Here is a 111,400-nt window from a genome sequence, read left to right as displayed (position 1 = left end):
CCCAACCCTGCCTGCATGGAACTACCGCATCTACTCAACAAGCGCTGCATAGCGGGAAGTTATTTCGGTAACGATCCTTAATGTTGGCCGCCTGCTTGCCCTTGGGACCCTGTTTGACTTCGTAGCTCACCTTCTGGCCTTCTTGCAGTGACTTAAAGCCCCCGGCCTGAATTTCCGAGAAGTGCGCGAAGAGGTCTTCCCCGCCGTCGTCCGGAGAGATGAAGCCAAACCCCTTTGCGTCGTTGAACCACTTCACAGTACCGGTTGCCATTTGCTGGTTGCTCCAAAGCGAAAATTAAAATTCAGATTATTCGGAAGGCACATACGGTTCCTTAGGAACCCGCACCCACCGTGATCTTACCTTACGTCCTCGAAAACCTTGTTGCAGGGAAGAAAGTTTTCAATGAAGCGGCAGTGGACGGAATCGCACCGCTTGGGCGTCCGGGCGGCGACGACCGCAGCGCCTGTCGATCCTAGTCTAGTCAGAACGAGCCTTGCTCCGCGGCAGGAAAATTCACAAAGGAGCGCGTCATGGCCGAACAGCACAGACCGTGCGTGCAAGCCGAGCATTTCCCGCCCACGCGCAGCGGCAAGGGTGCCACTTCGAGTTGGTTCGCGGCGCGACGAACTCTCACAAGCACAGCGAACTTGGCACTGGTGACAAGTAGGTGATGTCTACTGGCAGGACCCTTGTGGCTTTTGGCATACCCATCCGGAGTTCTCTCCGACGCCCTCGATGGACGATCGACAGATGGCGCGGGAACATGCGTTTGCGGCACCGCCACAGCTTACGGGCATTCTCTTCGTCATCGTTGGCACCGCGGCACCGCCTGCGTGCCTTCGCGCGTGGTTTGATGATGGTGTCGAGTTGCGTGAGGCAATGCTCGAGCAGAACTACTGACTGGCGCTCGTCTTGTCTGTTGTTGCCGAGCGCGGCATGCGACACCGAAGCGGAGAAGGGGCAGCCAGAGCGATGCAGAACGCCACAATCGCATCGTCCGAGTTCCCCGGCTTTCTCAGGCGCGGCAACCGCTTTTCTGCCGCTCAGCCAACGCCCGGTTGCGCCAGGTCCGGGCGACGCTCGTTCCAATTCTCTCGAACTCAATCCCACTTGCAATGCGCTCGAGGCAGTGCAATTCCTGCAGAGCGCCTTCGCCGCAACGTTTGCCAAGCCGTTCTGCAAATCTCAGCTCTGCTTCGAGCTCCCGCTTGCGAAGCTCGGCGCAAATCCAATCGGCGGCTGCTTGCCATTCAGTTGGACGAGCGTGCTTGGGGACACCCAGCATCATCTCAGCATTCGCTTCGTCGAACGCGTGGCTATGCAAAATCTCTCCAACTTCGCGCAATACGTCCTCAGCAGTCCTGCCGGGATTTTGTACGGCAGAACGCCAATCCGGGAAACGCTCCGAAATGGTTTCGACAAGCGCTGCCAGGTCTAAGTCGCGCCAAAACCTTGGAAGCGGCCTATATGCGTATTCGAAGGCGAGGCTCAGATGGCCCGCGTTCACGTCGGCGTCCCGGAGGCCGCAGTCGGACATGAAATCGACGATGGCTCTGACCACTTCGTTGTCGATGTTCGTTGCAGCTTGTTGGTTGAGTTCTTCGGTGTTCATGTTGTAGCGTTGGGAGTCGTGAGAGATGCCAATCCGGTTCGATGACGACTTTGTCGATACTGAGGTCGCACTGGCGATCGTTGGTTCTCGAGAGAATATGCGCGACTGTCGATCGCGCACATCCAGTTCAATACTCGTCTCTTCGTCCCCATGCAGGGGAAGGCCTTCGTCGATGGCAGTCGTCGAACGACAGATTGACCGAGCGTCCACTCGGAAAGTCCCAACGTTCAATGAGCTTATTATAACATAAAATTCTGCCGAGACGCAACGTATTAAAATTAAATACCGAAAAATACGGCTTATCTGGAATATATTCCTGAAAATACGCGGTGTTTTTGGGGCGGGCTGCATTTTTGATAGGCGTGCGTCGATCGCGAAGGGGACTATGTCAGGCAGTCGCATGCAGCGCATCTGAGCCGCTCATGGCACGGTGAGGAGCGCGGGCGTTTCTCGCGGCAGTTCGTGTACGCGCGCATGAGGCCCGTCAGTGCGTGCTGCGATGAATGCTGAGACGCATCGGCCAGCCAGAAGGCCGCGCGCGATTGCAACGCCCGATGAGCAGCTTGCACAAGGCGGCAGCCAGGAACGCGCCGTCGCCGTCAAGAACCGCGAAGGGGCCGCAATGAAGAAGGGCGCGACAGTATGAAGGCGCCGGCGAACGCCGAGCCTCACCCCTTGGCTCGCTGCCATACGGACGCTTGTTCGAAGGGGCGGCAGCCAAGAAAGTGGATCGATATAGGAAAAAAGTCGCCGAACCTGCCGCGAAAAACTCTGTCCATTTGCGGCTGTATTCGGCCTCCCAAAAATCTTCCGTTCAATTCGTTAGTTTCTCGCCTCGTCATGCCCCTCGAATCGCACTATACGATTGGCGACGTTTGATTGACATCGATCGTCGACGCGCCTTCCACCGCGCAGTGCGGTCGGCGTGTTCTCCAACTCGATACATAGGAATCGCGAAATGCCGGTTTTTTTCGTTGCACGCAAGGGTTTAAAGAAGCTGGATGGAAAGTTCGGTACAGACATCTGGGCGCTGAGCGTGGACAACGTCGTCGAAGTACATGGCCATCCGGACTGCCCGCATGTCGCAGAGGGATTGGAAGTCGGCGGTGCGTACCAATTCCAGGAAGAGCAGTGGTTCGCCGTTGCGAGGAAACGGCGCGAATTTAGAAAGCGCATGGAGCAGTTGGCGGGGTTGGTCGGGTATAACTGGCGCGCGGCGGGCGCAGATGCTCCTGGGCCGTTCCGCGAACTGTTTCGCCATCCTGGCGAGTTCGGGACTTTCGGCCCAGTGGTCTCGGCAAAGCTGGCCGCTGATTTCGCGGCGTGGGACGTCAGGGCGCTCGCACTCGGAAAGCGCTTCTACTTCTGGTTTGGGTTGATGTCGAAACTGTTTGAGTATGCAAAGGATGACGGCGCAGTCTGGCAAGAATCGAATCGATATGAATGAGATGGACGACGATATTGATGTGTGTGGCGGAACGGTCGAATCGGGAGCCTTGTTACCGCTGTGGGCACTCGGAAGGAGAGCACTTGAGTTGGCCGCAATGCGAGACGATACCCCGGTCCTGACCTGCAAGATACATGCGTCGCTGGCGGATTTCGTGACGTCATGCAAGGAAGGAGGGCAGCTTACTTTTGGATGGTTTGAGACTCGTCAGCCTGATTTCATCCGTCTGCGTTATCGCGACGTGGAAATCTATTGGCTCGTCGACCACAGCGACCCAGAAATCTGGGAGACTGTTCGGAGGTGGACGCTCACTGGACGAGCACCGATTAGGTTTGAGATTTCCGCTGCTGAGCAAAGGGAGTTTTTAATCGTTACAGCGGATATGCCAGCAGACACCGGCGGTTTCCAAGATGCGTATCGTTATGCCGGAGGGGAGGAAGCGAGCACACACATGTGGATATGCCTGACGGCGCTGGCCGGAAACGGCAATTGGCAATGGGACGAGGAGGACGGCGAGATATACGATATTTGGACCGTGCCACTTCGACACAGTCTGTTTAGAGTGCTATTGACTCGGCGCTGGGAGGGGTACCTGAACCATCGCGACGACGTCCCGGTTGATGTGGACTAAGACGTGAGGACCTCAAGCATCATCGTGGCGTTGCCGCCTTGCTACGTCAGATGAGGGCCTGTTCACAAAAAGCATTGGCGAGGGCCGGTCTAAAGACACGTGCGAGGTGCATGCCGTCATTCTTCACGAGCGTCGTCTCGAGGTTCGCTCTGGATGTTCGAGTCCGATCCGACACGTACCGTCAAAATCTGGCGCGTACGCTCGATCGTCCAGGCTACTTCCGCGGTCGAAAAGTCCCATATTCCACTGCGGACCTTTTTGAACACTCCTGCCTCGGCCTTAGATACCGCTGTCTCCAGGGACCAGGCGTTCGCCGCCATCTTCCGGGACGCATACGCTGCGAGTTGCTCCGCGAGGTCTTCACATACGATGAACCTCTCATACGCCTCGTCATCGGTTGGTCCTGATTGGTACGTGTCACCGACCTTTCGCAGCAGAAGCTTGGGCTGCGCACCCGAAACCGCGCCCTGCGTGGAGGTCCTCGGAAAGTCGGCGGGAAGATGTTTTTGGCTCATGTGGACACCTCAGCGCAATAAAGCGTCCACGGTATCCTTTTGGCCGGGACGCATCGCATGTCATCGTGCACGCGTGCTCGAATTCGCTGCGCTATGCGGGACTTCGCAGGACTCTGCAATGAGAATGTCCACGATTGGCAGCAAAGAAACGTTTCAAGATGACAACGCGGCGATCGCAAGCGTGTGGGCTACATGCGCAAATACCACTCGTCGGGGCCGGTACGGCCGTTCCGAGTATCAACGTCGCGCTTGTAGCCAAGTTCCTCGGTGAAGCCCACCGTTCGCAAAACGTCGCGTACGTGCATAAGATCCTCCACGTTGGCCCAATTATCGGTGTACACGCAGATGACGTGAATGCTCCCGTGTGCCATGCTGTGTAGGGCGGTGGAAACCTTGGCACACAGCAGTTGATTGTGCTCGAGAGCGTCTTTGATTTTGTCCCAGACCGCATCGACTTCCGCTCGGGGAACAAAGATGCACCATTTCCCCGTCATGTCGCCGGAGATAAAGTTCTTGCAGATCGGAGACATTTTGAGGTGCCAACTGCGACTGAGGTCTTCTGAAGGCGGGTCCGACTTCCGGAGCAGGCGCTCTGACAGTGGTAATTGTTCGTTCAATTGAACCCACTTTCACGTGTTTGGGCCGCGATGGCATCCGTCAAAATCTGGCGCGTACGCTCGATCGTCCAGGCTATCGAAAACTCCCATATCCACTGCGGACCTTTTTGAACGCTCCTCTCTCGACCTTAGATACGGCTGTCTGCGGGGACCACGCGTTCGCCGTCAGCTTCCGGGACGGATACGCTGCCTTGGGCTGAGCCCCGGAAGTCGAGCCTGCGAGTTGGTCCGCGGGAAGTCGGCGGGAAGATGCATTGCTGCGCCTGTTAGCCTACTGCTCGACGGAATCCGTGCTCGTTGTGAGACAGATTCGGTCTGCCGCAATATGAGCTGGGCACGGCTGCTTCAGTGAAAACAGCCGTGGAAGGTAGTAACCAAACGAGCCGTCGCAAAAACGGCATCCCCAAAGACAGAAGGCGGGTTCTAAGTGGTGACGCCTGCGCCGGGAGGCGAGGCCAACAAAAGCCGCGTCCAATCTCAGCTTGCCGGTGCACGTCGTCGGCAAAAATGGCCCTCTCACTCATGAATGAAAGCCGCCGCCGCGCGCAACACTGGTTTCAATTCGCCACTCATGAGTGCCTGCAGCGGCGTGAGATCGCAGAGCGACACGTTCGGCGACGTGAAGAACTCCCATCGGCGCCAGCCGGTTTGGCCTCCCAGGCGTCTCGCGACCTTTGATAAGCTCTTTCGATCGAGCTCACGTACAAGGAAGAACGCCGGATAGAACGCTCGACCCTCAATGGTAACCCTGAAGATACGGCCGGATGCGACGTCTTTGCGAAGTTTCTGCTTCGTGACGCCTGACGCTAAGCAGAAGTGCGATGCGCGTAACAACTTACCCTCGGCAACCAAGATTCGATGCGGCGACGCAGGGTGTTTGCTCTCGGCGGGTTCCGCTTGGGGTAGATCTCGAATGGACCGGAGGTCGAGGTTCAACGCAGTGGATAGCCCGGCGACTTGCATAAGACGAATTTTGAAGAGTCGTCCGACTTCTGCGTCGGACAGCCTCAGAAGCGCGCAAGCCGCCCGATAATCGAACAAGACCGCCGACACGGCGGCGTTGCGCAGCGCTCGTAGTACCTGGGCATCACGAGCCGAGGGATCACGGTTCGTATCGTCGGCATGCCGTGGCATCGTCGTTCCTCTTCAAAACGTAGTCCGCTGTCGGTCCGTTATGCCGAAATGGAGCAGAGCCGAAGGCTTATCCAGCAACACAGGCCAGAATGCCGTATTCCATTGCTGGCTGAGTGTCCCGGGCTAAGGTGTCGGAACCAGGTTGGCACATCTCGGGTGAAGCTGATGACGCGTCGAACGCATGGCAGGCGCGAGCGCCTCCGCTACGCAATAGCGCGCAGCATCGCATACCGCGTTCGTACTCCACGAACATGACGGCGCGTGATCAGCAAGTCGCCTTGTGATCTATGGCGAAGAGATATTCGCTAAAGGTCTGGCGTCGCCTGACCCGTTCACGAGGTCGCACCTACTCAGGTGCGTAGAGGAAAATGAGGGTCATCGGAGACTCCGGATGCTGCAGGGGTGCATTCGAACAGTCACCCGCAGCGGGCGGACAACGTCAGACCTGTTTAGAGTTTTGCTTGATATGGTCTTTTGGAGGTACGCATGCTTTCGCACACCCCAAGTCTAGTACATCGACGAAAATCCGCAACCTTCTGTAGCAGCGGCATCTTTGAAATCCGGTACGGAGGGGACGCGTTGCCTGATCATGAGATCTAGTCCTCAGTCTGTCGGTCGAGCGCTCTGTGCGCAGTGACATGTGATGCACTGCGACGCCGAGAAATGTTTAGCCGTGTGCTGACACTAGAGAGCGATATGTGTCGTTTCGCGCCGTGATCTATGAGTCAGAAAGCAACGGAGTTGATTTCGACTGCAGTGATCTGGCGATGAACGACAAATAGAATCGCACACACTTAAGATCTCTACAACGCGGCCGTCGTACGCCGCGTTTCCCTTGCGATATGCGGATAGTAGTCGAATTGATCGTGCGGAGCCATATGGCGAAAGTTATTTTTACTTTGCGATTAAGGTCCTTTTATGCGGTTCTGAAAATATAGGGTTCGGAGTGAGTAGAGGGAAAGCGAATCTATTTTTGCTTACAAGTTTCTCGGGAATCGGTAGGATCTTATCGTGAGAGAAAGATAAAGCAAGCAAATGGTACTTTCAGTATTACGTATAATTTGCCATTGTCAACCACGCCATCATTGTCTTGAGATATTTAGATAAAAGGATGCATGAAAACGTAATCGGTACCCTTCGAATCCAACCCAGAATCTGCGCTGCGCGGGCAACCAAGGAATCTTTGTCGATTTGCGTAGGTCGGCACCGAGGTCTAGACTGCTTTCCATAGAAATTTTGCTGTGGGTTGCGTCTCCCGAATGTCATCGCTCGTCTGCGAAGAAGGCCTAAGTCAGGCGAGCGGGCATTGTCCGTCGAGCCGCGTGCGCGGATACGGCTATCCCCAAGACAGCACGATTGAACGTGATCGTCATACGGGTCAGTGGCAACTGGAGCAAGTCATGGAAACCTTGGACAGTGACAGTTACCAATGCTTCACGTGCGATCGAATCTTCAAAGGGCGAGTGTTCGAAATTGCTCGAGAATGGGAGCGAGTTCACTTCTCAGAGAGCATCCCCGAAGTGGAAATTGAGGACAGTTGGGGACTAGAGTGTTATTGCTCTCAACTTTGTGCAAACCTTCGCCTCGAAGAGGTGATGGCGCGAGAGGGAGTACCGATCCGTCACCCAGACATTGGCCCGATAGAGCCTTGTTCTAAATGTGGAGCTCCTATCGACATGACGCAGTTTCATCTGACCTACGTGGAAAGCTGTGTTGACATGCACGGTTTTGTCGCACAACCGGTTGACACTGCGTGTCTGGCTGTCGTGTGCTCGTCCTGCAGGCCACGACATGAAGCCCGTCGCGAGATGGACGTCGAACAGTGCCTAACGGGAGAGGAGCGAGAAAAGGCGTTTTGTGATGTAGCGAACGAGATCGAGGCAGGTCAGCCGCAAGGGAAAGTCTCGCAGCGGTGCTTGGTTTGACCCGCTATTTAAACGGGCGCTCGGGTCTCTGCTCCGCGCCGTCAGAGGAGAGTGCGCATGGAGCATCATCAACCCTGCGATGTCGAAGCAATGTGGGCTGGACTTGTGTCGCGGGCCACGCGAGTTCTGCTGATGCGTCGGGGGACAGGTTACTTCAGATTGGTCCATGAGCTCGCCTGGCGGGGCATTACTGAACAATCGAATCAGTAGAGGAGAGGTTGACGTCCTCCGTGCCCTCAGCCTACGGCTGCCGCGCTGGGCGCGGGAAGGACCGGGATTCCTGCTGCCAGACCCGCACGTCCGCGGGCGAGGATGTTTCTGGCGGCGTTCACGTCGCGGTCGTGGACCGTTCCGCAAGCGCTGCATGTCCATCCTCTTATTCCAAGACCTGCGACACCTTTCGGCCCCGTGCGCATGCCGCAGCACGAGCAGGTCTGGGTGGAAAACGCTTCGTCGACCTCTTCGAACCATACGCTGGCGTGCTCGCTCTTGTACTGCAGCATGGTTCGGAATGCGCTCCACCCAGCGTCCAGCACGGATTTCGCCATCCGTGTCTTCGCTAGGCCCGAGGCTTTCACATTGCCGATGAAGATTGCGCCGTAGTTGTTGACCAGCTCGGTGCTGAGTTTGTGTAGCGCGTCTTTGCGCCGGTTGGCAATTTTTGCGTGTAGCGCCTTGACGCGTCGCTTCTTGTTCGCCCGTTGGGCGCCAGCCAACGCCGGCTCCACGTCGCGATAGAAGCGGTGGCCGGCGATCTTGCGCCCATCGCTTGTGGCTGCGAAGTCCTTCAGTCCCAGGTCTAGGGCAACAACGGCGGTAGCAGAACTACGCCCGCGCCTGGCGACTTTCACGGTCACATTGAGGTACCAGCGACCGCGACTGTCTTCGCTGAAGCAGCCGGTGCCAAGTTCGTACTGGTGCAGGCCATAGCTGTCCCACAGCGAAAGCGGACGGCCGCAGTACCACACTTGGCCGCCTCTGTAGCGCAGTGCGCTCGCCTTGAAAGGAATCCAACCAAGTGAGCGGCGGGTACCGTTACTCTTGCGCCATGCCAAGCGGCGCTTCTTGAACTGAATGCGCCGCCGTACCAGCTCTTCGTTGACTGCCTGTACCGTTTGTGAGTGCAATGACAGTCCGGCCTTTGTCGCGCCTGCCGTGTACTTGTGCAAATCGGACGCCGTGCAGAACCGGCTCTCGCGCTCGAGGATTTTAAGCCCGAGCTCGTTGCTGAAATTCCAGCAGAAATTAACCTCATGAGCTTGAGCCCGCAAGAACGCGGCGTGGCGGTCTTTCAGGCGCATGCGCAATGTACGGATGGTTGGGGAGCTACTCGACATATCCAGTATAGGTATGTCGAGAGCGATGTTATCGACTCTTTTGCAATCATCTTGATGCGTTCTACATCCTCGGCCTGAAGGCCGAGGTCTTCCGCGCGACCAGATAAATCGAGGGACTTTCAGGTTTTCGTTTTTCCTGCAGGTATCCGCGGCGACAGGGTCAACGGCTATGCCTAGCTGGGTTGACGCGTGGGAGACTGCGGATAGCTGGGAAGATTGCGCCTCCGCCATCCTCGAAAACGAACTGTCGGTGCAGCCGTGGATCACTCCGACGGTCTTGAGCGAGCGCCTCCAAGACATCGGAGTACATCTCGCCCCAGATGATCTGCGTTCTCAAATCGAACAAGGGTCATTCACAACGGCTCTGTTCTTTCAATGTGCGACCGTTTGCTTTTTTGATGACTTCCTGAGGTTGTTCCTCGATCGCTCCGACGTGAGTGCTGTTGCTTTCGAAGGAAGCAGGCGCTCAATAGACCCCGGTGAGGAACCACCTTGACCAAAGATCGAACGGTCCGGCAGCCACGCTGACTTCATCATTGTGGAGAAGGTGGCGTGCTCGCCGTGAGCGTGCGGAGCAATTGCGGGGAGCCGGGCCAGATAAGCCAGCATCATGAGCGGCGGCAAAGCGGTGATGAAAGCGATCGAGGCGAATCCGAACGACGCGTACAGCAGGGATCGAACGGGGCCATCACGGAACAATGCGGCAAACATCGCTGTTCCCACCCACGCGATTACCTTCGCGGCATGTGGCCTGTCGACGAGCGCCAAGTCTCACGCGATGCCGCCGCGATGATGAAGCTCTACGCTCCATCGAGGACCGCCCGACCGCCGTGAAGAATGGCGATCGACAGCGTCGGCAAGTGCGGAAAAAAGCAAGAGATAGAGCAGGCATGCCGCAGCAGCGACGAGTCCTGCGAGCACGCCGCGTTTTGCGCCGCGCTGGTCGTAATACGAGCTTGCCCGAATGCGCGAGACGAGCGGGGCGGCGAGCTGCGCTCTCGGCACGAGCCCGATCTCGAACGGCCCGCAGCCAGATTGTCATTGACGTGCAAAGGCAGTACCAGAAGCGCAACGCCGAGTGACGAAGCCGGCGAGCGCTGCGGTCATCACCGGCAGCAGTGCTGCAAAGACGGTTTGCGCGCCCGCATCCACAGTGGGAGACTGGTACATCGCGCTACATCTTGTAGCCGGGTTTCTTGTAGAGCGTTGCGGTTCGCCCCTCGATGTCCGGACCATAGACCTCCTGCTTCCATCGGTCGGACGGAATATCTTGGAATGCGACCGAGACGGACTCGGCGCCATAACCGAGGATGTCCATCACGTCGCGGGTGATCGCTTCGGCCAGGCGGCGCTTTTGGTCCTCCGTCTTGCCAGGCCAGGCTTTGACGATGACATGCGGCATGACGTTCTTCTCCAGTGGTTCGGCTGACAGCGAGGCGGCAATGAGCACCTCGCCGCCCGGCATCAATAGGCTTGGGTCGTGGGACGGAAAAGCACTTCGTTGATGTCGACGTCTTCTGGCTGACCGATAGCGAAAGCCACCACGCGCGCGAATGAGCTAGCGGGAATCGCCTTTTCGTAGGTCTTGGCCATGCCAGCGGCGATGTCCTCATCGGTAATCGTGTCGATCAGTTCGGTTGCGACGGCGCCGGGCGAAACGATGGTGGTGCGGATGTTCCACGGCTTGACTTCCTGCCGAAGCCCTTCCGAGATCGCGCGTACCGCCCACTTCGTGCCGGCGTACACCGCACCGCCAGGACCGACCTTGTGGCCGGCGACAGATGAGACATTGATGATCTGACCGCCTTTCTGCGCTTGCATGCGGGGCAGCGCAGCGGCGATCCCGTACAGCACGCCCTTGATATTGACGTCGATCATCCGGTCCCACTCGTCGATCTTCAGCTTGTCGAGCATCGAGCTAGGCATCAGACCGGCATTGTTGAGCAGCACATCGATACGGCCGTGCAGTTCTACCGCACGATCGACCAGCGCCTCGACTTGATTACGGTCGGTCACGTCGGTCTGCAGGATCGCTTTCGCATCGAGTTCGAGTTCGTTCGCAAGCGCCTCGAGTCTATTCAGGCGGCGCGCACCGAGCACGACTTTCGCGCCCAGCTTCGCGAGGTGGCGGGCGGTTTCTGCACCGAGTCCGCTGCTCGCGCCGGTGATAACGACGACTTTGCCGTTTATGTTTTCGTTCATGATTTCTTTCATCAATGTGATGGCACGCCTAGCGGTGCTGCTGCGCCAGCGCGAGTGGGCTTCCAGTCAACTGTTCGACGATTCCGAATGATGCTTATGTCGTCCGTTTCGCGAAGACGTCTTTGAATACGGGCATCGCCGAGAAGACGTTCGGCCAGCCTGCATAGAAAGCGAGCTGGGTCAGCACTTCGGACGCCTCGTCTTTCGTTAGCCCGTTGTCCATCGCGCGGTTGAGGTGATACGTGATCTGCGCCACCTGGCCGTTCGCGACGAGCGCGCTTACTGTTACCAGGCTTCGGTCGCGAGGTGCAAGCCCCGGCCGCAGCCAGAGGTCTCGAAAGAGAGCGTCCGTGGTGTACTGGACGACGCCGGGGGCGACCGCGCCGAAGTTTTCCTCGACCATCTGCGCGCGCTGCTTCTCGGCGGCTTCGTTCAGGGGAAGAAGCGCGACGTCCGCTGGAGCGACCTGATCCTGCCCGATGCCGCGTTCGTCGAAGACCTGCCTTGCGACGGCAGTCGCGGCAGTGGCGTTTGCCCATCCCGAGTAGAAAGCGAGATGGGCAATCTGTTCTGCCAGCGCCGCAGGCTTCACGCCGTTGTCGAGCGCCAGGCGGAAATGGAAGGGCATGTCGATCGTTTGATTGCGGGCGATGAGCACCGACAGCGTCACAATGCTGCGGTCACGCGGCGAAAGTTGCGGCCGCTTCCAGACGCCGCCCAACAGCGTTTCATCGGTATATCGTGCGAACGCCGGAGAGACTGATTTCAGTTCGTCATGCGATAGCGGTTCTTGCATGTTCCCGATCCTTTGCGTGTTTGTGCACGCTGACGCAAGCAGCGCCGCGGCTAAACCCGCGACGACCCGCGCAACGCTTTCGGTCCGCCCATTAAGGTTTGCGATATTGCTCATCGGTGACCTGTTCGAGCCAATCGACGTTCTTTCCATCAAGCGACTCCTGTAGCGCGATGTGCGTCATCCCGGTGATGTTCGTTGCGCCATGCCAGTGCTTGACGCCTGCCGGGATGGACACGACGTCGCCTACGGCGATCTCGTGTCTTTGTCCGCCCCACGCCTGTGCCCAGCCTCTGCCGGACGTGACAATCAAGGTCTGCCCCAAGGGATGCGTGTGCCAGGCGGTACGTGCGCCCGGCTCGAAGGTCACCTGTCCGCCAGATAAACGCGACGGCGTCTTCGCCTGAAAGAGCGGGTCGATGCGCACCTGGCCCGCGAAGCGTTGCGTTCCACCAGCGACGGAAGGCTGCGTGCCGCCATGTACGATCGCGATCGACCTGGCAGCGTCGCCATCGGCGCAGGCCTGCAGCGACACGGCCATGCACGCCAGTGCGAGAATGTATGAGGCGCGCCTCGTCATTTTCTCTCGTCGCTTCCGAGATATTGGTCGTCCGTCACTCGTTCCAGCCATTCGACGTTCTTACCGTCGAGCGCTTCCTGAATGGCGATATGTGTCATCGCCGTCGTCGACGTCGCGCCATGCCAATGCTTGTGTCCGGGCGGGCACCAGATCACGTCACCTGCGCGGATTTCGACGCGCGGTTCGCCATCGCACTGCGTCCAGCCGCATCCCGCCGTGACGATCAGGGTCTGTCCGAGCGGATGGGTATGCCAGTTGGTCCGCGCGCCGGGTTCGAACGTCACGCTCGCGCAAGAGACGCGCGCCGGCGGCGGAGGCGCGTTGAGCGGGTCGAGGCGTACGGTGCCCGTGAACCATTCTTCCGGCCCCTTCTTTGAAGGCTGTGAGCCTGCTCGTTTCAGTTCCATGTCTTTCCTCGTCAGTGTGTTCAGGCGATCCGCCACCTGACGATAATTTAACGGCTGGCGATTCATGCGACTAGGTGGCAATATCGGCATGCCCTTATGCTTGGGAGCATGAATTGAAGGAAGATTTCAACGATCTGGTCGGCTTCATGACCGTCGCGCGAGAGCGCAATTTCACCCGCGCGGCCGCGCAACTGGGCGTCTCACAGTCCGCACTCAGCCGAACGGTGGCAGGCGTGGAACGACGCATGGGCCTGCAGCTACTTCGGCGCACGACGCGCAGCGTCTCGCTGACCGACGCGGGTGAACGGCTGCTCTCGGCGATCGCTCCGCGTTTCGAAGAAATTGAAGCGGAAGTGGATTCGCTGCGCGCCATGACGAACCAGCCGAACGGGACCGTGCGAATCACCACCACCGACTACGCCGCAAATTCATACGTTTGGCCACGGCTGCAGCCCTTGCTGCGTCAGTATCCCGAACTGAAGATCGAGCTTGTCAACGAGTATGGGCTGTCCGACATCGTCGCGGATCGTTACGACATTGGTGTGCGCTTGGGGGATCAGGTGGCGAAAGACATGGTCGCTGTGCGCATCGGTCCGGACATGACGATGTCGATCGTCGGCTCGCCGGCCTATCTGCAGTCGAGACCTCAGGCCAGGACGCCGCAAGACCTGATGCTCCACAGTTGCATTAACCTTCGTCTGCCGACGCGGGAATCGCTGCTTCCATGGGAGTTGCGCAAGGGACGGCGCGAACTTCAGGTGCGAGTCGAAGGGCAACTCACGTTCAACAATGTCTACCAGATGGTCGACGCAGCACTTGGCGGCTTCGGGCTTGCATATGTACCAAAGGACCTCGTAGAGGGCCAAGTCCGTGACGGACGATTGTGCTGGGTGCTTGAAGACTGGTACCCCACGTTCGTCGGACACCACGTCTATTACCCGAGTCGTCGCAAGTCGTCGCGCGCGGTGGAGCTGGTCGTCGAAGCGCTGAAAACGGGTTATCAACGCGGAGCCTAGGAGTCAAGCTGGAAAAGTCACCTGCTTGACTGGCCACCCTGAAGGCTGCGACGATGTCCGCGACTCGTTGCACCTGTCCGTCTCGAAGCGACCAATTGGCCTGCGCGCTCCGTTATTCAGGCAACGTCATCCATGCGCTTTTCTCGGTAGCACCGGGCAATTTGAGTCCCCAGCAGCACCATCTCGTGACCCGACTCGGCCTGTTCGAGACATGTCATCAAGAGAAGAGCATGTTTGCCGCACTGTACTTCAGGCAACTGAGCCAAAAGCAATTCAGCGACCTGTCCGTTTCTGTCCAATTCCGTGCATATCCACTGCAGGGCAGCCACACCCGTCCTCGGACGAGCCGATTTCGGCAGTTCCATCATCTTCTCCGCCATGGCTTCGAAGAACCCGTTGCAATAAAGTGCGAGGTCGACCTCGTACAGGACTTCTTCTGCGGTGCTGCAACCAGTAGCCATAGCGCACCGCCAATTTGGATATTGGAGGGAGATTGCTTCGACCACTGCAGCGAGGTCGATGTCGCGCCAGAACCGCGGGTGTGGCTTGTATGCGTACTCCAATGCCATTTCCCAAATCCCTGCGGTCAAGTCCTGGTCCGTCAACCGGCAGTCCACGAGGAAGGCTACCGCGGTATCGGCAACTTCGTTGCGCACGTTCGCTACTGCTGCGCTGTCGAGGGAGGAGGAGTTGTTGTCTCTGGTGCTCGTCATATCTCGGAAATCACGAAAAGAGAGGCGTGTGCCTCGGAGATAGAGTATATGTTTGCAGACGGACCATCTTTCGACAGGGGTTCGCAGTTGGCCAATTGAGATTCGCGAGTTTCCGATGGTACGTTCCGAGAATTGCTTCTAAATACATGGGATTTTTATGAGCTGCCCGGATGCGATGAGTGGTAGATTTTTTCTAATTTCGGTTGCTACCTTGAAGGCATGGCCGAGACGCAGGTCGCTGCATCAGTGTCTCGGCAACAATCAGGCTCCGCGCAACGAAGGTCGCGGCCGACCATCGAGCCAGGTAGCTCTCGCATTGCGCGCGGCGTAGCTAAGCGTATCATTGCAAGAGGTCTGCGACGGCAATGAGGTGCCAGCCGATTCGAGTGGCTCGGCGAGCTTTGTCAAGGGGGCATATGACTGAAATCGAAAATCGCGATTCGGAGCCAAGCGCGTCTTCTCCCTGGCGGGAGCGTATGGTTCGTCGGGGGCTGGTCTATTTTCAGGGAATGCGATACAGCTCGATCGAGCTTCAGGCACTCTGGCGCGGGCAGACGGGCGGTGAATTGATTGTTCTGGTCAAACCCGTCGCGGAAGGCACCAGCTACCTCACTTGGAAACCGGATGAAGGGGCAGAGGGACTGCTAAGCCTCGTTGAGCAGGACGCACGCAGGTTCGGTGACCTTTCTTGGAACGAGGTTGATGGGGTGCTCAAGCGTGAGTCCGAACTTTTAACGCAGCCCCGATCGAAGCCACAGCGAGTAAGGGAACCAACGAGAAAGTAGCACGAAAGAAGTTCTGCAGCGACGGCAGCGACGGAGATTGTTGCCCCCGAACGCACTGCGACCATCGAGGCGTCGATGCCCGCACTCGCCGCCACGTTGCGTGTCGATCATCCCACTCCGAACCACTTTGCATTGGCGCTACGCCTGGGCTCACCCGCACCCCTCCAATAGTGCTATTAGGATAAGCTTTCTTATCCAGATGGCTAGATTTTCGGCGAAAAGTGACGCTCATGAAAACGCGCCTCACAGCATCGATGCCTCAGAACTATGCGTCTGCAGAATTCCTCAATGCTGACGAGATGGCTGTCCTGAGAGCGTGGTATGCCGGGATGTCGACCCGAGAGGCAGTTAGTCGGTATCTGCCAAGGCGGCTCGAGAGTGGATGCTCCGCGCGCGGCGTACTGGGCAAGATTCGTAGGAGGCTCGTTGCGGCGGCGCGCGAGGCAAAGCGCGACGACCTGCTCATCTTGCTGGACCACCCCGTTTCTGAGCGCGCCCAGCATGCCAAGGCAGCTGCGAAAGCCCTCGAGGAATTGCGGCACGCAAAGCCGCCGGAACCGGAGATCTCTGACCCAGTCGAGCGGTGGATCGAAGGACGAGCGGTTCGGGCTCTTCGGGCGCAGGGCATTACGACGCTGGCTGAACTGACGGTGCGCATACCGCGTCGTCGAACTTGGTGGAAGGCAATACCCGAACTCGGGGCGACCGGCGCGAAACGCATCGAGGCGTTCTTTGCCGCGCATCCGGTACTGACCGAGCGCGCACACGCTCTTGTTGCCGCGACCCGTACGACCGTGGTCGTGCCATGGGAAAGTCTGCGCATTCCGCACGATGTCGACGGGTCCAACGGACGGTTTCGGGCGCCTCGGAAAACCTGCGTACTCGCGGCAGATAACGACTATGAGGCAGTGCATGCCTGGCTGTCGCTCCACGACTTCCCTGCGACGCAGCGTGCATACCGCAAAGAAGCGGAGCGCCTGATCCTGTGGGCGATCGTCGAACGCGGGAAGGCTCTGTCGTCGTTGACAACTGAAGAGGCGGTGGCGTACCGCGGGTTTTTACGGCGGCCGGCGCCCGCGGAACGCTGGGTGGGGCCGCTGCGCCCGCGTAGGTCGCCAGAGTGGCGTCCGTTTGCAGGAGGCCTGTCGGCGAGGTCGGCTGCCTACGCACTTTCGGTTATCGGCGCACTGTTTCGCTGGCTGATCGAGCAGCGGTACGTCTTGGCGAATCCGTTCGCGGGAGTGAAGGTGAAGGGAGGCGCCAAATCAGGTGACCTTGATGCGTCGCGTGCGTTCACGGAGGGGGAATGGGCGCTGGTCTGCACGATAGCTGATGGACTTGAATGGTCATGTGGCTGGAGTGTTCCTGCCGCTCAACGGTTGCGTTTTTTGCTTGATGTCGGTTTCGTCACCGGCTTGCGGGCAAGCGAATTGGTGGGTGCAAAGTTGAGGGACGTCGAAACTAACAGTCGCGGCGAACATTGGTTGAACGTGACAGGCAAGGGCCGAAAGCGCGGCAAGGTCGCGTTGCCGTCTCTAGGTTGGAACGCACTGTCACAGTATCTGCTCGCGAGAGGCCTGCCGGTGACGCAGGCGCGCTGGAAACCGGATACACCCTTGGTCGCTAGTCTGGCCAAGGATGTCGCGGGAGGAATAAGTAGCGTGCGGCTATGGGTAGTGCTGCGTCGATTCTTCCTGCAAGCCGCCGATCTCATCGAAGCGGACCATTCGGCTCTTGCTGACAAGCTGCGTCATGCAAGTACCCACTGGATGCGACACACGCATGCGACTTACGCGCTCGCGCACGGAGCAGAGCTTACGACCGTGCGTGACAACTTGCGTCATGCCTCGATCTCAACGACGTCAATCTATCTTCACAGCGACGAAACGAAGCGGGCAAGACAGATCGCGAAAGCATTTTCTCAGGTGCAGTAAAAACTACGGACAGCGCGCTGCGAGTTGCTGGCCTCAAGCTGCCAGGTGGACGTTCGTACGTTAGGAGGGAACCGTCACGGCCGTGGGCCGAAACGCCCTATGGCTTCCTTGGCCTTCTAGGGTGACTGAATTCGGATAACGTGATTTTCGATTCATTTGGCCGATGAGTGCCACCGCTTTATTGCCTGGTGGTCAACCACGTCTCCTCGTGAATCTGGTGCACGCTGCTAATCAGCATCCTTCCGTCTCTTCGCACGGCAGTAATACTGCCACACGAGCGATTCGAGTTCATCGTCAGTCATGGACTTGATTGTGTCGGCCTCGTCCGGAGGTACGCGCGGCAGGAGTCCACCGAGAGAGCAGCGTCGAAGAAGGCGGCGTAGGTACATCGCGCGAGATTCGACGTGCTTATCGAGTTCTGCCAAGGTTAGAGGTATGCGGGACGGTGCATCGGGGCGGAGCCAACGCGAGTATGCACGATGCCCTTTCAGCAATCGGGCAGCTGTGATGGGATACTTGACATCTTCTTCGAGGAATTGCTGTCCGCGCCGTTCGACCAACGCTGCGCCTGATGTGTCGATGACATCGATGAGCGGTTCCAGTTGTATCCCATTTGCTGTCAATCGATCCGCGGTCAGTGCAACCCTATTGAACCACGGCAGAAGTCGTCTGAGCTCGGTATAGCCATATTCGGGGTGGAGCGCTTGAAGATCTTGGTATTTTCGGCAGGTTTCAGGGAAAGTTGCTAGTGATCGTGCATATAACTCGTCACTGTAGTCTTTCCGATATCGGTAGCTCGTTGGGGAATACGTTGTAGGCGGAACCGAAAAAGTAGCCAGGGGCTCGATTGGCCGCAGCATGGCGTTCTCGACTTCGTCCCAGCAACCGTAAAGTGCGATAAGCGCAAATAGGCCGTGTAGCGGGTTTCTGAATACTGTCCTCCCTTTGAGAGCGGCCCTAAGCTCGTTGCCTTGCATTGGAAAACCGATACTCTTGCCTAGAGGGATCATCCTGCGTGCAGCTAGGAGTTGATGGAACCTATCGTAGTACATAGTTTTCCAGTGTACTACGCCGATCTTTGCCGCCTGAGAAACTGTCAGCAGCGCGATCTGCGGGGCACGAACATGCGGCGCGAAACTACTATCAAGCAGTTTCGACCAACCGCGTGCTAGGTCCAACTCTCGAACATACCTAGTTGTCGCGCGTAGATGCAGTGGCCCTCCACGTATACAACGCTCGCGAGGGGATTCAAGTCTTCCTGATCGCTTAAAGTTGTAGGTGCATGCATCACAGAACTCGAAGATGGGCGTGCCATGTCGGGCGCACAGTCGAATGTCAGACAGAACGTGGTCTCGCCGCCAGAACCGCTCACGCGACGCGGTGATGTCCTCCTCGAGACATTCGAGACATATTCCCGGTTTCCATACAATGTGACCTCGAGTTAGTGCGTTGTGTAACCCTGCCTTCGACAAAGAGCCTCTGCGGTAGTCGTCAAAGATATGTCCTCGGAGCCACGTCTCGTCATCTGCGTTACGGAAGCGCACAACTGCGGGAAACAGTGTGTTTCTCGTTAGCACTTGTTCAAGCGATCCGGTGAGTTCGGCCAAGTCTTCGACAATACTCCGGATCGCAGTTGGGAATATCCAGGAGTATCGAACGCCCAGCAAATCGGCACCTCCTGCCACCACATAACGTGGTAGCCGATTAAGATATGCGGCAAAGACTTCGCCATCGGCGATCGGCGATGCAGAGAGCAGGTTATACTTAAAGAGATAATCATGATCGTCTGCCTTCATGGCGATCCTTCTCCGATTCTTGAAGAGCGAATGGCTTGAGGAAGATCAGACAGTGACTTCTATAGGTCCTCTTCAGCGAACATCTCGTCGTCTAACTCTTCCAAGCAGGCGGATCGATCGAGTAACAACTCCTCCACGGCATGCCAACTGCCATACAGTGCTACCAGCAATAAGATGGCGTGTATGGGGTGTCGCGGGCACTTCTTCCCAAGGAGTGCATTTTGCAGCGGCTTTCCGGCGAGGCGAAATCCGATGCTATTGCTGAAGCCGCGCAACCGCTGCGATCCAAAAAAGTCTAGGCATCGCACCCAGCTAATTTGTTTGTCATCGATTAGACGGAGTTCAGCCGCTCTGTTGTTTATAAGTGCGGCCATTTCCCTTGATCCTATGTACGGAGCGAATGCACTATCTAGAAGTCTTTGCCAACCAAGCGCGACTTCACGCTCTTGCCTGTGTATTGTCTTTGCGCGCAACGCGAGCGGCTGACCGCAGGGGCAACGGCTAAGCGGTACGTCGAAGTGTGTTCCGGTTGCGAACCTGCGTAAGCACGCGTCGCATAGGTGAAAGATAGGTGCGTTATGCCGTCCACACCATCGCACCTCTGGCAGAAGGAAATCGCGGCGCCAGATAGTGTGGCCATAAGTGCGCATGTCTTCGGATTGACAGTCGAGGCAGATGCCCGGTGCCCAATTCAATGTGGGGGCGAGGGAAGCAGTTAGCCCAACGATTTGCGAAATCATGTCTACAGGATCGAACAGATGATGCCTTATTAGCGCCCCTTGGTCCGCGTCGCCGAGGAATCGACTGAGGCAGGGGAACAACGTGTTCTGCTCAATGATGGCATCAACCGAAGGAAGGCCAAGTTCTTCAGCGTATTTGTACAGTCGACTCGGCAGAACCCAGAGCCGTTTAATCGCGTCCCCTCTGCGATTTCGGCTTTTTTTGTCATAGCGGCGTCCTCGACGCTGCAAGAACGCACGGAATGGTTCTGCGTGCCGGATCTGTACGTCATCAATTGTCGTGGTGTCCACTATGACATCCTATGCATTCACGTTGGATCTACGGGTTGAGCATGTCGAACTACGTGATGAGACCAGTCTTCAAGCAGTGGGAAAGGCAACGCTTGTTCGTGGAGGCAATCCGAAAGTAGTCGGTTAGGGGAAGAGAGCAGGTGTCTGGTTGTTAGGCTGCTCGCCTAGGGGCCGGTAAGTGCTGTTCTGACGGAGCGGCCGACTACAGGTTCGCGCTCCGTATTTCCAGGAGCAGGTAGGTGCAAACTCCGGCGGGTCGGCGTTGACTGCCATAGTAAGACCTCTTTCCGCACTCGCACGACCGAAAAGGCGAGTACTCAGTGTAGAGTCGACGAGTTGGTATAGCGTAAAATAGAGTTAAATCCGCAGTCTCGTGCCGGGTTAGATCGTGATTCATCTTGTCACTCGGGTTTGATCACGTCAAGCGCCGAGGTCGTTACTAACCTGTCCGTGAAATCACCATTCGGAGTTTGCTCTTGCTCCATTTCTACGCGAACAGATCAACTTGCACCGCGCGCATCCTGAACGGCGAAAGCGGGCGGATGCGCTTCACGTGGCGGGCCTTCGAGCTTGGAGAAACCGTTAGCTTCTGTTGCATCCGCACTTGCGCCCATCTCATTAGATTGCCCGTTTTCGAGCCTATTGACTTCTGTCGATACTTGTGCGTTGCCCGTAGCATTAACCATTAAAGCGTGAGTCGTTAGTTTCGGCGACAGGCCACTCCTTGTTTCTTCCATGATGGGTTTTTATTGACGTCTCCGCATCTAACGTCGCGCCGTATTGAAGACTATTGTCTCGCGACACATGGCACCGCGCTCACGCTCCGAAGCGGCATAATTTGCCTCGATTCGTAAAATGCTGCCTAAGAGCAGCATCTTCCGGCGTGAACGCGTGTTAAATGCGCGTCGAACGCAAGGAAAGGAGACCGACTTGAAGCGAAAGATGCCCGCCCTGAATGCGCTGAGGGCTTTCGAGGTGGCCGGACACACGGGCAGCTTCACGCGCGCGGCGGAAATGCTGCACGTGACGCAAAGCGCCGTGAGCCGGCAGGTGCGTCAGCTCGAAACCCAGCTCGGCGAGCCGCTGCTGCTGCGGCGGCATCATCATCTCGAATTGTCGGCGACGGGCCGCCTTTTGCTGCAGGCGCTTCAGATGTCGTTCGATCGCATCGAGCTCACCGTGCGCAGCATTCAGGAAAAGACACACCTGAAACGCTTGCGCATCAACGCGCCGCCCACCTTCTCCAGCCGCTGGCTGATGCCGCGCCTGCAATCCCTGCGCACCGCCGCGCCGGAACTCGAAATCACGCTGACCACGCGCCTGAAGGACGACCTCGTCGAATCGGGCGCGCTCGATTGCGCGATCCGCTTCGGCAACGGCGAATGGGACAGCCTCGATAATCAGCTGTTGATGAACGAGCGGCATATCGCCGTGTGCTCGCCGGCGCTCATCGGCGATCGCGATACATCCGACATCGATCTGAACGAATTCACGCTGCTGCATGTGCTCGCGGCCAGCGATCAGCGCTATCTGACATGGCAGCACTGGCTGAAGGCGGCGAATCTCGGAAATGTCGATACACGCGGCGGATACGAGTTCGATCTGTTGGATCATGCGATCCGCGCGGCCGTCGACGGGCTGGGCGTGACGATCGCCGACCGTCATATGATCGCGCATGAGTTGCGGCAAGGCACGCTCGTGCCGATCGTCGATGTCGAGGTGGACGGGCATCAGTCATACTGGCTGGTCACGCGCACCGGCCAGGACGATGCGCCGCAGGTTGCGGTGTTTCGCGAGTGGCTGCGCGCGGAAATCGACAAGCAGACGCGCGGCAGCAGACGAAGGCGCGCATAAGGAAACAGAACGAGGGGAAAGCCGATCGTGCGACGCCTGCCATCCCTGACCGCGTTGCGCTTCTTCGAGGAAAGCGCGCGGCACATGAGCTTCAATAAATCGGCTGCGGCATTGTGCGTGACGCCGGGCGCGGTCAGCCGTCAGATTCGCCTGCTCGAGGATGCCCTCGGCACGAAGCTCTTCGACCGCGATCACAAGGGCATTCGCCTGACGAAGCAGGGTGCGGAGCTGCTCGCCTGCCTGTCCGACGCATTCGATTCGATCGAGCGTGTGACGCGCTCGCTGTCCACGTCGCAACGCGGCGAGCGCAGACGCCTGACCGTGGGCGCGCCGCCGACTTTCGCGACGCGCTGGCTTTCGCCGCGGCTCGGCTCGCTGATGGACGCGGTACCGGACATCGATCTCTCAGTGCGCACCGATGCCGCCGATGACCGTCAATGCAGCATCCGCTTCGGCTATGAGGCGCGGGCGGATCATCGGTCGGAGTTGCTGTTCATCGAGCGGCACGTGCTCGTCGGCGCGATGAAGTTCGCGGGGCAGTCCGTCGAAGCGTTGCTCGAACGGCTGCCCGCGCTGCATGTCCTGCATAACGATGCGCGGCTCACGCTCTGGCCCAACTGGCTCGATGCGGCCGGATTGCCGCGCGCATACGGCGAGAACGGCATCGAGTTCTCGACGCTCGATCAGGCGATTCACGCGGCGCGCGCGGGCTCGGGGCTGGCGGTGGTGGATCGGAACATGATCGCCGACGAGCTGCACGACGGCGCGCTGGTGCTGCTGTCGCCGGTGGAATCGACGGGGCCTTATGGGTATTGGCTGGATATCGCGCCTTCGTTTGCGAGTGCGGATCGGGTGCAGGCGTTTGCGGAATGGCTGCGCGGGGAAGGGGCGAAGGCGGCGCGGGAGTGAGGGGCGGTGTCGTCCCGCTTACTCGCAATCCAGCTTTGTCGTGCCCGATGCGTCGATCTGATAACGGCACGCATCGACTCGTCTCGATATGGCGATGTCTCGCGTTTGCTTGTCGGCGTAGACGCACCGCACGGTCACCGAACGGCCGTGATCGTAGACATAGCCGAGTTTCCAGTAGCCTTGAGCGCTATTGCTGTGGTCCGCGATGAGCGACACTTGTTCTTCCGGATTGCCGTCGAACAACTGAACGTAGCGCAGATGAGTGTCGGATAGCGCAGGGCACGCGACCTCTTTCGCGTTGGCGCATCCGCCGACGCTCGCCACGAGAACCGATGCAGCGAGCCCGGCAATGGCCTTATTCAACGACATAGAATTTCTCCCCGTTGTTGACGTCGGTTCCTTGACCCCAACGCAATACGCGCGGGCCGATGGGTTTGGGGGGATGGACGTATTGGTCATATACCGTAACGCCGACCGGGCCCTGGCTGACATAGATCGCTGCATGCCCGTTGAACTGTCCGTGGTGATTGAATGTCGCGATGACGGTTCCCTCCCGGATATGTCGATTGTCTTTCACGAGCGCTCCCTTCTTCCACGCATGCGTCACGGGCAGCGAAGGACATACCTGTTTGACATACGACACGCAGCCGCCACAGTAGTTGGGCGCGTCCGTGACGCCAGCGGGAGGAGGATCGTTATAGGGACCATGGCCTGATCCTGGAGCGCAGACCCACGTATTCAGCGGTGCGGAAGAAGCATTCTTGTAGTTTGAACTCACGTAGCTCATAGCGATAGTTCCAAGATGTTAAGGATAACGATGCTTGCCGATGGCAGGTGAATCTTGAATCCCACGGACGTTCGGCAATATCGCGCTCTGTGCCGTAACCATAGGGGCCACGGTTATCTCAAACGTATCAACTATCGCGAAGAAGCTGCATCAGTTTCGTCCGAATGCGCCGTCGACGAATCCTTTCGCTCCGCGCGGCGCATCGTCACATCAAAAGCAAGGCGCGGCAACGAGTCACCGTTGCCGCGCCTTGAAATGCCAATCACGATCGGACTTGACTCACCCCCCGCTCGCCTGATTCAACGTCAGATGCTTCGTCTCAGGCGCCCACGCGATCGACACGATCATCCCGACGAGCAACACGCCCGCGAGTGCAAGCATCGTCATCTGAACACCGGCCTGCGCGATCCCGACAGGCAGCAGAAACGTCCCCACCGCCGATCCCAACCGGCTGCATGCAATCGACAGCCCCACGCCGCACGCCCGCGCCTCGGTCGGAAAGCACTCCGGCGGAAACACGCCGACGAGATTCGAGAATGCCGACATCGTCAACGTGAAGACGCCGAACGCAACGATCATCGCAAGATTCGCCGATGACGGCAGCGCGCTCAGCGCAAACAGCGACAGGCAGCACACCGCGAACGACCCGATCAAAAACGAGCGCCGCGACAGCTTGATGGTCAGCCATATGCCGATCAACGCGCCCAGCACGAGAAACGCGTTGAGCAGCAGATCGGCGCCCGAGCCTTCGGGCAGGCGGATCGCCGTCAAGATGCTCGGCAGGAACGTGTAGATCGCGAAGTAAGGAATCACGAGGCACACGAAGAACGCGCAATTGAAGATCGTGCGGCGAATCAGGTCCCGCTCGAAGAGCCGCGCGAAACCGCCCTTGCCGGCGAAGTGCTCGCCCGTATCGGATTCGAGCGTGACGTTCGGGCCGAAGTGCCTGCGCACGATACGCATTGCCTCATCCGTGCGGCCCTTGCCGAGCAGCCAGCGCGGCGACTCCGGCGTGCCGATGCGCAGGATCAGCACGAGGAACGCCGGCACACCGGCCGACGCGAGCAGCCAGCGCCACGCATCGGGCGATGCATCGGCGTAGTGCATGCCGAGCACGTTCGCGATCACATAGCCGATCGTCCAGATCACGCTGAACGATCCGAGCAGCGTGCCGCGCTGCTTGCGCGGCGAGAACTCGGCGAGGATCGCGTGACCGACCGCGAAATCGCCGCCCATGCCGAACCCGATCAACACTCGCAGCGCGACGAGCATCGCGGGCGTCGTCGCATAGAACTGCGCGAACGCCGCCGCCGTGATGACGATGAAGCTCAACAGGAAAATCTTCTGCCGGCCGAGCCTGTCGGAGAGCCAGCCGAACACGAGGCTGCCGATGAAAATGCCGATCAGCGCGGACGAGCCGAGCAGACCCATCCAGAACGCATCGAGCGGAATCTGCCTGTTCAACGACGACAGCGCATACCCGATCGTGCCGATCGCATAGCCTTCCGTGAAATGCGCGCCGAAAGTCAGGCCGGCGATCTTCACGTGAAAACGGTTGAGCGGGACATCGTCGAGTGCGACGCGGCCGTGCGTGGCATTGAAGGGCGCGGCTGCGCCGGGTGCGAGCGGCTGCGCGCTCAGGCTTTGCATATCCAAGAGTATCTCCTCCACTTCCGAGTGGAGCGGCGCGTCGTGCGCCGCATGTAAACCGCGCACGCGATGGCGTTATCGTTCGTGCGTGCGCGGCGAATCGATGAATCAGCGGCCGAGCCCGGCCATCATCATGTACTTGAGCTCCATGTATTCGTCGAGCCCGTACTTCGATCCTTCGCGGCCCAGTCCCGATTGCTTCACGCCGCCGAAGGGCGCGACTTCCGTCGAGATGATGCCTTCGTTGATGCCGACCATGCCGCTCTCGAGCGCCTCCGCGACGCGCCACGCGCGGCCCAGATCGCGCGTGTAGAAGTACGCGGACAGGCCGTAGGGCGTGTCGTTGGCGGCGGCGATGACGTCGTCTTCGGTCGCGAAGCGGAAGCACGCGGCGACCGGGCCGAAGGTTTCCTCATCGGCGATCATCATCGAAGGCGCGGCGTCCGCGAGCACCGTCGGCTCGTAGAACGTGCCGCCGAGCGCGTGCGGCCTGCCGCCCGTCAGAACCTTGGCGCCTTTGCTCACCGCATCGGCGACGTGCGCCTGCACCTTCTTCAGCGCGGCTTCGTTGATGAGCGGCCCCTGATCGAACTCGCCTTCGAGACCGTTACCGACGCGCAGCTTATGCACCGCGCGCGTCAAGGCTTGCGTGAACGCATCGTAGACGCCGTCCTGCACATAGAAGCGATTCACGCACACGCACGTCTGCCCGGTGTTGCGAAACTTCGATGCGATCGCGCCCTGTACGGCGGCGTCGATATCGGCATCGTCGAACACGATGAAAGGCGCGTTGCCGCCGAGCTCCAGCGACAGCTTCTTGAGCGTATCCGCCGATTGCTTCGCGAGCAGCTTGCCGACACGCGTCGAGCCCGTGAACGACAGCTTGCGCACATCGGGCGATTCGGTGAGGACCTGGCCGATGGCAACGGCATCGCCAGACACGATGTTGAACACGCCCGCCGGAATGCCGGCTTCCTCGGCGAGCACGGCCAGGGCGAACGCGGACAGCGGCGTCTCTTCCGACGGCTTCAGGACCATCGTGCAGCCTGCTGCGAGCGCGGGACCGGCTTTGCGCGTGATCATCGCGAGCGGGAAGTTCCACGGCGTGATCGCCGCGACGACGCCCACCGGCTCGCGCGTGACGACGATCTTCGCATTCGGTCGCGGGCTGGGGATAATGTCGCCGTAGCTGCGCTTCGCTTCTTCCGCGAACCACTCGAAGAAGCTCGCTGCATACGCGACTTCACCGAGCGCTTCGGCAAGCGGCTTGCCCTGTTCGCGCGTCAGCAGTTCGGCGAGCGTGTTGCGGTTCGCGAGCATCAGCTCGCCCCAGCGCTTCACGCGCGCGCTGCGTTCCTTGGCCGTCAGCGCGCGCCATGCGGGGAACGCTTGTCTTGCGGCTTCCACGGCGAGCGTCGTTTCGTGCGCGCCGCCGCGTGCGACTTGCGCGATCACTTCGCCCGTCGCGGGATTGAGCACGGCGTAGGTGTCGGCGCTTTCGCGCCACGCGCCATGGATATAGTGCTTCGTCTGCAAAAGCGCTTTCATGCCGCGCGCTCCAGTGCGTTGTCGAAGACGCCTTGCGCGGCACGCGCCTCGCGCGCGATGCGCCTGCCCGCCGTGTAATCGTTGATGAGATCGCACGGCGTGTAATTGCGCTCGAGTTCGTGCAGTTCGTCGTCGTCGAGCTTCGTGTCGAGCGCGGCGAGCGCGCTGTCGAACTGCGCCGCCGAATCCGCGCCGACGAGCATGCTCGAAATGCCCGGCCGGCTCAAAACCCACGCCTGCGCGATCTGCGCCGCCGGCACGCCACGCCGCGCCGCCACGCGTGCAACCGATGCCGCGATCTCCCGCGACGCGTGATCGCCGTACATTTGCGCGGTGAAGAAATCGGTCTGGTTGCGCGTGGACTTCGCATCGGACGTGAGCAGGCCGCGCGCGAGCGGGCTGAACACCGACACGCCGACGCCCTGATCGATGCAGTACGGAATCATCTCGCGCTCTTCCTCGCGATACGCGGCGTTCAACTGCAACTGCATGTTGACGGGCTTGTGCCAGCCGTTCTTCTCGCAGGCCTGCATGATCTTGGCGAACTGCCACGTATACATCGTCGATACGCCGATATAGCGCGCCTTGCCCGCGCGCACGATGTCGTCGAGCGCGCCCATCGTCTCTTCGACGGGCGTGTTCACGTCGAAGTAATGCAGCATGTAGATATCGACGTAATCCATGCCGAGACGCGTGAGCGACCCGTCGATGCCGTCCATGATGTGCTTGCGCGAATGGCCGCCCGCGTTCGGGTAGCTCGCCATGTCGTAGCCGACCTTCGTCGTCACGACGACTTCCTCGCGCTTCACGAGCCGTTTCAGAATGCGGCCGACGACTTCCTCGCCGACGCCCGTCGAATAGAAATCGGCGAGGTCGATGAAGTTCACGCCTTTATCGAGCGCGTGCTTCACGATCGGCTCGCTTTGCGCTTCATCGAAAATCCAGGGCTTCCATTGCGGCGTGCCCATGTTCATCGTGCCGAGGCACAGACGCGAAACCTTGAGGCCGGACTGGCCGAGACGCACGTATTCCATTTGCGAAAGCTCCTTACTTCTTCGGCGTATAGAACGGGTTCGACACATCGCGCGCGGCCTTGAACACGGCTTCCTTGCGCGGCAGGCCTTCCATCGCGGCGATGATCGCGTTCCTGCACGCGCGATAGTTGTTCTCGAAGACTGCGTCGAGATCGTCGGTCTTCGGGTTGACCCAGTTCGCCGACACCACCACCCAGTCGTTCTCCGCTTCGGGCGGCAGCGTGCCGTTCTCGAGCGATTCGGCGACCGCCTTCGCGATGCCCGCCTGCGATGCGCCCCAGGTCGCGTTGCCGTGGAAATCGCCTTCGATCTGCGCCTTGTTGACGTAGAGCGTGAGCGGCTTGGTCGGCACGCCCGGCTGCGCGATCACGACGAAAGGCGCATGTCCGGCGGACGGCGTCGCGAGCGCGGTCGCGAATGCCTGGCCCGCGGGGCCGTTGCGCGGCCCGACCAGCACGTTGATATGAGCGAGATTGACGCCCGGGCCTTCGAAGCCTTCACCGATGAAGAGATTCTTTTCCATTGACTCCTTCCTTGTGTCCGTTTGCAGTGTCCGGTTGAGCCACCTTGGCGGTGGATGTCGGGCATTCTGCGGTGGACGTCGCGCGAGGAGGAATCGAGGATTTTTGAGGGTGGCGTTGATGAAAGCTCAACTCGGGGATGACCCCTAGGCCGGATTGTCGATGTGATTTGCGGGCGGCTGTCAGTTTCCTAAGCGTCCCATAAGGTTCGAGTGCCGACAATGTTGCTTTGTCCCTGAATGCGGAGCGTTTCGGTGCGCGCACGCGCGCCGCGGGCTTCGCTGACGCGCATGCCCGCTTCCGACCGCATCTCCCTTCCAGCCGCCGCCGAAATCCCGTGGCGCTACTACGATCTCGCGAAATCGCGCGTGCAGATCCATGAACCGCCCGCGCCCGGCGAGGTCTGTCTATGGCTCGTGCCGACGGAATTCCGCTTCGCTTCGGCGTCGAATATCGGGAACTGGCTCAATGCGGCCGAACGCCGGCGCGCGCGGCTGCATCCGAATTCCGCGCTCGGGCGGCGCTTCAGCGTATCGCGCGCGACGCTGCGTCTCGTGCTCTCGCACATGCTGAATTGCGAGCCGCAGGACGTCGGCGTGGAGGATGAACCCGACGATCGCATCGTCGTCACGCATCCGCTCGTCGAGGGCGCCATTCATGTCGATGTCGCGTATTCGGGCATCTGGATCGTGATTGCGGTGTCATCGGCGAGAATAGGGCTCGGATTGACCAGCGGCGCCTACGACGAGGACGCCCGGCAGGCCGTGCGGGACGAGGCGGTGCAGATCGGAAGAGCGCGTGCGGAGCGCGGCGCGGCAATCGAAAGCGCGGGGCAGGCGGACTGGCACGGTCTCACGCTGCCGATGCCGGGCGGAATTTGCGGCGTGCTCGTCGTGGACAAACCGGTCGCGCGCGTGCAGGCGTTCGGCTGGGAACGGCCGCTCGAAGCGGAGGGCGGCGCAACCGCGCCCTGAGTCCGCGCGAGCGCCGGGCAACAGGGAGAAAAATCGGATCATGGATTACACGGCGCTCGCGCAACGCCACGCGATCGCGATCATCGCGATCATGCTTTTCGTCGTTCCTTCGATTGCCGCGTTCGCGTGGGCGTGGGCGGCGCGCGAACGCGGCGCGTCGCGCGCGACCGTAGCGGTGGCCGCGTGCGTGCCCGTCGTGCTCGGCGCGACGGTGTTCATCGGCATCGCGATGCGTATCGCGCACGGCACGGCGTTTTCGTCGGCGGATCAGCTTTTGCTCGACGCCGTGCGCGACGGCACGCCCGCGCTGGCCACGCGATGGTTCTCCGTTCTCACGCACCTCGGCGATCCGTGGTTCCTCACGCTGCTGTGCGTGCTCATGTGCGCGGCGCTCGTGCTGACACGCCGCTTCGGCCTCGCCGTGTACTTCGCCGCGGTCACGAGCACGGGCGGTCTGCTCAATCAGGCGCTCAAGGCCATGATGCGCCGCGACCGTCCCACCGGCGCGACGGTGCCGCTTCCCGAAAGTTTCGCGTTTCCGAGCGGGCACACGTTCGGCTCGATCGTCTGCTACGGCATGTGCGCGTACGTGCTGCTGCGTCTTGCGCCGACGCGCTGGGATCCGCTCATCGTCGCGCTGGCGTGCTTCATCGTGCTCGCGATAGGGATGAGCCGCGTCGTGATCGGCGTGCATTTTCCCGGCGATGTGATCGGCGGATTCGCGTCGGGCGGGGCGTGGCTGGCGGGGTGCATCGGGGTGGCGGAGATGGCGCGACGCCGTTTGCACCCAAATTAAGACCAGGTCGATTGCACCGCCTACTCATTGCCGATAGTTTCAGACCTTTTGCAAAGTCTGAAGCGATGCTCAAATTCAAAACGTGTAGCGCGGTAAGCCTGATCTGCGTGCTGATTGGCCTGAGCGGCTGTTCCAGCCTCGTCAAGGACCCCGATCCGCAGGAATACATGAGCCGCGTGAAGATCGGCATGACGCGGGCGGATGTCGAAGACAGTCTCGGTCCGCCCGACGGAAACTGGGGACCGTGGCACTCCCAATGCACCGAATACGGTTTCGGCAAGCAAGGCGCCGATCGTTACGCCATCTACTACAACAACAAGAGCCGCGTCGTGTACACGGAGCACGGGGCGTGCAGCGTCGCCAAGGCCAGGGAAGTCGGCCTGCGCTGAGCGCCTTTGTGCGCCAACTTCAGCGCATCAATTCGCCGTGGGCCGCCATTTCAGCAGACGCTGCTCCACAGCCGTGAGCAGATAATCCGCCGCGAGCGCGACGACCGCGAGCACGATCATCGCAGCGAACACGCCGCTCGCATTGAACGCGCCCTGCGCCGTCGAAATCAGCAAGCCGATGCCTTGCTTCGAACCGAGAAACTCGCCGACCACCGCGCCGACCAGCGCAAAGCCGAAGCTCACATGCAGGCTGGCGAGAATCCACGAGAGCGCGGAAGGAATCACCACCGACGTCGTCACCTGACGCCGCGACGCGCCGAGAATCTGTGCATTCGCGATCATGTAACGATCCGCTTCGCGCACGCCCTGAAACGCATTCGCGAACACGACGAAGAACACCATCACGACCGCAAGCGCGACCTTCGACGCCATGCCGAGACCGAGCGCGATCACGAACACCGAGCCGAGCACCACGCGCGGAATCGAGTTGGCGATCTTGATGTAGATGCTGAACACATCCGACAGCAGCTTGTTGCGGCCGAGCACGATGCCGCAGAACACGCCCGCCACCGAGCCGATGATGAAGCCGAGGCCGGTCTCTTCGAGCGTGACCCAGACTTGCGTGAGCAGCGGCCCTTGCGATGTGCCATCGACGAACCATTCGACGATCTGATCGAAGATCGCGGACGGCATCGAGAAGAAGAACGGATCGATCCAGTGAAGGCGAGCCGACAGTTCCCAGCCGCCGAGCACGAACACGAGCACCGCGATGCGCAGGCCGATCACGAGCGCATTGCGCTGCTTGATGCGCCTTTGCGCTTCGCGTTCGACTTGCGCGAGCGCTGTGGGATCGATGCCCGAGGGCATCGCTTGTTGAGGCGTGGACATGTTTGATGTTCCTTTGGTGCAGGTTCAACCGATCTGCACTTCTTCGCGCAGGTCGTGCCAGATATCGCGCGATATCTCGATGAAGTGCGGGTGATAGCGAATTTCCGATGTGATGCGCGGACGCGGCAAGTCGATCTCATAGACCTTCTTGAGCGTCGCGGGGCGCGCCGTCAGCACGAACACGCGGTCCGCGAGCGCGATCGCTTCTTCCAGATCGTGCGTGACGAACACCACCGAGCCCGCATTCGCCGACCACAGTTGCAGCAATTCGTCCTGCATCAGCGTGCGCGTCTGCATGTCGAGCGCGCTGAACGGCTCGTCCATCAGCAGGATTTCCGGCTTGTTGATGAACGTCTGCGCGAGCGCGACGCGCTTTCTCATGCCGCCCGACAACTGATGCGGATAGTGCTTGCCGAACTTGTCGAGCCCGACGCGGCGCAGCCACGACTGCGCTTCGTCGTAGGCGGCGGACTTCGAGCGGCCGCGATAGAGCGGGCCGGCCGCGACGTTGTCGAGCACCGAGCGCCACGGGAACACCGCGTCGGCCTGGAACACGAAGCCGATGCGCGGATCGATGCCATCGACCGGCTGGCCCATCACGCGCACTTCGCCGGTCGTCGGCTTGAGCAGGCCGGTGATCATGCTGAGCGTCGTGGACTTGCCGCAGCCCGTCGGGCCGACGATCGCAACGAACTCGCCCTTCGCCACCGACATGCTGAAGTCGCGCAGCGCGACGGTCGCCTTGCCGTCCGGCGAAATGAAGCGGCACGAAACGTTGCGCAGCTCGATCGCGGGTTGAGTGGATTGATTCATCGTGGCAACCTCACTTCGACGCCGTCGCCGTGCCCGACAGATACTCGTTCGAATACGTGCGCGCCAGATCGATATGCTTGCCCTTCACCGAAGGATTGAACGCGGCGAGCACCTTCAGCACCGTGTCGGGACCATCGGCAGGCATCTTGCCGTCCTTCGTGAACATCGGCTGCGAGGCCTTCAGCGCGGCCACGTACAGGTCCTTGTTCTTCGCGTAATAGTCCTTCGGCATCTTCTCGGTGATCTCTTCGGCGCTATGCGTCGCGATGAAGTTGAGCGTCTTCGCGAACGCGTGCGCGAGCTTCGCCGCATCCGTCTTGTGCGATTCGGCCCACGCGCGCTGCACATAGAAGCTCGATGCCGGATACGTGCCGCCGAGCGCGGCACGCGTGCCTTCGAGCGTGCGCATGTCGACGAGCACCTTCGCTTCGCCGGTCTTCAGCAGTTGCGAGATGGTCGGCTCCGTGGTCATGCCCGCGTCGATGCGCTCCTGCTTGACCGCCGCGATGAAGCTCGCGTCCGCGCCCACCGGCAGCAGCGTGTATTCCTTCGAGGTCACGCCCGCGCGCTGCGCGAGATATTGCGTGAGAAAGCTCGTCGATGAACCGAGGCCCGTCACGCCGAGCGTCTTGCCTTTGACATCGGCCATGCTCTTGATCTTGTCGGCCTGTTTCGTCGACACCATTTCGACTTCGCCCGGCACCTGGCCGAAGATCACGAGCGCCTGCACTTCCTTGCCCTTGCTCTGCAGATCGATGGTGTGATCGTAGAAGCCGACGACGCCCTGCACTGCACCGGCCAGCAGCTCGTTCTCCGCATCGACGCCGGCGGGCTGCGAGAGGATTTCGACGTCGAGGCCTTCGTCCTTGAAGTAGCCGAGCTGTTCGGTGAGCTTCGCGGGCAGATAGATGATCTTGGTCGCCCCGCCGACCATGATGGAAATCTTTTCGGCGTGAGCGGATACGGAAGCGGCCGCGAGTGCGAAAGCAATACCGGATACAGCAGCGATCTGGCGCAGGGTACGCATCAGAAGTCTCCTTGAGGTGGGCCGTGCCGTGAGAAATGGCCCGCTTTTTTGAATGTGTGCGGCGATTATAGAAAGGCGAAACCTTCTGCCAGCTTTCTGCGCCGATGGCAAAGCATGGGTGTTAACCCGATGCTTCATACGCCGGGCCGACGCCCTACAATCGCGCCACCATGAAGCTGCTTCTCATCGAAGACAATCCGACGCTGTCTCTCTGGCTCGCCAAGACGCTGGAACAGGAGTCGTTCACGCTCGAAGCCGTGCAGGATGGCGAGTCCGCCGATCAGCTGCTGCGCACGAATCAATACGATGTCGTGCTGCTCGACCTGAACCTGCCGCGCCTGTCGGGCAAGAACGTGCTGCGACGCTTGCGCCAGCGCGGCGACGCGACGCCGGTGATGATCCTGACCGCGAGCGGTTCCATCGACGAGAAAGTGGAGTTGCTCGGCGCGGGCGCGGACGACTACCTCGTCAAGCCTTTCGAAGTACGCGAACTCGTCGCGCGTGTGAAGGTGATGATCCGCCGGCGCACGTCATCGACGGCGAATGAACTCGCGTGCGGCGATCTCGTCTTCGATATCGACACGCATCAGTTCACGCTCAAGGGCGCGCCGCTCAACGTGACGCCGCGCGAGCGCAGCGTGCTCGAAGCGCTGATCTTGCGGCTCGGCAAGACGGTGTCGAAGGCATCGCTGCTCGATACCATCTTCACGCACGAAGACCAGCCGAGCGAGGACGCGCTCGAGATCTACATATCGCGGCTGCGCAAGAAGCTCGACGGCAGTTCGGCCGCGATCGTCACGCTGCGCGGGCTCGGCTATCTGCTGCGCAAGAAGGACGATGACCAATAGCCTGCGCGTCCGTCTTCTGTGGTGGCTGCTCGTGCCGCTCGCGATCTACGTGTTCGTGACCGGCAAGGCCGCCTACGACAACGCGCGCCACACCGCCGATCTCGTGCAGGAAAACACGCTGCTGGCATCGGCGCGGATGATCGCGGGCGAGGTCGAATGGTCCGATGGCCGCTTGCTCGTCGATATTCCGCCTGCCGCGCTCGAAGTGTTCGCGTCGCCTTATGGCGATCAGGTCTTCTACAACGTGAGCGTCGACGATGGCCGTCTGCTCGCGGGCGTGCCCGACTTCCCGACGCGGGCGACGACGACTCACGATTCACCGAACTACTACGACGCCGATCTCGACGGCAAGCCGGTGCGCGCCGTCGGTTTCGTGCGGCAGATGTACGACAACGGCGCGATACGTCGCGTGCTGGTGTCCGTCGGCAAGACGCAGGCCTCGCGCGATGCGATGATCCGCGAGCTGTGGCGTCCGCAACTCGTGCGGCAGATCGAGATGGTGCTGCTCGCGGTGGCGCTCGCGTGCATCGGCCTCACGTTCGAATTGCGGCCGCTTCTGAAGGTGAAGGAAGACGTGATGGACCGCGATCCGATGCAACTCGAGCCCTTGCGCGTCGAGCGCCTGCATACGGAGTTGCGGCCCATCGTCGAGGCGATCAATCAGTGCATCGCGCGGCTCGGGCTTCAGGTCGCGGCGCAGCGGCGCTTCATCGCGGATGCGGCGCATCAGTTGCGCACGCCGCTCACGCTGCTGGAGACGCAGTTGCAGTTCGCGCGGCAGCATCGCGAGATGGAGCCGACGCTATCCGAAGCGCTCGCCGCGATGCAGCGAAGCAACCGATCGATGGTCGGTCTCACGAACAAGCTGCTGCTGCTCGCGCAGGCCGAAGCGGCCGACTATACGCAACTCGCGAAGCAGAAGGTCGATCTGGCCGCGATCGCGCAAGATGTGATCGAAGATCTCGCGATGTTCGCGCAGAAGCGCGAGATCGATCTCGGCGCGGAGCTGGCCGAATCGGCGTGGATCATCGGGCATGAGGGATTGCTGTCGGCGCTGGTCTACAACATCGTCGAGAATGCGATCCGCTATACGCAGCCGGGCGGACATGTGACCGTCACGGTGGCGCGCGATGCGCAGCGCGTGACGCTGGCCGTCACCGACGACGGCCCCGGCATTCCCGCCGAAGCGCGCAGCCGCGTGTTCGAGCCGTTCTATCGCGCGTCGGCCGATACCGAAGGAACCGGGCTCGGGCTCGCGATCGCGAAGGAGATCGTGCAGGCGCATCGGGGGGAGATCGGGCTGAGCACGGGCGAACATCCGGCCCGCGGGCTGACCGTATCGGCCACGTTCGTTGTCCTGTAGCGCTTTCTGATCCGACAATACGGAAAATTAATTATTGACGTACTCATGCCGAAAGGCAGAAGCTTGCGTTGAAATACTCTGTAATGGAAATTCCAGTTTGATTACACGCTGAAAATCTATTTCCTTCCGCCATGCGTTGGGCTTGCATGGTCTCGATAAACGGAGAAGAAAATGCGAAGGATAAGCGCGCTGGTTCTGGCATTATCATCAGGAGTATTGATCAGCGGGTGCGGCGGCGATGCCGGTTCCGACACCCTCGGCTCCAACGCAAAGGGCGCGACAGCACAGCCGGCGTCGCAGCAGGAAGCCACGACCAAGGGCTACGCGTTGTCGACCGTTATCTGGGACCGCGTTCCCATCGGTGTGTGCTGGGATATGACCAACGCGGATTTCGCGCGGTACGCCACGGAACGCAACTGGAGCCGCCTCGCGGTTCAGGAAACCTGGGAGCAGAATTCAGGCGCCCAGTTCACCGGCTGGCAGCAATGCACGAACGATTCTAACTACTACGGCATACGGATCTCGGTCGAGGACATCGCGACGAACGGACCGCATACCTATGGCCTCGGCGCAATGCTGAACAACGAGAAAGGCGGCATGTCGCTCGACTTCACGTTCAGGAACTGGAGCCCGAGTTGCCAGGGGCGCGAGGAATACTGCATTCGCCGGGTGGCCGCGCATGAATTCGGTCACGCGCTCGGCTTCGCGCATGAGCAGAACCGGCCCGACACGCCTTCGACATGCACCGAGCCAGCGCAAGGCACCTCGGGCGACACGATGATCGGCGCGTGGGATCTCGCATCGATCATGAACTACTGCAATCCGGAGTGGAACGGTGACGGCAAGCTGAGCGTCACCGACATCGAGATGGCGCAGAAGTACTATGGGCCTCCGCGCGTGAATCAGACCATTTATACGTTGACGCGCGCCCAGGCTCCGGCTCAGGTGACCGCGTACGATTTCGCCTCGCGCGCCGCGAAGGCTACGATCGATCTCTCGCTGACGGGCGACTATAAACAGGTCGATCGGATGTTCCCCGGCGTGGATGGGAAGCGTCTGTATGTGCTTCTGCAAAGAAGCCCGACATCGACCGATCTCGCCACGATCGATACGGCCACGAATAAGGTTCTGCACGTCACGCCCATTAGTCCGTTGCTGAGCACCGTCACCACCGGCTATGACATTCAGCCCGCGCTGGACGGGACGCAGGTCTATCTGGCGAACGGGAACGTCGTCAGCATCATCGACGGAGATTCCGGGAAGCTTCTCAGGCAGATCGTGCTGCCGGAAGCCTACAGCCTCGTCAGGATCGCAACGGCGAAGAACGACGGCGCAAACCTCTACGCGCTGTCGAACGAGCCGGGGGCGAAGATCGAAGTGCTTCGCATCGACCTGGCGGCGTCGTTCATCGTCGGCGGCTATCCGGGAGGATCGGTGCCGGCCACGAGCGGTGATCAGTTCGCCGTGACCCCCGATGCAAAGAAGGCCTACTTTGTCAGCGCAGCGTCGGCCAATGGCGAAGGCCGGCTGACGGAAATGGATCTGGAGAGCGGCATCACGCGCGTGCTGAGCGATCTGCCGGAGCAGAAGCCGAAATTCCTCGCGGCCATCAGCAACGCGCAAATCCTTTTTGCCGACGACAACGGCACGAGCCCAAGTCCGATCATCCTCTACGACGTGACGAGCAGAGCCAAGAAGACATTGCAGGCTTCGTCGGCCTTGCCGGACCATGTCCAGTATGACCCGAGTTCTCAGTCCATTCTTCTCGAACGCAGCGGCAACTGGTCCGTCAATCAGTTGAAGCAAGGGACGAACGGCAAGTACCGGAGCACGGACCTTGGGCTGCGGTCGTTCACCAGCGGCTCGACGTACAGCGGCACCGCGCCGTTTGTGATCGTGGCGCGCTGAGACGTCGGCCGCCGCGGCAAGCAGAACCCAGGCAGGCCCCGACGCGTCGGGGCCTGCTTGCTTTTTAGCGCTAACCGGCGCGTTCCTTCATACCTTTATTTTGGATCCAAAATCCTTGATTCAATTTTGAGATGGGCGCACAATCGGTCCGACGCTGCATCCCACCGCCACCGAGGGAGCCACCATGACCGACCGCGCCAACGCCGTTGCGAACCCTTACGCCGCACACGACAGCCCACGGGTTTCGTCCGCATCCAGTCGCGCCGTCACCGCGGCGGTCGTCGGCAATATTCTCGAATGGTTCGACTTCGGCACTTACGCGTTCCTCGCGACCGTCATCGCCAAAGTGATGTTTCCCGCCGGCGATGACTTCGCCGCCATGCTCGGCACCTTCGGCGCGTTCGGCCTCGGTTTCGCCGCGCGTCCGCTCGGCGCGATCATCTTCGGATGGCTCGGCGACGTGAAAGGCCGCAAGTGGACGCTCACCTTCGTCATGCCGTTGATGGCCGCCGCGACGCTGTTCATGGCGCTGCTGCCATCGTATGCGTCGATCGGGATCATGGCGCCGATCCTGCTGGTCGCGGCGCGCATGCTGCAGGGCATTTCCGTCGGCGGCGAACTCGGCAACGCGGTCGCGTTTCTCGTCGAATGGGCGCCGCAGAACAGGCGCGGCTTCTACGGCAGCTTCCAGCAATGCAGCACGCTCGGCGGCATGCTGCTCGGCTCGGGCGCGGCCGCGCTCATGACGACGATGCTCAGTCAGGAGGCGCTGCTCGACTGGGGCTGGCGCGTGCCGTTCATCGTCGGCGCGATCGTGATCGGGCCGATCGGCTGGATCATCCGCAAGCGCAGCGAAGAAACGCCCGTCTATCAGAGCGCGAGCGACGACGCACCCAAGGCGAAGGGCCGCGCACCGGCGCTGCTCGGCCTTCAGGCGTGCGGCCTCGTGATCGTATGGACGGTCTCGCTCTACGTGCTGCTCAACTATCTGCCGTCGTTCACGACGAAGTACGTCGGCATTCATTCGTCGACGGCGCTGTGGCTCAACACGGCGGGCCTGATCGTGATGACGGTATCGATTCCGTTCTGGGGCGCGGCCTCGGACCGCTTCGGCCGCAAGCCGATCTATGCCATCGGCTGCATTGCGTTTCTCGTGTTGCCGTATCCGATCTTCCATCTGATGCTGGAATACAAATCGGCGGCGATCGTCGGCGCGGTGCAGGTGCTGGGCGGCGTGATCATCGGCATGTTTTCGGGCGTCGGGCCCGCCGTGCTTTCCGAGTTGTTCCCGACGAAGATCCGCACGACATGGATGTCGATCGGCTACGGCATTGCCAACGCGGTGTTCGGCGGCTTCGCACCGATGATCTCCATCGCGCTCATCAAGGCGACGGGCTCGCCGCTTTCGCCCGCGTACTTCGTGATGCTCGCCGCGCTGCTGTCGACGCTCACTGTCATCACCATCAAGGAGACGGCGCACGCGCCGCTGCAATAACCATGCGCTGGAATCGAACGCTTACGGTAGTGAACTGCCACGCGGAAGGCGAAGTGGGCAACGTGGTGACGGGCGGCGTTTTTGACGTGCCCGGCGCGACGATGTTCGACAAGATGATGCATCTCGAAGAGGTGCGCGACGACCTGCGCCGCATCTGCATCTTCGAGCCGCGCGGCTCCGCGAATCAGACGGTGAACTTTCTGTTCCCCGCGACCGACCCGCGCGCGCAAATGGGTTACGTGATCGCCGAATCGACGGAATATCCGGCGATGTCCGGCTCGAACACGATGTGCGTCGCGACGGTGCTGCTCGAAACTGGCATTCTGCCGATGGTCGAGCCCGTTACCGAACTCGTGCTCGAAGCGCCCGCCGGGCTCATCCATTTGCGCTGCTCGTGCGCGAACGGCAAGGTCACGAAGGTCGAGTTCACCAATCAGCCCGCGTTTGCGAATCATCTCGACAAGACGATCGAAGTGGAAGGCATCGGCAGCCTGACCGTCGATGTCGGCTATGGCGGCATGACGTATGTGATCGTCGATGCTGAGAAGCTCGGCTTTCGCATCGCGCCCGACGAAGCGCGCGAGCTGTGCGAGCTCGGGCAGGTCATCAAGGCCGCGGCGGCGGAGCAGTTGCCTTCGCCGCATCCGTTGAATCCGCTCATCAAGGGCATCACGATGACCGAGTTCGTCGGGCCGCTCTCGCGCGAGAACGGCGTGCTGAAGTCGCGCAACACGGTGATCGTGTCGCCGGGGCGCTGCGACCGCTCGCCGTGCGGCACGGGCACATCCGCGCGGCTCGCGGTGATGCACGCGAAAGGGCTGATCGGCGTGGGCGAGACCTTTCTGCACGAGTCGATCATCGGTTCGGTGTTCGAGAGCCGCATCGAATCGGCGACGCGCCTCGGCGATGTTCCCGCGGTCGTGCCCGTCGTAGCCGGCCAGGCGTGGATCACGGCGATCTCGCAAGTCGGCGTCGATCCGACCGATCGCTTCCAGACCGGCTTCACGCTCGCGGATACGTGGTGCGAAGCCGTCGACGACAAGCTGATCAAATCGCGCGTGAGTTCATGAGCATGACGGGCGAAGAAATGGCGGACGTCGTCGTGATCGGCGCGGGCATCGTGGGGCTGGCCTGCGCGTGGGCCGCATTGCGCGAGGGCGCGCGCGTGACCGTGATCGATCGCGATTTCGAAGGCGATCGCGCATCGCATGGCAACGCGGGCGGCATCGCGGTGACGGAAAGCACGCCCATCGCCGTGCACGGCGTGTTCACGAAGGCCGCGAAATGGCTGATGGATCCGCTCGGGCCGCTCGCGCTCGACTGGAAGCATGTGCCGAAGGCGCTGCCGTGGTTCATGGCGTTTCGCCGCGCGAGCGAGCCGGAACGTTATCAGGCGATCACGCAAGCGCTCGCGCTTCTGAACAACCGCGTCTATGAAGACATCATTCCGATGTTCGACGATATCGGCGCGAGCGCGATGCACTATCGCCGTGGTGCGCTCACGGTCTATGAAACCGACGAAGCCTTCGCCGCCGATCAGGCCGAATGGGCCGTCAAGCGCGAGCTCGGCGTGCGCTGGCATGCGCTGAACGCGCAACAGGTGCGCGAATGCGAGCCGTCGCTTGCGGCCGTGTTCCGGCATGGTGTGTTTCTCGATGACTGGTCGCATATCGGCGATCCGCGCCGCATCGTCACGTTGCTGCGTGAGCGCGTGCGAGCGCTCGGCGCGCGCTTCGTGACAGGCGTGGCGCGTGCGATCGCATCGCCCGATTCCGTGTTGCTCGAAGACGATACGCGCGTGAAGGGACGACGCATCGTGATCGCGGCGGGCGCGTGGTCGGCGGCGCTGGCGAAGTCGATCGGCGAAAGCGTGCTGCTAGAAAGCGAGCGCGGCTATAACGCGACGCTGCCGAAGCACGGCGTCGACCTGACGCGCGAAGTGATCTTCGCGGAGCGCAAGTTCGTCGCGACGCCGCTCGATGTCGGCTTGCGCATCGGCGGCGCGGCGGAGTTCGCGGGCATCGATGCGCCGCCGAACTATCGTCGCAGCGACGCGTTGCTCGCGCTCGGCAAGCGCTTCATTCCCGGCATCGACGATACGGACGCGAAGAAGTGGATGGGCCATCGCCCCGCGACGCCCGATTCGCTGCCGGTGATCGGCGCATCGCTGCGCATGCCGTCTGTCGTCTATGCATTCGGTCACGGCCATCTCGGCCTCACGCAATCGGCGACGACCGCCGCGCTCGTCGCCGATGTGCTCGCGGGCCGCACCCCGCGCGTGCCGCTCACGCCCTATTCGATCGCACGCTTCAATCACTGAAATCCATCCGGAGGAACCAACATGCAAGTGAACTGGAAAGGCGTATTTCCCGCCGTCACGACGAAGCTGAAACAGGACGGCTCGCTCGATCGCGATGCGATCGTCAACGGTCTGAACCGTCTGATCGACAGCGGTGTGGGCGGCGTCGTGATGATGGGCATGGTCGGCGAAAACGCGCAGTTGACGTCCGAAGAGAAGCGCACGGTGCTGAAGATCGCCGTCGAAACGGTGAACGGGCGTGTGCCCGTCATCTCCGGTCTCGCGGAACTGAACACGGCCAATGCGATGCAATTCGCGAAAGACGCGGAAGCCATCGGCGTGCAGGGCCTGATGGTGTTTCCCGGCCTCACGTATCGCTCGGACGATCGCGAGACGGTCGAATACTATCGGTCGATCGCGCGCTCGACGAAGCTTGGCCTCATGATCTACAACAACCCGCGCGGCTATGGCGTCGACATGCGGCCCGATCTGCTCGCGCAACTCGCCGATGAACCGAACGTCGTCGCGATCAAGGAAGAGACTTACGACACGACGCGCGTCACCGATCTTTATGCGCGCTTCGGCGATCGCTTCGTCGTGTTCTGCGGCGTCGACGATCTGATCGTGGAATCGGTCGCGCTCGGCGTGAAGGGCTGGGTCTCGGGCATGGCGAACGCGATGCCGAAAGAATCCGTCGATCTGCTCAACTACGCGGTGAATGGCGAGTACGACAAGGCGCGCGCGCTGTATCGTGCGTTGATCGATCTCTTCCATCTCGACACGCACGTGAAGCTCGTGCAGTACATCAAGCTCGCGGAGAACATCACGGCGGGCTATCCGGAGTACGTGAAGGCGCCGCGCCTGATGCTCGAAGGCGAGGAACGGCAGCGCACGATTCAGATCGTCGAGAAGGCGATCGCCAACGTGAAGGCGCTTGCGCAATGAAGTCCACGTTCTTCTGCATCGACGGACATACATGCGGCAATCCGGTGCGCGTCGTCGCGGGCGGCGCGCCGCCGCTCGAAGGAGCGAACATGATCGAGCGCCGCGCGCACTTCCTGCGCGAGTTCGACTGGATACGCACCGCGCTGATGTTCGAGCCGCGCGGCCACGAGGTCATGTCCGGCAGCATCCTCTATCCGCCGACGCGCTCCGATTGCGACCTGGCGATTCTCTTCATCGAAGTGAGCGGCTGTCTGCCGATGTGCGGGCACGGCACCATCGGCACGGTGACGACCGCCATCGAACATGGACTCGTGCGGCCGCGTGAGCCTGGCGTGTTGCGGCTCGATACGCCTGCGGGCCTCGTCGTCGCGCGATATCGGATGAACGGCGAACATGTGGATTCGGTGCAGCTCGTGAACGTGCCTTCGTTTCTGCATTCGCGGGACTTGTCCGTCGATGTCGATGGTATCGGCGAAATTCGTTTCGATGTCGCGTATGGCGGCAACTTCTATGCGATCGTCGAGCCGCAGGGCAATTACGAAGGCTTGCATGCGCTGAAGCCGTCCGACATTCAACGCCTGAGCCCCGTCCTGCGTCAGAAGGCGAACGAGAAGTACACGTTCGTGCATCCGGAGAACGATGCGATACGCGGCCTGAGTCACGTGATGTGGACCGGCGAGCCGACAGTCGAAGGCGCGAGCGCGCGCAACGCGGTGTTCTACGGCGACAAGGCCATCGACCGGTCGCCGTGCGGCACGGGCACGTCGGCGCGCATGGCGCAGCGTGTCGCGAAGGGGCAGTTGAAGATCGGCGAGCGCTTCGTGCATGAAAGCATCATCGGCACCTTGTTCGAAGGCGTGCCGATGGAAGCGGCGCGCGTCGGCACATACGATGCGATTGTGCCAAGCATCGAAGGATGGGCGCGCGTGACGGGTCACAACACGATTTTCGTCGATGACCGCGATCCGCTCGCACACGGATTCCTGCTGAAATAACGGGAGAAACCACGCCATGTTGATACTGAAGAACGCACGCGTGCTCGACGTCGATCATGAACGCGACGACGGCCGCTATTCGATCGTGATCGACGGCGACACGATCCGCGAAGTCACGCGCGAGCCGGTGCAGACGAGCGGCGCGCAGGTGATCGATGTCGGCGGCAAGACGGTGATGCCCGGCATGATCGATTGCCATGTGCATGTGATCGCGTCGGTCGCGCATCTCGGCAACAACAGCCGTCTGCCGAACACGTTCGCCGTGTTGCGCGCGGTGCCGATTCTCGCGGGCATGCTGAACCGCGGCTTCACGACCGTGCGCGATGCGGGCGGCGCGGACTATGCGCTGTCGCGCGCGATCGAAGATGGCGTCATCGCGGGGCCGCGCCTGTTCGTCGCGGGCAAGGCGCTCTCGCAGACGGGCGGGCATGGCGACTTCCGCGAGCGCTTCGATAACTCGGACCCGGACCCGTGCGGCTGCAATCGCAACATGGGCGCAATCGGTCGCGTGGTCGATGGCGTCGATGAAATGCGCAAGGCGGTGCGCGAGGAAATGCGCGCGGGCGCGCATCACATCAAGATCATGGCTTCGGGCGGCGTGGCTTCGCCGACCGATCCCATCGGCAACCTGCAATTCTCCGTCGATGAAGTAAAGGCTGCTGTCGAGGAAGCGGAGTCGCATCAGACATATGTAATGGCGCATGCGTACACCGCAAAGGCGATTGCGCGCGTGGTGAAACTCGGCGTGCGCACGATCGAGCACGGCAATCTGATCGATGACGAAACCGCGGGCGTGATGGCCGAGCATGGCGCCTATGCGGTGCCGACGCTCGTCACGTATGACGCGATGTCGAAAGTCGGCGCGCAGATGGGGCTCGCGCAAGACACGCTCGACAAGAATGAATCCGTGCGCAAGCGCGGACTCGAGGCGCTCGCGATGCTGCACAAGCGCGGCGTGAAGATGGGCCTCGGCACGGACTTGCTCGGCGACATGCATCAGTATCAGAACGATGAGCTATCGATACGCGCGGATATCGTCGGCCCATTCGAGGCGATTCGTCAGGCGACAGCGTATGGCGCGGAGATCGTGAACATGAAGGGCAAGCTCGGTGTCGTCGCGGCGGGCGCGTATGCGGACTTGCTCGTCGTCGATGGCGATCCGCTGAAGGATATTCGCGTGCTGACAGGGCAGGGCGAGCGCATCGCGGGCGTGATGAAGCATGGTGCGTGGGTGCGCGAGAAGCTGCTATGAACGTGCATGTTACGATGCCGCAACCCAACGAATAAGCGCTAAAGAAGCACATGCCTCCGGTCGCCACAAAGCCTCGCGCGGAAGCGCCGAACGCGAGCGAATCCACGCACAAGATCGTCCGCACGACGACCGTCGAGCTCGTCACCACCGCGATCCGGCAACGCATTCTTTCCGGCGATCTCGCGCCCGGCGAAGTGCTGCGTCAGGAAGCGCTCGCCGAGGAGCTCGGCGTGAGCCGCGTGCCGATCCGCGAGGCGATCACGCGGCTGACCGGCGAAGGCCTGGTGACGAAGGAGCCGCACAAGGGAGCGTATGTCGCGGAGCTGTCGATCGAGGAAGTGCAGGAGACGTTCGAGATCCGCTTGCGGCTGGAGCCGTGGCTCTTTTCGCAGGCGATCCCGCATATCACCGATGCCGAAATCGCGAAGGCCGAGAAGCTCGTCATCGCAATGGATCAGGCGGAATCGGGCGTCTGGGGGCAACTGAACTGGCGTCTGCACGAGACGCTTTATCTGCCCGCGCGCCGCGACATCACGTTGCAGATGCTGCGCGTGCTGCACGACCGCAGCGACCGCTATTTCCGCTTTCAGGTGGTGCAGGTGCCGATTCGCGAGCAGTCGCACGAAGAACATATGAATCTGATCGATGCATGCAGGAAGCGCGATGCAAAGCTCGGCGCGAAGCTGCTCGAACAGCACGTGAAGACGGCAGCGCAGCAGATCATTTCGGTCGTCGAAACGATCATGGCGCGATGAGGCGCACGCTCGCGGGGCGTGATGCGTCGCGCGCATCGATTTCGATGAGAGCAACCGCATCGGCGGACGCGATCTGCGCGAACGCGGTTTCATCGACCATCACGACCGGCACGTTCGACGCATAGAGCTCGTTCGCGACGATCGCGCCTATCGACAGAATCAGATCCCGTTCCGAGAGCACGATGCCGAGAGGCCCGGTGCCGTTGCGCAACGCTTCGGCGAGCACGCTGCTGCTCGAACTCGATCCGCGCGCACGCGGCATCACGAGAATGTGCGACGCGAGACTTTGGCCGTGACCCGCATGCGTCGCATCGACGATCACGCCGCGTTCGGCATCGTAGCCGCCCCAGAAGCTGAGCGGCTGCAACGCGATGCCCGAAGCACGCGCATGGCCGGGAACGAGTGTGACGGCCTCAAACGTTTTCATCGATGCACACCTTTCCCTCGAACGCCGATCGCACGCATTCGCTCATGCTGCCGAATGCGACCGTCACACCGATATTCGCCGGCGCGTAATGCGCCCATTTGCCTGAGTTGGTCATCACGAGGCCGCGCGTCTGCTTCATCACCGGCGTGATGTATGTGCATGTGTCCACGACGATCTGCACGCCGCGCGCCGTGAGCGTCTGCGCGATGCCTTCCTCTTCGAGTTGCCAGAGCACGAAGCGGCTCGTGTTCACATAGACATCGCAGCGCGGCGAGCCTTCGTGGTGATCGAAGAGCGCGTCGAGCGTGCGGAATTCATCGACGGAAAAATGCGGCGTGCCGAGACTCACGGCGGCGAGCGCATCGCCGGGCTTCGCGTGACTCCAGCGCTTGCGCACGGCAAGCAGATCCGATGCGCTCACGGAGATCGTGAGTTCGGGCGCGCGGTTCTGGAGCGCGGCATCGAGCGTGGCGGCTTCCGGCGTGATGCCGACCGCATGAAAGAGCGCGACCGATCCGCTCGATGCCGCCGCTGCACCGAGCGCCTTCAATTCGTCTTCGGTGGTGTCGTCGGGCAGGCCGGTGATGGCCGCGACCGTCGCGCCGACTTCGCTGCCGAGCAGAAAGCCGAGCGCGGCGAAATCGGTATCCCGATGTGTCGATGCGCGCAAATCCGGTGCCACGATCACGATGCGCGCCGCGCGATTCGCCGTGACGTGCAGGCCCGCGTTCGGCACGCGGCCGGTGATGGCGGCGGCGAGATCGAGGAAATCGCCGTAGCGGCTCGTGCGCGCGCCGAGCACGGAATTGGCGAAGACGATCGCATTCGATTCGGCCCAAGCGATCTGATCGCCCAGCTTCGGACGATGCTTCAACTGATACGGCGCGCACGTGAAGCTCGCCTCGCAGCCGAGCTCGATATGCGCCTGCATGAGCCGCGTGCCCGCGCTCGCGATGCTGGCATCGCCGTGGAAGAGTTCCGGATGAATGAGATCGAGCGAGCCGACGTTGAGCGTGGTCGGCACGGCGACCTTCGCGCCGCTCGCGACGAAGCGCTCGACGAAATCGAGACTTGCCGCGCCGTGATAGAGACAGCCGTCGATATGAGCGGACGAGATGTCGATGAGCGTATCGGCGTCCATGACGTGAGCCGTCGCCGCGACGATGCGCATCGCGAGCGCGAGGCCATCGCCGAGATCGCCGTTGAGCATCGCGGTGTCGCGTGGGGAGAGTGTGAGCATCGGATTCGATGACCGGGCGCTGATGGATGTCGGCCCAGCATAACGGATCGGCTCGAAACGATCCACCCGATGCGGGTGGCGCGGCTCGCGCGCGCGTCTGGCTTACTGCGAGAACGCATAACTTTCGAAACGGAGACAGACAGTCATGGGCGTATTGAGCGGAGTTCGGGTTCTGGAGTTCGAGGCGATCGGTCCTGCGCCGTTCGGCGGCATGTTGCTCGCGGATATGGGCGCGGACGTGTTGCGCGTGGATCGGCCCGTGGCGGCCGGCGATCTCGGCCCGAAGATCAGCGGCAAGCACAAGAATCTGACGGGACGCGGACGGCGTTCGATCACGCTCGATCTCAAGAAGCGGGAATCGGCCGAGGCGGCGCTCGAGCTGATGTCGAAGGCGGATATCGTCATCGAAGGATTTCGTCCGGGCACGATGGAGCGATTGGGCATCGGTCCCGATGCCGCGTTCGCGTGCAATCCGAGGCTCGTGTACGGGCGCATGACGGGGTGGGGGCAGACGGGGCCGCTTGCCGATCGTGCGGGGCATGATCTGAACTACATCGCGTTGTCGGGCGTGCTGTCGGGCATTGGTCGCGCGGGCGAGTCGCCGGTGCCGCCGTTGAATCTCGTCGGCGATTATGGCGGCGGTGGGATGTTGCTTGCGCTCGGTGTGGTCGCGGCGTTGTTCAACGTGCAGCGTGGGGGCAAGGGGCAGGTTGTCGATGCCGCGATGATCGAGGGCGCCGCGCAGCTCGGCACGACGATGTGGGGGTTGATTGCTTCGGGGAACTGGCGGGAGGCGCGTGAGAGCAATCTGCTCGATGGCGGGACGCCCTGGTATGACAGCTATCGCACGCGCGATGGGCATTACATGGCCGTCGGGGCGGTGGAGGCGCGGTTCTATGCGGAGTTGCTGGAGAAGCTCGGCCTGGCCGATGCGGAGTTGCCGAAGCAGCATGATCGCGAGGGCTGGCCGGTTCTGAGGGAGCGGTTTGCGGCGGTGTTTGCGGAGCGGACGCGTGAGGAATGGTGTCGCGTGTTCGATGGTAGCGATGCTTGTGTGGCGCCGGTGCTCGGGTTCTCGGAGGCGCCGGGGCATCCTCAGCATCGGGCGCGGGAGAGTTTCGTCGAGTTCGATGGGGTCGTGCAGCCGGCGCCGGCGCCGAGGTTTTCGCAGACGCCGTCGGTGATTGCGCGGCCCGCGCCGCAGCGGGGGGAGGGGGGATACGCTGCGCTTAGGGAGTGGGGGTTTGGGGAGGCGGGGGTTGAGGGGTTGCGGGGGAGGGGGGTGGGGTTTGGGGGGTGAGGGGGCTGCCGGCAGTGGATAGTGCTGTCGGCGGTTTCGCTTGCAGTGCGGCGTTGGGGAAAGGGCGGCGACGCTGTACGTGGTTCTGCGACTGGGATCGAACATTCATCCGATGTGGACGGGCATCAATAGCGTTGGCGGACGTCTGCCCGATGATGGTCTATGACACACCGATCCGGGCGCCGCTCGGACGGTGGGTGATTGGCCTTAGCTGACGCTCGCCGTTCAAGCGCCATGCGGCTGCAGCCCGCCGCTTAAACATTCTCCGCCCCAACGAGCCAGTTGCGCCCCGTGTGGAAGGACGGCGGCGGCACGGGTTGCAAAGTCGACAAGTACATCATCCCCAGTGGAATTACCGTACGTGTCGTTAACATGCTTGAAGTGGTCGATGTCGATCAACAATAGCGAGAGAAACCACCTCGGAGAGGTTCGGGAATTCGAACATTCGCTCGATCGCACTCTGGCCCACCGCTGGGCTTAAACGTCCGCGCCCTTCGTTGCGCGTGTCGCATGCAGCACCGCTACTCGGTCAGGATGCGACGTTCGCTCGACGAATCTCCCGGGCGCTCAAGCGTCCAGGATCGTCGGAACAGCAGCCATTCGATCCCAGTCTCAAGTTCCGCGGTCAGTTGCCGTAAAGACGGTACCGTCGCTCGATTCTAGAGTATGGATTAGATAACGATCACGTTCGGTCAGCATGGTTGAAGCGCGCACATTGAACAAGAAATGAAAGCTAGAGAATCCTTTGAAGCACAGCACGGCGCTCTAACCGCGGAAATTGGCGAAGGCATACGTTATTACCAGCCGGTACAAACGTTTGCCCTGCCACACGAACCAAGCGCTTCAGCTGCATTTTTCTGTACAAAATGCGGGCTGTGCTGCCAGAATCTAGACAAATCTACGGTTTATGCACACCTGGACCGCGGTGATGGAACTTGTATAAATTTTGACAGTATCAGTCATATTTGCAAAATCTATAGCAGCCGGCCATTGATTTGCAGAGTGGACGAGTTCTACGAGCAAAACCTGTCCGCGCACACGAGCAAAAACGAATACATCGCAGCTAACTTGAAAGCGTGCGCAGATGCACAGCAAGCACACAAAATTGACATTTCTCCGACGCGTAAAGAGGGATTTTAAATGCCGCTTCCAATAATTCTGTGGGGTGCGGCCGCTGCTTTGGCGGCAACTGGAGTATTCAAAGGCGTTGAGGCGTCTAACAACTTTGACACGGCCAAAAGCATCGGCGAGGATGCAGAGCGTGAATTCAAAAAGGCATCTCAAGTTCTGGATGTCGCGCGCGAGGAAACCCAAGCGGCGCTGGCTGCACTCGGTAAGTTAAAAATCCATACGTTCAGCCATCAAATTAAATACCTCGTTGAAGTCTTCAAGAAACGAAAAGACACTAAGAGCACCCTCAAAGGGTTCAATGAGAATCTCACCGTAGAGGAACTTAAGGCTTATGAGAGGCTGGTGCTGAACTCTTTAGAAATTGAGAAAGGCCTTGCATCTGGAGTGGGTGGCGGAGCGTTGGCGGCTATTGGGGCCTATGGTTCCGTAGGGGCATTAGCCAGCGCCTCAACTGGCGCGGCCATTTCTGGGCTTTCAGGCGCGGCGGCTACTAATGCGACCTTGGCTTGGCTTGGCGGAGGTGCATTGAGCGCCGGCGGATTTGGAATGGCCGGAGGTATGATTGCCTTGGGCGGAATTGTGCTCGGCCCGGCGCTCGCAATCGGCGGCTTCATGATGGCGAGCAAAGCCGAGGAAGCTTTGACTAGAGCTCGTGATTACCAAGCAAAAGTAGAAACCGCCATTGCAGAGATGGAAGTGTTGAAAACAGCACTAAAGGCAATAAGAACAAATGCGGCCGAGATGGCTAAAACCATTACCGAGCTTGTAACGCGCTTCGAGGCGATCAAAGTCGAAGACGAGCGCGACCGTAACGCATTCGAAAGGATGGTGTTGCTTGGAACGGGCCTGAAAAAAATACTTGACGTACCAATCATCACGCCCGACGGTTCAGCGGCCAAGAATATCAAAGGTACGATTTCCGGGATTCTGACCTTGAGCTAAGAACATGAAAAAGAATATTCAAAGTATCTTTCAGAAAGCGCCTGCTATCCCGTTGCAAGCGGCCCAGTCTTCTTTCGAGATGCTAGTGTCATCTTGGCTGGAATACAAAAAGGTTGCAGAAATTGAAGGTACCAAAAGAGCAGCTATATCGGCATTCAAAGACGTTAAGTTAGAACAGATCGGTGCCCAAAGAGCCATTTTGGAGCAGTACTTGGCTAGGACCTTCGAAGAGCGAGCCACAACGATTCAGAGTTTATTCGAAGTGCTCGACAGGGGCATTGAAGCTGGCGATAGCGGCCTAATAGGCGGTGCAATCGGTGCAATCGTGGACATTTCCAAGCAGTCTCCCCTTGCTGGCGCGCGCGAGCTTATCGGTGCCTTTTACGATCCGGATATCAAGACGATCGAGTTTTAGGCACTCTACGCAGCGTAACTTCGATCGACGCCCGCGCGTTTGAATGTCGCCTCGCGATTTCAGCGAGCGACGCCGGATGCTCGCAACCCCTGCGTCCAAAACCGTTCGGGCGATTTACTAATACAGCAAATGCACGGCCAGAAGGCAATGAGCCGCAGTCGTTTCGCCCTCTAGTATTTGCCCTACCTTGGTCGGGCCAAAGTCCGTGCCGCACGCGGAGCCAGCCTGGATGACCGGAGCGTCCCAATCCCTGCCTTTGGATTGTCGAGAAGTGACCGCCGGCGATGGGTCCGTGAGTGTGGGCTGGCTGACGCAGGCAGTCGCGATCCTGCCGCGCAACGCCGCCAAGGTCAGCAATCCGCCAGCCGGCCGACGTTAAACGCAACCGGCCTCAATGCCCGCAATGGCCAATTTCCCGACCCCGCAAACGAAAAAAGCACGTCCGGGCCAACCCCCGAACGTGCCAAAGCCCTACCACTCACACAAAGAATTAAAACGAAAAACCCCTTACTGCAAATTCCCCGCCACCGCAACCGTCTGTCCGGTAATGTAATTCGACTCCGGCAAGCAGAACAGATAAACGCCACCAGCCGCTTCCTCCGGCGTACCCCCGCGCCCCAGCGGATTCCGCTGAGCATGCGACTTGAGCATATCGGCATTCAACCCAACCCGAATATCCCGCCCATCGATCGTCACCGAAGCCGCCGCCTCCGTACTCACCGTCATCCGCGTATGAATCAATCCGAACGCGACGCAGTTCACATTGACATTGAACCGTCCCCACTCACGAGCCAACGCACGCGTCATCCCAATGACACCCGCCTTCGCCGATGAATAGTTCAACTGCCCGGCGTTCCCATTCAACGCCGACACCGACGAAATATTCACGATCTTCCGATAATTCTCGCGCCCCGCTTCCTTATCCGCGGCATGCAACGCCTTGATATGCGGATAAGCCGCGCGCAAGATGCGAAACGGCGCCGTCATATGACAATCGATGATCGCGTACCACTGCTCATCGGTCATCTTCTGCACGACATCGTCCCACGTATAACCCGCGTTATTGACGATGATATCGATGCCCTTGAACGTATTCATCGCCGTACCGACGAAACGGTCCGCGAAATCCGGCGCGGATACATTCCCCGGACACGCCACCGCTTCCGTGCCTTGCTTGCGAAGCAGTTCCACAGTCTCCTGCGCCGGCTCCGCATCCAGATCGTTGATGACGAGCCGCGCGCCTTCGCTCGCGAGCTTGAGCGCGATCGCCTGACCGATGCCGCGTCCCGAGCCGGTTACCAATGCAACTTTGCCTTCGAGCTTTCCCATGATGTCTTCCTGATGAATGTGTCAGAGCGCGACCACCGCGTCGCCGAGCACGCGCGGTTCGCCATATTGATTGACGGTCTGAATCTCGAGCCGCACGCGTCGTTCGCCCTCGGCTTCGAATTTCTCGGTGACCTTGCCCGTGCACGTCACCACATGCCCGAGCTGCGTAATGCCGACAAAACGCACGCCGAACGAGCGCAACTGGCGTTGCTCTACCCACGACGTGAGCAGGCGGCCAAGCCACGCCATCGACAACATGCCGTGCGCGAACACGTCCGGCACGCTGGCGCGGCGCGCATAGTCGGTGTCGATATGAATCGCGTTGTGATCGCCCGACGCGCCCGCGAAGAGCGCGAGCGTCGTGCGGTTGACCGGGGGAAGGGTGAGCGGCGGCAAGGCGTCGCCGACCTGAATCGAATCGAAACTGATGGTGCTCATTCGCTGTCCCCGGTTATCGCTGAACGATGACGCTGCGCAGATCGGCCACGTGCTCGCCGCGCTGGTTCGTCACACGCGTTTCGCGCACGATGAACCACAGCGCGCCGTTCTTCTTGTCGTAGATATCCGCGATACGGCTCTCGTAGCGCAACTGATCGCCCGCATACGCCATGCGGTGATACACGAACGACTGCTCGCCATGCAGAATGCGCGACGACACGATGCCCAGTTCCTCACGCCACGCCGTGGCCGTCTGCTCGAACTCGAGCGAGAACAGAAACGTGGGCGGCAGCGGCAGCGCGGGATAGCCGGCATCGTGCGCCGTGGCTTCGTCGAAGTAGACCGGATTCGTTTCGCCGATCGCCTTCGCGAAGAAGCGCAAGCGCCACGCATCCGCGCTTGCCGTGAACACCGGCAAGCGCATGCCGATATGCTTCCTGTCGATGTTCATCACGCGGTCCGCTTGTAGATGGTGACCACGCCCGCGCCGCCGAGGCCGAGGTTGTGCTGCAACGCGAGCTTCGCGTCCTTGACCTGACGATCGCCCGCCGTGCCGCGCAGTTGATGCGTCAGTTCGTAGCATTGCGCGAGACCCGTCGCGCCGAGCGGATGGCCCTTCGAAAGCAGGCCGCCCGACGGGTTCGTCACCCACTTGCCGCCATACGTGTTGTCGCCATTCATGACGAGTCGCTCGCCTTCGCCTTCCTTGCACAGACCGAGTCCTTCATACGTCAGCAGCTCGTTCTGCGCGAAGCAGTCGTGGAGCTCGATCACGTCGATATCCTCGGGGCCGACGCCCGCCTGCTCATACGCCTGCTGCGCCGCGGTGCGCGTGATATCGAAGCCGACGACGCGAATCATGTCTTCCGACGCATACGTGCTCGGCAAATCGGTGGCGCACGACTGGCCCGCGATCATCACGTCGGTGCGCAAGCCGTGCTTGCGCGCGAACGCTTCCGACACGATGATGGCCGCCGCGCCGCCGCATGTCGGCGGGCACGCCATCAGTCGCGTCAACACGCCTTCCCACAGCACCGGCGCGTTCATCACGTCTTCCGTCGACACGACATTGCGGAACACCGCGAGCGGATTGCGCGCCGCGTGCTCGCTCGCCTTCGCGCGAATGCGGGCGAACGTTTCCAGCTTCGTGCCGTACTTGCGCATGTGCGTGAGGCCCGCGCCCGCGAACTGGCGGATCGCAGTGGGAATCTCGGTGTGGCCGACGAGCTTGTTCGTCAGATCGAGCGCGCGTTCGAGCGCGGGCGCGCGGTCATTCCATTTCGACGCCAGCGCGCCCGGCTGCATGTATTCGAAGCCGACCGCGAGCGCGCATTCCACCGCGCCCGACTCGACGGCCTGGCGCGCGAGGAAGAGGGCGGAAGAACCCGTCGCGCAATTGTTATTGACGTTGATGACCGGCACGCCCGTCATGCCGACGCGATAGATCGCCTTCTGCCCGCATGTCGAGTCGCCGTAGACATAACCGGCATACGCTTGCTGAATGGCCTTGAAGTCGAGACCGGCATCGGCGAGCGCATCGCGGATGGCGATTTCGCCCATCACATCGTACGTTTCGCTCGCGCCCGGCTTCTTGAACGGGATCATGCCAACACCGGCGACAAACACCTTGCGACTCATATGCTTCTCCTTCAGTGATTGAGGATTCGTTGGATTCACAGCTTGCGCGAGATGAGGTCGCGCATGACTTCGCTTGCGCCGCCATAGATGCGCGTCACGCGAGCATCGACGAACGCGCGGGCAACCGGGTACTCGAGCATGTAGCCGTAGCCGCCATGCAGTTGCACCATGTCATCGAGCGCCTTGCCGAGGGTTTCGGTGGAGAAGAGCTTCGCAATGGCCGATTCCTCGAGCGTCAGGCGCCGGCGCATGTGCACGTCGAGGTAGTGATCGACCATCAGACGCACCGCGATGGCTTGCGCCTTGATGTCGGCGAGCTTGAACTTGGTGTTCTGGAAATCCCACACGGTCTGATTGAACGCGCGACGGTCCTTCACGTAATTCAGCGTGTGTTCGAGGCACGTTTCCAGCCGCGCCGCCGCGCCGACCGCGATATTCAGGCGCTCCTGCGGCAGTTCGGCCATCAGATAGGCGAAGCCCTTGCCTTCCTCGCCGAGGCGGTTCTCGACCGGGACGCGCACATCGTCGAAGAAGAGTTCCGCGGTGTCCTGCGCGTGCATGCCGATCTTGTCGAGCTTGCGGCCGCGCCGGAAACCTTCGCGCGTCGTCTCGACGACGATCAGGCTCACGCCCTTCGCGCCCGCCGTCGGATCCGTCGTGCAGACGACGATCACGAGATCCGCATTCAGACCGTTCGTGATGAACGTCTTGCTGCCGTTGATGACGTAGTGATCGCCGTCGCGGCGGGCCGTGGTGCGCACCGCTTTCAGGTCGCTGCCGGTGCCGGGTTCGGTCATCGCGATGGCGAGGATCTGCTCGCCCGCGCAAATGCCGGGCAGCCAGCGGCGCTTCTGTTCCTCACTGCCGATGCGCGCGATATACGGCGCGACGATGTCCGAATGCACCGCGAAGCCCGGGCCGCTCACGCCCGCGCGCGTCATTTCCTCGTTGACGACGACCACGTGCCCGAAATCGCCGCCGCCGCCGCCGTATTCGCTCGGAATCGACACGCACAGCAGGCCCTGCTTGCCCGCCTTCAGCCATGTCTCGCGATCGACGCGGCCGGCCTTGTCCCATTCCGCCTGGTGCGGGACGCATTCGCGCTCGAAGAACCGCCGAGCAGTAGTACGAAGCATTTCATGATCGTCTCGAAAGACGGTGCGATCGATGTGCATTGCAGATTCCTGGGAGGTTGGGTCTTAGTTATTCGCGTGGCGCGGCGCGCGGCCGTTGCACGCGATATGTGAAGCCGGTTCGGCCTGATACAGCGCGTCGATCAGGTGGGCGCGGCGCGCGCGCGTGATGGCCTGATTGACGTAGCCTTTGTCGGCGATTTCGTTGGCGTCGAGCGACGGCGGCTCGGCCATCAGCATGAGCCGCTCGATCACGAGCGTCGCGCCGCCCGCTTTCTGTTGTGCGAGACGCCGGCTCAATTCGGCGACGACGAGCGGATGCGTCACGAGCGCGGCCGCGTCGAGCGAGGCAAGCTCGGGCGCGATGCGCTGGCACGCCGCGACGTTCGGCCACGCGAGCGCGGCGAGATAGTCCCGGTCATGGCCGCAGATCACGGCGTCGGACAGAAGCGGGGCGCAGCAGTCGAGCAGGCCGAGCCGCAGCGCGCCGGTGCGTACCCACGAGCCGTTCGCGAGCTTGAAGTCCTCCACGGTGCGGCCCGCGAAGATCATGCCTCGTGAAGGATCGGCGGGATCGGCGAGACGCACGGCGTCGCCGAAACAGAAGAAGCCTTCCTCGTCGAACGCGGCGGCGGTCAGTTCCGGCTGGCCGATATAGCCGCCGAACACGTTCGGGCCGCGCAAGCGGATTTCATAGCGGCCGTCTCCGCCTTCGAGCGGCAGGAGCTTCACTTCCGAGCCGATCGCGGGCGTGCCGATGTTGCCGGGCATATCTGTCGGCCAGCTGCAATACGTGCCCATGCCGGACGTTTCCGTCGATGCGAGGCCCGTGCAGAACGTGATGCGCTCGCCGATCGTTTTCTCCGCGACGTTCTGGATGCGCTTCCACACTTCCACCGGCATGCTCGCGCCGCCGTAACCGAAGAAACTCGCGTTGGCGAAGAGGCTGTCGGCGAGTTGCTGATCGCGTTCGAGCTCGGTGGCGAGCACGTTCCATGCGGACGGCACGCTCGTGAAAATGGTCGGCGACACGTCGCGCAGATTGCGCACCGTGCGCTCGATCATGCCGGGCGCGGGGCGGCCGTCGTCGATGTAATGCGTCGCGCCGAACTGGATCGCGCGGCCGAGGTGCAGCACGCCGCCCAGGCCGTGATGCCACGGCAGCCAGTCGAGGAAGACGGGCTGCGCATCGAGCAGCCACGCGAAGCCATCGGAGTAATAGGCGGCGACTGCGCCGAGATTGCCGTACGTGAGCCGCACGGCCTTCGGCAAGCCGGTGGAACCGGACGTGAAGAGCACGCGGGCGGAGTTGTCGTCCCGAATGGAGGCATGCGCGCGCTCGATGGCGCTCAGACTCGCTTCATCGAGCGGACGGCGCGTGAACGCTTCCCACGCATGTTGCCCGTCCTGCGCGCCTTCCACCGCGATGACAGGCGCGTCTTGCAGATCGAGGGCCGCGAGCGCGCGTGCATACGGCCCGACGGACTGCACGAACACCGCGCCGGGAGGCACCATCTGGCAGATCGCCTTCAGGCGCGCGAAGTCCTTGCTCATGAGCGCGTAAGTGGGCGATACCGGCGCCGCCGGAATGCCCGCGTATTCCGCCGCCAGCAACACCACGGCCTGTTCGATGGAATTGCCGGACAGCAGCATGAGCGGACGTTGCGCGTTCAGCCCCATGTCCAGCAGCGCGGCCGCGACGGTCCGCACCTGGCGCCACAACTCGCTCCAGCTGAGCGAGCGCCACGCGCCGTTTTTATCGCGCTCGCAGAACGCGGCAGTATTGCCGCGTTGCGCGGCCCAGAGCGGAACGAAGTCCGCGAACGAGCGCTGTTCGATACGAGGCAGCGCGCGAGCGCTACGGAGAATCAACGTGCCGTCCGCGCGATGCTCGACGAGCGTTTGACGCTCGGGAAACCGCACAGGACGATAAGACAGTGCCACCTTGCCGCTTGCTTCGAGCGTGCTCATTACGTCTGTCTCCCGAGCCTGGATGTTTTTTGCCGGATGCGGCCGCGAAACCGCGCGCCGTACTCCGGCCGCTGATGTGTCGATGACGCCTTGCGGCGAGATCGTTGTGCCCTTGATCGAAGAATAGGCAAGGTGCACCGGCACGTGACCACCCGAGGTGGGTGGCGGCCCGGCTGGCCGCGCCGCGTATCGTGATTTCGTCTGGGTGCGCAACGACGCGCACCATCGGGAACGTATCAACGAGGACGTTCAATGAAACTCAGTTATTCGAAAGCGCACCTCGCGTTTCGTGAGGAAGTGCGCGTGTTCCTGCGAGACCATGTTCCTCAGGATCTGCGCGACAAGGTGCTGAATCATCGTCATCTCGAACGGGACGACGCGATCCGCTGGCAGCGCATCCTGCATGCGCGCGGCTGGGGCGCGCCCGGCTGGCCCACGGAGTTCGGCGGCACCGGCTGGAACGCGCTGCAGCGCTTGCTGTTCGATATCGAATGCGGCCTTGCGGGCGCGCCGCGCCAGCTTCCGTTCGGGCTCAACATGATCGGCCCCGTGCTGATGAAGTTCGGCAGCGCCGCGCAGCAGATGCGCTACCTGCCGCGCATTCTCTCGGCCGAGGACTGGTGGTGTCAGGGCTATTCCGAACCGGGCGCGGGCTCGGATCTCGCCTCGCTCAAGACGCGGGCGGTGCGCGAAGGAGACCATTACATCGTGACCGGGCAGAAGACCTGGACCACGTACGCGCAGCACGCCGACTGGATGTTCTGCCTCGCGCGCACGGACCCCGAGGCGAAGCAGCAAAACGGCATTTCGCTGTTGCTCATCGACATGAAGACGCCTGGCATCACCGTCCGCCCGATCGACACGCTCGAAGGCGCCGCCGATGTCAACGAGGTCTGGCTCGACGACGTGAAAGTGCCCGCCGCGAATCTCGTCGGCGAGGAGAACCACGGCTGGACTTACGCGAAGTATCTGCTCGGCCATGAGCGTACGGGCATCGCGGGCATCGGTCATTGCCGCCGGGAATTGCTCTACGTGAAGGCGCTGGCGCAGAACGAGCGCAGAAACGGCAAACCGCTCGCGGACGACGTGCGCATCCGCGAGAAGATCGCGCGCATCGAGGCCGAAGTCATGGCGCTGGAAATGCTGCTGATGCGCGTGGCGTCGGAGGCGAGCCAGCGCGGCGCGGGCGTCGAGTCGTCGATTCTCAAGATTCGCGGCTCGGAACTGCAGCAGGCGTTGTCGGCGCTGCACGTCGATATCGCCGGGCCGAACGCATTGCCGTTCTCGCCCGACTGGCTCGCGTACGGCTTCGAGGGCTGGACGCCCGGCTCCGGCTACGGCGCGAACGTCGGCAGCTTCTATCTCGACATGCGCAAGCCGACCATTTACGGCGGCACGAACGAAGTGCAGAAGGAAATCATCGCGAAAGCGATCCTCGACCTCTAAGACAGGCAGACGGCAAGATGGACTTTTCATATAGCGAAGAGCAGCGCCAACTCGCGGACAGCCTGAGGCGCTTCACCGAAGAGCGTTATCCGATCGACGCGCGTCGCAAGGCGGTGCGCGAGCCCGAAGGTTTCAGCCGCGACGCATGGCGCGTGTATGCGGAATTCGGCCTGCTGGGACTGAACATCTCGTCCGATCACGGCGGCTTCGACGGCAACGCCACCGATACCTTCGCGGTTCAGTTCGAAGCGGGCCGCGCGCTGCTTCCCGAGCCGCTGATTCCTTGCGCGGTGATGGCAGCCGGTCTGATCCAGCGCTTCGGCACCGCGGCGCAGCGGCAAGCGTGCCTGCCCGCGATAGCCGAGGGCCGCGAGATCGTGACGCTCGCGTATCAGGAAGCGGGCGCTCGCTACGACTTCGCGCGTCCGGTGACGGTTGCGTGCGTCGAGAACGGCGGCTTCGTTCTCGATGGCCGCAAGGTTCACGTATGGCACGGCGAGGCCGCGCAATCGCTGATCGTATCGGCGTGGAATACGTCGGCGCAGGTGATGTCGCTGTTCGTCGTGCCGGTGTCGGCGGCGGGCGTGGCGATCCGCGCGTATCCGACGCTCGACGGCGAGCGCGCCGCCGAGGTCACGCTGCAGGCGGTGCATGTGCCGCACAGCGCGTTGCTCGGCGATGACCCGCGCGGCGAGCCGATGCTCGAAGCCGCGCTCGAACTGGGCATCGCGGCGCTGTGCGCGTCGAACGCGGGCGCGATGGAACGGCTGATCGACATGACCGCCGACTATCTGCGCACGCGCAAGCAGTTCGGGCAAGTGCTCGGGCGCTTCCAGGCGTTGCGTCATCGCATGGCGGACATGCTCGTGCAGAAGGAACTGGCGCTGTCGATGGCGCATCTGGCCGCATCGGCGATCGACGAAACGGATGCCGGCGAGCGGCGCCGCATGATTTCGGCGGCGAAGCTGATCGTGAGCCGCGCGGCGCGTTTCATCGGCGAACAGGCCGTGCAGTTGCACGGCGGCATGGGCGTCACGGCAGAGTTGGCTGTCGGCGACTACTTCAAGTATCTGACGGCGTCGTCGCTGCGCCTGGGCGACGCCGACTTTCATGCCGACGTGCTCGCCAACTTGCCGGTCGACGCCGGCACGCGCGCGATCATCGCGTGATGCGCGCTCGCGCACGGGATCACGCGCCATCGCCCAGCGCGAGATCCCGCGAGCGCGCAACGGCTTCATCGCGGCTCGACACGCCGAGCTTGCTGTAGATGTTTTTCAGGTGCCATTTGACTGTCTCGGGCGAAATGCCCATCGTCCGGGCAATCTTCTTGTTCGGCAGCGCCTGCGCAAGCAGGCTCAGCACCTTCGATTCGCGCGCGCTCAGGACGTCGTGAGCCCTGGCGTCCGCGGATCGTGCGCCCGTCTTCGTCGATGCCGGCGGCGTCGCGGTGGCGCGTGCGTGTGCTTCGCGCAGGCGATCCGCGTAGAACTGGAGCACCGCGTCCTGCGGTTCGTCGCGCGCGACGCGGCTGATCAGGTCCGCAACGGCGGGATCGGCGTCGAGCAGCGTGCGCACGAGGCCCAGGCGATGTCCGCTGCGCATGGCCGACAGCATGAGCTTGCGAGCCGACACGGCGTCGCCGAGGTGCCACGCCGCGACGGCCTTCTGCGCTTCGAAAAAGGCCAGACGCCGCTGCCAGCCGCGCTCGCGGCACAGCTCGATCAGCGATGACAGCGCATGCGCCGCCGCGTCGTAGTCCTCGTGGGCGAGACGCCAGTCGACGTGTGCCTGCTGCGCCACGACGTGGAAGTGCGGCGCAGCCTCCGCCAGCGATTCCGCGCGCGCGGCCAATGCGTCGAGCCGCGCCATGTGGGCCTGAGCGGCATCGAGCTGGCCGCGTTGCAGATCGCGTCGAACGCGCTGCGCGAGGCAATGCGCGAGCACGTGGCGCAGATCGTGACGTGCCGCGTAGTCTTCGAGACGATCGAGGCATGCGAACGCATCGAGCCGATGACCCGCCAGCCAATGCGACGACGACAGCACGGTCAGCACGCTCATCACGGAATCGGGAAACGACACGCGCTCGATCACGTCGAGACGTTCTTCGAGCAGCGTGCGCGCCTGCTCCGCATCGCCGGATTCGTAGAGCACTTCGCCGAGCAGCGCGGCAGAGAGCGCCGACGCCTCGGCCGCCGCGCTGCCGCGCTGCTCGGCCTGATAAAACACGTCGCGGCATACGCGCTCGGTTTGCAGCACGTCGCCCTGTAACAGATGGCTGAAGCCCGCGAGCGCGCGCCCGCTCAGCACGCCCGCCGACGTACCCATGATCGGCGTGCCGTCGAGATGCGCTGGCGCGCGGCCGGTCTGGACGCGGCGCGCTTCGTCGAAGTCGCTGCGCCGCGTGTGCACCCAGGAGAGCAGATTGTTGTGCGCGCCGACGACGACGCCTTGCGCGTCGGGAGGCAGCGCAAGCAGGCGGGGCAGCAGTGCGCAGGCGGCGTCGAGATCGTCGCGCTGAACCGCCAGCGCGCTTTCGAGCAGCGTCAGGCGGTAGCGCGAATGCACATCGTCCGGCGCGAGATCGGCATGCAGGCGTTCGATCGCATCGGCGCACGCATCGAACTCGCGGGCATACAGATGCAGATGGATCATCCACAGCCGCAGGCCGACTCGCGCCTGAATCTCGGCTTGCGGCAGCAGGCGCATCAGCGCGACGACCTTGCGCAGGTCGCCGCGCAATTGCAGGCTGCGCGCGATGCGCGCGACGAGGTCCGCCGCCGCGGCAGGCTCGCCCGCGAGGACGGCATGGCGCACGGCTTCATCGGCGTGATCGTGCTGGCGGAACCATTGCCACGCCGCGTGATGCACTTGCCGCTGCTGCGTTTCGCTGCGTGCGGCGAAGCGCCCGAGCAGGGTTTCGCGGAACAGCGGGTTCAGCCGATACCACGCGTGATGCGCATCGTGTCCGGCGGGCGCGAGAAAGAGGTTGTCGTTTTCGAGGCGCGCGAGCAGCTTGAGCACGCTGTCGAGATGATCGGTGCCGCCGAGCAGCGCGACGCACAGCGGCGCGCAGAGCCGATCGCACACGGCCATGCGTACCAGCAGCTCGACTTCGCTCGCGGCGAGCCGCGACAACACTTCGCGCTCGAAGAACTCGGCGAAGGTATGGACATCGAGAAGCTGCGAACCCGTGAAGGCATCGTCGGGCGTGGGCCGCACAGGCGCCGCTTTCCTGCGCCTCGCGCCGACCACCATCAGTTGCAGGCCGGCGACCCAGCCGTCGGTCATCTCGTGCATCTGGCGCGCATCGCGCGAACCGATCTCGGGACATTGCGACTTGAGGAACGCCCGGGATTCGGCCATCGAAAAGCGCAGGTCGCGCAAGTCGAGTTCGAGCAGCAGACCGGCGTCGCGAATGCGTCCCACCGACAACGGAATCGCGCCGCGCGACACCAGCACGACATGCAGATTCGGCGGCGCGTAATCGAGGAGCCATTGCAGCGACCGATGGCAGCGCCGGTCCGTCAGGCGGTGCAGGTCGTCGAGCACGAGCACGAGATCGCCCTGACGGCTCGCGATGCCGCGCACGAGCGCAATGATCGTGCGCTCGACCGCTTCGTCGTCCATGCCGCGGCCGCCGAGGAACGCGGCGTCGCGCGAGATCGACGGATCGACCTGCGCGAGGCTCGCGGCGAGAGCGTCGAGAAAGCGGGCGAGGTCGTCGATTTCATCGGCGAGCGTGAGCCACGCGACCTGAAACGCGAGCGGATACAGCGCCTCGCGCCACGCGATGAGGGCGGTCGTCTTGCCATAGCCCGCCGGACCTTGCATGACGATGCAGCGCTTGCGGCGCGCTTCGATCAGCTGCGTGAGGAGGCGTTCGCGGCCCACGACGCGCGTCGATACGCGCGGCGACACGTACGCGGATTCGACTGGCTGGGAGGCGGACGGCGGTGCCGCGTCGGTCCCGATATGATTCGGATTGCAAAGGACGATGGTTTCAGTCATCAAACACCTGCGTCGTCAATATGGTTTTTGCCGTTGATTCTATCGCTCACGATACGTGCCGCGCGTTAGGGAACACGCTTAGGCCGTCCGTGAATTTATCGGATCGCGGCGCGTGTGCCTGCCGTCTGCACGGACGGTAGTTGGCGCAACGAACGAATTCGGGTATTCCCGTGCCCACTCGGTTCGGGTAGTGGTGGGGGCGTGATCCCCTGCAACACTGCGTCGGAATGGGTCGGCATGGCGTCGGTGCGTGTTACGCGAATCGATTGCGCGCGCCGGACAGAGCAGAAATCCAAGACGAGGAGACACTCATGCGTTTCATCAGGAAGAGCGTTGCCGGTGCGGCGCTCGCGGTTGCGGCCAGCGGTGCGTCCGCGCAGTCCAGCGTCACGCTCTACGGCGTCGCCGATGCTTTCTTTCAATGGTTCAACAACGGCGGCACGCAATCCTGGTCGATGCGAAGCGGCGGCAACAGCGGCTCGATGGTCGGCCTGAAGGGCAGCGAAGATCTCGGCGGTGGTCTCAAGGCCGTCTTCACGCTCGAGAACGGATTCAACATCAACAACGGGACGTTCTTCGCGGATTCCGGCGCGATGTTCTATCGTCAGGCGTGGGTCGGCATGGCGCACGAGAAATACGGTTCGCTGACTTTGGGCAGGCAATATCAGCCGACTTTCTGGTCGCTCTATCCGACCGATCCGTTCCGCGCGAACGAGGTGCTCTCGCCGCTCGCGGCGGCGTCCACGTCGTTCGATCGCAACACGATCGCCACGCAAACCGGCGGCGGACGTTCGAGCAACGCGGTCGTCTATAAATCGCCGAATATCAGCGGGTTCCAGCTCTGGGGCATGTATGCGCTCGCAGCGACTGTCACGCAGCCGTATCCGCAGACTACCGGCAATATGTTGGACATCGCCGGAACGTACTCGGGCTACGGGCTCTACGCGGGCCTCTCCTATCAGTTCCAGCACGCTGGTTCGAAGAGCATTCCGGGGCTGCCGGCCGCGGTCAACACGGTTTCGGTCGAGCATTTCACGGGTGCGCTCGCATACCGGTTCGGCATCGTGAACCTGCAGTTCAACTACACGTATCACAAGCCGCAAGATCCGGCCGCGGGCTCCGTCGCCGCGCGGCTCAATGCGGCGCATCCGTTCAGTGTGGCTGAACTCGGCGCGACGATTCAGGCCACGCCCGCCGACGCCATCGAAATCGCCGGTTTTCAGCGCCTCGTGCGCGGCGTGCATGACAACAGCTGGGGCATTCAGCTCGGCGCGGACCACGCGCTCTCGAAGCGCACGTCGCTTTATGCGCGCGCAGGCTACATAAAGAACAACGGCCTCGCGACGATGACCTGGCCGGGCCTCACGGCAATCGGCACGGGCGAGAACCAGACGCTCGTGGGCGTCGGCATGTCGCATCGCTTCTGATTCGCTTCGTGCGCACTTCGGCCGGGCTTGCTGGCGCGGCGGAGTGCGCGTTTCGGGTTTCATCGCATCTGACATCGCTACAACGACCATGGCAACAAACAACACTTTGAAATTCATCCGAACCGCGCAAACGATGATCGGCATCGCCGCTGTGAGCGCAGCGCTTCACGTCCATGCGCAGAATGTCGCGTCGGCGCCTTCGGCTGCGTCTGCCGCGGCACCGGCACCGGCGGCCAGCGCGAGCAAGTCGTCGAGAGCGGCTGACCGCGCACTGCGCCGGCGTGTGCTCACCGCACTCGGCAAGGCAAAGGGCCTGCGCCCGAGCGGCATCACGGTGCGCGCGACGGCTGGCGACGTGCTGCTGGAAGGCTGGGTGCCGGAACAAGCGCAGATCGACCAGGCGACGCGGGTGGCGCAAAGCGTGCAAGGCGTGAAAACGGTGCGCAACACGCTGACGCTCTCGACCTTCTGACTCGAAACAGATCCGGTCCGATCAGCGCGACGGGGCAGCCCGCCGCGCTTTTTTACGTCATTCCGCGTCAGGCACAGCCCGCGATCGACTTCGTTTCGAGGAACTCGGAAAGACCGTGGTCGCCGAACTCGCGTCCATTGCCCGAGGTCTTGTAGCCACCGAAAGGCGCGTTCAGATCGATGGAGGCGCTGTTGAGCATCACCGCGCCCGCGCGCAGACGATCCGCCACGCGCCGCGCGCGCGCCGGGTCCGCCGACGACACATAGGCCGCGAGCCCGTAATCCGTATCGTTGGCGATGTGGATGGCTTCTTCCTCGCTCGCGTACGGGATCATCACCAGCACCGGCCCGAAAATTTCCTCGCGCGCGATGCTCATGTCGTTATGCACGTTCGCGAACACCGTCGGACGCGTGTAGAAGCCGCGCGTGAGCCCGGCAGGACGCCCGATGCCGCCGGCGGCGAGCGTCGCGCCTTCGTCGATGCCGCGCTGGATCATCTGCTGCACGCGCTCGTATTGACGGCGGTTCGAGATCGGCCCGACCTTGGTATCGGCAAGCAGCGGATCGCCGACCGTCAATGCATTGGCAGTCGCCGCCGCGATGGCGACAGCCTGCTCGTACAGCGGCTTCGGCACCAGCATGCGCGTCGGCGCGATGCAGGTCTGACCGGAGTTGATCATGCAGGAAATCACGCCATGCGATACCGCGCTCTTCAGGTCGGCGTCGTCGAGAATCAGGTTCGGCGATTTGCCGCCCAGCTCCTGCGTCACGCGCTTCACGGTCGGCGCGGCCTTGATCGCGACATCGACGCCCGCGCGCGTCGAACCGGTGATCGACACCATGTCGACGTCGCGATGACTCGCGAGCGCGCCGCCGATCTCGGCGCCCTCGCCGTAAATCATGTTGAAGACGCCCGCGGGCACGCCCGCATCGTGCAGGATTTGCGCGAAGATTTCGGCGTCGAGCGGCGTGATCTCCGATGGCTTCAGCACGATGGTGCAGCCCGCCGCGAGCGCGGGCGCGACCTTCGCCGCGATCTGGTTGAGCGGCCAGTTCCACGGCGCGATCAACGCCGTCACACCGACCGCCTCGCGCACGATCTGCGTGGCGCCGCGCGCGGTCACGAACGGGAAGCTCTGCAGCGCGGTCAGCGTGCCGTGAAACTGGCCGAGCCCGGCGGGCGCCTGCCGCTCGCGCGCGAGCCATGCGGGCGCGCCCATTTCCGTGGTGATGGCTTCCGCGAGCGCGTCGATGCGCGTCTTGTAGAGCGCCATGATCTTGCCGAGCAGCGCGGCGCGCGTGTCGACGCTCGTGCGCGACCACGCGGGAAACGCGGCGCGCGCCGCGGCGACGGCGGCATCGACATCCGCGCTCGTGCCCATCGCCACGCGGCCGACGACTTCTTCCGTCGCCGGATTGACGATGTCGGCGAACTTCGCGCCGGCGGCGGGCTCGACCCATCGTCCGCCGATATAAAACCTGTTCAGCTCTTTCACGACTTCTCCATTGCTTGATGATGCGATCAGACCGGGCGATCGCCGATGATCGTCGCGCGCATCATGCGGCGCACGGCGGGGTAGTAGTCCTGCACGGCGTAGTGCTGCGCCGCGCGGTTGTCCCAGAACGCGATCGTGTTGCGCTCCCATTTGAGGCGCACCTGATATTCCGGCGCGGCCGCCTGACGGAACAGGTACTGAAGCAGGTCCATTTCGGCGAGCTTGAGATCGAAGCCGAAGCGAAAGCCGGCGATCTCCGAGTAGTTCGCGAAATGCGTGGTGAAGGCTTCGTTGACGAAGAGAATCCTTTCGCCGGATTCGGGATGCGTGCGCACGACCGGATGCGTCACGGCCGGGTTTTGCGCGCGCAGCGTGATGCGCTGCTCGGGCGGCAGCGCCGCGCCGAACAGCGGCATCATGTCGTGCACCGCGAGCAGGCCGTCGAGCCGCGCTTTTACGTCGCCGGGGAGGTTCTCGTAGGCGAGCGCCATGTTCGCCCAGATGGTGTCGCCGCCGGTGGACGGGCACTCGACGCATCGGAGGATCGAGCCCATCGACGGGACTTCGCGCCATGAAACATCGCTGTGATAGATGTTTTCGCGGCCGCGCTTCTTGTCGGACTTGTCGAAGAGGACGAGCTCCGGATGATCCGGATGATGAGCGAACACCGGATGAATCTCGAGCTTGCCGAAGCGGCGCGCCAGCGCGACGTGCGCGGCGGGCGTGATGTCCTGATCGCGGAAGAACAGCACCTTGTAGCGGATGAGCGCGCGGCGCAGCGCCAGATACGTCGGCTCGTCGAGCGGCGCGCGCAGGTCGATGCCGCCGATAAACGCGCCGATCGCGGGCGTGGCCTGCTCGACGGCGAAAGGCCAGTTTTCGTGCGCCGAAGCGCCCGCCCCGCGTGCTTCGATGGCCGATACGGCTTGCTGCATGGTTCTCTCCGTTGTATCCGGCGCCGCCAAAGAGGCGCGCGAGCCTCGATGCTCGCCCCGCATGGTGTCACTACCTGTCATAACAGGTATACCGGTTAAAACCCGTAGCCTGTCATGACAGCTAAAATCGTCGGCATTGTCTCCGTCCACCGCACAGGAAAAGCAGGCGCCATGACACAGCCTCGTTTCAAGCAGATCGAAGAAGCGCTGCGCCAGCAGATCGTCGCCAACGATCTCGCGCCGGGTGTCAAGCTGCCGTCGGAAGCCGAACTCGTCGCGCAATACGGCGTGAGCCGCATCACGATCCGGCAGGCGCTCGCCGGGCTGCACGCGGGCGGGCTGATCGAGAAGATCAACGGGAAGGGAAGCTTCGTCACGCGTCCGTCGGAGCGCTCGGATCTCGGTCAACTGACGGGCTTTTACGAAGCGGCGCGCAAACGCGGCCAGACCGCGCATGGCGAACTATTGTCGGTGCGGCCGATCACGGCGCCGCCGTTCGCGATGCGGGCGCTCGGCCTGGAAGAAGGGGACACGCTCGTATGCGCCACGACCTTGCGCCTCTGGGATGCCGTGCCGGTGGCGGTGTTCATGGTGATGGGCAACGAGCGGCTCATCGACGCGCTCGTCGCCGAGGATCTCGAAACGAACGACGTGATGAGCATCTTCGAGGAGCGCCTCGGCTACCGGCTCAAGCATGTCGAGACCGAGAGCGCGGCGATCGCCGCCACGAAGGAGCACGCGCGGCGGCTGAAGGTGGAGCCGGGCACGCCGCTTCTGCGCGTCCGATGCACGCCCTTCGACATTCAGGGCAACGCGCTGTGCTGCGCGGAGTTGCTGTTTCGCGGCGACCGCTTTGCCTATCGGGCGAAGGTGTCGCGCTAGGCGCTCACGTCGTGCTCAAGCTGCGCTCGTGGCGACGGGCTCGCCCGATGCGCGCGGCGAGCGCCCGGGATGCAGCCAGCGCAGCGCGCAGAGCGAGGCGACGATCAACATGACCGCGCTCGTCGCGAAGCCGAGTTCGTAGGCGTGCGCGCTCAAGGCGCCGCCGTTCGCCTGCACGATCCGGCCGACGAGCATCGGCGCGATGGCGGCGCCCGTGCTCGCGAGCGCCGTATGAATGCCGATGATCGCGCCGCGCTGGGAATCCGGCACGACTTCCGACAGCAGCGCGGGCGCGAGCGCGAAGCAGACGCTCGGCAGCCCGCCGGCCAGCGCGAACACGATGGCTTTCTGCACGGGTGCGAGACCCGGCAGCATCAACACGAAGTACATGCATGCGCCGCTGACGAACGCCGCGCACAGCAAGCGCACGCGCGCACTGCGAGACGACGCGCCGCGCGCCAGCATGCGCTGCGACAGCCAGCTGAGCCCGAGGCTGAACGGCGCCGCCGTGGCGATCACGAGCGCGAACCAGCGTCCCGACACGATGCCGGAGAAGCCGAGCGCTTTTTCCAGATACGTGGGCAGCCAGGTCATGTTGGCGCCGAGCATCCAGTAACCCGCGAAACCGAGGAAGAACGTGCAGAGGATGGTCGGGTTGCTCAGCAGCTTGCGGTAAGGCACTTTCTGAGGCGGCGCGTCGGCGCCAGTCGAAAGACCGCGACGCTGAACGAGGTTGCCTTCGTCCCCGGCGATCAGCCACAACATGCTCCACACCGCGCCGATGACGCCGAGCACGACGAAGTTCATGCGCCAGCCCCATTGATGCGTGATGACCGGAATCAGCAGGCCCGCGAGCAGCAGCCCCACGACGGCGCCCTGGTTCACGAATGCGACCGGCATGTTGCGCTTTTCGTCGGGGAACCACTTATAGAGCGCGTGCACGGAAACCGGATAGAACGGACCTTCCGCCGCGCCGAGCACGATGCGGCACACGAGGAACGCGGCCATGCTGCTGAAGAGCGCCTGGGGAATCTGCAGGACGGCCCACATCACGCCCATCGCGAGCAGCAGCCAGCGGGTCGGAATGCGGTTCGAGAGAAATCCGACCAGCACCGTCGATACGGCGAACAGCCAGAAGAAGCTTCCCGCGACGACGCCGAATTGCGCCGGCGACAGGTTCAGCTCGCGCATGAGCGGCACGGCCACCATGCCGAGCACGATCTTGTCGAGAAAGTTGATGAGGGCAAGCGCCGTCAGCATCAGGGTGGTCATCCACGCCGCGCGTGGCCGGTAACCGTCGAGTGAGTTCATGGTTCGGATCGGCTCAAAGATGCGGCGCGCCGAGGCCCGCCGCAAGGTGCAAGATAGGTTTGGCCGCGCTCGCTCGCGCGGAGTGCATGCCGCACGCTTGTCACGTTAAGTGCCGGTGACGGGCAGCACCCCCACCCGAAACAGGGAGGACAGGGAAAACGCCGCTCCGCACAGTCTGTCACGCAGCGAGAACAGTGTGTCGCCGCGGGCTTGCCGGATGCGCCGTCCCGTCTGGCGGCGGAGGATGGCATCGTCCTTGCATGTGTGGGTCCCTTTGGTCTATCGAACCATCGTTCAGCCCTTAAAGGAGAGTGCTCATGAGTCTGGATCTGACGTTTCGCGCAGGCGAAGCAACCGTATTGGCCGCGCCGGGGCAGGCGACCGACGCAATGCCGGAAATTCTGATCGGCCGGGTCGACGGGCCGGTCGGCCACGCGTTCGCCAACATGATGGCGCAGTCGAAAGGACACACGGCCATGTTCGCGATCCGCGCCTGCAATCAGCTGGTCCGCCCCGCGACGATGATCGTCCCGAAGGTGACGCTCAAGGACATGGCGAACATCGATCTGTTCGGCGGCGTGGTGCAATCGGCGACGGCCGACGCGGTGGTCGATTGCCTGATCGAAGGCATCTTGCCCAAGGATCGGGCGAACGATTTGTGCATCATCAGTCTCGTGTGGATCGATCCGCGTTGCGCAACGGACGCGAACCTCGACAAGAAGGACATGTATCGCACGAACTACGAAGCGACGAAGCTCGCCATTCAGCGCGCGATGAACAACGAGCCGAGCGTGGATGAGCTCATCGCGAATCGTCACAGCATCAAGCACGATATGGACGACTGGAGCTGATGTGCGCCCTGCACGCGAGCAGCCTCTGCGCAGGCTGTTCTGCGTGATCAGCGATTTCCCGCCGGGCGCGGCTCGCGTTTTCGCGGAGCCGCCCGTCGGCGCGGGCTGCGCGGCGGTTGGGCGGACTCTGCATCGCCCGGCGCTTCGTGCGCGTGATTTCGCGCGGCGGTGGAGGGCGCGAGATCCGCGGCCTTCAGCGTGAAATTGACGTGCACGGTGTCGAAAGGAAACACGATGGCGCCATGCTCGTCGTGCTCCAGCAAGCCGGCTTCGAGAAGCGCTTTCACATCGCGATGCACGCCTTTGACGTCGCGCTCGAGCCGCCTCGACAACTCGCGGATGGACATCGGGCCGGCGCCTGTCATCGCGCGGATGATCTGCCAGCGCGGCGTGGTGAAGGTGCGAAAGAGCAGTTCGGGCGTGGCGTAGGAAAAGAAATGGCCCTGGAATTTGCCGCTTTTGACGGCCGACATGACCCGTTCGCCGACTTCCTCCAGCGAAGCGATGCCAATCGTCACGGTCTTCATCATCTCAACCTCCATCTGTTCCAGATCTTGATGTCGGTTAGGAAATCTGAATAAAGCTGCCCGACCGATGAAAATTCATAAGCGGTTTCGCCGTCGACAAAGTGACGGTGATCGCCTTTTCCTTGCTCGTTGTCGTAGCGCAGGACGCACTCGTTCGATACCACGTACGCCAGCCTGTACTTGTATGAATGAGCGCTCCCTCGAACCGGCTGCGGAACGTGCCATATGGTTACTTCGACAAACGCATTGGGCGCATACGCTTCGCGTACCTTCGCAATGAGACGAGCCTTCGTGTTGGACATTCTGACAACACCCTAGTATGTTGTCAAATGCTCCAACACCCGCTCGCGTTCCACCATTTGCCGAACGGATGACTTGACGCGCAGCGCGCTCCTCCATCTGGAAAACCGCGCCGGGACGCCCGTGCACTTCGTCTGCCAAGCCCGCGAGACGCTGCTAGACTGAAAGACCTCACCGGACGCGCGGCGTACGTGCGCCGGCATGCGCTGGTCCGTCGGGTTTCATCCCTACACCTTCAGGGAGGCGCTTTCATGACGAATCGAAGTCAGGAAGGTCGGTCGACTACGCGATGAAGAGCCCGTCCGCCATCCTGCACTGCAGCAAGCGTCGGCACGCCAACGCGCCTTCGTCCTATAGCCGCCACCTATCAGCGGCATTGCAAAAATCGCATTCTATTGAGCGTCGCTCTCACGTATTTTTTAAGTTGCAGAAGGCTGCCGGGACGATTCGCACGTCGCCCGATGCAGGCCGCGCACTCCCTTATCGGACCAGGTTCACGCGCGGCGCGGACCTGACGCCATGGTAGTCAGTCGTAGAACAACTAGTGGGTACGTCCTCGCAAGGAGATAACGCATGTCAAACGAATCGAAGTGTCCGTTTACTCATGCCGCCGGTACCGGCACGACGAACCGTGACTGGTGGCCGAAGCAACTACGAGTGGATCTGCTGAATCAGCACTCCGGCAGGTCGAACCCGCTGGACCCGGGCTTCGACTACGCCGCAGCGTTCAAGAGCCTCGACCTCGCCGCGGTCAAGAAGGATCTCGCGGCGCTGATGACCGATTCACAGGATTGGTGGCCTGCCGACTTCGGCCATTACGGACCGCTTTTCATCCGCATGGCGTGGCACAGCGCCGGCACCTACCGCATCGGCGACGGCCGGGGAGGCGGCGGGCGCGGCCAGCAGCGTTTCGCGCCCGTCAACAGCTGGCCCGACAATGTGAGCCTCGACAAGGCTCGCCGCCTGCTCTGGCCCATCAAGCAGAAGTACGGCCAGAACATTTCCTGGGCCGACTTGATGATCCTCGCCGGCAACGTCGCGCTGGAAACGATGGGCTTCAAGACCTTCGGCTTCGGCGGCGGCCGCGAGGACACGTGGGAGCCGGATCAGGACGTCTACTGGGGCAATGAAAAGACCTGGCTCGGCGGCGATGTCCGCTACGGCAAGGGCGCCGCCGGCAACGACGAAGACCAGGGCGTGATCACCGCCGACGAACAGAAGCACGGCGAGGAAGTCAGCCGCACCGAAGACGGCCGCAATCTGGAGAACCCGCTCGGCGCGGTGCAGATGGGTCTGATCTATGTCAATCCGGAAGGCCCTGAAGGCAATCCGGATCCGCTCGCCGCGGCGCACGACATCCGCGAGACCTTCGCGCGCATGGCGATGAACGACGAGGAAACCGTCGCGCTGATCGCCGGCGGCCACACGTTCGGCAAGACGCACGGCGCGGGCCCGGCTGACAACGTCGGTCCCGAGCCGGAATCCGCCGACCTCGAAAACATGGGCCTCGGCTGGAAGAGCAGCTACGGCACGGGCAAGGGCGCTGATACCATCACGAGCGGACTGGAAGTCACGTGGACCGACGCACCCACGAAGTGGGACAACGGCTTCTGGGAAATTCTCTTCGGCTACGAGTGGGAACTGACGAAGAGCCCGGCGGGCGCGAATCAATGGGTGGCGAAGGATTCGAGCGAAACCATCCCGCACGCGCACGATCCGTCGAAGAAGATCAAGCCGACGATGCTGACGACGGACCTGTCGCTACGCTTCGATCCCGACTACGCGAAGATTTCGAAGCGCTTCTGGGAGCACCCCGACCAGTTCGCCGACGCCTTCGCCCGCGCGTGGTTCAAGCTGACCCACCGCGACATGGGGCCGAAGTCCCGCTATCTCGGACCGGAAGTGCCGGCCGAAGAACTGCTGTGGCAGGACCCGGTTCCGGATGTCGATCATCCGCTGGTCGATGACAAGGATGTCGCGGCGCTCAAGCAGAAAGTGCTCGCGTCGGGGCTGTCCGTTTCGGAACTGGTGTCGACGGCGTGGGCATCGGCATCGACGTTCCGCGGCTCGGACAAGCGCGGCGGCGCGAACGGCGCGCGCATCCGTCTGGCACCGCAGAAGGACTGGGAGGCGAACGACCCCGAGCAGCTCGGCAAGGTGCTGAAGACGCTCGAAGGCATCCAGGGCGAGTTCAACGGCGCGCAATCCGGCGGCAAGAAAATCTCGATGGCCGATCTGATCGTGCTGGCGGGCGGCGCGGCGGTCGAGCAGGCGGCGGAGAAGGCCGGCCAGAAGGTCACCGTGCCGTTCACGCCGGGCCGCACGGACGCCACGCAGGACAAGACCGACGTGCTTTCGGTCTCGGCGCTCGAGCCCGTCGCCGACGGCTTCCGCAATTTCATCAAGGCCAACGTGCGGGTGCCGTCCGAGTCGCTTCTGATCGACAAGGCGCAATTGCTGACGCTGACCGCGCCGGAGATGACGGCGCTCATCGGCGGTTTGCGTGCGCTGAATGTGTCGGCCGGAAAGAATGCGCACGGCCTCTTCACCGACAAGCCCGAAACGCTGACGAACGACTTCTTCGTCAACCTGCTCGACATGAACACGGAATGGCAGCCGCTGTCGTCACGCCGCGACGTGTTCGAAGGGCGCGACCGGAAGACGGGCCAGCGGAAATGGACCGCCAGCCGCGTCGATCTGATCTTCGGCTCGCATTCGGTGCTGCGCTCGCTCGCCGAAGTCTACGCGAGCAGCGATGGGAAGGAGAAGTTCGTCAAGGACTTCGCCGCGGCCTGGACCAAGGTGATGAACCTCGACCGGTTCGATCTGAAGAAGTAAGCGCCGGCGCTGGTTGAAGTCTCGAGCAAAGCGGCGGTCTTTCGGGACCGCCGCTTTTTTCTTGCGACACACGTCAATGCGCGACGCGCGCGGGCCGTTGCCTGAACAGGGACGCGCATACGACGATGAACATCAGCAGCGCGACCGACGCGCCGTAACGGCTCATCGCCAGCCCGCCATTGGCGACGGGCTTGTCGAGAAAATCACCGACGACGGCGCCGAGCGGGCGCGTCAGAATGAACGCGCCCCAGAACAGCGCGGTGCGCGAGATGTCCGTGAACCAGTACGCGAGCACGATCAGCAACAGCACGCCGCCGAAGATCAGCGCGGCGCCGGTGTAGCCGAAGCCCGCGCTGTCGGCGGTCCAGTCGCCGAGCGCGGTGCCGAGCGTCTGCGAGAACATGATCGTCACCCAGTAGAACGCCTCCGCTTTCGGCGATGCGATCGTCGATACGGACACCGAGCCCATCACCCGATGCCACACGCCCAGCGATGCGAGCAGCAACGCGAGCAGGATGGCGCTGCCGCCCGCATAGCCGATGCCGAGCGAGCGGTCCGCGAAATCGGCGAGCGTGGTGCCGACGGTCGTCGTCGCGATGATCGTGACCCAGTAGAGCGCGGGATAAAACCGGTCCGCCTTGATTTGCGCGATCACCGCGACGACGAACACCGCCGCGAAGATGAACGTGCTCATCAGATAGCCGAGGCCCATCGACATCGAGAACGCGTCGCCGCCGGTTTCGCCGAGCGTCGTCGCCGCGATCTTGATGATCCAGAACGCCAGGGTCACTTCGGGGACCTTGGCGAGCGCTTTATTTGCGTGCTCCATGCCGTCTCTCGTGCGAAAAGAAAGGCTACAGAGTAGTGGGCATTCGCTTAAGAGAGACTTAGTGAGTGCCGATACACGCGCTCGCGGCGAATCGCGTATCGTCTGGGTTCCGACCCGTTCATCGACAGGAGACACGCCATGCCTCGCACCGTCGCCGAGAAACGCGCGGCTTTTCGCGCGCTGCACGAATCCGGTTGCTTCATGCTGCCCAATCCCTGGGATATCGGTTCCGCGCGTTATCTCGAGACGCTCGGCTTCAAGGCGATTGCGACGACGAGTTCGGGCTTCGCCTGGTCGCGAGGCCGCGCGGACAATCACGTGACGCGCGATGCGGTGCTCGCTCATCTGCGCGAGATCGTCGAAGCGACCGATCTGCCGGTGAACGCGGACTTCGAAAGTGGCTTCGGCGCGACGCCCGATGAACTCGCGCACAGCGTGAAGCTCGCGGTGAAGACGGGCGTGGCCGGTTTGTCGATCGAGGATTCGACGGGCGATGCATCGGCGCCGCTCTTTCCGGTCGATGTCGCCGTGGCGCGCATGAAGGCGGCGCGGCGCGCGATCGACGAAAGCGGCGGCGACACCTTGCTCGTCGGCCGCGCGGAGAACTTCTTCGCCGGCAAGCCCGATATCGACGATGCGATCGCGCGACTCAAGGCGTATTCCGATGCGGGCGCGGATTGCCTCTATGCGCCGGGCATCAAGACGCGCGAGCACATCGAGGCGGTCGTGAAGGCGGTCGGGCCGAAGCCCGTGAATCTGCTGATCGGCGGCGTGTCCGAGTTCACGTTGAGCGATGTGGCCGCGCTCGGCGTGCGTCGCGTGAGCGTCGGCGGGGCGCTCGCGCGTGCCGCGTGGGGCGGCTTCATGCGCGCGGCGCAAGGGCTCGTCGACGGTCGCTTCGACGGCTTCAGCGATGCCGCTGCGGGCAACGAGCTCAACGGAATTCTTCGATGAACCTTATTTCTTCCGCTTCGCCATGTAGCCGAGATACGCGATGACCGCATCGAGATCGCGGTCGCTGATCGCGTTTCTGTCGAAGCCGGGCATCCTCATATCGGTCCATGCGCGGATCGATTTCGGATCGCGGATGAACGACTTCAGCACCCACGGCTGAAAGTACTCGGTCGGGTTGTGCGGGCGATTGAGATCGGGGCCCATCGATGCATCGCCGGCGCCGTTCATCTTGTGGCAGACGATGCATTGCGTCGCGAATACGGTTTGTCCGCGCCGGATGGGCGAATCGGCGGGCACGCTCTTGTCGACCGCGATTTGCGGAAAGCGCGCGGCGAGCGTCGGCGCAATGCGGATCGCATCGACCTTGAAAGGCCATTGCTCGCTCGATACGCGCGACGCAGCCGGATCGATCCACACGAGATAGAACGGTCCGATATCGCCGTTGCCGGGCGCCTGCGGCCACGGCTCGTCCGGCGCTTCGATCGCGAGCCACGGCTCGGCGCGCTTCCTGCCATCGCCGAACAGCAGCTTCGCGGACAAGTGCGTGACGAAGCCATCCGTGGCGGTGATCTGCAGCTCCTTGTCGGCGGGCAATTGCGCGATGCCGAGCAGCGCGCGCAACGGCACCGCGCGATAGGTCATCGTGCGATGAAACGTGACGTCGTTCGGCACGCTGATGGTCGCGACGTCGGGGCGCGCGAGCAACTGCTCGGTCGTGAGCGAGCGCTCGCCGCCGACGTTGATCGCGAGCGTCGCGGCCATCGACGAGGCGCACGCCAGCAGCAGGCTCGCGAGCGCGAATACGTGTCGTGGTGTCATCGTTTTAGCGCTTGTCCGCCGTGAATTGCGCACGCAGCGACTTGCGAATCACCTTGCCCGTCGCCGTCATCGGCAATTCGGAGACGAAGTGCACTTCGCGCGGATATTCATGCGCGGCGAGCCGCGTGCGCACGTGCTCCTGCAATTCGCGCACGAGGGCATCGCCGGGTTCGAAGCCATCGTTGAGCACGACGACCGCGCAGACGATCTCGGTGCGCTTCGCATCCGGCACGCCGACCGCCGCCGCGAAGCGCACCGCCGGATGCCTGATGAGACAGTCCTCGATCGGCCCCGGTCCGATGCGATAACCGGCGCTCGTGATCACATCGTCGTCGCGGCCGATGAAGCGGAAGAAGCCGTCGGCGTCGAGCGTGCCGAGATCGCCCGTCAACAGGAAGTCGCCGCGAAACTTCTGCGCGGTCGCGGCTTCGTCGCGCCAGTAGCCGAGGAACATGACCGGATCGGGCCTTTGAATCGCGATATGTCCTTGCGTGCCGTGGGGCAGCGGCACGCCGGCGTCATCGACGATCGCGACGCGATGCCCCGGCACCGCCTTGCCGATCGAGCCGTTGCGCGGCTCGAACCACGTCTCGCACGACGACAGCACCATGTTGCATTCGGTTTGCCCGTAGAACTCGTTGATGGTGACGCCGAGCATCGTGCGCCCCCACGACAGCAATTCTTCCCCGAGCGATTCGCCGCCGCTCGCCACCGAGCGCAGCGCAAGACTTTCACGTTGCGCGCCGGGCGTCGCGCGCATCATCTTCAGCGCGGTCGGCGGCAGGAACGTGTGACTCACCTTGTTGCGCGCGAGCAGATCGAACGCGGATGCGCCGTCGAACTTGTCGAAGCGGCGCGCGAGCACCGGCACGCCGTGATGCCAAGATGGCATCAGCACATCGAACAGCCCGCCGATCCATGCCCAGTCCGCGGGCGTCCAGAACAGCGCGGCGTCTTGCGGAAAGCATTGCTGCGACATCTCCACGCCCGGCAGATGCCCCGGCAGAATGCGATGCCCGTGCAACGCGCCCTTCGGCTTGCCCGTCGTGCCCGACGTATAGATGATGACGGCGGGATCGTCGGCGGCGGTATCGACGAGCGACTCGTCATCGGATGCGGCGTCGATGGCGGGCCAGAAATTCGCTTCGGTGGAATAGACGTGATGCAGCTCGGGCAATGCGTCGCGGATCTGCGCGATCTTCGCTGCGCCTTCGGCATCGGTGACGACGGCCTTCGCGCCCGAATGCGCGAGCCGGAATTCGATTGCGTCCATGCCGAAGAGCGCGAAGAGCGGCACGGCGATGCAGCCCATGCGATACGCGGCGAGATGCGCGATCGCCGCTTCGACCGACTGCCGCACGAAGATCGCGACGCGGTCGCCGCGCGCGACGCCTTGCGCTTTCATCGCATTGGCGAAGCGGTTGGACAGGTGCTTCAGATCGTCGAAGGTATAACGCTTCTGCGATGTATCCGCCGCTTCGACGATGAGCGCGAGGCGGCCCGAGCCGTCCGCCCATTTATCGCACACGTCCTGCGCGATGTTGTAGCGCGCGGGAACGCGCCATTCGAATCGGGATGCAACGGCTTCGTACGAGTTGCCTGGCGGGAGCATGGGCGTGAGCAGGTGAGCGTTGGTGGTCCGCTCATCATACTTCGTCGGGCGTCAATCTTCGTGCGCGTGAACCATATCGGCGGCGTCGCTTTCGAGAATGCGCGGCACGAAATCCTTGATGAACTCGACGAAAGTCTTGACCTTCGCGTTGAGATACTGACGCGACGGATACAGCGCGTGAAGCGCGAGCGCCTGTAGCCGATAGTCGGGCAGCACGCGCACGAGCGCGCCGCTTTCGAGCAGACGGCTCGCCGTCGACATCGGCAGCGCACCGATGCCCATGCCTTCGCGCAACGCCACGGCCAGCGCGCCCGCGACGTTCACGCCGAAGCTCGTCTTCGCGAGCGGAAACGTCTCCGTTCCGTTCGGGCCTTCGAAGATCCACACATCGCGCGGAAACAGGGTGGAAACGAGCTGATGGCACGGATGCCGCGACAACTCCGCGAGCGTGCGCGGCGCGCCGTGCTCGCGCACATAATCCGGCGACGCGCACAGCACGCTATGCACCGTGCCGAGCCGTTGCGCAACGAGGCTCGAATCGGGCAGCTCGTCGATGCTCGCCTGCACGGTGAGGTCGTAACCTTCGTCGACGATATCGGGCGTGCGCTGCGACAGTGTCAGGTCGACCGACACGGCGGGATAACGCTGCTGATAGCGCACGATCGCGGGCACGACATACGATTGCCCGACGCTCGTCGATGCATGGATGCGCAAATGCCCGGACGGGCGCAACTGCGCATCGGCGGCTTCGGCCTCGGCCACGTCGACGCACGCGAGAATCTGCTCGCAGCGCTGCAAATAGCGCTTGCCCGCCTCGGTGAGAATGACGCGCCGCGTGCTGCGATGTAACAGCCGCGCATTCAGATGCGCTTCGAGCGCGGAAATCGCACGCGAAGTCGCGGCCGTCGATGTATTCATGCGTTGCGCGGCGGCGGTGAAGCTGCCCTCTTCGGCTACGCGCGCAAACATCCGCATGCTGCTGAGTGTGTCCACTTTCGTATCGCTCCGGGGCGGGTCAATCGATTTGCTTCTGCCACACCGCGATCACGCTCGCGCACAGGGCGACGCCGATCAGGTAGTAGAAGCCGTCGAGCGACCCAAGGAAATTCGCCTGTTGCGTGACCATGCGGCTCACTTCGACGAGAGCGAGTCCGCCCGCTTCGGACGCGCTGTGCCCCATGCGCTGGAACGCGCCGAGCAGGCTCTGATAGACGTTCTGGAAGGCCGGATTGAATGGATTGACCGCTTCGGCGAGGCGCGTCTGATGCAACGCGACGCGATGCTGTTCGAGAATGATGATGGTCGCCGTCGAGAACGAATAGGTCAGTTGCTTGACGATGTTCTTGAAGCGATAACCGTGACTGTATTCCTCGATCGGGAACACGCGGAACGTGAGGTTCGCGACCGGCAGCGCGATGAAGAGCAGCAGGATGCCGCGCAGCATCATCGGCGGGATGAGCCAGGGCATGCTGACATCGGGCGGCATGTCGATCATCCATGTGCCGATGAACGCGGCCAGCAGGAAGCCGGCCGTGATCATCCACTTCTTGTGCCTGATGCGCGGCGCGTAGCGGAAATAGGCGAGGGCCATCGGCAGCGAGATCATCGACGTGAAGCCGACGAGCCGTCCCGCGTTCTCAACCGGATAGCCGAGTCCGCCTTCGAGCAGGCGCGAGACGAGAAAGCTCATTGCGTTGCTGATGTAGTAATACGCGACGTACAGCACGATGCCCACCTGAAACGTCTTCTCGCGCAGCGCGTGGAACCGCAGCAGCGGCCTCGGATGATGCCACTGATGCCAGCCGAACCACGCGAGCGACACGATGCCGAAGGCGGTCAGCACGATCAGCTCCGGCGACGTGCTGAAGAGTTCGAAGCGCACCTGCTGCATGACGATCTGCAATGCGCCTTGCGCGAACGCGAAGATGATGTACGGCCAGAAGTGCGCGTCGCCGCGCGCATCGGGGCGCACGCGGCCCGAGGGCGGCACGGCGACGAGCGCGAGCACGCCGAGCGCCACGCCGCCGAACGCCGTGCAGGAAAACAGCGCGCGCCAGCCCAGCCATGCGACGAGATAGCCGCCGCACAGGGGCGCGAGCGCGGAGCCGAGCAGGATCATGTTGAGAAAGCGGCGCGTCGCGGCGGGGCGCGCCTGCGGCGTGAAGCGCGCCTGGATCAGAATGCGCGCGGCGCTCATCATCGGGCCGATGAAATAGCCCTGAAAGCCGCGCGCCAGCGCCAGTTCGATGGCCGATTCGGACAACGTGGCCGCGACCGCGCCCGCCGCGAACAGCAACAGGCATCCGGCGATGTAGCGTCGATTGCCGAGCCGCTCGATCCACCATTGCTGCTGCAGAATGCCGAGCACGGACGCCACCGCATACGCGCTCGACGCCCAGACGAGCTCGTCGGACGACGCATTGATGCCGCCCGCGATATAGCTCGTGAAGAACGAAAACACGGCGTTGTCGAAATAGTCGAGGCCCGTGGCGAGCGCGATGGCCCACGGAAACAGATCGCCGCGCAATCGTTCAGCCAGTTGCCGCGAAGACCGAAACGACGCCGCGGTCATTCGGCATCGTCCTCGGCGCTTTTGGCCTTGCGCTGCCTGCGCGCGGCCATGCGCTCCTGCAACAACGTCTCCTTGCTTTCGCCGGCGATTCTGCGCCGCAAATAATCGAGGTCGCTCGCGAGTTCGCTGCGCACCGCCTGCGCTTCCTTCAATTCGCGGCGCACGGCGGCGATGCGCGCATCGACCGCGTCGATCTGCTGCGAAAGCGCTTCTTCGATTTCACGCAGCGACGAAGCGGAATAACCCGTGCGGCCTTCGCCGAGCGTTTCCATCGGCCGCTTGAGCATCTCGACGATGCCCTCGAGCGAGAAGCCGAGCGAGCGCAGCCGCAGAATGCGCGCGAACAGTTCCAGATCCTGCTCGCTGTAGAGCCGGTAGCGCCCCTCGCTGCGCGTAGGCGTGACGAGGCCGCGTTCCTCGTAATACTTGAGCGTGCGGGGTGTGACTTGCAGACGCTCGGCGGCGTCGCGGATGGTGAGGCGCGCGGGCTTGGTCGTGGACATGGCGGGCATCGAAGCTGCGATGGTCGATGCGGCGCATTGTAACGCAAACCTGTACGTGCGCGTACAGGTTTGGCGGGCACGCGGAGTGCTGTGGAAAGAGGGCGCGATGATAGACTTGACAGATTCGCGGCGCCGTCATGCGGCGCTCCCCGAACGTCTCGAAAACAGAAACGAATGAAACGATTCTCGATGATCCGCGATTTCCACCTGGCCGACTGGTTCACGCTGGGCAATGCGGTGTGCGGCACGGGCGCGCTGTTCTCGTCGATGTCCTACCTCGACGATTCCGACGTGCTGCATATTTACCTCGCCTGCGCGCTGGTGTTCGCGGCGCTCGTCTTCGATGTGCTCGACGGCCGCATCGCGCGCTGGCGCCAGAAGGCGTCGCTATTGGGCAAGGAGCTCGATTCGCTCGCCGACGTGATCTCGTTCGGCGTCGCGCCGGCGATCATCGGCTATGGATTCGGCATGCGCGGGCTCTATGACCGCGTGATCCTCGCGTACTTCGTCGCGTGCGGCGTGTCGCGTCTCGCGCGCTACAACGTCACGACCGAAGAGATGTCCGGCAGCAGCGGCAAGGTCACGCACTTCGAAGGCACGCCCATTCCCACCTCGTTTCTGATCGTGCTGCTGCTGACGATCGGCGCGTGGACCGGCGCGATCGGCGAGAGCATGTGGCTCGGCACGTGGCGCATCGGTGGCTTCACGCTGCATCCGCTCGTGCTGATCTATGCCATCTCCGGCTCGCTGATGATCAGCCGCATCCGCATTCCCAAGCCGTGACGAGTCGCGGCGCGCTCCTGGCGGGGCGCGCCGTGATTCCCGGCGTCACATCGAACCGGCTTCTAAACGAGTTCGATAGAAACTCGACGAAAGTCCTGATCTTCGCGTGCCGATGCTGGCGCGGCGCATAGCCTTGCGTATAAGCGAGAAAGTCGACCGCGTATTTCCTCATATAAATACAGACGACGCGCAGACCAACGCTTCCGACCTATACGTACATATGATTTTCCGCACGATGCCGCGTGCGTAAGATGACTTCCGTTCAAGCGGTGGACCAGTCCCATGCCCGCCGAAATTCATGCACGGTTCAGGACAACGCCCTTGCAATCGCCTTCGAGAGTTTCCGTGATCGACGATGACGAATCCGTCCGCGTCGCCTCCTCCAGCCTGTTGCGCTCGCTCGGCTGGGAGGTCAGCCTGTATCCGTCGGCGGAGTCGTTTCTGGACGCCGATTCGCTCGACGGCCTCGCGTGCATCATCACCGATCTCAACATGCCCGGCATGTCCGGCCTGCAATTGCAGCAGCGCCTGCACGAACTGAAGCCGGGTGTGCCGGTCATGTTCATCACCGCGTTCGCTTCCGATGCGGCGCGCCGTCAGGCACTCGATGGCGGCGCGGTGTGTTTTCTCAGCAAGCCCGTCGATGGCGCTGCCGTCGCAGATTGCCTGGAGCGCATCAAACAAGGCTTTTTGACGGATTAGAATTTATTGCGCATTCCGCCGCGCGTAATGTGTCTTAGCGCGCCCGCCGCCATCTTCCCAACGAACGCACCATGACCATGTCGCTCGTCTCGTTCGTCGTTCGTTTCCATTCGCCGGCGTCAGACCGGCCGTGATGGAGACATTCCAAAGCGCGCCGCGCGCGGTGCGTCACGATTCCCGCATCGTGTGGATGCTCGCGGCGGCCATCGCGCTCGTCGTGTTTCTCATCGACGCGCTCACGCCACTCGATATCGCCATCGCGGTGCTTTATGTCGTCGTCGTGCTGCTCGTCGCATCGACGGGCAATCGCACCGCCACCGTCACGACGGCGTGGGGCTGCGTCATCCTCACGCTCGTCGGCTTCGTGCTTTCGCACGACGAGAACGTGTCGGGCGGCGCGCTCGCGCGCTGCGCGGTGAGCCTGCTGGCAATCGGCACGACCGCCATCCTATCGCTGCGCAATCAGGCCACGACGACGAAGATGCAGGAGCAGCTCGAACTGCTCAATCTGGCGCACGACGCGATCGTCGCGCACGACATGAACGACCGCATCACGTTCTGGAATCGCGGCGCCGAAGCGCTCTACGGCTATTCGGCGCGGGAAGCGATCGGCCAGCCGATCGACCGCATGACCCAATCGAACTCGCCCGTGCCGCATGCGCAGATCCGCGCGGAGCTGCTGCGCTCGGGCCGCTGGGACGGCGAGATCACGCGCGTGCGCCACGACGGCGGCGAGATCGTGATCGCGAGCCGCGCGGCCTTGCTGCGCGACGCGAAAGGTATGCCGCGCGCGGTGCTCGCGACGAGCAACGACATCACGCAGCGCAAGCGCATGGAGGCCGAGTTGCAGCGCCAGCGCGATGCATTGAAGCGCAGCGAGGCGTTTCTGCTCGACGCGCAGCAGCTCTCGCGCACCGGCAGCATCGCGACGCGCCTGCCGGCCGGCACGATGTGGTGGTCCGACGAGGCGTATCGCATCTTCGATTACCCGCGCGATGTCGAACCTTCCATCGATGCCATTCTCACGCGCGCGCATCCCGACGATATCGGCATCGTGCGCGGCGCGCATGAAGCGGCGCTGAACGGCGCGGTCGAAATCGACGTGGAGCATCGGCTGTTGCTGCCCGATGGCTCGATCAAGCATGTGCATTTCGTCGCGCATCGCGCATCGACGGAAGCCGATGGCGACGAATATGTCGGCGCGTTGATGGACGTCACCGAGACCAAGCTCGCGCAGGAAGCGCTCGCGCGCTCGACCGCCGAGCTCGCGCACGTGACGCGCGTCACGATGCTGGGCGAGCTGGCCGCGTCGATCGCGCACGAAGTCACGCAGCCGATGGCCGCGATCGTCACGAGCGGCGACGCCGGCTTGCGCTGGCTCAACCGCGCGCAGCCGGAGATCGCGGAAGCGCAGCAATCGATCGCGCAGATGATTCGCGACGCCAGGCGCGCGAGCGAAGTCATCGCACGCATTCGCGCGATGGCGAGAAAGCGCGACAGCCAGCCCGCGACGCTCGATGTGAACGAGATCGTCGGAGAGACGATCGAGCTCGTGCGGCGCGAGCTCGGACGGCATCGCGTGGACGTGCGCAGCGAGCTCGCGACGCCGTCGCCGACGGTGCGCTGCGATCGCGTGCAGTTGCAGCAGGTGCTCATCAACCTGATGATGAACGCGGCACAGGCGATGTCCAACGTGAACGGGCCGCGCGTGCTGCGCATCGCGACGGGCGAGAGCGACAGCGATCAAGGCTATGCGCAGATCACCGTGCAGGATTCGGGCACGGGCATCAGCGAAGACAACGCCCGCCGTCTCTTCGACGCGTTCTTCACGACGAAGGCCGAAGGCATGGGCATGGGCTTGTCGATTTGCCGTTCGATCATCGAGGCGCACGGCGGCAGGATATGGGCGGAGTCGCCCGATGAAGGCGGCGCGCGCTTGCGCTTCGTGCTGCCCGAAAACGAAGGGGGAGACGATGAACATTGACAGGGACGCGGACGCGAAGACGAACGGCGCGATGGTCTACGTGGTCGACGACGACGAATCGATGCGCGATGCGCTGCGCATGCTGCTGCGCTCCGTCGACCTGAACGTGATGACGTTCGCGTCCGCGCACGAGTTTCTTGCTTATGACATGCCCGAGGTGCCCAGTTGCCTGATCCTCGACGTGCGGCTGAAAGGGCAGAGCGGTCTCGCGGTGCAGGAGCAGATGGCCGCGAGCCAGCTCGGCTTGCCGATCGTCTTCATGACGGCGCACGGCGACATCGCGATGACCGTGAAGGCGATGAAGGCGGGCGCGAAGGATTTTCTGGCGAAGCCGTTCCGCGATCAGGACATGCTCGATGCCGTCGCGCAGGCGCTCGAGGCCGACGAGCAACGGCGCGCGGCAAGCCGCTCGGTGGCGGATTTGCGGCGCTCGTATGAATCGCTGACGCCGCGTGAACGCGAGGTGATGGCGTTCGTCGTGTCGGGTCTGATGAACAAGCAGATCGCGGCGGCGATGAATCTCAGCGAGATCACGGTGAAGATTCATCGCGGGCAGGCGATGAAGAAGATGGCGGCACGCTCGCTCGCGGATCTCGTGTTGAAGGCCGAAGCGTTGGGCGTGACGATGCCGCAAGGGGCATCGACGCCGGCGCGCGCGCAGAGGTTGTGAATCAGCGAGCGGATTGCGCTTCGTCGACGGCCATCCGCTCCAGCGGCAACTCCGTGTCATGGCTCGCGCGATCGAGCGCGCTCCAGTCATGCGGCACGCTGAACGAATACCACGTCGCAAACGCCAGCACGGCGGCGCAACCCGATAACAGCCTGCGTGTCGATGACTCGTTCATGATGCGCTCCCGATGCGTGACCATGACATCAGCATACGGAAGCGCAAGCGCGCCGGCCATTCTACGAACGACTCGGCGCGCTCATACCAACGTGTGATGCTTCGAACCGCTTCAAGGCTGCGCGCGATGCTCGTCGTCGTGCAGCGTCTCCTTCACATCGCTCCAGTACTCGCTCTCATCCCGATGCAAGCCAGGCTCGCCGTGCGCTACGCCATGGCAAGCGGGAGATTCGCCTCGGGATGACCGGAAGCCGCCGCGCGACGCAGCCCTGGATGATGTCGCCGTCGTCGAGCAGCATTGTGCTTGGAAATTGCTGGCACGCAGCAGCGATGAATGTCGCGGCGCTTTCCAGCCCGATCGACTTGTCCCGGCGAGCTCAAGGAGTCTGAGAGAGCACGCTGATGTGGATGTCGGTCGACCCCGGCGTGTTGTTGTCGTTGTTTCGGCATCCTTCGTTATCCGCTCTTGATAGCCCGCTCGACGATGAAACCGGTCTGTCGTCGAAGCGAGGCGCCAACAAGGTTTTCTCATACGGCGCAGCATCGGGATGCCGATACTGCCCGCCCGCGCGGACGGCTTTTCGACATTCTTCGATATGACGTCCGACGTGGCCCCGATATCTTTACTTCAAGCGTTGAACGGCAACGGATGCGAATGTCCGCCCCGGCCGTAATCGGCTTGCCTCGTATCGCGACGGCGAGAGGCCAAGAAAAAGGTTTCCCGCGCCACTGCGTCGAAGCATGGCAGTCAGCGGAGCGAGGAGCCGTTCGATGTATCAGGAGAAGATATGGGAAAGCGCGTCAGAGTGGCGATCGTGGACGATCACCCGCTCGTGCTTTGCGGACTGCGCAAGGCGTTGGAAGACGAGGGTATCGAAGTGCTTGTCGCGGTCTCGCGACCGTCCGACTTGCTCACGCTGCTCGCTATGACGCAGTGCGATGTCGTCCTGACCGACTATTCGATGCCCTGCGGAGGAACGCTCGATGGATGGCGCTTCATCACGTCTCTGTCGAGCGAGTTTCCGAAGCTGTCGACGCTCGTCTTCAGCGAGTTCGACGACCCCTTTCTGGTGGGAAGTCTCGTGCAGCGCGGCGTCGCCGGCATCGTGAGCAAACGCGATCATATGTCGGAACTCGTGAAGGCCGTGCGTGTGCTCGCCGATGGCGGCCGCTATCTGTCGCCGATCGCTCATGCGGCGCACGCGCAATTCAATGCGCAGCCGGAATTCCGGCGCTTCACCGCGCTCTCGCGCAGACAGATGGAAGTCACCGGCCTGATGCTGTGCGGACTGTCCGTATGCGAGACCGCGCGGCTGCTGCATCGCCGTGAGAACACCGTCAGCGCGCAACGCACGGAGGCGTACAAGCGGCTCGGCTTTTCCGGCGAACTGGAGATGTACCGCTTTGCCGTGGGTCATGGCTTATGGCTGGAACGGTCCGTCTCGGGCATCGAGATGAATCGCGTGTGAGAGAGGGGATGCGGCCGCGCGCGTGCGTGAATCGCGTCACAGGAGCTTGAGATGTCTGGAAGTCACATTAACGTAGCTATCGTCGACGATCATCCGCTCGTGGTCTGTGGGCTGCGCAAGACGCTGGAAGATGCCGGCGTGAAGGTCGTCGGCGCGGCGAGCGGCTCGGCCGAGTTCCTCGAGCTGCTCGATCATTCGTCTTGCGATGTCGTCGTTGCGGACTATTCGATGCCCGTCGACGGGACGCCGGACGGCTGGCGTTTCCTGTCATCCATCTCTCTGAAAGCACGCAAGCTTCCCGTTCTCGTCTACAGCGAAGCCGACGATCCGTTTCTGGCCGGCTGCCTTGCGACACGCGGCGTGGCCGGAATTGCGAGCAAGGGCGATGACGTAGCCGAGGTGCTGCGGGCAGTGAAGCGGATCGCGCAAGGTGGCCGCTACTTTTCGCCTGCCGTGCGCAACGCGCTCGCCCGGTTCGATGCAGATCCCGAAATGAACCGTTTCGCCACGTTGACGAACCGGCAGATGGAAGTCGCCGGCCTGATGTTGTGCGGGATGTCGGTCGGCGAGTCCGCGCGTTTGCTGAAACGCGGCAAGAGCGCCATCAGCGCGCTGCGCCTCAAGGCTTGTCATCAGCTTGGCTATTTGCGCATTTCTGAAATGTTCCGTTTCGCGGCGAGTCGCGGCTTGTCGTTGAACCCTTCGAACGCGGCGCCCGAGTGTGGCGTGCTCGAGGCCGCCCGCTGAGCGCCGGCGCGCCTCTGGCGTGCAATGCGAGGCGTAGCAGGCCCATTCAACGTATTCATCCCAGCGGACTTATCCCCTAGGTCCCATTCGACTTCCCGGCACCACGGCTTCGCAATTCGAATTCGTTCTATATGGTGCCAAGACGCAGCTTTCTAATATCGCAGTCAAGGATTCGTAGTAACGCTTGTGAGTCCGGATGAGTGGCGGTATCGAACTTTTCCGAACTCTCGATGCTGAGTATGCAGAACTGATCACATCCACTTTAGAAGTTCTTCTATTCGTTTTGAACGCACCGAATCTTAACCTGTGCTTCGTCAGCGAATGTTGCCTGCTCAGCGATTGAACCAGGCATGACGCTCGGAAGATTGGTTACACGAAGGATAGGTGCAATGTTCAGAATGAGTGAGATCGCAGCAGCGGCACGGCAGGTTGTTTGTATCGGTTCCTTGATGTTGGCTGGCGTGGCGAATGCCGAATCCATTTCTGCCGACGTCGGATCGCTGACCCACGATGCGGCTTCCATGGATGCCGTTCCGGTCGATAGTGAAGTGGTTGCGTCAGCGAAAGTGATTCCCGGCAGCGGCGCGGATGCGATGATCGCGCAACAGGTGGTGACGGAGAGCGTCCGCAAGCTCGGCAGCGCACCCGCCACCATCGACGAAGTGAACCGTTGGTCCGACGCGCTCACAGCGGCGTTGCGTCAGGGCGGATTCCCGCTCGGTCAGGTGCTCATGACGCAACAGGACTGGCAGGCGGCGCAGAAGGGCGGCACGCCGGCATTCTCGGTCTTTCCCGGACGCGTTCGCCAGATCATCCTCAATAACAAGTCCCGTGTCGCCGACGCGCGTCTGCAGCGGCTGATCGCGCACGCGCTGTGCAGCGGAGAAACGGTGGAGGGTGTGTGTCTGCTGCGCTCGGGCCGCCTCGAACGCGCCACACAACTGCTGCAGGACGTCCCCGGCGTTGCACTGGAAAGCGCGCCGAGCGTGAAGCCCGGTGCGGGCACCGGCGATATCGACGTGGTGTTCAACATTGCGCAACAGGGCAAGCCGGTATCCGCGAATCTGATCTTCGATAACAACGGGATCGAGTCGACCGGTCAGTATCGCGCCGGGATTACCGCGTCGGCGAACAACCTCTTCGGTGCGGGCGAAAGCTACGCCTTCACGCTCACCGATACCAACAAGAACATGTGGACAGGCTCGCTGACCGGCAGCATGCCCATTTTCGACGATGGCCTGCGTCTCACGGGCGGCGTGACGCGTCAGCAATACAACGTCAATCTCGGCACGCCGACGAAGGGCGTCGCGACGACCGTGCAGGCCGGCGTGCAGTATCCCTTCATGCGCGGGCTCGACGCCAATGTCTGGGGCGGTGCGTCGTTCCTGCACAGCAATACGTCGACGACCTTCACCGAGTACGACAACGCCACCGCCAAGGGCACGATCGATTCCATCCAGTTGTCGTTGCAAGCGAACAATGGCGAGCGTGCGCGCGCACTGCGCAGCAACATACTGAGCGGGCAGACGGCGCTGACGCTGGGGCATCTGCGCAACAACGACACGTCGGACAGCATTACGCACCGCACGGGCAACTACGCGAAGCTGACGAGCGGGGGCTTCGCCACCTATAACTTCACGCAGCGCGGCGATCTGTTCTTCTCCGCCGCCGTCAACTCACAACTCTCGAGCCGCAACCTCGATGGCAGCGAGAAGCTCAATCTCGGCGGCCCGAACGCGGTGCGCGCCTATCGCGCCGACGAAGGCTCTGCAGATGAGGGCGCCGTCGTGAACGTCGGCTTGTACAAGCGTGTGCCGATCGCGACGGGGCACCAGCTCCAGTTCGGGCTGTTCAGTGATTTCGCCTACGGCCGCGTCAATCACTCTCCTTGGGAAGGCTGGGAGAACACGTATCCCGGTGTACCGGGTATCACCAATAACCGCATTCTCGCCGGCTACGGCGCAAGCCTCGACTGGCTCACGCCGTGGGGCGCGACGGTCTCTGCCGCGGTCGCCAAGCCGTATGGTTTCTCGGGCTCTTCCTGGGTAGATCCGGGCAAGAAGCCGACTCAATTCTGGCTCTCGGTCAACTGGAGCCACTGATCGCATAGCCGGTTTGCTTGCGCCGCCCTCGACGCAGAATCTCAACGTTACGTATCAATCTCCGGAATAAATATCATGTCATTCAGCATCAACAAGTTCGAATACCTCTGTTATCGACGCGATCATTCTGCGGCCGGCCGTGAAATGCTCAAGCTGCTCTCCAAGCTCGATCAGAACTACGGCGTTCTGATGGACGTAGAGAGCTGGGCGCAGTCGGGCGAGGCGCGCGACATCATGGACGATCACCTGCTCACGCGCATCACGTCCGCCGCCACGACGCTGTTGAGCGACCCGTCCTTCCGCTTCTCGGACGATGGCATCCGGAAGACGTTGGTGTTCCAACGCTGGCTGGCCGGGCTGTTTGCCGCCAGCCCGTTCCGGAACGCGGATCATATCCTGCGCTCGCTCGGTCTCGACGAAGAAGCACGCAACTCGGTGCAATTGCGCACAGCCGACATGCACAAGTTCCAGTTGCTCTACACGCCGGAATCCGAAGTGCGTCTCGACTGGGACGTGCTGTGGAAATTCGACAAGGTGGCGACCGATGATCCTGCGCTGGCTGCCGGAAAGGCTCGATCAGGTGGAGAGCATCGATTCGCTGCCGATGGCCGTGCTGCACGACATGTACATGCATTGCAGCTATGCGGATCTGCCCGGCAAGCACGACATCAAGAAGCCGATCAACACGCTGATTCGCCGCAAGCTCGAAAGCCTCGGCATTCGCGATGTCGAGCGCAAGGCGCAAGCGCCCAAGGCGGGTGAGAAGCCGGTGCTGCTGGTCGTGCTCGAATGGTTCTCCAAGAATCACTCCATCTACCGCACCCACTCGCAGACGATCGTCGCGATGCGCGACAAGTTCCATATCGTCGGCATGGGCTACGAAGGGCGTGTCGATGAAGCGGGCCAGGAAGTGTTTCACGAGTTCATCCCGTTCAAGGGCGGCAATCTGTGGGAATGCGTGAAGGAGGTCCGCGACACGAGCGAAGCGCGTGGAGCCCAGGCGATGTACATGCCGAGCGTGGGCATGTTCCCGATCACGATGGCGCTCGCCTGCCTGCGCGTCGCGCCGATGCAACTGATGGCGCTGGGCCACCCGGCCACCACGCACGGTCATGCGATGGACTATGTCGTCGTGGAGGAAGACTACGTCGGCGACGAAGCGTGCTTCAGCGAGAAGCTGCTGAAGCTGCCGCACGACGGCATGCCGTATCGTCCGCCTGCGGCCATGCTCGAACTCGATTTGCCGAAACGAAAGCGCCTGAAGACGGACCCGGTGAAGATCGCCGTCGCGGGGACGACCATCAAGCTCAATCCGGGCTTCCTGCAAACCTGCGCGGACATCGCGAAAGAAGCCAGCGTGCCCGTGGAGTTTCATTTCCTCGTGGGTCAGGCAACGGGCATCACGTTCCCGCAGGTGCGCAACCTGGTGCGCCGTCTGATGGGCGACAAGGGCGTCGTGCACAAGCACCAGAACTACGGGAACTACATGAAGGTGATCGCGGACTGCGACATGTTCCTCAATCCGTTCCCGTTCGGCAACACCAACGGCATCGTCGATACGGTATGGGCGGGGCTGGTCGGCGTCTGCAAGACCGGGCGCGAGGTTCACGAGCATATCGACGAAGGCATGTTCCGGCGTCTCGGCTTCCCGGAGTGGATGATCGCAACCTCGACCGACGAATACAAGGCGGCGGCGCTGCGCCTCATCGACGATTCGAAGGAGCGCACCGAGCTGGCGCGCAAGCTGGCCGGCCCGAAGGCGGTCGAAAAGCTGATCTTCAAGGGACGCCCGGAAATTCTCGGTGAACGTATCGAGTCGCTCTGGCGCGATCAGATCGAAGCGAACCGTTCTGTCGCAGCGTTGCGAGGTGAGTGATGAAAGAGACCAGCAAGGCTTCGCTGCGCCGCTCGCATGACCCGTCCTTCGTGCAGCACTATCTCGTGGGGGAAGGCGTGGATATCGGCGCGAGGAGCGATCCGCTCGCCGCGCACGCGGCTTCCTTTCCGCTGATGCGCCGCGTCGCATCCTTTACGCCGTCACAAGCCAGCTTCACGGAGACGCAAGGCGCGCAGGACGCGAAGTTCGACTTCGTTCATGCAAGCCATATCCTCGCGGAGCAGGACAATGCATACAAGGCTCTGGCCGGATGGCTCGACTTGCTGAAGCCCGGCGGCCATGCCGTGGTGACGGTCCCTGACGAGGACCTGTACGGCAAGGGAGTCTGGCCAAGCCGCTTCAATGCCCGGCACAAGTCCAGCTTCACGATCTGCAAGACGGGGCAGGGCCTGGCGCGCTCGATCAACGTGACCGATCTCGTCGCGGCGATGTCGCAGGTCGCCGAGTGTGAGCGCGTGACACTCGTTCGCGAGCATTTCGATGCAGGCAACCCCGAGGTGGATCAGACCGCCGAGGGCTTCGCGGAGTGCGCGATCGAATTCGTGCTGCGCAAGCGGGCCGTGCCGACGGCGCAGGAGCTGAAGGACGCCATGTCGCGCTCGCGCAGCGCCGCCGACGGTATCGCCGCCGCGAAGGAAGCGGTGCGGCTCTATCCCTATCGCTTCGATGTCTACCATCGCGCCTTGCTCGAAACGCTGCGCTGGAACGTGCCCGAGGAAGCGGACGCGTTTTGGGAGCAGTGCGTGAAGCGTCTTCCCGGCGAGCACGGGCCGCAGCTTTATCGCGTGTTGCACGCCATCGCGCGAGGCAAGCTGCAGCAAGGCTTCGCCATGCGCGAGAAGCTGATGGCGAAGTTCGGCTGGAAGCGCCGCACGACGACGGAGCCGCCCCGCAGCGTGCCCGCGTGGACCGGCCAGCCGTTGAAGGGCAAGTCCATCGCGATCTGGAGCGAGTTCGGTCTCGGCGACGAAATCTTCTTCATGCGCTTCGCGCGGATCTTCCGCGAACAGTGCGGCGCCGAGCGCGTGGTGCTGGTCTGCCAGGCCCCGCTTGTCGAGCTGTACGAAGCGTCGGGGGAAGCCGATCAGGTCGTCAACGTCGATCACGCCGCCAATTTCGCCGGCGCCGACTACTGGGTGTTCCCGCATGCGATCCCCGCGTATCTCCCGCTGAACCTGGAAGCGTTTCCGCAGACGGTGCCGTATCTGCGTGCGCCGAAAGAGGCGCCGTCCCGCCTGCCGCTCGTCGAGGCGGGCAAGATCAAGGTGGGCGTCGTGTTCAAGGGCAATCCGACGCACGAGAACGATCGTCATCGCTCGCTGCCGTCGCTTTCCGTGCTCAACGATCTCTTCAAGATGGAAGGCTTCGAATTCTTCAGCCTGCAGAAGGGCGCAGGGTCCGATGAAGCCGCCGCGTATGCGGAGGCGCGCGCGAACTTCCACGACGTCGGCCCGCGGCTGGAAACGATGGCCCAAACCGCGAGCGCGATCGCGGCCCTCGACGTGGTCATCACCGTGGACACTTCCGTCGCGCACGTGGCGGGCGCAATGGGCAAGCGCGTCTGGCTGATGTTGCCGGCCTATGGCGACTGGCGCTGGCACTACACGCGGGAAGACAGCCCCTGGTATCCGACGATGCGTCTGTTCCGCCGGCGCTTCAACGGTGACTGGTCGGAAGTCGTTGCGCGCATTGGAGGGCATCTGCTGCACCTGAAACTGGCGAACGGAATGTCCCTCGCAGCATGACGGAGCGTGTCACGAGCGGCGCGCCTGCCGGCTTCGTTTCTGGCGCGCCGTTCACGTGCGCCGTCACGTCGTCGCCGCTCGCTCCGGATGTGCAGCTTTGCGATCCGTGCAACGCTGCATCGCGCTGGCGCGACGGATTGCGGCGTCGACCCGGTGCGCGGCGCGTGCCGGTGTCGACGATGATGCACGCCGGACATCGGATGGGCTTCGTCGTCGACGTCGTGACATGTTGCCGCATCCATGCGCTCAGATGTTGACGACGTCAGCCGTGTCCGAGCGCTGCATTATCAGAATCAACATCCTTCGATATCTGGCCCTGGGGTGATCGTCTAATGTTGCTTCGGTCTCTTGAGCAGAACCGACTTCTTTTGCAACCGGCGCAGGTTTCCACGGAATGCCTCGCGTCCTGGCCGAAACGATGCACAGCTTTATCCTATCCAGGTACTCAGTATGTCAGCGTCCAATTTCATTGGCGGATTGTTCCGCGCATGCCGCAAGAGAGTTGGCCGCCATGCCGTGATCCTGGTGTCGGTCTTTTTTGCGTTGTCGTTGTTCCTGCTCATCGGTCTCGCCCTGAGCGACGCGGCCTCGACGGTGATCCTGATCGTCGCCATCCTGTGCTCGCTGTGCATGATCTCCATCGCCGCGATGTTGCTGGTGGAAAGCCGCAGAAGCGAGGACGTGGTCATGCCGCTGCATGCGTTGCGGCGTGCAGCGCTGCGGCCGACACGGGTTCAGGAGCATGCGGGCGCACGGAAGTGCCGAAGCCAGGCCTCCGCTTGCGACCTGTGCGACGGCGGCCGTACGCAACTCGGCTGTCGGCTGGAAGCGGACTGTGCGGATCGCGACGAACGGACGGAAGGGGATGCGGGCTCGAGGGCGGCCGGGCGTCGGCTGTACTCGGTCCGCGTTCTTTCCATGGCATCGGGCGTGACCTACAATCAGTTCCACGAGTACATGTTCATTCGGGGGCCGTGTTGCTGACATACGTCGTTCGTCCGTTTCACGTTTCAAGAAGGAGCACGTGTCTGTTTCATCTTTCATTGCAGAGACGAGACATCATTGCAGTGGTGCGCCCATGAATGGAACCATGCGTACGGTTCGCGTGGTGCTGGCCGACGATCACCCCATCGTCCTCTTGGCCCTGTCTGATCAGTTTTCCAAACTTCCCGGTTACGTTATCGGAGCCATGGTGAGCTCGGGCGCGGAGTTGATTCGTGTCGTCGATGCGGAACCCGTCGACCTCATCATCACCGATCTCGTCATGCAGGGCGATGAGGACGTCGAATTGGATGGCTTGCGCCTCGTGAGCAGATTGCGCCGCTCGCATCCCCAGATTCCGATCGTCGTCGTCACGATGATGACGAGCGGCGACATGTTTCATGAGCTATGCAAGCTCGGCGTCGCGGCGATCGTGAGCAAGGAGGAACCGCCGAGCGAACTCGCGCAGATCAGCATACGGGCGCTGGTTGCGAAAGAAACCATCGTCTCGCCGAAGATTCAGCTTCGTCTGGCGAGGGAAGGCTCGACCACGAAGGATCTCGCGCGCGAACAGCCGCTCTCGCCGCGCGAACTGGAAGTCGTGCGGCTGTTCGCGCAAGGACTTTCGGTGACGGAGATCGCGCGCACGCTGAGCCGGTCCGTGCCCACCGTCGCCACGCAGAAGCGATCCGCCATGCGCAAGCTGCACATAGAAAACCATGTGGATCTGGTCAAGTACGCAGTGAGAACCGGGCTAGCCTGATGGAGCGCTTTTTCGCCGCGTCGCAGGATTCGCCTCTGCAGATGCTGCGGATGCTGGAAAGAAATCTCATCAGGGAGCGACGCATATTCGCAGTCGTGGTGGGATTGCTGATCTTCACCGCGCTCTGCGGGGCGGGAGCCGCGACCTACAATCTGGCTCTCCGGACATTGAGGAGCGAGCATGAAAATGCGCAGACCATGCTTCGCAACGTCAATCAGGCGATTTTCAGCCGATTCAACATGCTCAGCACGGCCGCCTTGCTGCTCGAGTTGATGAACGCGGGTTCGGCGCCAACCGCCGCCCATAACCCCGCCAGGGACGAGGGATGTCAGCGGTTCTCGGAGAATCGTGAGGACATCGCCTTGCTGCGGACGTGCAAGGCCGCGCTGCAGTCGATCGCACGAGATTCCACGCCCGTCGTCCTGCTTTTTTCCTCGTATGACGGAACGGCCGCGTATGGCATCGATTTCCTTTACGACGTGCAAATGCAGGCCGAGTCCTCTGCTCGCTCGGTCACCCTCGCCCAGGCCGCGAAGCTCTACATGACCGTCCACTCGATCTCGCCGCTCGACGCCGCGCGTCAGCATCGCGTGATGTGGTTCATCTCGCAGCCCCAGTTGTTCCGGCGGCCCACCGTCGTGATGTTCATGGTCGTCGCGAAGGATGGCGAGCCCTATGGGCTGGTGTACACGAGGGTGGTGCTGGAGAACGTCCTGAAGGGCATCATCGCGGATTCGTTCGAGTCGCAGATCGCGATCTTCGATGCGAATGGCAACGCCCTGGCGGGCAACGCAAGCGAGTACACGCGCCATGCCGAGCAACAACTGAAGCGCGCAGAGACGTCCATGTATCACTGGATGCCCGGATTCGGCTGGGGAGCGCGGATGGATCCGCTCGCGCTCGGGATCGGCCGCATCGTGCTCGCGCTGCCTTTTCGGGCGGAGTTGAAAGCGAAGCGCACGGAGTTGATCATCATCGTGCTCGTGACCACGTCGCTCATCGGCATGCTGCTGGTCATGTACCGCTTCTGGAACCATCGAATCCTGACGCGCACTTACGAGCAGGCGTGCCGCGCCGTCGAAGGCGAAATTCTCAATCATCTGCTGGTGCATGCAACGCCCGTCGGGCTGTGCATCGCGTTGCGGGCCGATTTCCATATCGTGGCGGCGAACCAGGTGGCGCGCAGACTGCTCGATCTGGACGACCCGGCGAAGCCTCTGCCTCCTGCGCTGTGCGAGGCCTTCGAGCGGAACGGCGTCGAGCCGCCGAAGGAAGGCGCGGCATCGGACATCAAGGAATTATCGTTTTCCTTCTTCAGGCCGGACGCCGCCGCGTCGCACCTGAAGATCTCCTACACGTCGGCGATCCTGAACAAGACCGATGTGCTGTTTTGCGCGATCGTCGACGTCACCGAGCAGCACGAGGTCGAAAATCTCCTGCGCGCCGCGAAGGAAACCAGCGAGGCGGTGAGCAAAGCCAAACTGAGCTTCTTTGCGTCGATGAGCCACGAAATCAGGACGCCCTTGTCGTCGCTCGTCGGCAATCTGGAGCTCGTGGCGCTCGGACCGCTCGCGGCGGAACAGGAAGCGCGCGTGCAGGCCATGCAGGCATCGGCGAATGCGCTGCTGCAAGTCGTCAACGACGTCCTCGATTTCTCGAAGATGGACATCGGAGAGATGCGGCTTTCGGAGGAATGGGGTTCGATTCGCGAGCTCATCGTGAAGGTGCTGGCGGCGCATGCGCCGATCGCGAACCGGCAGGGCTTGCGGCTTTTCGTGGTGATCGATCGCACGTGTCCGCGCAAGCTGTTCTTCGATCCGATCCGTCTGTCGCAGATTCTCAACAATCTCCTGGGCAACGCGCTCAAGTTCACGTATTCCGGCAAGATCGTCGTGCGCGCGCGATGGACCAACGGCGTACTCGAACTGAGCGTGGCCGATTCGGGTATCGGTATTCCGGAGCAGCAGCAGGAGATGCTGTTTCAGCCGTTCATGCAGGGCGATTCGCATCGGCTGACGCAAGCGCGCGGCACGGGGCTCGGACTATCGATCTGCGTGCGGCTTTGCCAGCTCATGAAAGGGAACATCGCGCTGGAGAGCACCGAAGGCGTCGGCACGCGCATCACCGTGTCGCTGCCATTGCGCGCGGACGAGGCCGCGTTCGATCAAAACGACGCACCGCTCGGCGGACGCCCCGCCATCATGTGCCGCGCGAGCGAATATCGCGAGTGGCTGGACAGTCTGTATGACAAGGACGAAAGCGCACCGACCTACATCGCGAACGCGGGCGCGGCAGTGGATATCGGGCATTGCGAATATCTCGTTGTGACGGACGAATTCACCGATCAGGAAATCGCGGCCGTCTGGCGCGATCGGGCGCGCGTCATTCGTCTGTCGCAGAGCGGGCCGCTGGTGCCGGCCGTCAACGCAGACGGTCTGCTCGAAGTCAGCACGCTCAGCCTCAAGGGATTCGGCGAGGCCGTGCAGATCATCAAGGGACAACGGCACCGCGGGGGCGCGAATGCCGGAGAAGCCGCGGCCGACGCAGAAGCTTTCGCGGCGCCGCGCAGGGCAGGCCCGACGGTGCTGATCGCGGAGGACAACCGTCTGAACCGCAGCCTGCTGCGCGATCAACTGCTGACGCTGGGCGCATCGGTGCTGGAAGCGGCGGACGGCGAGGCGGCGCTCGAACTGCTGCGCAAGAACCGCGTGAGCATCGTGCTGACGGACATGGACATGCCGAAGATGAGCGGAGCCGAACTGCTCGCCGCGATTCGCGCGCTCGATCCGTCCATGCCGGTCTATGCGGTGAGCGCGAGCGCGAGCGCCAAGGATGTGGAGAACGGCCGCGCCCTGGGGTTCACCGATTACCTGACCAAGCCGGTTCCGCTCGCGGTCCTGGCCGGCGTCCTGCCGGCCTCGGCGAGCCCGCGCGCCGACGCGCAGGGGCAAGCGCCGCAGACGGACCATCACGGGGACGATCTGCCGCCGCGCCTGCCTGCCGTTCCCTTTGCGTATGTGCGCGACATCGTGCAGCAGATCGACGAGGATATCGTCGCGCTCGATGTGGTCTGCGAAGCGCGCGATGTGGCGAAGCTGCGCCGATGGGCGCATCGGATCTCGGGCGGTCTGTCGGTGCTCGGGCCGTCGATGCTCTATGACGAATGCGAGGAATTGCGCAGTCTGCTGAGAGAGACGGGTAGCTGGGGAGAAGATGTCGAAACGTTCGTCTCGCTGATCCGAAGCGATCTCATCGAGCTTCGCGATCTGCAGCATGGGGTGCTGCAGGCGCAAGGCTAGTCGCTGCCGGAAAGGGATGACGCGCAGCGGCGTCTACCAGGCGCGGCCCCGATCGGCCAATGCGCCGATGGCCTGCTCCTCGTTCGCCACGGCTTCGCCGTCGCCATCTGAAAACCGGTATCCGCCGCGCTCCGCGGATTTCGCGTCGTACAACGCGTCATCGGCGCGCTTCAATGCGCTTTCGAACGATTCGCCCGACCGCGCGAGCGCGATGCCGACGCTCACGCCCACGCGCATCGTCTGCCCGCCCGCGAGCGCGTAGGGCACCGACAACTCGCGAATGATCTTGCGGGCGAAGGCCGCGCTCGACGCATCCGCGATGTAGGTCGCGACGATCGCGAATTCGTCGCCGCCGAGGCGCGCGGCCAGCTCGCCGCGGCGCATTGCGTTGCGCAGGCGGTCGGCGGCGAGCTTCAGCAGCTCGTCGCCCGCGTTGTGGCCGTGCGTGTCGTTCACGCGCTTGAAGCCGTCGAGATCGACATACATCACCATCACTTTTTCGCGGCCGGCCCCGCCCGCCATCAGACGCTCGGCGTGATCGCCGAGATAGCGCCGGTTCGGCAGGCCCGTGAGCGAATCGTGATGCGCCCAGTGCAGGATCTGCGCTTCGGCTTTGCGGCGCTCCGTCACGTCCTCGATGATGATCACCGCGCTGCCGTCCGGCACCGGGTTGCGGCTCAGTTCGAGCTGACGGCCGTCGCGCAGCGGCAGATCGAGCGGCAGGCCGCCTTCCTCGAGCCACTGCGCGCAACGCTCGGCGAACTGCGCACGCATCGACTCGCCGAACTTCGCGAACCCGACATAGCCGATGAATTCCGGCAACGAAACGTTCAGCCGCAGCATGTCGACGGTCGCGCCGAACAGTTCCGCCGCCTTGCGGTTCGCGATCACCACCTTGCCCGACGCATCCACGGTGCAGAGGCCATGCGGCACGTGCGCGAGCGCGGCGTCGAAGCGCGCGGCGATTTCGGCGTGACCCTGTTCGGCGGTCATCAATGCGACCAGACCGCGATAGTGGCGCTGCACGACCGCATACATCGCGGCGACGTAGAGAAAGAGCGGAGGCACGACAATCCAGTAACCGGGAGGCCCGAACAGCCCGCCGACGCCGATCGGCAGCGCGCCGAGGCACACCTGCGCGATCGCCAGATGCGGCGTGCCCGCGTTGCGCGACGCGACGCCGCCGAGCAGGCCCGCCGTCACCATGATCGCGAGCGATGCGAGCACGGCGTCGCCGGAGATCACGCAGGCCATCGCGCCGAGGCCGGTCACGAGACACGCCGCGAGTCCGAACGGCGCATAGCGCGCGGCCCACGGGCCGGGCTGCGGCGCGCCCGCGCGTCGCAGCGCGCGAAAGCGGCTCACGATGGAAAGGCGCGTGGCGAGCAGGAGCGCATCGGCGGCGACCCAGAGGATCGTCCAGAGCGCCTGCTGGCGTCCGAGCGCGGTCAGCGCGACAAAAGCGCCGGACAGCCCCGACAACAGCAGCGGACGGACGTCCTCGACGAGCGTCGACAGAAGCGATGCCCGGATGGCGGGCGTGATGCGCCCGTCCTCTGTCGCCGGCGTGGCCAGAATCGAATCGATCAACGACGGGTTGCCTGACATACGGAAAACGGGGCCAGCGAGAGGACGAAGAGGAGAGGTCGGCAGCGATGCGGTCACCGCCGGTACTCGTGTATACGGCCGCGTCTGCACAAGCTTTAGGCAAAACTTAGCGGCGACTTGGTTTCGGCGTCGATTATTCGCTCCGGGCACACTCTGATTTTCCTTGGAGCCAGATTATGTTTTCGCGCGGACATAGTAATTTATCGCTCAATCTCTTCATCTCGCAGCGGGCGCGCGGGTTTTGCCTCATCGAAAGCTTTCGTATCAGAGACGATCATGAATGGATGTCCGCTGCGCGCGCACCGGATGTCGTCCGCCGAGAAGGAAGAAGGGCAGCTGTGATATCGATGTAGGAACATCGTCGCGACGATGGCCGCCGAAGCCGTCGGGCGATCCCATAAAAGGAGACGTCATGGACACGAACCTCTCACCCGGTGCAAAGGGCGGGTCGCACGCCGAGCACCACAAGCAGACGAAGAAGGCCACCGCGAGCGGCTGGATCGGCTCCGCGCTCGAGTACTACGACTTCTTCATCTACGCGCAGGCCGCCGCGCTGATCTTTCCGCAGCTCTTCTTTCCGTCGGGCAACCCGAAAGTGGCGATCGTCGCGTCGCTCGCCACATATGGCGTCGGCTATGTCGCGCGGCCGATCGGCGCGTTCGTGCTCGGCCACTGGGGCGACACGCACGGCCGCAAGACCGTGCTCGTGCTGTGCATGTTCCTGATGGGCTTCTCGACGATGGCCGTCGGCCTGCTGCCGACGTATCACAGCGTCGGCATGCTCGCGCCGACGCTGCTCGTGATCCTGCGCCTCGTCCAGGGCTTCGCCGTCGCGGGCGAAATCTCCGGCGCGAGCTCGATGATCCTGGAGCACGCGCCTTTCGGCCGGCGCGGCTTCTTCGCGAGCTTCACGCTCCAGGGGGTGCAGGCCGGGCAGATTCTCGCCGCCGCCGTGTTCCTGCCGCTCGCGTACTACATGCCCGAGGACGCGTTCAACTCATGGGGCTGGCGCATTCCGTTCCTGCTCTCGGCGTTCGTGCTGGTCGCGGGCTACATCATCCGCCGCGAAGTGCATGAGACGCCCGCCTTCGAGAAGGAAGGCGAGAAGGGCGCGGTGCCGCGCTCGCCGATCGTCGATGCCTTCAAGTACAACCTCGCCGACATGATCCGCGTCGTCTGCATGGCGCTGATGAACGTGATTCCCGTGGTCGCGACCATCTTCGGCGCGGCGTATGCGGTGCAGGCGGCCTACGGCATCGGTTTCCACAAGAGCGTGTATCTGTGGATTCCGGTCGTCGGCAATATTCTCGCCGTGGTCGTGATTCCGCTGGTCGGCAATCTCTCCGACAAAATCGGGCGCAAGCCGCCGATCATCGTCGGCGCGATCGCATCGGGGCTGCTGTCGTATGTGTATCTCTATGCGATCAGCATTCAGAGCGTCGGGCTCGCGATCATCGCGTCGCTGCTGATGTGGGGCATCGTCTATCAGGGCTATAACGCGATCTTCCCGAGCTTCTATCCCGAGCTCTTTCCGACGCGCACGCGGGTCTCCGCCATGGCGATCTCGCAGAACGTCGGCACGACGATCACGGCGCTGCTGCCCGCGCTGTTCGCAACCGTCGCGCCGCCGGGAGCCACCAATATTCCGTTCACGATCGGCTCGATCACGCTCGCCGTGACGATCATCGCCGCGATCGCCGCCTGGAGCGCGCGGGAGACGTATCGCATTCCGCTCAGCCAGCTCGGCGAGCCGAACGCGCGGCCGGTCGAGAAGGCGGAGTACGACCGCCTGCGCGCGGAATCGGTCGCGAACGCGCGCGTTTCTTAAATCCCCTTCGATCGACAGACTTTCCTCACGGCGGCGCTTGACCGCGCCGTCCGCGTGCCCCCGTGCGCGCTTTTTTTCGACAATGGTGAATTCAGGTGAACACAGACTCAGGCAAGACGCGGATTGCAGTGGCAGGCGCGGGCTACATCGGACAGGCGCATATGGGCGTCGCGCAGACGAGCGCGACCTGCACGCTCTCCGCGATCGTCGATCCGGCGCCCGCCGCGGCCGATATCGCCGCGAAAGCGGGCGTGCCGCTCTACAGGACGCTCGATGAGCTGATCGCGAAAGATCGCCCCGACGGCATCGTGCTCGCGACGCCGAATCAGTTGCATGTGGAGCATGCGCGCATCTGTCTCGCGGCGGGCGTGCCGACGCTGCTCGAAAAGCCGATCGCGCCGACCGTCGAAGAGGCCCAGGCGCTCGTCGATGAAACCGAACGCTCGGGCGTGAAAGTGCTGATCGGGCATCATCGCGCGCACAGCCCGATCATGGCGCGCGCGAAGCAGGTGATCGACGAAGGGCGGCTCGGCAAGCTCGTCGCGGTGATGGGCAGCGCCGTGTTCTTCAAGCCCGACGAGTATTACGCCAGCGCGCCGTGGCGGCGCGAGCCGGGCGGCGGCCCGATCCTGCTCAACATGATCCACGAGGTGCACAACCTGCGCATGCTGTGCGGCGATATCGTCGCGGTGCAGGCGTTCGCTTCCCACGCCACGCGCGGCTTTCCCGTGGAAGATACGGTCGCGATCAATCTGCGCTTCGCGAGCGGCGCGCTCGGCACCTTCATGCTGTCCGACACGGCCGCGTGCCCGCGCAGCTGGGAGCAGACCTCGCAGGAGAACAAGGCCTACTCGACTTATCCGGAGGAAGACTGCTACGTGATCGCGGGCACCTTCGGCTCCCTCTCGGTGCCGACGATGCGCCTCAAGTCCTACGCGAAGGCAGAGGACCGCTCATGGTGGAAGCCGTTCGAGGAAAGCATCGTGCCGATGCGGCGCGACGATCCGCTCGCGCATCAGATGGAACATTTCGGGCGCGTGGCGCGCGGGGAAGCCGAGCCTATTGTCAGCGCGCGCGACGGCCTGCAGAATCTGCGGATTACCGAGGCCATCGTGCTGGCGGCCAGCACGGGCAACATCGTCGAAACAGCTTAACCCTCCACACGCAAGGAAAACTCATGGCAAAGATCCTGACGCTGCACGGCGTCAACCTCAACATGTTCGGCAAGCGCGACCCGAAGCAGTACGGCACGGCGACGCTCGCGCAAATCGACGAGCAAATGGCCGCGCTGGGCAAGGAACTGGGCGTGGACGTGGAGTGCTACCAGACGAACATCGAAGGCGAGATGTGCTCGCGTATTCATCGGGCATTCGAGGAGAAGATCGATGCGATCGTGATCAACGCGGGCGCATGGACGCATTACAGCTACGCGATCCGCGATGCGCTCGCCATTCTGACGGCGCCGGTCATCGAAGTGCACATGTCGCATGTGCACGCGCGGGAGGAATTCCGCCACAAATCGGTGTTCGCGGAAATCGCGAAGGGGCAGATTTCCGGCTTTGGCGTGGACAGCTACCTGCTCGGCCTGCGCGCGGCGGTGTCCGCGATCAACGCGGGCAACGCAGGTAAGTAACCGCAGCGGCGGCGGCAACACCAGCAGGAATGCTTCCGTGGCGAGGCGCTCAGGCCTCGCCGGCTACATCGGTTCAGACCGGACGGCCGTAGTCCTTCGGGCCGTTCGCGTTGTGTTCGCGTGCGCTCTGCACGCGCAACGGTTCCTGATTGCGCTGCGCCGCGCCGCGGATGAACAGCACCGCGCAAATCGCGCAAATTCCCCAGACAGCCGCGATGATGGTCAAGTAGCTCATTTCCCTTCCCCGATGTACGCGGGCGGCCGTGGCCGCTTCCGCGCTTGGTCCTATCTTTCCGCTCTCACGTCTGCGACGCGGGCATTGCCAGCAACCGGCCGATCAACTGCTCCGCAAGCGCGTTCTGCTGGATGATCGCGTCGGCATCGTCGTCGGTGGCGTCGCGGTCGGCGTGCAGCTTGCCGGCGAGTCGCATGATGTTGTCCGATACCGACTGAAGCGCGCGCAGCAGCTCGGCTTGCGTGGCCGGCGTGCTGTCCTGCGATCCTTCCGAGAAACACTGCGCCGTTCGATGCGGCCTGGCGTTTCCTTCCATCGTCTGATACATGGCGACCCCGTCGTGAGTGGATGATGTGATTCTCTCGCCGTGGGACGCCGGGCAATCCTCCGAACAACACCTGATTCCGGCCTCAAATCGTTTGTTGTGCGGATCTGAAGAAACGTGCATCTCTGCGACAGGTCCGCCCATCAAGGCTCTTCGGCGCGTCGGGCGGTAAAATCGCAGATCCGTCCGTAGATAATCGGCCTTTTTTCCATCGGCCTGTGGGGCCATCCGCACTAAAAAACAACAGTTTTTATCTGAGAAGTAGCGTGGAAAGTGGGCGAAATGACACAGGCCTCGTACGGTACTACAAAAAGCGGTAATTTTTGCGGTTAGCAAGCAGCGAAACAGGCGGCGAACAATGATGTCCGGCAAGAAAAACGAAGTACCTCACAACGAAACACTCCATCGCGGGCTCAAGAGCCGTCACATTCAACTGATCGCGCTCGGCGGAGCGATCGGCACGGGTCTTTTTCTGGGCGTCGCGCAGACGATCGAGCTCGCCGGCCCGTCCGTGCTGCTCGGCTATGCGATCGCCGGTCTGATGGCGTTTTTCATCATGCGGCAACTGGGCGAGATGATCGTCGACGAACCGGTGGCCGGTTCGTTCAGCCACTTCGCCGACAAATACTGGGGCCACGCCGCCGGGTTCATCTCCGGCTGGAATTACTGGGCCATTTACATCCTGGTGAGCATGGCCGAGCTTTCGGCGATCGGCATTTACATGCAGTACTGGTGGCCGGGTCTGCCGACATGGATATCGGCGCTCGCGTGCTTCGTGATCGTCAACGCGATCAACCTGACGAGCGTGAAATCCTACGGCGAGACGGAGTTCTGGTTCGCGATCGTCAAGGTGGCGGCGATCGTCGGGATGATTCTGTTCGGCGGCTATCTGCTCGCGTCGGGCAAGGCGGGGCCGGAGGCGGGCGTCGCGAACCTGTGGCGGCTCGGCGGCTTCTTCCCGCACGGCGTGAGCGGGCTCGTGATGTCGATGGCCGTCATCATGTTCTCGTTCGGCGGGCTCGAACTCGTCGGTATCACGGCGGCGGAAGCGGAAGATCCGTCGCACAGCATTCCGCGCGCGACCAATCAGGTCATCTATCGCATTCTCATTTTTTACGTCGGCGCGCTCGGCGTGCTGCTTTCGCTTTATCCGTGGGACAAGGTCGCGACCGGCGGAAGCCCGTTCGTGCTGATCTTCCGCGAGATGAACAGCACGCTGATCGCGAACGTGCTCAATGTGATCGTGCTGACGGCCGCGCTGTCCGTGTACAACAGCGGCGTCTATGCGAACAGCCGCATGCTGTACGGCCTCGCGCAGCAAGGCAACGCGCCGCGCGCGCTGCTCAACGTGAGCGGGCGCGGCATTCCGCTCGCGGCGCTCGCGGTGTCGGCGATCGTGACGGCGGCGTGCGTCGTGATCAACTACATCATTCCCGGACGCGCATTCGGCCTGCTGATGGGCCTCGCGGTATCGGCGCTCGTCATCAACTGGGCGATGATCAGCATCATCCACCTCATGTTCCGTCGCCATAAGCGCGCGAACGGTAAGCCGACGGCGTTTCCGAGCTTCGGCCATCCGCTTTCGAACTACATCGTGCTGGCGTTTCTCGCGGGCATCGTGTGGGTGATGTTCGAAACGCCCGACCTGCGCCTGTCCGTGTACCTGATTCCCGTTTGGCTGGCCGTTCTCGGAATCGGCTACTATCTCAAAAAAAGGGGCGGTGACGCGAGTCGCGCCGATCGCCTTCAATCTCGCTGATCCCTCGTCCTTATCAAATCACCATGTTCGAACACATCGATGCCTACCCCGGCGACCCGATCCTCTCGCTGAACGAAAACTTCCAGAAGGACCCGCGCACCGACAAGGTCAATTTGAGCATCGGCATCTACTTCGACGACGAAGGCCGCCTGCCCGTGATGCAGGCGGTGCGCGAAGCGGAACTGTCGATCCTGAAGGATCTCGGCCCGAAGCCGTATCTGCCGATGGCCGGTTTCGCGCAGTATCGCGACGCGGTGCAGGCGCTCGTGTTCGGCAACGACAGCCCCGCGCGCGCCGACGGCCGCATCGCGACCGTACAGACGCTCGGCGGCTCGGGCGCGCTCAAAGTGGGCGCCGATTTCATCAAGCGCTATTTCCCGCAGTCGAAAGTATGGGTGAGCGATCCGACGTGGGAGAACCATCGCTTCATCTTCGAGCGCGCGGGCTTCGAGGTGAACACGTACCCGTACTACGACGAAGCCACGGGCGGCCTGCGGTTCGACGCGATGCTCGCGGCCATCGACAAGCTGCCTGCGAAGAGCGTGGTTCTGCTGCACGCGTGCTGTCATAACCCGACGGGCGTCGATCTCGATGAGTCGCAGTGGGTGAAGATCATCGACGTGCTGCAGAAGCGCGATCTGCTCCCCTTCGTCGACATGGCGTATCAGGGCTTCGGCTCGGGTCTGGACGACGACGCGTTCGCCGTGCGCGAACTCGCGCGGCGCGGCGTGCCGGCGTTCATCGCCAATTCGTTCTCGAAGAATTTCTCGCTGTACGGCGAGCGCTGCGGCGGCCTGCACGTGATCTGCGACGACACCGCCGAAGCCGATCGCGTGCTCGGCCAGCTGACGAGCGCGGTGCGCGCGAACTACAGCAACCCGCCGACGCACGGCGCGAAGATCGTCACGCAGGTGCTGAACACGCCCGCGCTCAGGCAATCGTGGCAGGACGAGCTCGCGTCGATGTGCCAGCGCATCGCGCGCATGCGCCAGGCGATCCACGACGGCCTGAAGGATCACGTGAGCGGCGAAATGCTCACGCGTTACATCAAACAGCGCGGCATGTTCACGTACACGGGGCTGGTCGCGGAGCAGGCGGATCGTCTGAAAGAGGAATTCGGCGTGTATATCCTGCGCTCGGGCCGCATGTGCGTCGCGGGCCTGAACGACAGCAACGTGCAGATCGTCGCGGATGCCATCGGCAAGGTGCTCGCGCCGAAGTAAGCATCACAGGTCGGGACAGGACAGCACGTTCTGCTTCGGCAGGCTGCCCGGTCCCGTTTCGACTTTCGTCCCGCGTGTCGGCGTCAGGATGAGCCGCACGCTGGTCGTGCCTTCATTCGCGAGCACGTACACGTTGCCGCTTCCTTCCGGCTGCCAGTACACGCGATACACCTCGCCGTCCTTGTAGACATGCAGCGCGCCGTGCCGCACGGTGCCGCCCCGCCAGAAGTTCACGCTTTCCCCTTCGCGCAGCGCGATCATGCCGTCTTGCCCGTTCGTCGCGCTTTCGAGCGTGCCGCACACGGCATCGTCGGCATGCGCGCGCGTGCAGAAGACGAGTGCCGCGGTGAAAAGAATGATTGTTCCGCGTTTCATCGGTAGTCGACTCCTCAAGAAGAAAAACCGGCACGCGTTCCGGCAGCGAGCGCGTGCCCGTGCGCCTTGCCGCGCTTGTCGCAAGATATGCGCCGACGTTCCTGCGCGCGTGTGCTACTTTGAATGAGAGCAGCGTTCGATCGTGGAGGCCATCATGACAGTGATCGCACCGGACGAGAGAGCGGATTTTCTTGCGATTCTCGTGCGCCATCGGCTCGATGAAAGCGACTTTCTCGTGCAGGAAGGCGGGCAGGAAGGCGGCGTGTCCGATGTCGTGGACGATGTCTATCCGTTGCAGGGCCTCGTCACCATTACGCGGCGCTCCACATTGAAGGAGCGCGAATATCGCATTGGACACGGCACGGATTGGACCGCCGCGTTCGAAAAGGATTTGAACAAGGGCGTCTTCGGCTGAAGAAGCACGCCGCCTGCAGGTTTTTTGACGCACTTTTTTGAAGCGGAGCACGCGATGAGACCGACCGAATTCAAATCGTTCAAGGCGCATGTCGCGATGATGCTGCGCGATCTGCCGCGCGGCGTGACCGCCGATCTGACCGATGTCGCCGTCGCATACTGGAATGGCACGCAAGTGGTCGGCGCGTATCTGCGCGACAACGGCCGCATCGACGAGGATTTCGACTTCGACGAAAACGCGTGGGGCAACTGGCGCGATGAATTTCTGGTGTGGTTCGATGCGCCGCGTTTCACCGAACGCGCCGATCTGAAGGCGGCGTTCGTGTCCGGCGTCATTCCCGCGAATCTTCAGGGCGGGCGCTGGCCGCGTCCGCTCTGATCCGCAGGCGCGCCTCGCGCCTTGTCCGGAAAGTCATCTGTAAGCACGCCTCGCCCGCGCCATCTGCCGCTCAAACGGCACAACGATTGCTCCCTCCCACGACGCGACAGCGTCCGAACCACGACCGCGCGCCGGCCGTGTTCCGCTATTCATCGTCACCGGAGGATTCAGCATGGCTGGCAACGGAAGACTTCATCCGCTCACGTTTCTGACGGCCATCGTGTTCATCGTCATCGGCGCACTGCTCGCGGCGGGCGGCGCGTATCTCGTGACGCTGAAAGGATCGTGGTACTACGTGATCGCGGGTGCGGCCATCGTCCTGACCGGGCTTTTGCTGTTGATTCGGCGGCGCTCCGCGCTATTGCTCTTCGCGCTCGTGCTGTTCGGCTCGACGATCTGGGCCGTGATCGAAGTGCACTTCGATTTCTGGCAACTGATGCCGCGCCTGTGGATCTGGGTGCTGCTCGCGATCTGGCTGCTGATTCCGTTCGTGCATCGCGGCGCGCTGTTCGGTCCGCCGGCGAGCGCACGTGCGGCGCGCACGCCGCTCGCCGCCGCGATCGTCCTCGCGCTGCTGCTCGGCATCGGCACGTTTTTCAATCATCCGCATGACCGGCCCGGCCGCATCGACGTGGATGTCGCCGCCGACGCGAATCAGCCCGATATCAACGCCGCCACCGGCCGCGCGCCCGGCGACTGGATCGACTACGGCGGCTCGCCGCTCGCGCAGCGCTACGTGCCGCTCGCGCAGATCACGCCGCAAAACGCGCATCAGTTGAAAGTGGCATGGACCTATCGCACCGGCGACATGCCCGGCGCCGACGATCCCACCGAAACCACCGACGAGAACACGCCGCTCAAGGTCGGCGACACGATTTTCCTGTGCACGCCGCACAGCAAGGTGATCGCGCTCGATGCCGCGAGCGGTAAGGAGAAATGGCGCTTCGATCCGCAACTTCAGAGCCCGATCGGATTCAGGCACTGGGAGCACATGACTTGCCGGGGCGTCGCTTACTACGATGCGTCGATGCATCCGATGTCCGCACCTGCCGCGCCTGCCGCTGCTGCTGCCTCGGAAATGGCGGCGGCGTCCGAACCTGCCGCGGCGTCGGCGCCCGAGCCCGTGCAGACGCCCGCGCAAACCACCGCGACGGCGGAATGTCCGCATCGCCTGTTCCTTCCGACCGCCGACGCGCGCCTGATCGCGCTCGATGCGGACACCGGCAGGCCGTGCGCGAGCTTCGGCAAGAACGGCGCGGTGGATCTGCGGGCGAACATCGGGCCGTTCACGCCGGGCGGTTATTACTCGACGTCGCCGCCGGCGGTGTTTCGCAATCTCGTGATCGTCGGCGGCCACGTGACCGACAACGAGTCGAACAACGAGCCGTCAGGCGTGATCCGCGCGTTCGACGTGAACGACGGCCATCTCGTCTGGAACTGGGACTCGGGCAACCCGGACGCCACCGAGCCGATCGCGCCGGGCGGCACCTACGTGCGCAACTCGCCTAACATGTGGTCGATGTTCAGCGTCGACGAAAAGCGCGGCATGATCTATATGCCGATGGGAAACCAGACGCCCGATCAATGGGGCGGCGGGCGCACGCCGCAGGCCGAGAAGTTCGCGGCGGGCCTCGTCGCGCTCGATGCCGCGACGGGCAAGCTGCGCTGGAACTATCAGTTCACGCATCACGATCTGTGGGACATGGATGTCGGCGGGCAGCCGACGCTCGTCGACTTGCAGACCGCGCAGGGCACGCAGCCGGCGGTGATCGCATCGACGAAGCAAGGCAGCATCTACGTGCTGAACCGCGAAACCGGCAAGCCGATCGTGCCGATCGACGAAGTGCCGGTGCCGCAAGGCGCGTCGAAGGGCGATCACACCGCGCCGACGCAGGCCGTTTCCGCGCTCAACTTCAATCCGCCGCGCGTGACGGAAGCGGACATGTGGGGCACGACGCCGTTCGATCAGCTCTGGTGCCGCATCAAGTTCAAGAGCCTGCGCTACGACGGGCCGTTCACGCCGCCGTCGGAGCAGGGCACGCTGGTGTTTCCGGGCAATTTCGGCGTGTTCGACTGGGGCGGGATTTCGGTCGATCCGGTGCGGCAGATTCTGATCGCGAATCCGGATTACATGGCGTTCACGTCGAAGCTGATTCCGCGCGACCGGATTCCGGAAAGCAATGGCGAGAAGAAGGGCAGCGAGACGAGCGGCATCAAGCTCGCGCGCGGCACGCCTTTCGGCTACGAGATCAACGCGTTTCTTTCACCGCTCGGCATTCCGTGCCAGGCGCCGCCGTGGGGTTATATGGCGGCCGTCGATCTGCGCACGAACAAGATCGCGTGGATGCACAAGAACGGCACGATCCGCGACAGCGCGCCCTTGCCCATTCCGATGCCGCTCGGCGTGCCGAGCCTCGGCGGGACGATCGTGACGGCGGGCGGCGTCGCGTTCCTGACGGGCACGCTCGACCAGTACGTGCGCGCGTACGACGTGCGCGACGGCAAGAAGCTGTGGGAAGCGCGCCTGCCTGCAGGCGGACAGGCCACGCCGATGAGCTACGCCGATGCGAGCGGCAAGCAATATCTGCTCGTAACGGCGGGCGGACACGGGTCGCTCGGCACGAAGGCCGGCGATTACGTGATCGCGTATACGTTGCAGTAAGCGAGCTTTGGCGATGAGGCGCGCGGGGACAGGTCCCCGCGCTCGAGCATTACGCCCGGCGATACGCTTCGGCCATCAGCGCGCTGACTTTGGCGCGTGCCTTGAGGGCATCGCGCGTGGCGGTGCGCAGCTTGGCGGCGATGAGCGAGACGAGGGCGATCGGCGTGGCGGCGATGATTCCCATGATGGTGAACTCCGTACTAGGGTAACTAACTAGGTAATAACCCTAGGTTAGCATATTGTGACGCATTGCAACAAATTTCTTTCGGGAAATTGGCCGTTGCGAATCGCTAAGGCATTCCGGCCCTGTCGGGTAAGGAGGGTGCAAATGAAGGCGCATTTTCTGGGTTGGAGCGCCGCAGCCGGCGCTGT

At 62.6% G+C, this 111,400-nt stretch carries 104 protein-coding genes and 3 pseudogenes; 56 read left to right on the top strand and 51 right to left on the bottom strand.

What is annotated here, in order from left to right:
- Nucleotides 1-34 precede the first annotated feature (34 nt).
- Nucleotides 35-271, bottom strand: a complete 237-nt coding sequence (locus tag AWB78_RS23330; protein ID WP_062608350.1) for a cold-shock protein — start codon at nt 269-271, stop codon at nt 35-37.
- Nucleotides 272-697: 426 nt separating this feature from the next.
- Between AWB78_RS23330 and AWB78_RS43805 the strand changes: the two are divergent.
- Nucleotides 698-901: pseudogene (locus AWB78_RS43805) on the top strand (Mov34/MPN/PAD-1 family protein); the annotation flags it as partial.
- Between the two features lie 115 nt (nt 902-1,016).
- Here AWB78_RS43805 and AWB78_RS48465 read toward each other — a convergent pair.
- Complete coding sequence (locus AWB78_RS48465; RefSeq protein ID WP_062608349.1) at nt 1,017-1,613, bottom strand: hypothetical protein; 597 nt, start codon at nt 1,611-1,613, stop codon at nt 1,017-1,019.
- Nucleotides 1,614-2,571: 958 nt separating this feature from the next.
- On the opposite strand from AWB78_RS48465, the gene AWB78_RS23320 reads away from it, so the two are divergent.
- Nucleotides 2,572-3,060 (top strand): hypothetical protein, encoded by a 489-nt coding sequence (locus AWB78_RS23320; protein ID WP_062608348.1) that lies wholly within the window; start codon nt 2,572-2,574, stop codon nt 3,058-3,060.
- Between the two features lies 1 nt (nt 3,061).
- The gene (locus AWB78_RS23315; protein ID WP_198399329.1) at nt 3,062-3,691 is read left to right on the top strand and encodes a hypothetical protein; all 630 of its coding nucleotides are present in this window, start codon (nt 3,062-3,064) and stop codon (nt 3,689-3,691) included.
- Between the two features lie 116 nt (nt 3,692-3,807).
- On the opposite strand, the gene AWB78_RS23310 is transcribed toward AWB78_RS23315, so the two are convergent.
- The 4 genes from AWB78_RS23310 to AWB78_RS23295 form a co-directional block, all read right to left on the bottom strand.
- Nucleotides 3,808-4,206 carry a hypothetical protein gene (locus AWB78_RS23310; RefSeq protein WP_063959010.1) on the bottom strand — a complete coding sequence of 133 codons (399 nt, stop codon included), beginning with the start codon at nt 4,204-4,206 and terminating at the stop codon, nt 3,808-3,810.
- Nucleotides 4,207-4,394: 188 nt separating this feature from the next.
- A complete protein-coding gene (locus tag AWB78_RS23305; protein WP_062608346.1) occupies nt 4,395-4,736 on the bottom strand; it encodes a putative phosphothreonine lyase domain-containing protein in 342 nt (113 codons plus the stop codon).
- A gap of 603 nt (nt 4,737-5,339) precedes the next feature.
- Nucleotides 5,340-5,957, bottom strand: a complete 618-nt coding sequence (locus AWB78_RS23300) for a hypothetical protein (protein WP_062608345.1) — start codon at nt 5,955-5,957, stop codon at nt 5,340-5,342.
- Nucleotides 5,958-8,118: 2,161 nt separating this feature from the next.
- Nucleotides 8,119-9,183 carry an RNA-guided endonuclease InsQ/TnpB family protein gene (locus AWB78_RS23295; RefSeq protein ID WP_198399328.1) on the bottom strand — a complete coding sequence of 355 codons (1,065 nt, stop codon included), beginning with the start codon at nt 9,181-9,183 and terminating at the stop codon, nt 8,119-8,121.
- A 205-nt stretch (nt 9,184-9,388) separates the two neighbouring features.
- On the opposite strand from AWB78_RS23295, the pseudogene AWB78_RS49780 reads away from it, so the two are divergent.
- Nucleotides 9,389-9,547: pseudogene (locus AWB78_RS49780) on the top strand (DUF6471 domain-containing protein); the annotation flags it as partial.
- Between the two features lie 44 nt (nt 9,548-9,591).
- Here the strand turns inward: AWB78_RS49780 and AWB78_RS23290 are convergent.
- The 6 genes from AWB78_RS23290 to AWB78_RS23265 all read right to left on the bottom strand — a co-directional run bounded on the left by AWB78_RS23290 (nt 9,592) and on the right by AWB78_RS23265 (nt 13,201).
- A complete protein-coding gene (locus AWB78_RS23290; RefSeq protein WP_062608344.1) occupies nt 9,592-9,987 on the bottom strand; it encodes a hypothetical protein in 396 nt (131 codons plus the stop codon).
- Nucleotides 9,988-10,393: 406 nt separating this feature from the next.
- Nucleotides 10,394-10,684: a tautomerase family protein gene (locus AWB78_RS23285; RefSeq protein WP_232477812.1), complete on the bottom strand. Its 291-nt coding sequence runs from the start codon at nt 10,682-10,684 to the stop codon at nt 10,394-10,396.
- Nucleotides 10,684-11,421, bottom strand: a complete 738-nt coding sequence (locus AWB78_RS23280; protein WP_062608359.1) for an SDR family oxidoreductase — start codon at nt 11,419-11,421, stop codon at nt 10,684-10,686. Before AWB78_RS23280 ends, AWB78_RS23285 begins: the two co-directional genes overlap by 1 nt.
- Before the next feature lie 94 nt (nt 11,422-11,515).
- Complete coding sequence (locus AWB78_RS23275) at nt 11,516-12,217, bottom strand: carboxymuconolactone decarboxylase family protein (RefSeq protein WP_232477810.1); 702 nt, start codon at nt 12,215-12,217, stop codon at nt 11,516-11,518.
- A gap of 91 nt (nt 12,218-12,308) precedes the next feature.
- Nucleotides 12,309-12,755 (bottom strand): (R)-mandelonitrile lyase, encoded by a 447-nt coding sequence (locus AWB78_RS23270; RefSeq protein ID WP_198399327.1) that lies wholly within the window; start codon nt 12,753-12,755, stop codon nt 12,309-12,311.
- A 35-nt stretch (nt 12,756-12,790) separates the two neighbouring features.
- Nucleotides 12,791-13,201 carry a (R)-mandelonitrile lyase gene (locus tag AWB78_RS23265; protein ID WP_062608341.1) on the bottom strand — a complete coding sequence of 137 codons (411 nt, stop codon included), beginning with the start codon at nt 13,199-13,201 and terminating at the stop codon, nt 12,791-12,793.
- 113 nt (nt 13,202-13,314) lie between these two features.
- Between AWB78_RS23265 and AWB78_RS23260 the strand changes: the two genes are divergently transcribed.
- Complete coding sequence (locus tag AWB78_RS23260; protein ID WP_074173523.1) at nt 13,315-14,217, top strand: LysR family transcriptional regulator; 903 nt, start codon at nt 13,315-13,317, stop codon at nt 14,215-14,217.
- Between the two features lie 116 nt (nt 14,218-14,333).
- Here the strand turns inward: AWB78_RS23260 and AWB78_RS23255 are convergent, their stop codons facing one another.
- Nucleotides 14,334-14,930 (bottom strand): hypothetical protein, encoded by a 597-nt coding sequence (locus AWB78_RS23255; RefSeq protein ID WP_062608340.1) that lies wholly within the window; start codon nt 14,928-14,930, stop codon nt 14,334-14,336.
- A 416-nt stretch (nt 14,931-15,346) separates the two neighbouring features.
- Between AWB78_RS23255 and AWB78_RS23250 the strand changes: the two genes are divergently transcribed.
- Nucleotides 15,347-15,715, top strand: a complete 369-nt coding sequence (locus AWB78_RS23250) for a hypothetical protein (protein ID WP_157697603.1) — start codon at nt 15,347-15,349, stop codon at nt 15,713-15,715.
- A gap of 230 nt (nt 15,716-15,945) precedes the next feature.
- Complete coding sequence (locus AWB78_RS23245; protein WP_062608338.1) at nt 15,946-17,649, top strand: site-specific integrase; 1,704 nt, start codon at nt 15,946-15,948, stop codon at nt 17,647-17,649.
- 227 nt (nt 17,650-17,876) lie between these two features.
- Here AWB78_RS23245 and AWB78_RS46700 read toward each other — a convergent pair whose 3' ends face one another.
- A complete protein-coding gene (locus tag AWB78_RS46700; RefSeq protein ID WP_074173522.1) occupies nt 17,877-19,445 on the bottom strand; it encodes a TniQ family protein in 1,569 nt (522 codons plus the stop codon).
- A 1,973-nt stretch (nt 19,446-21,418) separates the two neighbouring features.
- On the opposite strand from AWB78_RS46700, the gene AWB78_RS23230 reads away from it, so the two are divergent.
- Together AWB78_RS23230 and AWB78_RS23225 are read left to right on the top strand one after the other, a co-directional pair.
- Complete coding sequence (locus AWB78_RS23230) at nt 21,419-22,330, top strand: LysR substrate-binding domain-containing protein (RefSeq protein ID WP_062608335.1); 912 nt, start codon at nt 21,419-21,421, stop codon at nt 22,328-22,330.
- A gap of 27 nt (nt 22,331-22,357) precedes the next feature.
- Nucleotides 22,358-23,239, top strand: coding sequence for a LysR substrate-binding domain-containing protein (locus AWB78_RS23225; RefSeq protein ID WP_062608334.1), 882 nt, complete (start codon nt 22,358-22,360; stop codon nt 23,237-23,239).
- A gap of 18 nt (nt 23,240-23,257) precedes the next feature.
- On the opposite strand, the gene AWB78_RS23220 is transcribed toward AWB78_RS23225, so the two are convergent.
- The 6 genes from AWB78_RS23220 to fae (AWB78_RS23195) all read right to left on the bottom strand — a co-directional run bounded on the left by AWB78_RS23220 (nt 23,258) and on the right by fae (AWB78_RS23195) (nt 28,781).
- Nucleotides 23,258-23,608 (bottom strand): STY0301 family protein, encoded by a 351-nt coding sequence (locus tag AWB78_RS23220; protein ID WP_062608333.1) that lies wholly within the window; start codon nt 23,606-23,608, stop codon nt 23,258-23,260.
- Entirely contained in the window at nt 23,595-24,026 is a 432-nt protein-coding gene (locus tag AWB78_RS43795; protein ID WP_074173521.1) for a BPSL0067 family protein, read from the bottom strand. Before AWB78_RS43795 ends, AWB78_RS23220 begins: the two co-directional genes overlap by 14 nt.
- A gap of 279 nt (nt 24,027-24,305) precedes the next feature.
- Entirely contained in the window at nt 24,306-25,676 is a 1,371-nt protein-coding gene (locus tag AWB78_RS23210; RefSeq protein ID WP_198399330.1) for an MFS transporter, read from the bottom strand.
- A 108-nt stretch (nt 25,677-25,784) separates the two neighbouring features.
- Nucleotides 25,785-27,224, bottom strand: coding sequence for an NAD-dependent succinate-semialdehyde dehydrogenase (locus AWB78_RS23205; protein WP_062608331.1), 1,440 nt, complete (start codon nt 27,222-27,224; stop codon nt 25,785-25,787).
- The gene (locus AWB78_RS23200; RefSeq protein WP_062608330.1) at nt 27,221-28,258 is read right to left on the bottom strand and encodes an aldo/keto reductase; all 1,038 of its coding nucleotides are present in this window, start codon (nt 28,256-28,258) and stop codon (nt 27,221-27,223) included. Before AWB78_RS23200 ends, AWB78_RS23205 begins: the two co-directional genes overlap by 4 nt.
- A gap of 13 nt (nt 28,259-28,271) precedes the next feature.
- On the bottom strand, nt 28,272-28,781 hold the full coding sequence (gene fae / locus AWB78_RS23195; protein WP_062608329.1) for a formaldehyde-activating enzyme: 510 nt from the start codon (nt 28,779-28,781) through the stop codon (nt 28,272-28,274).
- Nucleotides 28,782-29,069: 288 nt separating this feature from the next.
- Here fae (AWB78_RS23195) and AWB78_RS23190 point away from each other — a divergent pair, with 288 nt between their 5' ends.
- The 3 genes from AWB78_RS23190 (at nt 29,070) to AWB78_RS23180 (ending at nt 30,938) form a co-directional block, all read left to right on the top strand.
- Nucleotides 29,070-29,753: a hypothetical protein gene (locus tag AWB78_RS23190; protein WP_232477809.1), complete on the top strand. Its 684-nt coding sequence runs from the start codon at nt 29,070-29,072 to the stop codon at nt 29,751-29,753.
- 40 nt (nt 29,754-29,793) lie between these two features.
- Nucleotides 29,794-30,549 carry a phosphatase PAP2 family protein gene (locus AWB78_RS23185; RefSeq protein WP_062608327.1) on the top strand — a complete coding sequence of 252 codons (756 nt, stop codon included), beginning with the start codon at nt 29,794-29,796 and terminating at the stop codon, nt 30,547-30,549.
- A gap of 65 nt (nt 30,550-30,614) precedes the next feature.
- Nucleotides 30,615-30,938: an outer membrane protein assembly factor BamE gene (locus AWB78_RS23180; protein WP_062608326.1), complete on the top strand. Its 324-nt coding sequence runs from the start codon at nt 30,615-30,617 to the stop codon at nt 30,936-30,938.
- A gap of 27 nt (nt 30,939-30,965) precedes the next feature.
- Here AWB78_RS23180 and AWB78_RS23175 read toward each other — a convergent pair whose 3' ends face one another.
- Genes AWB78_RS23175 through AWB78_RS23165 form a run of 3 tightly spaced genes read right to left on the bottom strand, consistent with a single transcriptional unit; the run spans nt 30,966 to nt 33,666 of the window.
- Entirely contained in the window at nt 30,966-31,826 is an 861-nt protein-coding gene (locus AWB78_RS23175; RefSeq protein WP_062608325.1) for an ABC transporter permease, read from the bottom strand.
- A gap of 24 nt (nt 31,827-31,850) precedes the next feature.
- On the bottom strand, nt 31,851-32,639 hold the full coding sequence (locus AWB78_RS23170; RefSeq protein ID WP_062608324.1) for an ABC transporter ATP-binding protein: 789 nt from the start codon (nt 32,637-32,639) through the stop codon (nt 31,851-31,853).
- A gap of 10 nt (nt 32,640-32,649) precedes the next feature.
- Nucleotides 32,650-33,666, bottom strand: coding sequence for an ABC transporter substrate-binding protein (locus AWB78_RS23165; RefSeq protein WP_062608323.1), 1,017 nt, complete (start codon nt 33,664-33,666; stop codon nt 32,650-32,652).
- A gap of 170 nt (nt 33,667-33,836) precedes the next feature.
- Here AWB78_RS23165 and AWB78_RS23160 point away from each other — a divergent pair, with 170 nt between their 5' ends.
- The 10 genes from AWB78_RS23160 (at nt 33,837) to AWB78_RS23115 (ending at nt 45,526) form a co-directional block, all read left to right on the top strand.
- Entirely contained in the window at nt 33,837-34,514 is a 678-nt protein-coding gene (locus AWB78_RS23160) for a response regulator (protein ID WP_062608322.1), read from the top strand.
- Nucleotides 34,504-35,877, top strand: coding sequence for a sensor histidine kinase (locus AWB78_RS23155; RefSeq protein WP_062608321.1), 1,374 nt, complete (start codon nt 34,504-34,506; stop codon nt 35,875-35,877). The genes AWB78_RS23160 and AWB78_RS23155 overlap by 11 nt, the downstream gene beginning before the upstream one ends.
- Before the next feature lie 216 nt (nt 35,878-36,093).
- Nucleotides 36,094-37,785, top strand: a complete 1,692-nt coding sequence (locus AWB78_RS23150) for an ATPase (protein WP_062608320.1) — start codon at nt 36,094-36,096, stop codon at nt 37,783-37,785.
- 184 nt (nt 37,786-37,969) lie between these two features.
- Nucleotides 37,970-39,280 (top strand): MFS transporter, encoded by a 1,311-nt coding sequence (locus AWB78_RS23145; protein WP_062608319.1) that lies wholly within the window; start codon nt 37,970-37,972, stop codon nt 39,278-39,280.
- A 2-nt stretch (nt 39,281-39,282) separates the two neighbouring features.
- A complete protein-coding gene (locus AWB78_RS23140) occupies nt 39,283-40,350 on the top strand; it encodes a proline racemase family protein (RefSeq protein WP_062608318.1) in 1,068 nt (355 codons plus the stop codon).
- 2 nt (nt 40,351-40,352) lie between these two features.
- Nucleotides 40,353-41,600 (top strand): NAD(P)/FAD-dependent oxidoreductase, encoded by a 1,248-nt coding sequence (locus AWB78_RS23135; protein WP_232477806.1) that lies wholly within the window; start codon nt 40,353-40,355, stop codon nt 41,598-41,600.
- 21 nt (nt 41,601-41,621) lie between these two features.
- The gene (locus AWB78_RS23130; protein ID WP_062608317.1) at nt 41,622-42,524 is read left to right on the top strand and encodes a dihydrodipicolinate synthase family protein; all 903 of its coding nucleotides are present in this window, start codon (nt 41,622-41,624) and stop codon (nt 42,522-42,524) included.
- A complete protein-coding gene (locus AWB78_RS23125) occupies nt 42,521-43,519 on the top strand; it encodes a 4-hydroxyproline epimerase (RefSeq protein ID WP_062608316.1) in 999 nt (332 codons plus the stop codon). The genes AWB78_RS23130 and AWB78_RS23125 overlap by 4 nt, the downstream gene beginning before the upstream one ends.
- Nucleotides 43,520-43,535: 16 nt before the next feature.
- Nucleotides 43,536-44,771, top strand: a complete 1,236-nt coding sequence (locus AWB78_RS23120) for a metal-dependent hydrolase family protein (protein WP_062608315.1) — start codon at nt 43,536-43,538, stop codon at nt 44,769-44,771.
- Between the two features lie 50 nt (nt 44,772-44,821).
- Nucleotides 44,822-45,526, top strand: a complete 705-nt coding sequence (locus tag AWB78_RS23115; RefSeq protein WP_062608314.1) for a GntR family transcriptional regulator — start codon at nt 44,822-44,824, stop codon at nt 45,524-45,526.
- On the opposite strand, the gene AWB78_RS23110 is transcribed toward AWB78_RS23115, so the two are convergent.
- Both AWB78_RS23110 and AWB78_RS23105 read right to left on the bottom strand, forming a co-directional pair.
- On the bottom strand, nt 45,513-45,953 hold the full coding sequence (locus tag AWB78_RS23110) for an aconitase X swivel domain-containing protein (protein ID WP_062608313.1): 441 nt from the start codon (nt 45,951-45,953) through the stop codon (nt 45,513-45,515). The two genes, AWB78_RS23115 and AWB78_RS23110, sit on opposite strands and share 14 nt — an antisense overlap.
- On the bottom strand, nt 45,940-47,193 hold the full coding sequence (locus tag AWB78_RS23105; RefSeq protein ID WP_062608312.1) for an aconitase X: 1,254 nt from the start codon (nt 47,191-47,193) through the stop codon (nt 45,940-45,942). Before AWB78_RS23105 ends, AWB78_RS23110 begins: the two co-directional genes overlap by 14 nt.
- Before the next feature lie 145 nt (nt 47,194-47,338).
- Between AWB78_RS23105 and AWB78_RS23100 the strand changes: the two genes are divergently transcribed.
- Nucleotides 47,339-48,493, top strand: a complete 1,155-nt coding sequence (locus AWB78_RS23100; protein ID WP_062608311.1) for a CaiB/BaiF CoA transferase family protein — start codon at nt 47,339-47,341, stop codon at nt 48,491-48,493.
- Between the two features lie 225 nt (nt 48,494-48,718).
- Here the strand turns inward: AWB78_RS23100 and AWB78_RS45345 are convergent, their stop codons facing one another.
- Nucleotides 48,719-48,952, bottom strand: coding sequence for a diguanylate cyclase domain-containing protein (locus AWB78_RS45345; protein ID WP_082883405.1), 234 nt, complete (start codon nt 48,950-48,952; stop codon nt 48,719-48,721).
- Between the two features lie 267 nt (nt 48,953-49,219).
- On the opposite strand from AWB78_RS45345, the gene AWB78_RS43785 reads away from it, so the two are divergent.
- From AWB78_RS43785 to AWB78_RS23090, 3 genes are read left to right on the top strand one after another with little or no spacing between them, the layout of a single operon-like run.
- On the top strand, nt 49,220-49,633 hold the full coding sequence (locus tag AWB78_RS43785; protein WP_082883404.1) for a YkgJ family cysteine cluster protein: 414 nt from the start codon (nt 49,220-49,222) through the stop codon (nt 49,631-49,633).
- Nucleotides 49,634-50,566: a hypothetical protein gene (locus tag AWB78_RS23095; RefSeq protein WP_062608310.1), complete on the top strand. Its 933-nt coding sequence runs from the start codon at nt 49,634-49,636 to the stop codon at nt 50,564-50,566.
- 4 nt (nt 50,567-50,570) lie between these two features.
- Nucleotides 50,571-50,981, top strand: coding sequence for a hypothetical protein (locus tag AWB78_RS23090; RefSeq protein WP_062608309.1), 411 nt, complete (start codon nt 50,571-50,573; stop codon nt 50,979-50,981).
- Between the two features lie 507 nt (nt 50,982-51,488).
- On the opposite strand, the gene AWB78_RS23085 is transcribed toward AWB78_RS23090, so the two are convergent.
- From AWB78_RS23085 to AWB78_RS23060, 6 genes are read right to left on the bottom strand one after another with little or no spacing between them, the layout of a single operon-like run.
- The gene (locus tag AWB78_RS23085) at nt 51,489-52,310 is read right to left on the bottom strand and encodes an SDR family NAD(P)-dependent oxidoreductase (protein ID WP_062608308.1); all 822 of its coding nucleotides are present in this window, start codon (nt 52,308-52,310) and stop codon (nt 51,489-51,491) included.
- Nucleotides 52,311-52,331: 21 nt separating this feature from the next.
- Nucleotides 52,332-52,748 carry a MaoC family dehydratase gene (locus tag AWB78_RS23080; protein ID WP_062608307.1) on the bottom strand — a complete coding sequence of 139 codons (417 nt, stop codon included), beginning with the start codon at nt 52,746-52,748 and terminating at the stop codon, nt 52,332-52,334.
- Nucleotides 52,749-52,761: 13 nt separating this feature from the next.
- On the bottom strand, nt 52,762-53,199 hold the full coding sequence (locus AWB78_RS23075) for a MaoC family dehydratase N-terminal domain-containing protein (RefSeq protein WP_062608306.1): 438 nt from the start codon (nt 53,197-53,199) through the stop codon (nt 52,762-52,764).
- Nucleotides 53,199-54,386 (bottom strand): lipid-transfer protein, encoded by a 1,188-nt coding sequence (locus tag AWB78_RS23070; RefSeq protein WP_062608305.1) that lies wholly within the window; start codon nt 54,384-54,386, stop codon nt 53,199-53,201. The genes AWB78_RS23075 and AWB78_RS23070 overlap by 1 nt, the downstream gene beginning before the upstream one ends.
- Nucleotides 54,387-54,421: 35 nt before the next feature.
- Nucleotides 54,422-55,561, bottom strand: coding sequence for an acyl-CoA dehydrogenase family protein (locus AWB78_RS23065; protein ID WP_062608304.1), 1,140 nt, complete (start codon nt 55,559-55,561; stop codon nt 54,422-54,424).
- A gap of 24 nt (nt 55,562-55,585) precedes the next feature.
- Entirely contained in the window at nt 55,586-57,490 is a 1,905-nt protein-coding gene (locus AWB78_RS23060; RefSeq protein ID WP_062608303.1) for a feruloyl-CoA synthase, read from the bottom strand.
- 252 nt (nt 57,491-57,742) lie between these two features.
- On the opposite strand from AWB78_RS23060, the gene AWB78_RS23055 reads away from it, so the two are divergent.
- Together AWB78_RS23055 and AWB78_RS23050 are read left to right on the top strand one after the other, a co-directional pair.
- Nucleotides 57,743-58,936, top strand: a complete 1,194-nt coding sequence (locus AWB78_RS23055) for an acyl-CoA dehydrogenase family protein (protein ID WP_062608302.1) — start codon at nt 57,743-57,745, stop codon at nt 58,934-58,936.
- Between the two features lie 17 nt (nt 58,937-58,953).
- Nucleotides 58,954-60,105 carry an acyl-CoA dehydrogenase family protein gene (locus tag AWB78_RS23050; protein WP_062608301.1) on the top strand — a complete coding sequence of 384 codons (1,152 nt, stop codon included), beginning with the start codon at nt 58,954-58,956 and terminating at the stop codon, nt 60,103-60,105.
- 19 nt (nt 60,106-60,124) lie between these two features.
- Here AWB78_RS23050 and AWB78_RS23045 read toward each other — a convergent pair whose 3' ends face one another.
- Nucleotides 60,125-62,944: a winged helix-turn-helix domain-containing protein gene (locus AWB78_RS23045; RefSeq protein WP_062608300.1), complete on the bottom strand. Its 2,820-nt coding sequence runs from the start codon at nt 62,942-62,944 to the stop codon at nt 60,125-60,127.
- 311 nt (nt 62,945-63,255) lie between these two features.
- Here AWB78_RS23045 and AWB78_RS23040 point away from each other — a divergent pair, with 311 nt between their 5' ends.
- Both AWB78_RS23040 and AWB78_RS23035 read left to right on the top strand, forming a co-directional pair.
- The gene (locus AWB78_RS23040) at nt 63,256-64,371 is read left to right on the top strand and encodes a porin (protein WP_062608299.1); all 1,116 of its coding nucleotides are present in this window, start codon (nt 63,256-63,258) and stop codon (nt 64,369-64,371) included.
- Between the two features lie 133 nt (nt 64,372-64,504).
- Nucleotides 64,505-64,843: a BON domain-containing protein gene (locus AWB78_RS23035; RefSeq protein ID WP_062608355.1), complete on the top strand. Its 339-nt coding sequence runs from the start codon at nt 64,505-64,507 to the stop codon at nt 64,841-64,843.
- A 67-nt stretch (nt 64,844-64,910) separates the two neighbouring features.
- On the opposite strand, the gene AWB78_RS23030 is transcribed toward AWB78_RS23035, so the two are convergent.
- Together AWB78_RS23030 and AWB78_RS23025 are read right to left on the bottom strand one after the other, a co-directional pair.
- Nucleotides 64,911-66,338 carry an aldehyde dehydrogenase family protein gene (locus AWB78_RS23030; protein WP_062608298.1) on the bottom strand — a complete coding sequence of 476 codons (1,428 nt, stop codon included), beginning with the start codon at nt 66,336-66,338 and terminating at the stop codon, nt 64,911-64,913.
- Nucleotides 66,339-66,364: 26 nt separating this feature from the next.
- Nucleotides 66,365-67,273, bottom strand: coding sequence for a TauD/TfdA dioxygenase family protein (locus tag AWB78_RS23025; RefSeq protein WP_062608297.1), 909 nt, complete (start codon nt 67,271-67,273; stop codon nt 66,365-66,367).
- A 171-nt stretch (nt 67,274-67,444) separates the two neighbouring features.
- Here AWB78_RS23025 and AWB78_RS23020 point away from each other — a divergent pair, with 171 nt between their 5' ends.
- On the top strand, nt 67,445-68,155 hold the full coding sequence (locus AWB78_RS23020) for a GntR family transcriptional regulator (protein ID WP_062608296.1): 711 nt from the start codon (nt 67,445-67,447) through the stop codon (nt 68,153-68,155).
- Nucleotides 68,156-68,170: 15 nt separating this feature from the next.
- On the opposite strand, the gene AWB78_RS23015 is transcribed toward AWB78_RS23020, so the two are convergent.
- Entirely contained in the window at nt 68,171-69,466 is a 1,296-nt protein-coding gene (locus AWB78_RS23015; RefSeq protein ID WP_062608295.1) for an MFS transporter, read from the bottom strand.
- A 317-nt stretch (nt 69,467-69,783) separates the two neighbouring features.
- On the opposite strand from AWB78_RS23015, the gene fae (AWB78_RS23010) reads away from it, so the two are divergent.
- Nucleotides 69,784-70,317: a formaldehyde-activating enzyme gene (gene fae, locus AWB78_RS23010; protein ID WP_062608294.1), complete on the top strand. Its 534-nt coding sequence runs from the start codon at nt 69,784-69,786 to the stop codon at nt 70,315-70,317.
- Nucleotides 70,318-70,364: 47 nt separating this feature from the next.
- Here fae (AWB78_RS23010) and AWB78_RS23005 read toward each other — a convergent pair whose 3' ends face one another.
- Both AWB78_RS23005 and AWB78_RS23000 read right to left on the bottom strand, forming a co-directional pair.
- Complete coding sequence (locus tag AWB78_RS23005) at nt 70,365-70,847, bottom strand: HVO_A0114 family putative DNA-binding protein (protein ID WP_062608293.1); 483 nt, start codon at nt 70,845-70,847, stop codon at nt 70,365-70,367.
- The gene (locus AWB78_RS23000; RefSeq protein WP_062608292.1) at nt 70,844-71,146 is read right to left on the bottom strand and encodes a toxin-antitoxin system TumE family protein; all 303 of its coding nucleotides are present in this window, start codon (nt 71,144-71,146) and stop codon (nt 70,844-70,846) included. The genes AWB78_RS23005 and AWB78_RS23000 overlap by 4 nt, the downstream gene beginning before the upstream one ends.
- A gap of 571 nt (nt 71,147-71,717) precedes the next feature.
- Here AWB78_RS23000 and katG point away from each other — a divergent pair.
- Entirely contained in the window at nt 71,718-73,982 is a 2,265-nt protein-coding gene (gene katG / locus AWB78_RS22995; RefSeq protein ID WP_062608291.1) for a catalase/peroxidase HPI, read from the top strand.
- A 73-nt stretch (nt 73,983-74,055) separates the two neighbouring features.
- On the opposite strand, the gene AWB78_RS22990 is transcribed toward katG, so the two are convergent.
- The gene (locus AWB78_RS22990; protein ID WP_062608290.1) at nt 74,056-74,811 is read right to left on the bottom strand and encodes a COG4705 family protein; all 756 of its coding nucleotides are present in this window, start codon (nt 74,809-74,811) and stop codon (nt 74,056-74,058) included.
- 138 nt (nt 74,812-74,949) lie between these two features.
- Between AWB78_RS22990 and AWB78_RS22985 the strand changes: the two genes are divergently transcribed.
- Nucleotides 74,950-75,765 (top strand): isocitrate lyase/PEP mutase family protein, encoded by an 816-nt coding sequence (locus AWB78_RS22985; RefSeq protein ID WP_062608289.1) that lies wholly within the window; start codon nt 74,950-74,952, stop codon nt 75,763-75,765.
- A 3-nt stretch (nt 75,766-75,768) separates the two neighbouring features.
- Here the strand turns inward: AWB78_RS22985 and AWB78_RS22980 are convergent, their stop codons facing one another.
- From AWB78_RS22980 to AWB78_RS22960, 5 genes are read right to left on the bottom strand one after another with little or no spacing between them, the layout of a single operon-like run.
- The gene (locus AWB78_RS22980; RefSeq protein ID WP_062608288.1) at nt 75,769-76,584 is read right to left on the bottom strand and encodes a cytochrome c; all 816 of its coding nucleotides are present in this window, start codon (nt 76,582-76,584) and stop codon (nt 75,769-75,771) included.
- A gap of 4 nt (nt 76,585-76,588) precedes the next feature.
- Nucleotides 76,589-78,196 (bottom strand): acyl-CoA synthetase, encoded by a 1,608-nt coding sequence (locus tag AWB78_RS22975; RefSeq protein WP_062608287.1) that lies wholly within the window; start codon nt 78,194-78,196, stop codon nt 76,589-76,591.
- A 51-nt stretch (nt 78,197-78,247) separates the two neighbouring features.
- Nucleotides 78,248-79,189, bottom strand: coding sequence for a LysR family transcriptional regulator (locus AWB78_RS22970; RefSeq protein WP_062608286.1), 942 nt, complete (start codon nt 79,187-79,189; stop codon nt 78,248-78,250).
- 22 nt (nt 79,190-79,211) lie between these two features.
- Nucleotides 79,212-80,768: an MFS transporter gene (locus tag AWB78_RS22965; RefSeq protein WP_062608285.1), complete on the bottom strand. Its 1,557-nt coding sequence runs from the start codon at nt 80,766-80,768 to the stop codon at nt 79,212-79,214.
- On the bottom strand, nt 80,765-81,271 hold the full coding sequence (locus tag AWB78_RS22960; RefSeq protein ID WP_096031825.1) for a MerR family transcriptional regulator: 507 nt from the start codon (nt 81,269-81,271) through the stop codon (nt 80,765-80,767). The genes AWB78_RS22965 and AWB78_RS22960 overlap by 4 nt, the downstream gene beginning before the upstream one ends.
- On the opposite strand from AWB78_RS22960, the gene AWB78_RS45850 reads away from it, so the two are divergent.
- The 5 genes from AWB78_RS45850 (at nt 81,270) to AWB78_RS22940 (ending at nt 85,410) form a co-directional block, all read left to right on the top strand.
- Entirely contained in the window at nt 81,270-81,449 is a 180-nt protein-coding gene (locus AWB78_RS45850) for a hypothetical protein (RefSeq protein ID WP_096031824.1), read from the top strand. The genes AWB78_RS22960 and AWB78_RS45850 overlap by 2 nt on opposite strands.
- Nucleotides 81,446-82,054 carry a CDP-diacylglycerol--serine O-phosphatidyltransferase gene (pssA, locus tag AWB78_RS22955; RefSeq protein WP_062608283.1) on the top strand — a complete coding sequence of 203 codons (609 nt, stop codon included), beginning with the start codon at nt 81,446-81,448 and terminating at the stop codon, nt 82,052-82,054. Before AWB78_RS45850 ends, pssA begins: the two co-directional genes overlap by 4 nt.
- Nucleotides 82,055-82,399: 345 nt before the next feature.
- A complete protein-coding gene (locus tag AWB78_RS22950) occupies nt 82,400-82,756 on the top strand; it encodes a response regulator transcription factor (protein WP_082883403.1) in 357 nt (118 codons plus the stop codon).
- 133 nt (nt 82,757-82,889) lie between these two features.
- Nucleotides 82,890-84,740: a PAS domain-containing sensor histidine kinase gene (locus AWB78_RS22945; protein WP_062608281.1), complete on the top strand. Its 1,851-nt coding sequence runs from the start codon at nt 82,890-82,892 to the stop codon at nt 84,738-84,740.
- Entirely contained in the window at nt 84,730-85,410 is a 681-nt protein-coding gene (locus AWB78_RS22940; protein ID WP_062608280.1) for a response regulator transcription factor, read from the top strand. The genes AWB78_RS22945 and AWB78_RS22940 overlap by 11 nt, the downstream gene beginning before the upstream one ends.
- Nucleotide 85,411: 1 nt before the next feature.
- Here AWB78_RS22940 and AWB78_RS22935 read toward each other — a convergent pair whose 3' ends face one another.
- On the bottom strand, nt 85,412-85,585 hold the full coding sequence (locus AWB78_RS22935; protein WP_232477804.1) for a hypothetical protein: 174 nt from the start codon (nt 85,583-85,585) through the stop codon (nt 85,412-85,414).
- A gap of 787 nt (nt 85,586-86,372) precedes the next feature.
- On the opposite strand from AWB78_RS22935, the gene AWB78_RS22930 reads away from it, so the two are divergent.
- The gene (locus AWB78_RS22930; protein WP_062608278.1) at nt 86,373-87,053 is read left to right on the top strand and encodes a response regulator; all 681 of its coding nucleotides are present in this window, start codon (nt 86,373-86,375) and stop codon (nt 87,051-87,053) included.
- A 51-nt stretch (nt 87,054-87,104) separates the two neighbouring features.
- The gene (locus AWB78_RS22925) at nt 87,105-87,800 is read left to right on the top strand and encodes a response regulator (protein WP_062608277.1); all 696 of its coding nucleotides are present in this window, start codon (nt 87,105-87,107) and stop codon (nt 87,798-87,800) included.
- Between the two features lie 274 nt (nt 87,801-88,074).
- Here AWB78_RS22925 and AWB78_RS46695 read toward each other — a convergent pair whose 3' ends face one another.
- Entirely contained in the window at nt 88,075-88,323 is a 249-nt protein-coding gene (locus tag AWB78_RS46695) for a hypothetical protein (protein WP_157697602.1), read from the bottom strand.
- On the opposite strand from AWB78_RS46695, the gene AWB78_RS22920 reads away from it, so the two are divergent.
- The 7 genes and pseudogenes from AWB78_RS22920 (at nt 88,322) to AWB78_RS22890 (ending at nt 98,587) form a co-directional block, all read left to right on the top strand.
- On the top strand, nt 88,322-89,902 hold the full coding sequence (locus tag AWB78_RS22920; protein WP_157697601.1) for a ShlB/FhaC/HecB family hemolysin secretion/activation protein: 1,581 nt from the start codon (nt 88,322-88,324) through the stop codon (nt 89,900-89,902). The genes AWB78_RS46695 and AWB78_RS22920 overlap by 2 nt on opposite strands.
- A gap of 75 nt (nt 89,903-89,977) precedes the next feature.
- Nucleotides 89,978-91,778 (top strand): annotated as a pseudogene (locus tag AWB78_RS22915) (peptide transporter).
- Entirely contained in the window at nt 91,778-93,544 is a 1,767-nt protein-coding gene (locus AWB78_RS22910) for a methyltransferase domain-containing protein (protein ID WP_062608354.1), read from the top strand. The pseudogene AWB78_RS22915 and the gene AWB78_RS22910 overlap by 1 nt, the downstream one beginning before the upstream one ends.
- Nucleotides 93,541-93,801, top strand: a complete 261-nt coding sequence (locus AWB78_RS22905) for a hypothetical protein (RefSeq protein WP_062608275.1) — start codon at nt 93,541-93,543, stop codon at nt 93,799-93,801. The genes AWB78_RS22910 and AWB78_RS22905 overlap by 4 nt, the downstream gene beginning before the upstream one ends.
- Before the next feature lie 193 nt (nt 93,802-93,994).
- The gene (locus tag AWB78_RS22900) at nt 93,995-94,528 is read left to right on the top strand and encodes a hypothetical protein (RefSeq protein ID WP_062608274.1); all 534 of its coding nucleotides are present in this window, start codon (nt 93,995-93,997) and stop codon (nt 94,526-94,528) included.
- A gap of 106 nt (nt 94,529-94,634) precedes the next feature.
- Nucleotides 94,635-95,288: a response regulator gene (locus AWB78_RS22895; protein WP_232477799.1), complete on the top strand. Its 654-nt coding sequence runs from the start codon at nt 94,635-94,637 to the stop codon at nt 95,286-95,288.
- Between the two features lie 197 nt (nt 95,289-95,485).
- Entirely contained in the window at nt 95,486-98,587 is a 3,102-nt protein-coding gene (locus AWB78_RS22890) for a hybrid sensor histidine kinase/response regulator (protein WP_198399326.1), read from the top strand.
- 33 nt (nt 98,588-98,620) lie between these two features.
- Here AWB78_RS22890 and AWB78_RS22885 read toward each other — a convergent pair whose 3' ends face one another.
- On the bottom strand, nt 98,621-100,195 hold the full coding sequence (locus AWB78_RS22885; protein ID WP_063959007.1) for a sensor domain-containing diguanylate cyclase: 1,575 nt from the start codon (nt 100,193-100,195) through the stop codon (nt 98,621-98,623).
- Between the two features lie 412 nt (nt 100,196-100,607).
- Between AWB78_RS22885 and AWB78_RS22880 the strand changes: the two genes are divergently transcribed.
- The 3 genes from AWB78_RS22880 to aroQ all read left to right on the top strand — a co-directional run bounded on the left by AWB78_RS22880 (nt 100,608) and on the right by aroQ (nt 103,656).
- Nucleotides 100,608-102,023, top strand: a complete 1,416-nt coding sequence (locus AWB78_RS22880; RefSeq protein WP_062608272.1) for an MFS transporter — start codon at nt 100,608-100,610, stop codon at nt 102,021-102,023.
- 95 nt (nt 102,024-102,118) lie between these two features.
- Entirely contained in the window at nt 102,119-103,177 is a 1,059-nt protein-coding gene (locus AWB78_RS22875) for a Gfo/Idh/MocA family protein (RefSeq protein ID WP_269768949.1), read from the top strand.
- A 23-nt stretch (nt 103,178-103,200) separates the two neighbouring features.
- Nucleotides 103,201-103,656 carry a type II 3-dehydroquinate dehydratase gene (gene aroQ, locus AWB78_RS22870; RefSeq protein WP_062608271.1) on the top strand — a complete coding sequence of 152 codons (456 nt, stop codon included), beginning with the start codon at nt 103,201-103,203 and terminating at the stop codon, nt 103,654-103,656.
- 73 nt (nt 103,657-103,729) lie between these two features.
- On the opposite strand, the gene AWB78_RS47700 is transcribed toward aroQ, so the two are convergent.
- Nucleotides 103,730-103,891 carry a hypothetical protein gene (locus AWB78_RS47700; RefSeq protein ID WP_198399325.1) on the bottom strand — a complete coding sequence of 54 codons (162 nt, stop codon included), beginning with the start codon at nt 103,889-103,891 and terminating at the stop codon, nt 103,730-103,732.
- Between the two features lie 64 nt (nt 103,892-103,955).
- A complete protein-coding gene (locus tag AWB78_RS22865; protein ID WP_232477798.1) occupies nt 103,956-104,360 on the bottom strand; it encodes a hypothetical protein in 405 nt (134 codons plus the stop codon).
- Nucleotides 104,361-104,574: 214 nt separating this feature from the next.
- Between AWB78_RS22865 and AWB78_RS22860 the strand changes: the two genes are divergently transcribed.
- Together AWB78_RS22860 and AWB78_RS22855 are read left to right on the top strand one after the other, a co-directional pair.
- Entirely contained in the window at nt 104,575-105,975 is a 1,401-nt protein-coding gene (locus tag AWB78_RS22860; protein WP_062608269.1) for an amino acid permease, read from the top strand.
- A gap of 23 nt (nt 105,976-105,998) precedes the next feature.
- Nucleotides 105,999-107,198 (top strand): amino acid aminotransferase, encoded by a 1,200-nt coding sequence (locus tag AWB78_RS22855; RefSeq protein WP_062608268.1) that lies wholly within the window; start codon nt 105,999-106,001, stop codon nt 107,196-107,198.
- A 3-nt stretch (nt 107,199-107,201) separates the two neighbouring features.
- Here AWB78_RS22855 and AWB78_RS22850 read toward each other — a convergent pair whose 3' ends face one another.
- Complete coding sequence (locus AWB78_RS22850) at nt 107,202-107,573, bottom strand: hypothetical protein (protein WP_062608267.1); 372 nt, start codon at nt 107,571-107,573, stop codon at nt 107,202-107,204.
- A gap of 154 nt (nt 107,574-107,727) precedes the next feature.
- On the opposite strand from AWB78_RS22850, the gene AWB78_RS22845 reads away from it, so the two are divergent.
- From AWB78_RS22845 to AWB78_RS22835, 3 genes are all read left to right on the top strand, one after another.
- Complete coding sequence (locus AWB78_RS22845) at nt 107,728-107,988, top strand: hypothetical protein (protein ID WP_062608266.1); 261 nt, start codon at nt 107,728-107,730, stop codon at nt 107,986-107,988.
- Nucleotides 107,989-108,042: 54 nt separating this feature from the next.
- Nucleotides 108,043-108,366, top strand: a complete 324-nt coding sequence (locus AWB78_RS22840; protein WP_062608265.1) for a hypothetical protein — start codon at nt 108,043-108,045, stop codon at nt 108,364-108,366.
- Nucleotides 108,367-108,538: 172 nt separating this feature from the next.
- The gene (locus AWB78_RS22835) at nt 108,539-111,028 is read left to right on the top strand and encodes a glucose/quinate/shikimate family membrane-bound PQQ-dependent dehydrogenase (protein WP_062608264.1); all 2,490 of its coding nucleotides are present in this window, start codon (nt 108,539-108,541) and stop codon (nt 111,026-111,028) included.
- Between the two features lie 49 nt (nt 111,029-111,077).
- Here the strand turns inward: AWB78_RS22835 and AWB78_RS49365 are convergent, their stop codons facing one another.
- Nucleotides 111,078-111,212 carry a hypothetical protein gene (locus AWB78_RS49365; RefSeq protein WP_269768948.1) on the bottom strand — a complete coding sequence of 45 codons (135 nt, stop codon included), beginning with the start codon at nt 111,210-111,212 and terminating at the stop codon, nt 111,078-111,080.
- Nucleotides 111,213-111,400 lie beyond the last annotated feature (188 nt).

The organism is Caballeronia calidae (genome assembly GCF_900044055.2).
GTDB lineage: Bacteria > Pseudomonadota > Gammaproteobacteria > Burkholderiales > Burkholderiaceae > Caballeronia > Caballeronia calidae.
Note: the sequence above shows the minus strand (reverse complement) of the source record. Positions and strands in the feature narration are given on the sequence as shown.

Coding starts and splice junctions, on each gene's coding strand:
- katG (WP_062608291.1), top strand. CDS start 71,718: ATGTCAAACGAATCGAAGTGTCCGTTTACTCATGCCGCCGGTACCGGC.
- AWB78_RS23025 (WP_062608297.1), bottom strand. CDS start 67,273: ATGCAGCAAGCCGTATCGGCCATCGAAGCACGCGGGGCGGGCGCTTCG.
- AWB78_RS23100 (WP_062608311.1), top strand. CDS start 47,339: ATGGGCGTATTGAGCGGAGTTCGGGTTCTGGAGTTCGAGGCGATCGGT.
- AWB78_RS23310 (WP_063959010.1), bottom strand. CDS start 4,206: ATGAGCCAAAAACATCTTCCCGCCGACTTTCCGAGGACCTCCACGCAG.
- AWB78_RS23165 (WP_062608323.1), bottom strand. CDS start 33,666: ATGCGTACCCTGCGCCAGATCGCTGCTGTATCCGGTATTGCTTTCGCA.
- AWB78_RS22990 (WP_062608290.1), bottom strand. CDS start 74,811: ATGGAGCACGCAAATAAAGCGCTCGCCAAGGTCCCCGAAGTGACCCTG.
- AWB78_RS22845 (WP_062608266.1), top strand. CDS start 107,728: ATGACAGTGATCGCACCGGACGAGAGAGCGGATTTTCTTGCGATTCTC.
- AWB78_RS23015 (WP_062608295.1), bottom strand. CDS start 69,466: ATGAACTCACTCGACGGTTACCGGCCACGCGCGGCGTGGATGACCACC.
- AWB78_RS45850 (WP_096031824.1), top strand. CDS start 81,270: ATGGCGGGCATCGAAGCTGCGATGGTCGATGCGGCGCATTGTAACGCA.
- AWB78_RS22880 (WP_062608272.1), top strand. CDS start 100,608: ATGGACACGAACCTCTCACCCGGTGCAAAGGGCGGGTCGCACGCCGAG.
- AWB78_RS23205 (WP_062608331.1), bottom strand. CDS start 27,224: ATGAAAGCGCTTTTGCAGACGAAGCACTATATCCATGGCGCGTGGCGC.
- AWB78_RS23160 (WP_062608322.1), top strand. CDS start 33,837: ATGAAGCTGCTTCTCATCGAAGACAATCCGACGCTGTCTCTCTGGCTC.
- AWB78_RS23250 (WP_157697603.1), top strand. CDS start 15,347: ATGACTGAAATCGAAAATCGCGATTCGGAGCCAAGCGCGTCTTCTCCC.
- AWB78_RS23000 (WP_062608292.1), bottom strand. CDS start 71,146: ATGTCCAACACGAAGGCTCGTCTCATTGCGAAGGTACGCGAAGCGTAT.
- AWB78_RS22920 (WP_157697601.1), top strand. CDS start 88,322: ATGGATGCCGTTCCGGTCGATAGTGAAGTGGTTGCGTCAGCGAAAGTG.
- AWB78_RS23145 (WP_062608319.1), top strand. CDS start 37,970: ATGACCGACCGCGCCAACGCCGTTGCGAACCCTTACGCCGCACACGAC.
- AWB78_RS23270 (WP_198399327.1), bottom strand. CDS start 12,755: ATGGCCGTGTCGCTGCAGGCCTGCGCCGATGGCGACGCTGCCAGGTCG.
- AWB78_RS43785 (WP_082883404.1), top strand. CDS start 49,220: ATGAAAGCTAGAGAATCCTTTGAAGCACAGCACGGCGCTCTAACCGCG.
- AWB78_RS23090 (WP_062608309.1), top strand. CDS start 50,571: ATGAAAAAGAATATTCAAAGTATCTTTCAGAAAGCGCCTGCTATCCCG.
- AWB78_RS23300 (WP_062608345.1), bottom strand. CDS start 5,957: ATGCCACGGCATGCCGACGATACGAACCGTGATCCCTCGGCTCGTGAT.
- AWB78_RS22925 (WP_062608277.1), top strand. CDS start 87,105: ATGTCTGGAAGTCACATTAACGTAGCTATCGTCGACGATCATCCGCTC.
- AWB78_RS23020 (WP_062608296.1), top strand. CDS start 67,445: ATGACACAGCCTCGTTTCAAGCAGATCGAAGAAGCGCTGCGCCAGCAG.
- AWB78_RS23060 (WP_062608303.1), bottom strand. CDS start 57,490: ATGAGCACGCTCGAAGCAAGCGGCAAGGTGGCACTGTCTTATCGTCCT.
- AWB78_RS23115 (WP_062608314.1), top strand. CDS start 44,822: ATGCCTCCGGTCGCCACAAAGCCTCGCGCGGAAGCGCCGAACGCGAGC.
- AWB78_RS23285 (WP_232477812.1), bottom strand. CDS start 10,684: ATGCCGGGCGGCGAGGTGCTCATTGCCGCCTCGCTGTCAGCCGAACCA.
- AWB78_RS23080 (WP_062608307.1), bottom strand. CDS start 52,748: ATGAGCACCATCAGTTTCGATTCGATTCAGGTCGGCGACGCCTTGCCG.
- AWB78_RS23210 (WP_198399330.1), bottom strand. CDS start 25,676: ATGCAAAGCCTGAGCGCGCAGCCGCTCGCACCCGGCGCAGCCGCGCCC.
- pssA (WP_062608283.1), top strand. CDS start 81,446: ATGAAACGATTCTCGATGATCCGCGATTTCCACCTGGCCGACTGGTTC.
- AWB78_RS22885 (WP_063959007.1), bottom strand. CDS start 100,195: ATGTCAGGCAACCCGTCGTTGATCGATTCGATTCTGGCCACGCCGGCG.
- AWB78_RS23245 (WP_062608338.1), top strand. CDS start 15,946: ATGAAAACGCGCCTCACAGCATCGATGCCTCAGAACTATGCGTCTGCA.
- AWB78_RS22980 (WP_062608288.1), bottom strand. CDS start 76,584: ATGACACCACGACACGTATTCGCGCTCGCGAGCCTGCTGCTGGCGTGC.
- AWB78_RS23075 (WP_062608306.1), bottom strand. CDS start 53,199: ATGAACATCGACAGGAAGCATATCGGCATGCGCTTGCCGGTGTTCACG.
- AWB78_RS22865 (WP_232477798.1), bottom strand. CDS start 104,360: ATGGGCGGACCTGTCGCAGAGATGCACGTTTCTTCAGATCCGCACAAC.
- AWB78_RS23305 (WP_062608346.1), bottom strand. CDS start 4,736: ATGTCTCCGATCTGCAAGAACTTTATCTCCGGCGACATGACGGGGAAA.
- AWB78_RS22855 (WP_062608268.1), top strand. CDS start 105,999: ATGTTCGAACACATCGATGCCTACCCCGGCGACCCGATCCTCTCGCTG.
- AWB78_RS22895 (WP_232477799.1), top strand. CDS start 94,635: ATGCGTACGGTTCGCGTGGTGCTGGCCGACGATCACCCCATCGTCCTC.
- AWB78_RS23055 (WP_062608302.1), top strand. CDS start 57,743: ATGAAACTCAGTTATTCGAAAGCGCACCTCGCGTTTCGTGAGGAAGTG.
- AWB78_RS23110 (WP_062608313.1), bottom strand. CDS start 45,953: ATGAAAACGTTTGAGGCCGTCACACTCGTTCCCGGCCATGCGCGTGCT.
- AWB78_RS23005 (WP_062608293.1), bottom strand. CDS start 70,847: ATGATGAAGACCGTGACGATTGGCATCGCTTCGCTGGAGGAAGTCGGC.
- AWB78_RS23140 (WP_062608318.1), top strand. CDS start 39,283: ATGCGCTGGAATCGAACGCTTACGGTAGTGAACTGCCACGCGGAAGGC.
- AWB78_RS22960 (WP_096031825.1), bottom strand. CDS start 81,271: ATGTCCACGACCAAGCCCGCGCGCCTCACCATCCGCGACGCCGCCGAG.
- AWB78_RS47700 (WP_198399325.1), bottom strand. CDS start 103,891: ATGAGCTACTTGACCATCATCGCGGCTGTCTGGGGAATTTGCGCGATT.
- AWB78_RS46700 (WP_074173522.1), bottom strand. CDS start 19,445: ATGAAGGCAGACGATCATGATTATCTCTTTAAGTATAACCTGCTCTCT.
- AWB78_RS23280 (WP_062608359.1), bottom strand. CDS start 11,421: ATGAACGAAAACATAAACGGCAAAGTCGTCGTTATCACCGGCGCGAGC.
- AWB78_RS23255 (WP_062608340.1), bottom strand. CDS start 14,930: ATGACGAGCACCAGAGACAACAACTCCTCCTCCCTCGACAGCGCAGCA.
- AWB78_RS49365 (WP_269768948.1), bottom strand. CDS start 111,212: ATGGGAATCATCGCCGCCACGCCGATCGCCCTCGTCTCGCTCATCGCC.
- AWB78_RS22840 (WP_062608265.1), top strand. CDS start 108,043: ATGAGACCGACCGAATTCAAATCGTTCAAGGCGCATGTCGCGATGATG.
- aroQ (WP_062608271.1), top strand. CDS start 103,201: ATGGCAAAGATCCTGACGCTGCACGGCGTCAACCTCAACATGTTCGGC.
- AWB78_RS22860 (WP_062608269.1), top strand. CDS start 104,575: ATGATGTCCGGCAAGAAAAACGAAGTACCTCACAACGAAACACTCCAT.
- AWB78_RS22890 (WP_198399326.1), top strand. CDS start 95,486: ATGCTTCGCAACGTCAATCAGGCGATTTTCAGCCGATTCAACATGCTC.
- AWB78_RS23190 (WP_232477809.1), top strand. CDS start 29,070: ATGCCCGCTTCCGACCGCATCTCCCTTCCAGCCGCCGCCGAAATCCCG.
- AWB78_RS46695 (WP_157697602.1), bottom strand. CDS start 88,323: ATGGAAGCCGCATCGTGGGTCAGCGATCCGACGTCGGCAGAAATGGAT.
- AWB78_RS23230 (WP_062608335.1), top strand. CDS start 21,419: ATGCCCGCCCTGAATGCGCTGAGGGCTTTCGAGGTGGCCGGACACACG.
- AWB78_RS23130 (WP_062608317.1), top strand. CDS start 41,622: ATGCAAGTGAACTGGAAAGGCGTATTTCCCGCCGTCACGACGAAGCTG.
- AWB78_RS23185 (WP_062608327.1), top strand. CDS start 29,794: ATGGATTACACGGCGCTCGCGCAACGCCACGCGATCGCGATCATCGCG.
- AWB78_RS23040 (WP_062608299.1), top strand. CDS start 63,256: ATGCGTTTCATCAGGAAGAGCGTTGCCGGTGCGGCGCTCGCGGTTGCG.
- AWB78_RS23180 (WP_062608326.1), top strand. CDS start 30,615: ATGCTCAAATTCAAAACGTGTAGCGCGGTAAGCCTGATCTGCGTGCTG.
- AWB78_RS23050 (WP_062608301.1), top strand. CDS start 58,954: ATGGACTTTTCATATAGCGAAGAGCAGCGCCAACTCGCGGACAGCCTG.
- AWB78_RS23170 (WP_062608324.1), bottom strand. CDS start 32,639: ATGAATCAATCCACTCAACCCGCGATCGAGCTGCGCAACGTTTCGTGC.
- AWB78_RS23095 (WP_062608310.1), top strand. CDS start 49,634: ATGCCGCTTCCAATAATTCTGTGGGGTGCGGCCGCTGCTTTGGCGGCA.
- AWB78_RS23220 (WP_062608333.1), bottom strand. CDS start 23,608: ATGTCGTTGAATAAGGCCATTGCCGGGCTCGCTGCATCGGTTCTCGTG.
- AWB78_RS22835 (WP_062608264.1), top strand. CDS start 108,539: ATGGCTGGCAACGGAAGACTTCATCCGCTCACGTTTCTGACGGCCATC.
- fae (WP_062608294.1), top strand. CDS start 69,784: ATGAGTCTGGATCTGACGTTTCGCGCAGGCGAAGCAACCGTATTGGCC.
- AWB78_RS22965 (WP_062608285.1), bottom strand. CDS start 80,768: ATGACCGCGGCGTCGTTTCGGTCTTCGCGGCAACTGGCTGAACGATTG.
- AWB78_RS23065 (WP_062608304.1), bottom strand. CDS start 55,561: ATGCACATCGATCGCACCGTCTTTCGAGACGATCATGAAATGCTTCGT.
- AWB78_RS23175 (WP_062608325.1), bottom strand. CDS start 31,826: ATGTCCACGCCTCAACAAGCGATGCCCTCGGGCATCGATCCCACAGCG.
- AWB78_RS23070 (WP_062608305.1), bottom strand. CDS start 54,386: ATGAGTCGCAAGGTGTTTGTCGCCGGTGTTGGCATGATCCCGTTCAAG.
- AWB78_RS48465 (WP_062608349.1), bottom strand. CDS start 1,613: ATGAACACCGAAGAACTCAACCAACAAGCTGCAACGAACATCGACAAC.
- AWB78_RS23320 (WP_062608348.1), top strand. CDS start 2,572: ATGCCGGTTTTTTTCGTTGCACGCAAGGGTTTAAAGAAGCTGGATGGA.
- AWB78_RS22910 (WP_062608354.1), top strand. CDS start 91,778: ATGAAAGAGACCAGCAAGGCTTCGCTGCGCCGCTCGCATGACCCGTCC.
- AWB78_RS22935 (WP_232477804.1), bottom strand. CDS start 85,585: ATGAACGAGTCATCGACACGCAGGCTGTTATCGGGTTGCGCCGCCGTG.
- AWB78_RS22945 (WP_062608281.1), top strand. CDS start 82,890: ATGGAGACATTCCAAAGCGCGCCGCGCGCGGTGCGTCACGATTCCCGC.
- AWB78_RS23155 (WP_062608321.1), top strand. CDS start 34,504: ATGACCAATAGCCTGCGCGTCCGTCTTCTGTGGTGGCTGCTCGTGCCG.
- AWB78_RS23200 (WP_062608330.1), bottom strand. CDS start 28,258: ATGGAATACGTGCGTCTCGGCCAGTCCGGCCTCAAGGTTTCGCGTCTG.
- AWB78_RS22940 (WP_062608280.1), top strand. CDS start 84,730: ATGAACATTGACAGGGACGCGGACGCGAAGACGAACGGCGCGATGGTC.
- AWB78_RS23275 (WP_232477810.1), bottom strand. CDS start 12,217: ATGCAAGAACCGCTATCGCATGACGAACTGAAATCAGTCTCTCCGGCG.
- AWB78_RS23085 (WP_062608308.1), bottom strand. CDS start 52,310: ATGGGAAAGCTCGAAGGCAAAGTTGCATTGGTAACCGGCTCGGGACGC.
- AWB78_RS23265 (WP_062608341.1), bottom strand. CDS start 13,201: ATGGAACTGAAACGAGCAGGCTCACAGCCTTCAAAGAAGGGGCCGGAA.
- AWB78_RS23120 (WP_062608315.1), top strand. CDS start 43,536: ATGTTGATACTGAAGAACGCACGCGTGCTCGACGTCGATCATGAACGC.
- fae (WP_062608329.1), bottom strand. CDS start 28,781: ATGGAAAAGAATCTCTTCATCGGTGAAGGCTTCGAAGGCCCGGGCGTC.
- AWB78_RS23035 (WP_062608355.1), top strand. CDS start 64,505: ATGATCGGCATCGCCGCTGTGAGCGCAGCGCTTCACGTCCATGCGCAG.
- AWB78_RS22930 (WP_062608278.1), top strand. CDS start 86,373: ATGGGAAAGCGCGTCAGAGTGGCGATCGTGGACGATCACCCGCTCGTG.
- AWB78_RS23135 (WP_232477806.1), top strand. CDS start 40,353: ATGACGGGCGAAGAAATGGCGGACGTCGTCGTGATCGGCGCGGGCATC.
- AWB78_RS22905 (WP_062608275.1), top strand. CDS start 93,541: ATGACGGAGCGTGTCACGAGCGGCGCGCCTGCCGGCTTCGTTTCTGGC.
- AWB78_RS23045 (WP_062608300.1), bottom strand. CDS start 62,944: ATGACTGAAACCATCGTCCTTTGCAATCCGAATCATATCGGGACCGAC.
- AWB78_RS22900 (WP_062608274.1), top strand. CDS start 93,995: ATGTCAGCGTCCAATTTCATTGGCGGATTGTTCCGCGCATGCCGCAAG.
- AWB78_RS23105 (WP_062608312.1), bottom strand. CDS start 47,193: ATGCTCACACTCTCCCCACGCGACACCGCGATGCTCAACGGCGATCTC.
- AWB78_RS23315 (WP_198399329.1), top strand. CDS start 3,062: ATGGACGACGATATTGATGTGTGTGGCGGAACGGTCGAATCGGGAGCC.
- AWB78_RS23295 (WP_198399328.1), bottom strand. CDS start 9,183: ATGCGCCTGAAAGACCGCCACGCCGCGTTCTTGCGGGCTCAAGCTCAT.
- AWB78_RS23330 (WP_062608350.1), bottom strand. CDS start 271: ATGGCAACCGGTACTGTGAAGTGGTTCAACGACGCAAAGGGGTTTGGC.
- AWB78_RS22850 (WP_062608267.1), bottom strand. CDS start 107,573: ATGAAACGCGGAACAATCATTCTTTTCACCGCGGCACTCGTCTTCTGC.
- AWB78_RS23125 (WP_062608316.1), top strand. CDS start 42,521: ATGAAGTCCACGTTCTTCTGCATCGACGGACATACATGCGGCAATCCG.
- AWB78_RS22985 (WP_062608289.1), top strand. CDS start 74,950: ATGCCTCGCACCGTCGCCGAGAAACGCGCGGCTTTTCGCGCGCTGCAC.
- AWB78_RS43795 (WP_074173521.1), bottom strand. CDS start 24,026: ATGAGCTACGTGAGTTCAAACTACAAGAATGCTTCTTCCGCACCGCTG.
- AWB78_RS22975 (WP_062608287.1), bottom strand. CDS start 78,196: ATGCTCCCGCCAGGCAACTCGTACGAAGCCGTTGCATCCCGATTCGAA.